Annotated in this window: 97 protein-coding genes, 1 tRNA gene and 1 pseudogene (1 of these 99 running past the window's edge); 39 read left to right on the top strand and 60 right to left on the bottom strand. The window is 54.0% G+C overall.

The features are described 5' to 3' along the window. The 6 genes from betI to C7433_RS00490 all read left to right on the top strand — a co-directional run. On the top strand, nucleotides 1-506 hold the 3' portion of the coding sequence (betI, locus tag C7433_RS00515; RefSeq protein ID WP_006120302.1) for a transcriptional regulator BetI. Its footprint begins 88 nt before the window's first position; the window shows 506 of its 594 coding nt (coding positions 89-594); its start codon lies beyond the left edge, outside the window; the stop codon is at nucleotides 504-506. 17 nt (nucleotides 507-523) lie between these two features. Then, entirely contained in the window at nucleotides 524-1,996 is a 1,473-nt protein-coding gene (gene betB / locus C7433_RS00510; RefSeq protein ID WP_006120301.1) for a betaine-aldehyde dehydrogenase, read from the top strand. 23 nt (nucleotides 1,997-2,019) lie between these two features. Then, nucleotides 2,020-3,702, top strand: a complete 1,683-nt coding sequence (gene betA / locus C7433_RS00505) for a choline dehydrogenase (protein ID WP_054633655.1) — start codon at nucleotides 2,020-2,022, stop codon at nucleotides 3,700-3,702. A 405-nt stretch (nucleotides 3,703-4,107) separates the two neighbouring features. Further along, nucleotides 4,108-4,452, top strand: coding sequence for a multidrug/spermidine efflux SMR transporter subunit MdtJ (gene mdtJ, locus C7433_RS00500; protein ID WP_006120299.1), 345 nt, complete (start codon nucleotides 4,108-4,110; stop codon nucleotides 4,450-4,452). Then, the gene (mdtI, locus tag C7433_RS00495) at nucleotides 4,439-4,768 is read left to right on the top strand and encodes a multidrug/spermidine efflux SMR transporter subunit MdtI (RefSeq protein ID WP_033741950.1); all 330 of its coding nucleotides are present in this window, start codon (nucleotides 4,439-4,441) and stop codon (nucleotides 4,766-4,768) included. The genes mdtJ and mdtI overlap by 14 nt, the downstream gene beginning before the upstream one ends. A gap of 309 nt (nucleotides 4,769-5,077) precedes the next feature. Further along, nucleotides 5,078-6,211: an acyltransferase gene (locus C7433_RS00490; RefSeq protein WP_039343131.1), complete on the top strand. Its 1,134-nt coding sequence runs from the start codon at nucleotides 5,078-5,080 to the stop codon at nucleotides 6,209-6,211. Between the two features lie 42 nt (nucleotides 6,212-6,253). Here the strand turns inward: C7433_RS00490 and C7433_RS00485 are convergent, their stop codons facing one another. Continuing rightward, nucleotides 6,254-6,448, bottom strand: coding sequence for a hypothetical protein (locus C7433_RS00485; protein ID WP_110267428.1), 195 nt, complete (start codon nucleotides 6,446-6,448; stop codon nucleotides 6,254-6,256). A gap of 547 nt (nucleotides 6,449-6,995) precedes the next feature. On the opposite strand from C7433_RS00485, the gene C7433_RS00480 reads away from it, so the two are divergent. Further along, entirely contained in the window at nucleotides 6,996-8,540 is a 1,545-nt protein-coding gene (locus C7433_RS00480; RefSeq protein WP_033741952.1) for a methyl-accepting chemotaxis protein, read from the top strand. Nucleotides 8,541-8,596: 56 nt separating this feature from the next. Here C7433_RS00480 and C7433_RS00475 read toward each other — a convergent pair whose 3' ends face one another. From C7433_RS00475 to copC, 4 genes are all read right to left on the bottom strand, one after another. Then, nucleotides 8,597-9,055: an MEKHLA domain-containing protein gene (locus C7433_RS00475; protein WP_110267427.1), complete on the bottom strand. Its 459-nt coding sequence runs from the start codon at nucleotides 9,053-9,055 to the stop codon at nucleotides 8,597-8,599. A gap of 357 nt (nucleotides 9,056-9,412) precedes the next feature. Beyond that, nucleotides 9,413-9,760: a YebY family protein gene (locus C7433_RS00470; protein WP_110267426.1), complete on the bottom strand. Its 348-nt coding sequence runs from the start codon at nucleotides 9,758-9,760 to the stop codon at nucleotides 9,413-9,415. 28 nt (nucleotides 9,761-9,788) lie between these two features. Further along, entirely contained in the window at nucleotides 9,789-10,664 is an 876-nt protein-coding gene (gene copD, locus C7433_RS00465) for a copper homeostasis membrane protein CopD (protein ID WP_033741956.1), read from the bottom strand. Between the two features lie 4 nt (nucleotides 10,665-10,668). Next, nucleotides 10,669-11,043 (bottom strand): copper homeostasis periplasmic binding protein CopC, encoded by a 375-nt coding sequence (gene copC, locus C7433_RS00460; RefSeq protein ID WP_033741957.1) that lies wholly within the window; start codon nucleotides 11,041-11,043, stop codon nucleotides 10,669-10,671. A gap of 150 nt (nucleotides 11,044-11,193) precedes the next feature. Between copC and C7433_RS00455 the strand changes: the two genes are divergently transcribed. Further along, complete coding sequence (locus tag C7433_RS00455; RefSeq protein ID WP_006120290.1) at nucleotides 11,194-11,424, top strand: DNA polymerase III subunit theta; 231 nt, start codon at nucleotides 11,194-11,196, stop codon at nucleotides 11,422-11,424. Beyond that, nucleotides 11,424-12,092, top strand: coding sequence for an exodeoxyribonuclease X (gene exoX / locus C7433_RS00450; protein ID WP_039343143.1), 669 nt, complete (start codon nucleotides 11,424-11,426; stop codon nucleotides 12,090-12,092). The genes C7433_RS00455 and exoX overlap by 1 nt, the downstream gene beginning before the upstream one ends. On the opposite strand, the gene C7433_RS00445 is transcribed toward exoX, so the two are convergent. After that, nucleotides 12,076-14,148, bottom strand: coding sequence for a prolyl oligopeptidase family serine peptidase (locus tag C7433_RS00445; protein WP_033741960.1), 2,073 nt, complete (start codon nucleotides 14,146-14,148; stop codon nucleotides 12,076-12,078). The two genes, exoX and C7433_RS00445, sit on opposite strands and share 17 nt — an antisense overlap. 117 nt (nucleotides 14,149-14,265) lie before the next feature. Continuing rightward, nucleotides 14,266-14,910 (bottom strand): tellurite resistance TerB family protein, encoded by a 645-nt coding sequence (locus tag C7433_RS00440; protein ID WP_110267425.1) that lies wholly within the window; start codon nucleotides 14,908-14,910, stop codon nucleotides 14,266-14,268. A 172-nt stretch (nucleotides 14,911-15,082) separates the two neighbouring features. On the opposite strand from C7433_RS00440, the gene purT reads away from it, so the two are divergent. Further along, entirely contained in the window at nucleotides 15,083-16,261 is a 1,179-nt protein-coding gene (purT, locus tag C7433_RS00435) for a formate-dependent phosphoribosylglycinamide formyltransferase (RefSeq protein WP_039343220.1), read from the top strand. Nucleotides 16,262-16,298: 37 nt separating this feature from the next. Here purT and C7433_RS00430 read toward each other — a convergent pair whose 3' ends face one another. Both C7433_RS00430 and zwf read right to left on the bottom strand, forming a co-directional pair. Continuing rightward, entirely contained in the window at nucleotides 16,299-16,937 is a 639-nt protein-coding gene (locus tag C7433_RS00430) for a bifunctional 4-hydroxy-2-oxoglutarate aldolase/2-dehydro-3-deoxy-phosphogluconate aldolase (RefSeq protein ID WP_033741962.1), read from the bottom strand. Nucleotides 16,938-17,126: 189 nt separating this feature from the next. Beyond that, nucleotides 17,127-18,602: a glucose-6-phosphate dehydrogenase gene (zwf, locus tag C7433_RS00425; protein ID WP_006120280.1), complete on the bottom strand. Its 1,476-nt coding sequence runs from the start codon at nucleotides 18,600-18,602 to the stop codon at nucleotides 17,127-17,129. Nucleotides 18,603-19,405: 803 nt separating this feature from the next. On the opposite strand from zwf, the gene pyk reads away from it, so the two are divergent. Both pyk and C7433_RS00415 read left to right on the top strand, forming a co-directional pair. Further along, a complete protein-coding gene (pyk, locus tag C7433_RS00420; RefSeq protein ID WP_033741964.1) occupies nucleotides 19,406-20,848 on the top strand; it encodes a pyruvate kinase in 1,443 nt (480 codons plus the stop codon). Between the two features lie 84 nt (nucleotides 20,849-20,932). Continuing rightward, nucleotides 20,933-22,165, top strand: coding sequence for an MFS transporter (locus tag C7433_RS00415; RefSeq protein WP_033741967.1), 1,233 nt, complete (start codon nucleotides 20,933-20,935; stop codon nucleotides 22,163-22,165). 28 nt (nucleotides 22,166-22,193) lie between these two features. Here C7433_RS00415 and lpxM read toward each other — a convergent pair whose 3' ends face one another. The 3 genes from lpxM to znuA all read right to left on the bottom strand — a co-directional run bounded on the left by lpxM (nucleotide 22,194) and on the right by znuA (nucleotide 25,575). Then, nucleotides 22,194-23,168 carry a lauroyl-Kdo(2)-lipid IV(A) myristoyltransferase gene (gene lpxM, locus C7433_RS00410; protein ID WP_039343145.1) on the bottom strand — a complete coding sequence of 325 codons (975 nt, stop codon included), beginning with the start codon at nucleotides 23,166-23,168 and terminating at the stop codon, nucleotides 22,194-22,196. A 113-nt stretch (nucleotides 23,169-23,281) separates the two neighbouring features. Then, a complete protein-coding gene (gene mepM, locus C7433_RS00405) occupies nucleotides 23,282-24,613 on the bottom strand; it encodes a murein DD-endopeptidase MepM (RefSeq protein WP_033741971.1) in 1,332 nt (443 codons plus the stop codon). Nucleotides 24,614-24,627: 14 nt separating this feature from the next. Further along, on the bottom strand, nucleotides 24,628-25,575 hold the full coding sequence (gene znuA, locus C7433_RS00400; RefSeq protein WP_110267424.1) for a zinc ABC transporter substrate-binding protein ZnuA: 948 nt from the start codon (nucleotides 25,573-25,575) through the stop codon (nucleotides 24,628-24,630). A 77-nt stretch (nucleotides 25,576-25,652) separates the two neighbouring features. Between znuA and znuC the strand changes: the two genes are divergently transcribed. Continuing rightward, nucleotides 25,653-26,408, top strand: a complete 756-nt coding sequence (gene znuC / locus C7433_RS00395) for a zinc ABC transporter ATP-binding protein ZnuC (RefSeq protein WP_033741975.1) — start codon at nucleotides 25,653-25,655, stop codon at nucleotides 26,406-26,408. Beyond that, entirely contained in the window at nucleotides 26,405-27,190 is a 786-nt protein-coding gene (gene znuB / locus C7433_RS00390) for a zinc ABC transporter permease subunit ZnuB (RefSeq protein WP_033741977.1), read from the top strand. The genes znuC and znuB overlap by 4 nt, the downstream gene beginning before the upstream one ends. Here the strand turns inward: znuB and ruvB are convergent, their stop codons facing one another. The 6 genes from ruvB to aspS form a co-directional block, all read right to left on the bottom strand. Further along, the gene (gene ruvB, locus C7433_RS00385; protein WP_006120271.1) at nucleotides 27,191-28,195 is read right to left on the bottom strand and encodes a Holliday junction branch migration DNA helicase RuvB; all 1,005 of its coding nucleotides are present in this window, start codon (nucleotides 28,193-28,195) and stop codon (nucleotides 27,191-27,193) included. Nucleotides 28,196-28,203: 8 nt separating this feature from the next. Beyond that, on the bottom strand, nucleotides 28,204-28,818 hold the full coding sequence (gene ruvA, locus C7433_RS00380) for a Holliday junction branch migration protein RuvA (RefSeq protein WP_006120270.1): 615 nt from the start codon (nucleotides 28,816-28,818) through the stop codon (nucleotides 28,204-28,206). A gap of 96 nt (nucleotides 28,819-28,914) precedes the next feature. Next, entirely contained in the window at nucleotides 28,915-29,442 is a 528-nt protein-coding gene (ruvC, locus tag C7433_RS00375) for a crossover junction endodeoxyribonuclease RuvC (protein WP_033741979.1), read from the bottom strand. 36 nt (nucleotides 29,443-29,478) lie between these two features. Continuing rightward, nucleotides 29,479-30,222 carry a YebC/PmpR family DNA-binding transcriptional regulator gene (locus C7433_RS00370; RefSeq protein ID WP_006120268.1) on the bottom strand — a complete coding sequence of 248 codons (744 nt, stop codon included), beginning with the start codon at nucleotides 30,220-30,222 and terminating at the stop codon, nucleotides 29,479-29,481. Between the two features lie 268 nt (nucleotides 30,223-30,490). Beyond that, complete coding sequence (nudB, locus tag C7433_RS00360) at nucleotides 30,491-30,922, bottom strand: dihydroneopterin triphosphate diphosphatase (RefSeq protein ID WP_006120266.1); 432 nt, start codon at nucleotides 30,920-30,922, stop codon at nucleotides 30,491-30,493. After that, a complete protein-coding gene (aspS, locus tag C7433_RS00355) occupies nucleotides 30,922-32,703 on the bottom strand; it encodes an aspartate--tRNA ligase (RefSeq protein ID WP_033741983.1) in 1,782 nt (593 codons plus the stop codon). Before aspS ends, nudB begins: the two co-directional genes overlap by 1 nt. Nucleotides 32,704-32,923: 220 nt before the next feature. Here aspS and C7433_RS00350 point away from each other — a divergent pair, with 220 nt between their 5' ends. From C7433_RS00350 to cmoB, 4 genes are all read left to right on the top strand, one after another. Then, nucleotides 32,924-33,745, top strand: a complete 822-nt coding sequence (locus tag C7433_RS00350; RefSeq protein WP_006120264.1) for a DUF72 domain-containing protein — start codon at nucleotides 32,924-32,926, stop codon at nucleotides 33,743-33,745. Nucleotides 33,746-33,797: 52 nt separating this feature from the next. Beyond that, the gene (locus tag C7433_RS00345; RefSeq protein WP_058701780.1) at nucleotides 33,798-34,193 is read left to right on the top strand and encodes an MAPEG family protein; all 396 of its coding nucleotides are present in this window, start codon (nucleotides 33,798-33,800) and stop codon (nucleotides 34,191-34,193) included. A gap of 80 nt (nucleotides 34,194-34,273) precedes the next feature. After that, a complete protein-coding gene (gene cmoA, locus C7433_RS00340; RefSeq protein WP_006120262.1) occupies nucleotides 34,274-35,002 on the top strand; it encodes a carboxy-S-adenosyl-L-methionine synthase CmoA in 729 nt (242 codons plus the stop codon). Further along, nucleotides 34,999-35,967, top strand: coding sequence for a tRNA 5-methoxyuridine(34)/uridine 5-oxyacetic acid(34) synthase CmoB (gene cmoB, locus C7433_RS00335; RefSeq protein WP_006120261.1), 969 nt, complete (start codon nucleotides 34,999-35,001; stop codon nucleotides 35,965-35,967). Before cmoA ends, cmoB begins: the two co-directional genes overlap by 4 nt. Before the next feature lie 3 nt (nucleotides 35,968-35,970). On the opposite strand, the gene C7433_RS00330 is transcribed toward cmoB, so the two are convergent. Then, complete coding sequence (locus C7433_RS00330) at nucleotides 35,971-36,594, bottom strand: LysE family translocator (protein ID WP_058701779.1); 624 nt, start codon at nucleotides 36,592-36,594, stop codon at nucleotides 35,971-35,973. Nucleotides 36,595-36,740: 146 nt separating this feature from the next. On the opposite strand from C7433_RS00330, the gene C7433_RS00325 reads away from it, so the two are divergent. After that, entirely contained in the window at nucleotides 36,741-37,838 is a 1,098-nt protein-coding gene (locus tag C7433_RS00325) for a glycerol dehydrogenase (protein WP_033741989.1), read from the top strand. A gap of 3 nt (nucleotides 37,839-37,841) precedes the next feature. On the opposite strand, the gene C7433_RS00320 is transcribed toward C7433_RS00325, so the two are convergent. Beyond that, nucleotides 37,842-38,687: a hypothetical protein gene (locus C7433_RS00320; protein WP_110267422.1), complete on the bottom strand. Its 846-nt coding sequence runs from the start codon at nucleotides 38,685-38,687 to the stop codon at nucleotides 37,842-37,844. A gap of 244 nt (nucleotides 38,688-38,931) precedes the next feature. Then, nucleotides 38,932-39,684 (bottom strand): copper homeostasis protein CutC, encoded by a 753-nt coding sequence (cutC, locus tag C7433_RS00310; RefSeq protein ID WP_033741990.1) that lies wholly within the window; start codon nucleotides 39,682-39,684, stop codon nucleotides 38,932-38,934. Nucleotides 39,685-39,770: 86 nt separating this feature from the next. Here cutC and C7433_RS00305 point away from each other — a divergent pair, with 86 nt between their 5' ends. Further along, entirely contained in the window at nucleotides 39,771-40,913 is a 1,143-nt protein-coding gene (locus tag C7433_RS00305; protein WP_110267420.1) for a MalY/PatB family protein, read from the top strand. Here the strand turns inward: C7433_RS00305 and C7433_RS00300 are convergent. Beyond that, nucleotides 40,910-41,470: a VOC family protein gene (locus C7433_RS00300; protein ID WP_110267419.1), complete on the bottom strand. Its 561-nt coding sequence runs from the start codon at nucleotides 41,468-41,470 to the stop codon at nucleotides 40,910-40,912. The genes C7433_RS00305 and C7433_RS00300 overlap by 4 nt on opposite strands. Before the next feature lie 630 nt (nucleotides 41,471-42,100). Here C7433_RS00300 and argS point away from each other — a divergent pair. Both argS and aqpZ read left to right on the top strand, forming a co-directional pair. Further along, a complete protein-coding gene (argS, locus tag C7433_RS00295) occupies nucleotides 42,101-43,831 on the top strand; it encodes an arginine--tRNA ligase (RefSeq protein WP_006120253.1) in 1,731 nt (576 codons plus the stop codon). Nucleotides 43,832-44,153: 322 nt separating this feature from the next. Further along, nucleotides 44,154-44,849, top strand: coding sequence for an aquaporin Z (aqpZ, locus tag C7433_RS00290; protein WP_110267418.1), 696 nt, complete (start codon nucleotides 44,154-44,156; stop codon nucleotides 44,847-44,849). A 98-nt stretch (nucleotides 44,850-44,947) separates the two neighbouring features. Here the strand turns inward: aqpZ and C7433_RS00285 are convergent, their stop codons facing one another. From C7433_RS00285 to otsB, 17 genes are all read right to left on the bottom strand, one after another. Next, nucleotides 44,948-45,340 carry a flagellar protein FlhE gene (locus C7433_RS00285; RefSeq protein ID WP_033741996.1) on the bottom strand — a complete coding sequence of 131 codons (393 nt, stop codon included), beginning with the start codon at nucleotides 45,338-45,340 and terminating at the stop codon, nucleotides 44,948-44,950. After that, entirely contained in the window at nucleotides 45,337-47,430 is a 2,094-nt protein-coding gene (gene flhA / locus C7433_RS00280; protein WP_033741997.1) for a flagellar biosynthesis protein FlhA, read from the bottom strand. Before flhA ends, C7433_RS00285 begins: the two co-directional genes overlap by 4 nt. Then, entirely contained in the window at nucleotides 47,423-48,574 is a 1,152-nt protein-coding gene (flhB, locus tag C7433_RS00275; protein WP_110267417.1) for a flagellar biosynthesis protein FlhB, read from the bottom strand. The genes flhA and flhB overlap by 8 nt, the downstream gene beginning before the upstream one ends. A 190-nt stretch (nucleotides 48,575-48,764) precedes the next feature. After that, nucleotides 48,765-49,406 carry a protein phosphatase CheZ gene (cheZ, locus tag C7433_RS00270; RefSeq protein ID WP_006120247.1) on the bottom strand — a complete coding sequence of 214 codons (642 nt, stop codon included), beginning with the start codon at nucleotides 49,404-49,406 and terminating at the stop codon, nucleotides 48,765-48,767. 9 nt (nucleotides 49,407-49,415) lie between these two features. Beyond that, nucleotides 49,416-49,805 (bottom strand): chemotaxis response regulator CheY, encoded by a 390-nt coding sequence (gene cheY / locus C7433_RS00265; protein ID WP_006120246.1) that lies wholly within the window; start codon nucleotides 49,803-49,805, stop codon nucleotides 49,416-49,418. Nucleotides 49,806-49,844: 39 nt separating this feature from the next. Continuing rightward, the gene (locus C7433_RS00260) at nucleotides 49,845-50,894 is read right to left on the bottom strand and encodes a chemotaxis response regulator protein-glutamate methylesterase (protein ID WP_006120245.1); all 1,050 of its coding nucleotides are present in this window, start codon (nucleotides 50,892-50,894) and stop codon (nucleotides 49,845-49,847) included. Continuing rightward, nucleotides 50,894-51,766 (bottom strand): protein-glutamate O-methyltransferase CheR, encoded by an 873-nt coding sequence (cheR, locus tag C7433_RS00255; RefSeq protein ID WP_006120244.1) that lies wholly within the window; start codon nucleotides 51,764-51,766, stop codon nucleotides 50,894-50,896. Before cheR ends, C7433_RS00260 begins: the two co-directional genes overlap by 1 nt. 82 nt (nucleotides 51,767-51,848) lie before the next feature. Further along, nucleotides 51,849-53,525 carry a methyl-accepting chemotaxis protein gene (locus tag C7433_RS00250; RefSeq protein ID WP_039343223.1) on the bottom strand — a complete coding sequence of 559 codons (1,677 nt, stop codon included), beginning with the start codon at nucleotides 53,523-53,525 and terminating at the stop codon, nucleotides 51,849-51,851. A 109-nt stretch (nucleotides 53,526-53,634) separates the two neighbouring features. Beyond that, nucleotides 53,635-55,197: a methyl-accepting chemotaxis protein gene (locus tag C7433_RS00245; RefSeq protein ID WP_039343187.1), complete on the bottom strand. Its 1,563-nt coding sequence runs from the start codon at nucleotides 55,195-55,197 to the stop codon at nucleotides 53,635-53,637. A gap of 254 nt (nucleotides 55,198-55,451) precedes the next feature. Further along, a complete protein-coding gene (gene cheW, locus C7433_RS00240; protein ID WP_006120241.1) occupies nucleotides 55,452-55,949 on the bottom strand; it encodes a chemotaxis protein CheW in 498 nt (165 codons plus the stop codon). Nucleotides 55,950-55,972: 23 nt separating this feature from the next. Beyond that, entirely contained in the window at nucleotides 55,973-57,964 is a 1,992-nt protein-coding gene (gene cheA / locus C7433_RS00235; protein ID WP_199227839.1) for a chemotaxis protein CheA, read from the bottom strand. Between the two features lie 11 nt (nucleotides 57,965-57,975). Then, nucleotides 57,976-59,235, bottom strand: a complete 1,260-nt coding sequence (gene motB, locus C7433_RS00230; protein ID WP_033741999.1) for a flagellar motor protein MotB — start codon at nucleotides 59,233-59,235, stop codon at nucleotides 57,976-57,978. Further along, a complete protein-coding gene (gene motA / locus C7433_RS00225) occupies nucleotides 59,232-60,119 on the bottom strand; it encodes a flagellar motor stator protein MotA (protein WP_006120238.1) in 888 nt (295 codons plus the stop codon). Before motA ends, motB begins: the two co-directional genes overlap by 4 nt. A 131-nt stretch (nucleotides 60,120-60,250) precedes the next feature. Then, a complete protein-coding gene (gene flhC, locus C7433_RS00220) occupies nucleotides 60,251-60,829 on the bottom strand; it encodes a flagellar transcriptional regulator FlhC (protein WP_033742000.1) in 579 nt (192 codons plus the stop codon). Further along, entirely contained in the window at nucleotides 60,829-61,179 is a 351-nt protein-coding gene (flhD, locus tag C7433_RS00215; RefSeq protein ID WP_006120236.1) for a flagellar transcriptional regulator FlhD, read from the bottom strand. Before flhD ends, flhC begins: the two co-directional genes overlap by 1 nt. 975 nt (nucleotides 61,180-62,154) lie before the next feature. Next, complete coding sequence (gene otsA / locus C7433_RS00210; protein ID WP_033742002.1) at nucleotides 62,155-63,591, bottom strand: alpha,alpha-trehalose-phosphate synthase; 1,437 nt, start codon at nucleotides 63,589-63,591, stop codon at nucleotides 62,155-62,157. Continuing rightward, entirely contained in the window at nucleotides 63,588-64,376 is a 789-nt protein-coding gene (gene otsB, locus C7433_RS00205) for a trehalose-phosphatase (protein WP_033742004.1), read from the bottom strand. Before otsB ends, otsA begins: the two co-directional genes overlap by 4 nt. Nucleotides 64,377-65,220: 844 nt before the next feature. On the opposite strand from otsB, the gene pmrA reads away from it, so the two are divergent. The 4 genes from pmrA (at nucleotide 65,221) to C7433_RS00180 (ending at nucleotide 68,184) form a co-directional block, all read left to right on the top strand. Then, entirely contained in the window at nucleotides 65,221-65,907 is a 687-nt protein-coding gene (gene pmrA, locus C7433_RS00195) for a two-component system response regulator PmrA (protein ID WP_033742008.1), read from the top strand. After that, the gene (gene pmrB, locus C7433_RS00190; RefSeq protein ID WP_110267415.1) at nucleotides 65,904-66,971 is read left to right on the top strand and encodes a two-component system sensor histidine kinase PmrB; all 1,068 of its coding nucleotides are present in this window, start codon (nucleotides 65,904-65,906) and stop codon (nucleotides 66,969-66,971) included. Before pmrA ends, pmrB begins: the two co-directional genes overlap by 4 nt. Nucleotides 66,972-67,359: 388 nt before the next feature. Further along, nucleotides 67,360-67,899 carry a peptide-methionine (S)-S-oxide reductase MsrA gene (gene msrA / locus C7433_RS00185; RefSeq protein ID WP_006120229.1) on the top strand — a complete coding sequence of 180 codons (540 nt, stop codon included), beginning with the start codon at nucleotides 67,360-67,362 and terminating at the stop codon, nucleotides 67,897-67,899. 197 nt (nucleotides 67,900-68,096) lie between these two features. Further along, nucleotides 68,097-68,184, top strand: a tRNA-Ser gene (locus C7433_RS00180). Between the two features lie 906 nt (nucleotides 68,185-69,090). Here C7433_RS00180 and C7433_RS00175 read toward each other — a convergent pair. Both C7433_RS00175 and C7433_RS00170 read right to left on the bottom strand, forming a co-directional pair. Further along, nucleotides 69,091-70,038 (bottom strand): sulfonate ABC transporter substrate-binding protein, encoded by a 948-nt coding sequence (locus C7433_RS00175; RefSeq protein ID WP_110267414.1) that lies wholly within the window; start codon nucleotides 70,036-70,038, stop codon nucleotides 69,091-69,093. Between the two features lie 94 nt (nucleotides 70,039-70,132). Beyond that, complete coding sequence (locus tag C7433_RS00170; RefSeq protein ID WP_110267413.1) at nucleotides 70,133-72,022, bottom strand: aliphatic sulfonate ABC transporter substrate-binding protein; 1,890 nt, start codon at nucleotides 72,020-72,022, stop codon at nucleotides 70,133-70,135. 274 nt (nucleotides 72,023-72,296) lie between these two features. Here C7433_RS00170 and ssuD point away from each other — a divergent pair, with 274 nt between their 5' ends. The 5 genes from ssuD (at nucleotide 72,297) to C7433_RS00145 (ending at nucleotide 79,224) form a co-directional block, all read left to right on the top strand. After that, nucleotides 72,297-73,469: an FMNH2-dependent alkanesulfonate monooxygenase gene (gene ssuD, locus C7433_RS00165; RefSeq protein WP_110267412.1), complete on the top strand. Its 1,173-nt coding sequence runs from the start codon at nucleotides 72,297-72,299 to the stop codon at nucleotides 73,467-73,469. A 15-nt stretch (nucleotides 73,470-73,484) separates the two neighbouring features. Then, a complete protein-coding gene (locus C7433_RS00160; RefSeq protein ID WP_110267411.1) occupies nucleotides 73,485-74,897 on the top strand; it encodes an FAD/NAD(P)-binding protein in 1,413 nt (470 codons plus the stop codon). Nucleotides 74,898-74,968: 71 nt separating this feature from the next. Beyond that, entirely contained in the window at nucleotides 74,969-76,378 is a 1,410-nt protein-coding gene (locus C7433_RS00155) for an LLM class flavin-dependent oxidoreductase (RefSeq protein WP_033742023.1), read from the top strand. Between the two features lie 196 nt (nucleotides 76,379-76,574). After that, a complete protein-coding gene (locus C7433_RS00150) occupies nucleotides 76,575-78,029 on the top strand; it encodes an MFS transporter (protein WP_054633624.1) in 1,455 nt (484 codons plus the stop codon). Beyond that, nucleotides 78,022-79,224, top strand: a complete 1,203-nt coding sequence (locus C7433_RS00145; protein WP_006120222.1) for an acyl-CoA dehydrogenase family protein — start codon at nucleotides 78,022-78,024, stop codon at nucleotides 79,222-79,224. The genes C7433_RS00150 and C7433_RS00145 overlap by 8 nt, the downstream gene beginning before the upstream one ends. Nucleotides 79,225-79,303: 79 nt before the next feature. On the opposite strand, the gene phoH is transcribed toward C7433_RS00145, so the two are convergent. The 5 genes from phoH to putP all read right to left on the bottom strand — a co-directional run bounded on the left by phoH (nucleotide 79,304) and on the right by putP (nucleotide 85,633). Next, nucleotides 79,304-80,092 (bottom strand): phosphate starvation-inducible protein PhoH, encoded by a 789-nt coding sequence (phoH, locus tag C7433_RS00140; protein ID WP_006120221.1) that lies wholly within the window; start codon nucleotides 80,090-80,092, stop codon nucleotides 79,304-79,306. Nucleotides 80,093-80,669: 577 nt separating this feature from the next. Continuing rightward, the gene (efeB, locus tag C7433_RS00135; RefSeq protein WP_110267410.1) at nucleotides 80,670-81,956 is read right to left on the bottom strand and encodes an iron uptake transporter deferrochelatase/peroxidase subunit; all 1,287 of its coding nucleotides are present in this window, start codon (nucleotides 81,954-81,956) and stop codon (nucleotides 80,670-80,672) included. 2 nt (nucleotides 81,957-81,958) lie between these two features. Further along, the gene (gene efeO, locus C7433_RS00130) at nucleotides 81,959-83,080 is read right to left on the bottom strand and encodes an iron uptake system protein EfeO (RefSeq protein ID WP_110267409.1); all 1,122 of its coding nucleotides are present in this window, start codon (nucleotides 83,078-83,080) and stop codon (nucleotides 81,959-81,961) included. Nucleotides 83,081-83,130: 50 nt separating this feature from the next. Next, nucleotides 83,131-83,958 carry an iron uptake transporter permease EfeU gene (gene efeU / locus C7433_RS00125; protein WP_033742028.1) on the bottom strand — a complete coding sequence of 276 codons (828 nt, stop codon included), beginning with the start codon at nucleotides 83,956-83,958 and terminating at the stop codon, nucleotides 83,131-83,133. A 190-nt stretch (nucleotides 83,959-84,148) separates the two neighbouring features. Next, nucleotides 84,149-85,633: a sodium/proline symporter PutP gene (gene putP, locus C7433_RS00120; protein ID WP_039342584.1), complete on the bottom strand. Its 1,485-nt coding sequence runs from the start codon at nucleotides 85,631-85,633 to the stop codon at nucleotides 84,149-84,151. Nucleotides 85,634-86,074: 441 nt separating this feature from the next. On the opposite strand from putP, the gene putA reads away from it, so the two are divergent. Further along, on the top strand, nucleotides 86,075-90,031 hold the full coding sequence (putA, locus tag C7433_RS00115) for a trifunctional transcriptional regulator/proline dehydrogenase/L-glutamate gamma-semialdehyde dehydrogenase (protein WP_110267408.1): 3,957 nt from the start codon (nucleotides 86,075-86,077) through the stop codon (nucleotides 90,029-90,031). Nucleotides 90,032-90,241: 210 nt separating this feature from the next. Here putA and C7433_RS00110 read toward each other — a convergent pair whose 3' ends face one another. The 9 genes from C7433_RS00110 to C7433_RS00065 all read right to left on the bottom strand — a co-directional run bounded on the left by C7433_RS00110 (nucleotide 90,242) and on the right by C7433_RS00065 (nucleotide 98,969). Continuing rightward, complete coding sequence (locus C7433_RS00110; RefSeq protein WP_110267407.1) at nucleotides 90,242-91,321, bottom strand: acyltransferase family protein; 1,080 nt, start codon at nucleotides 91,319-91,321, stop codon at nucleotides 90,242-90,244. Nucleotides 91,322-91,732: 411 nt separating this feature from the next. Next, the gene (locus C7433_RS00100) at nucleotides 91,733-92,815 is read right to left on the bottom strand and encodes an acyltransferase family protein (RefSeq protein ID WP_058707981.1); all 1,083 of its coding nucleotides are present in this window, start codon (nucleotides 92,813-92,815) and stop codon (nucleotides 91,733-91,735) included. A 237-nt stretch (nucleotides 92,816-93,052) separates the two neighbouring features. Continuing rightward, entirely contained in the window at nucleotides 93,053-93,805 is a 753-nt protein-coding gene (gene tcyN / locus C7433_RS00095) for an L-cystine ABC transporter ATP-binding protein TcyN (RefSeq protein ID WP_006118892.1), read from the bottom strand. Continuing rightward, on the bottom strand, nucleotides 93,802-94,470 hold the full coding sequence (tcyL, locus tag C7433_RS00090) for a cystine ABC transporter permease (RefSeq protein ID WP_033742036.1): 669 nt from the start codon (nucleotides 94,468-94,470) through the stop codon (nucleotides 93,802-93,804). The genes tcyN and tcyL overlap by 4 nt, the downstream gene beginning before the upstream one ends. Next, complete coding sequence (gene tcyJ, locus C7433_RS00085) at nucleotides 94,470-95,270, bottom strand: cystine ABC transporter substrate-binding protein (protein WP_033742037.1); 801 nt, start codon at nucleotides 95,268-95,270, stop codon at nucleotides 94,470-94,472. Before tcyJ ends, tcyL begins: the two co-directional genes overlap by 1 nt. Before the next feature lie 132 nt (nucleotides 95,271-95,402). Continuing rightward, nucleotides 95,403-96,389 carry a D-cysteine desulfhydrase gene (locus tag C7433_RS00080; RefSeq protein ID WP_058707979.1) on the bottom strand — a complete coding sequence of 329 codons (987 nt, stop codon included), beginning with the start codon at nucleotides 96,387-96,389 and terminating at the stop codon, nucleotides 95,403-95,405. A gap of 191 nt (nucleotides 96,390-96,580) precedes the next feature. After that, the gene (fliZ, locus tag C7433_RS00075; protein WP_039342604.1) at nucleotides 96,581-97,084 is read right to left on the bottom strand and encodes a flagella biosynthesis regulatory protein FliZ; all 504 of its coding nucleotides are present in this window, start codon (nucleotides 97,082-97,084) and stop codon (nucleotides 96,581-96,583) included. A 50-nt stretch (nucleotides 97,085-97,134) separates the two neighbouring features. After that, complete coding sequence (locus C7433_RS00070) at nucleotides 97,135-97,857, bottom strand: RNA polymerase sigma factor FliA (protein WP_006118887.1); 723 nt, start codon at nucleotides 97,855-97,857, stop codon at nucleotides 97,135-97,137. Between the two features lie 143 nt (nucleotides 97,858-98,000). Continuing rightward, nucleotides 98,001-98,969: an HNH endonuclease signature motif containing protein gene (locus C7433_RS00065; protein WP_033742043.1), complete on the bottom strand. Its 969-nt coding sequence runs from the start codon at nucleotides 98,967-98,969 to the stop codon at nucleotides 98,001-98,003. A gap of 342 nt (nucleotides 98,970-99,311) precedes the next feature. Between C7433_RS00065 and C7433_RS00060 the strand changes: the two are divergent. From C7433_RS00060 to C7433_RS00030, 7 genes and pseudogenes are all read left to right on the top strand, one after another. Then, a pseudogene (locus C7433_RS00060) lies at nucleotides 99,312-99,440 on the top strand (sugar phosphate nucleotidyltransferase); the annotation flags it as partial. Next, nucleotides 99,438-99,629, top strand: coding sequence for a dTDP-4-dehydrorhamnose 3,5-epimerase family protein (locus tag C7433_RS00055; protein WP_226374530.1), 192 nt, complete (start codon nucleotides 99,438-99,440; stop codon nucleotides 99,627-99,629). The pseudogene C7433_RS00060 and the gene C7433_RS00055, both read left to right, overlap by 3 nt. Continuing rightward, entirely contained in the window at nucleotides 99,629-100,495 is an 867-nt protein-coding gene (gene rfbD, locus C7433_RS00050) for a dTDP-4-dehydrorhamnose reductase (protein WP_110267405.1), read from the top strand. Before C7433_RS00055 ends, rfbD begins: the two co-directional genes overlap by 1 nt. Nucleotides 100,496-100,507: 12 nt before the next feature. Next, nucleotides 100,508-101,350, top strand: a complete 843-nt coding sequence (locus C7433_RS00045) for a WcbI family polysaccharide biosynthesis putative acetyltransferase (protein ID WP_110267404.1) — start codon at nucleotides 100,508-100,510, stop codon at nucleotides 101,348-101,350. 403 nt (nucleotides 101,351-101,753) lie between these two features. Next, entirely contained in the window at nucleotides 101,754-102,920 is a 1,167-nt protein-coding gene (locus C7433_RS00040; RefSeq protein WP_110267403.1) for an acetyl-CoA carboxylase biotin carboxylase subunit family protein, read from the top strand. A 9-nt stretch (nucleotides 102,921-102,929) separates the two neighbouring features. Next, nucleotides 102,930-104,039 carry a Gfo/Idh/MocA family protein gene (locus C7433_RS00035; RefSeq protein ID WP_033742051.1) on the top strand — a complete coding sequence of 370 codons (1,110 nt, stop codon included), beginning with the start codon at nucleotides 102,930-102,932 and terminating at the stop codon, nucleotides 104,037-104,039. Nucleotides 104,040-104,072: 33 nt separating this feature from the next. Further along, nucleotides 104,073-105,179, top strand: a complete 1,107-nt coding sequence (locus C7433_RS00030) for an FkbM family methyltransferase (RefSeq protein WP_110267402.1) — start codon at nucleotides 104,073-104,075, stop codon at nucleotides 105,177-105,179. A gap of 242 nt (nucleotides 105,180-105,421) precedes the next feature. Here C7433_RS00030 and C7433_RS00025 read toward each other — a convergent pair whose 3' ends face one another. The 5 genes from C7433_RS00025 to C7433_RS00005 all read right to left on the bottom strand — a co-directional run. Further along, a complete protein-coding gene (locus tag C7433_RS00025; RefSeq protein WP_110267401.1) occupies nucleotides 105,422-106,564 on the bottom strand; it encodes a DegT/DnrJ/EryC1/StrS aminotransferase family protein in 1,143 nt (380 codons plus the stop codon). 76 nt (nucleotides 106,565-106,640) lie between these two features. Next, complete coding sequence (locus tag C7433_RS00020) at nucleotides 106,641-110,114, bottom strand: glycosyl transferase family 2 (RefSeq protein WP_110267400.1); 3,474 nt, start codon at nucleotides 110,112-110,114, stop codon at nucleotides 106,641-106,643. A 130-nt stretch (nucleotides 110,115-110,244) separates the two neighbouring features. Further along, the gene (locus tag C7433_RS00015) at nucleotides 110,245-113,937 is read right to left on the bottom strand and encodes a glycosyltransferase (protein WP_110267399.1); all 3,693 of its coding nucleotides are present in this window, start codon (nucleotides 113,935-113,937) and stop codon (nucleotides 110,245-110,247) included. Nucleotides 113,938-114,123: 186 nt separating this feature from the next. Continuing rightward, nucleotides 114,124-115,029, bottom strand: coding sequence for a flagellin (locus C7433_RS00010; RefSeq protein ID WP_039342628.1), 906 nt, complete (start codon nucleotides 115,027-115,029; stop codon nucleotides 114,124-114,126). Nucleotides 115,030-115,208: 179 nt separating this feature from the next. After that, nucleotides 115,209-115,343, bottom strand: a 135-nt coding sequence (locus C7433_RS00005) for a flagellin (RefSeq protein WP_255421287.1), incomplete at its 5' end; no start/stop codon positions are given.

Below are 115,343 nucleotides of genomic sequence, written 5' to 3'. Positions count from 1 at the left end.
CCACCATTGCTCAGATTGCCCGACGCGCGGGCGTGTCAACCGGCATCATCAGCCACTATTTCAAGGACAAGAACGGATTGCTGGAAGCCACGATGCGCGACGTCACCCGGCAACTACGTGAGGCAGTTGCCCGTCGCCTGCAGCCGTTAGCCAACGCCCCCGCCGAAGAACGACTGCGCGCAATCGTTGAAGGAAACTTCGACGAAAGTCAGGTCGAACGCGCAGTGATGAAAGCCTGGCTGGACTTTTGGTCAAGCAGTATGCACCAGCCTCAGCTTCAACGTCTGGAACGGGTCAGTCATCGCCGTCTTTTTTCATCGCTGGCCGTGGAGTTTCGCCGCCAGTTGCCCAGGGACAGGGCCAGGCTTGCCGCTCACGGGCTGGCCGCCATGATTGATGGCCTGTGGCTACGCGCAGCATTAAGCGGTAAGCCCTTTGACCCGACGACAGCACGGACACTGACCACTCAATTTATTCGCCAGCAGTTAGCAGGCGAACACGCGTAACGGAACCAGGAGAAATTATGTCCCGATTCACCGAACAACACCTCTACATCAATGGTACTTATGTTGCCGCGACGTCTGGAGAAACCTTCCAGACGATTAATCCGGTCAACGGCGAAGTACTGGCTGATGTCCAGATTGCCGGGCGCGAGGATGTCGATCGCGCTGTAGCAGCGGCCAGAAAAGGGCAAAAAATCTGGGCAGCCATGACCGCCATGGAACGCTCACGCATTCTGCGTCGGGCCGTAGATATTCTGCGCGAGCGCAATGATGAGCTGGCTGAACTGGAAATGCTTGATACCGGTAAGCCGTTCAGTGAAACCGCCAGCGTCGACATCGTTACCGGTGCCGATGTGCTGGAGTATTACGCTGGGCTGATCCCTGCGCTGGAAGGCCAGCAAATTCCTCTGCGTGATACCGCGTTTGTGTATACCCGCCGTGAACCCTTAGGCGTGGTCGCCGGTATTGGCGCGTGGAATTACCCGATTCAGATTGCCCTGTGGAAATCTGCCCCGGCCCTCGCCGCAGGCAATGCCATGATTTTCAAACCCAGCGAGGTCACACCGCTGACGGCCCTGAAACTGGCTGAGATTTACACCGAAGCCGGTGTGCCGGACGGCGTTTTCAACGTGCTGCCCGGTACCGGCGCGGTTACCGGTCAACTGCTTACCGAGCATCCGGGTATCGATAAAGTGTCATTTACCGGCGGTGTCGTCAGCGGCAAAAAAGTCATGGCAAATGCGGCAGGATCGACCCTGAAGGACGTCACCATGGAGCTGGGCGGCAAATCCCCGCTGATCATCTTTGATGACGCCGATCTCGATCTGGCCGCCGACATCGCCATGATGGCTAACTTCTACAGTTCCGGCCAGGTATGTACCAACGGTACCCGCGTTTTTGTCCCGGCCGCATTGCAGTCTGCGTTCGAAGCCAAAATCGTAGAACGTGTTGCCCGTATCAAAGCGGGCGATCTGCGCGATCCCGAGACGAACTTTGGTCCGCTGGTCAGCTTCAGCCACCGTGACAACGTGATGCGCTTTATTGAGTCCGGTATTGCAGAAGGTGCCCGTCTGCTGTGTGGCGGTAAACGCTTAACCGGTGACGGGTTTGATCAGGGCGCGTGGGTGGCACCAACCGTATTCAGCGACTGCCGCGACGACATGAAAATTGTCCGTGAGGAAATTTTCGGGCCGGTGATGTCGATCCTGAGTTACACCTCGGAAGAGGAAGTGATACGTCGCGCTAACGATACCGAATATGGTCTGGCCGCGGGTCTGGTGACCCGGGATCTGAATCGTGCGCACCGCGTCATTCATCAGATTGAAGCGGGCATCTGCTGGATTAACACCTGGGGTGAATCTGCCGCTGAAATGCCTGTCGGCGGTTACAAGCATTCTGGCGTCGGTCGTGAAAACGGCTTGATGACGTTGCAGAATTACACCCAGGTGAAGTCGGTTCAGGTTGAGCTGACGCGCTTTCAGTCTGTCTTTTAATCCCCTTACCTGAGGAGCGACGAATGGAATTTGATTACATTATCATTGGAGCCGGATCCGCAGGGAATGTGTTGGCCACCCGACTGACTGAAGACAGTAGCGTGAATGTTCTGCTGCTGGAAGCGGGTGGGCCTGATTATCGTTTCGATTTTCGGACGCAGATGCCCGCGGCCCTGGCGTACCCTTTACAGGGAAAACGGTATAACTGGGCGTATGAAACTGAGCCTGAGCCGTATATGAACAACCGCCGCATGGAGTGTGGTCGGGGTAAAGGCCTGGGCGGTTCTTCGCTGATCAACGGCATGTGTTATATCCGGGGTAACGCGATGGATCTGGACAACTGGGCAAGCATGCCCGGCCTGGAAAACTGGAGCTATCTGGACTGTCTGCCCTACTATCGCAAGTCAGAAACGCGCGATACCGGTGCCAATGACTACCACGGCGGCGATGGTCCGGTCAGCGTGACCACGCCGAAGAAAGGCAACAACGTGCTGTTTGAAGCAATGATTCAGGCAGGCGTTCAGGCCGGCTATCCGCGCACAGATGACCTGAATGGTTATCAGCAGGAAGGCTTTGGGCCGATGGACCGCTTCGTCACGCCAGAAGGCCGACGTTCCAGCACCGCGCGCGGTTATCTTGACCAGGCGAAACGCCGACCGAACCTGAAAATCGTGACCCATGCCACCACTGACCGTATTTTGTTTGAAGGCAAGCGTGCAATTGGCGTGGAATATATGATCGGTGACAGTAATACGCTGCACACCGTTCATGCGCGACGCGAAGTGCTACTGTGTGCGGGTGCCATTGCTTCGCCACAAATTTTACAGCGCTCGGGTGTGGGATCGTCCGAACTGTTACAGCAGTTTGACATCCCGGTCGTCCATGACCTGCCGGGCGTAGGTGAGAACCTGCAGGATCACCTTGAAATGTACCTGCAGTATGAATGCAAGGAGCCCGTCTCTCTGTATCCCGCACTGAAGTGGTGGAATCAGCCGAAGATCGGCGCAGAGTGGCTGTTTAACGGCACGGGCGTGGGTGCCAGTAACCAGTTCGAAGCGGGTGGTTTTATTCGCAGCCGTGAAGAGTTTACCTGGCCGAATATTCAATACCACTTCCTGCCGGTAGCGATTAACTACAACGGCTCGAATGCGGTCGATGCGCACGGTTTTCAGTGTCACGTGGGCTCAATGCGTTCACCCAGCCGCGGACATGTGCGCCTGAAGTCCCGCGATCCGCGTCGCCATCCCGCAATTCTGTTCAACTATATGTCGCATGAACAGGACTGGCATGAGTTCCGTGATGCGATTCGTATCACACGTGAAATCATCAATCAGCCCGCGCTGGATAAATACCGTGGCCGTGAGATCAGCCCGGGCATTGAATGCCAGACGGACGAGGAGCTGGATGAATTCGTGCGTAACCATGGCGAAACGGCTTACCATCCTTGCGGAACCTGTAAGATGGGTAACGACGAGATGGCGGTGGTTGATGGCGAAGGCCGCGTACATGGACTGGAAGGTTTGCGCGTGGTCGATGCATCCATAATGCCCTTAATTATTACGGGCAACCTGAATGCGACCACCATCATGATCGGTGAAAAAATCGCCGACTGCATCCGTGGTCGTCAACCGCTGCCGCGCAGTACCGCAGACTACTATGTTGCAGGCGATGCACCAGTGCGTAAGGCACCTGAGCGGTCAGCCTGATCGCCTCCCTGACCTTAAGCCGGACAACTGTCCGGCTTATTTCTTTTTTCTGCACTTATCACCTACATTAATCAGAATAATAAGCATGATTGCTCTGATTTATGTCAATTCAACTTACAATATCGCGCTGTGCTTTTAACGCCGGTGGTGGTATAAAGTGTGGGTGTTTATTATCGGAGGCTTTACCCGTCCACTGAAGAGAAGCAATAACGTGGATGCATTGTGTAATTATGAGCAGGATGTTCATTCCCCGTTTTACCGCCCTTTCGTTCCTCGCATTACTCAGCGTTAACGCCCTCGATCAGCACTGGCGCAGCGCGCTTTAGTCCCCTTTCCGCTCGTTTATTCCTTTCTGCCGTGGCATCACGGTGGGTTAATTACGACGCTAGTTGTGGAGAAAAAACCATGCGCGCATGGGGATTATTAGCACTCGCTATTGTTGCGGAAATCATGGGTACCCTGACCATGAAATGGTCCAGCCTGAATCAAAGCCAGAGCGGCTATCTGATTATGCTGGGCATGATTGCCTGTTCGTATATCTTCCTGAGTTTTGCCATCAAACGTATCGCACTGGGGGTCGCTTATGCCCTCTGGGAAGGTATCGGCATTATGCTGATCACGCTGTTTAGCGTGCATCTGTTTGATGAAACCGTATCGCCGCTGAAAATCTGCGGTCTGGTCACCTTGATTGTCGGCATTCTGCTGATGAAAACCGGCAGCAAGAAGGAGGCCGATCATGACCCTGCCTGATCTGATTCATTTTGCCTGGCTGGCACTGGCTGTCCTGCTGGAAATTGCCGCCAATATCATGCTCAAGTACAGCAACGGTTTTAAAAAGCCCCTGCCCGGCATCGCGTCGTTGGGCTGTGTGCTGCTGGCATTCAGTGCGCTGTCGCAGGCCGTGAAAGGTATCGATCTTTCCGTGGCTTACGCGCTCTGGGGCGGGTTTGGTCTCGTCGCCACCGTTGCTGCAGGCGGCATTCTCTTTGGTCAGCGCCTGAACCGCAAAGGCTGGGCGGGCCTGGCTCTGCTGTTGCTGGGCATGGTTATGCTGAAACTGGCCTGAGAACAGGGGACGCAGACGTCCCCTTTCCGCCCTTTACCCGTACGTCTGCAATGCCGTCCTGCCCTGCTGTTTATGAAAATACGTCCCTCTTATCCGCAGTGGCAGGCACGTCTGAGAAAGGGATAGACCTTTGCCATCGACAGTCACTTCTGAGCCACTCAAAGGTGTGTGTATTATCACGCAGATCGATTATTCATCATAATGTCAGAATCCTCTTACTTTTATCATTGCAGGTGGACTTGATCCGACTGTTAGGGCTTAGTGATGCCTTTGGATCCAGTATAAATAATTGATTAACGAGGTTTTACCATGTCTGCAACGCGAGGATGGTCCACGGAACTGGAAGGGTTACGGGGGATTGCTTCTCTTTGGGTACTGCTGGGACACATAAGCTTGCTTATCCATTGCCATATCACTTTACTCTCCTCTCCGGGGATTGGTGTGGATCTGTTTATCCTGCTTTCGGGCTACCTGATGGCAAAAAACTATGTCGAACGTCAGGAAAAAGAGCCGTGGCAAAGCCCGGAAACCATCAAGAAATTCTGGCTACGGCGTTTTTTTCGCATCGCCCCGCTTTACTATCTGCTGCTGGCGGTCGCGCTCATCTCTGGCCCCTGGTTTGGCGAGATGCGCGACACGATCGCACATGTTTATTCGGGCACAGCGACCGATGCCTCACGCTATGCCGATCAGTCACTCATGAATGTCGTGACGCATTTCTCTTTCCTGTTTGGCGTCCTGCCCGCCTATGGCTTTAACACCACGCTGCCCGACTGGAGTATCGGGCTGGAAATGCAGTTTTATCTGCTGTTTCCCTTTATCATGCTGGCGGTTATGCGCTTCGGTTATGCCCCGGCATTGCTGTGCATCATGGCGCTGAGCTGTACCGGCCGTTATCTGCTGCCTGACTATTACGAAGCCTTTGAAATGCCGTCCATGATTCTGATTAAACTCAATATGTTTATTTCGGGCATGCTGCTGGCGGAGGCCGTACGGCGCAGGACCCTGCTCTATGTGGTCTTTGCCCTTGCTGGCCCGGTGGTCAGTGTGTTTATCGGGTTAGGCGCGATCAAACTTCAGGTGGTGATGGAAGCCTTGATGATTATCGGCATGGCGGCGGTGCTGTGGCAGTATCAGGAAAACAGTCTGATGGCGCGGCTCATTCAGCTTCCACGTAAGGTGTTAAACAACCGCCTGAGTACATGGCTGGGCGATGTCTCTTTTTCCGTGTATTTGCTGCATCTGTTGATTGTGATTCCGGCTATCGCGCTGTTGCTGAAACAAACGGATATTGCTTACCAGAGTGATGTCACGCGTTTCCTGATTGTCTGTGCCGTATCTCTGCCGCTGACATATGGCCTGGCCTCTTTGCTGTACCAGTATGTTGAGAAACCGGGCATCAGACTGGGCAAAAAAGTGCTGGCTCCCAAACCTGCCCTGTAATACCAATATGGCTCGCCGGGGCGAGCCATTTTTATCCTCACATCATAATGCATTGCCTACATCATGCTGCTTTTCCCTCACATGCTCATCCGGTGATTCCGGCGTATCGGCAAGGCTACTGTACGTTTTCAGTCCGACGAGATACGTCGGATCGTGCCTGCTGTGTACCAGGCTTTGTGCGGCAGAACCAAACGAGACAATCAAAAACATCCAGGCCACTGCTAATGATTTCCGCATTGTGCTATCCCATGCTGTGAATGGAGTCGCTATGGTGAAGAAATCAGGGTAAGGGAGTGTCTGATAAACTTAAAATTTTCGTCAATATTGTTACCTGCCTCACATATTTTCAGTGATCCAGGGACACGCATGACGGTCGCGGCCCTGTGCGGGCTCGGGATAATCGCCCCTCACACTTCAGCAAAAAGACAAGCGCGTGCCCCTTACCAATCGCAAAAACGTGCTGAGCTTAACGTTTTTCGGGTCCGGATTCGGCCCAGGCTGTAGGCGCATCAGGGTTAGGGAGGAATCACCACTTATATTTATCTATCACCTCAAAAACACATGTTTTCCCGATGTAATACATAAAGAAATTCTTTGTTTTTTCATCATTTACCCCCTCCTTCGCAATGAAATCCTTTTATCTGACCATTTATTGATTAAGATCATTTTCAATGGTGCAAAATAAAATATTAACGATATTTATGTAAATTTTGCATTTTCCATTAATTATTTATGCTTCTGATGCCGATAGAGAATGAAACCGCTCCTTATCAGGAATCTTATTATGAAAATCTCTACACGGCTTGCGACGGGTTTCGGCCTGCTCATTCTCCTTTTGATCCTCTGTACTGCCGTTTCTCTGACCTCCCTGCATCATGCCAAAACAGGCATGGACGATGTCGTGAACAGCAAAATGAGAAAATACCAACTTATTCTGGATATGCGTGGCGGACTGCGCGATCTGGCGATAGCCGTGCGAAACCTGGCCCTGCTCACCGACGACAAAGAAATGCAGCCAGAGTTACAGCGCCTTAATACGCAGAAAGCATTGTTCATTCAAAACCGCGAGACACTTGAAACCATGATGCAGACTCAGTCTACAGCGGAAGAACAGGCTGCCCTGAATCATATCAGGGAACTTGAAGCTCCGATGATGGCGTCCTTCGTGACGGCCGGGCAACTGGGACTAAAAAATGAGCAAACAGAAGCGACGCGCTATCTCATGACGACCCTGCGTCCACTGCAGCGCAATATGCTGGATGCGCTTAATAAAGCCACCGATATTCTGATGTATAGCAGCCGTAACGCCGTAGAAGTTAACAGCCAGTCCACCAGCCGGGCGTCGGTAACGCTGGTGCTGTTAGCCGTGCTTTCTGTCCTGTTCTCGGTAGCAACCGGCTATGTGATTACGCGCGTGCTGATGCGTCAACTGGGCGGTGAGCCCGCCCAGGCGCAGGCGCTGGCCGCTGCAATTGCGGCGGGTGACCTGACATCCAGCGTTTCGCTGCGTCGCCATGACACCACCAGCCTGCTTGCGTCCCTGGATGGTATGCAGGCGAAGCTGCGCGGGCTGGTCTCAGAAATTAAACAAACGTCGGGCAATGTTGCCCTGGCGGCAGAGGAAATCGCCCAGGGAAATACCGAACTCTCCTCGCGTACTGAACAGCAGGCTGCTGCCTTGCAGGAAACGGCGGCCAGCATGGAGCAGTTAACTGCGACGGTAAAAAGTAATACCGCCGGTGCTCAAACTACGGCCTCAACGGCGCGTGAAACGGCAGAGCTGGCCCGCAGCGGTGAGAGTGATGTCCACCGCATGTCAGAAACCATGAACGATATTTCCCTGAGCGCCGCCAAAATTCGCGATATCACCGGCGTGATAGAAGGCATTGCTTTTCAGACCAATATTCTTGCGCTGAATGCCGCCGTTGAAGCCGCGCGGGCGGGTGAACAGGGACGCGGGTTTGCGGTCGTGGCAGGCGAAGTCCGCACGCTGGCCCAGCGCAGCGCCACTGCCGCAAAAGAGATAAAATCCCTGATTGAGCAGGCGGTGGAGCAAGTGGGAAGCGGCGTCAAAGTGGCCAACGGTACGGGTGAAAGTATCCTGAAAATTGTCAGCATGGTGGGCGACCTCGCGAGTGCGATGGATGAAATTTCCCTTGCCTCCGCCGAACAGATGCAGGGCATTTCACAGGTCAGCGTCGCGGTGAGTCAGATGGACAGCGTAACGCAGAATAACGCGGCACTGGTGGAAGAATCGTCTTCGGCTTCACAATCCCTGTCCGAGCAGGCCCATGCGCTGCGCGGCATGGTAGAAGCCTTCCGCGTGTAACGCACGCCATTGCGCCACGTCATCGCAGGTAAGGTATGACGTGGCACGACGTTATTTTACTTTCTCGACTGACGGGGACGAGGCCAGAACAAGGCAGCCTGCCCCCAGTCCGCTTCGTGTTCTTCTGACTGCCAGACTTCACCCTCGTAGATGGTGAAGGTCTCACCCTGTTTATTGACGCGCGGGCCACTATAACCTGTGGCGATGCCATTGCGCCTCACGCTGTCCAGCAAACGCTGCCGCTCTGCCCTGTCGGCAGGCCCGGCGCTGAGCCGTGAGGGCAGTTGCAGCATCTCCGCCAGGCTGTAGTGAAAACAATCCAGCGCACAGCGGTTAGCATAGACAAAAACCGGATCGGCCTCGCGGTTATGCGCGAGAATACTGTACGGCGCATCCTCGTGGAGCCAGCGGTAACGATCGGCTATGTGCTCAGGACAGTATAACCCGCTGCCGGTCAGCATCCGGTAACGGTCATCAATGCGTTTCAGTAAGGCGATTTGCTGTTCAGACGACATGCTTCTCTCCGTAACGAAAATCAGAATGCGAAGCGCTAATGTGGCGGGATTACAGGGGGAGATCAAGGGCGGGAAGATGACAGCGCCAGGTGCGTTTTGGCTGTTTTGCGGCCGGGATGAATATTAAGACGCGTCGGGTATAAAAAAAGACCGAACACTATTCCAGGTATTCGGTCCAGGGAAAGGGCTCTCAAGGAGCCGTGCGCTAAAAGTTGGCATTCGTTCAGGCTTTCGCCTTGCCTGTAAAGCGTAGGCCAAGACAGGAGATTTTCCAGCCAGCGCAGCGGCGCTGTGCAAAAAACCGACAGGTTTGTGATCGGCTAAACAATTTTGCTGACAACCCTGCCGTATCGCGTGTTATTTCGCGCACAGCGCCTGAGCACGATCGACGATGGGCTGCAGACTCATCATCTGATCCGGATGGGCTTTATCCGGGGCCTGAATCACGCTGATCGGCTGCGCTTTAACCTGACCGGCCTTGAACTGCGCATCCGCTTTGTCGTTGAGGGGATACTGCATCAGCGTGCTGGGGTTAATCGCAAACAGCGCGCCGTCTTTCTCGCAGGTTAACATCACCTCTTCCCGGTTAAAGGGCCATTTGTCTTTGCCAATTTCGAAGCGGCTGACGGTGATAATTTGTGCCGCCAGCGCCTGGCCAGCCAGTGTGAATAACAGCAATGCAGGGATCGCTTTTTTCAGCAACATAACGTTCCTTTCTTGAATGTCGATCATTTCAGGTTGGCGACAGCGTAGCAAACACACTCACCAACCCCACTACGCCGCATGCCAGCACAATTTCCAGCTGAGTCATGCGAATAAACTGCTGCTGTGCGCCCAGGCCAGCGACATGAAAACGCGGAACTAATCGGTAGCGGTTCCAGAGCGCAATCATCACCATAAGGCCCACCAGCGCGACTTTACAGAGCAACAGTACAACATAACGGTTAAGCGACCAGTCACCCGGCCAGCCTGCAATCAGCAGGCTGTTTACCAGTCCGGTGACCAGCGTCAGGGCCACAGCCAGATGCCCGTAGCGGGAAAAACGCATCATCGTGCGGATTGCGGTGGTTCGGAAGGCAATGTTCCGTGCCATCTGCATCAACACCAGTAACGGCACCAGGCCACCCGTCCAAAAAGATGCGGCGATCAGATGTACAACGTGATTACCTTGTTGCGCGATGCCAGCTAACCCCTCCCGCATCGCGGCATGGCCGATGAGCGCCAGACAACCACACTGTAGCAGACTGGTCAGCCACCCGATCCACTGCCGCTGCGGGTCACGCATCAGGATAGCGGCTACGCTGCACAACGAAAAGAGGAGTTGCCATTGCCACACCGCGCCCCAGTGTGTAGACAGCACCGCCATCCATACGTCCGGCACGGCCAGGTTGTGCCAGTCGCCACTCATCAATGCCGTCTGCGCGGCCAGCATACACAGCGCAGTCAGGAGTGCCAGGATTGCACTGCCTGTCATCAGGCGTGACAGGCGCGATATCAGCGCCGCCCGTAACGAAACGGGCGCCAGCAGCGTCGTACAAAAATGGCTGCCGACCAGTACTATAACCGCCGTAAAATGCAGTGCCCGCAGCACCACCCACAGTGTCGTCACAGGATTACTTCACGGTGAACGTATAATTTCCGTTTGTTTTATGCCCGTCCACGGACAGCACATGCCAGTTTACCTGATACGCGCCCTGAGTCAGCGGCTGAGCGAAGTTAACCCGTAACTGGTTATGCCGGGCTTTATCGCGGCTGATCTTGCCCGCAATCGTTTTATGCTGAGCATCCACCACCTCAACGCCGCTGAACGCGGGCTCAACATCTTCCGTAAAATTCAGGGTTATCTGCTGCGGCGCGGGCGATATTTCGGCTTTTGCGGCGGGGACAGAGGACGTAAGATGCGCGTGCGCCAGCGCGAACGGACTAAAAGCCAGTGTCGAGGTCGCAAACGCGATCATTGCGCCATGCGAAAGTAATGTTTTCTTCATAACATCATCCTGTTAACGCCTGGTAAGGCCATAAACGTGGCGCAAGAATACGCCGCTGCAATTTAACTGTCGAGGCCAGCAATGCTATCCTTTACCTTGCGTATGGCGGAGGAAAACATTACTTTTGCGCACGCATATCAGGAGAATATCATGAGTCATAACCTTGCCTTGCTGTCGCAGGAAGAGAAAGACAAAGTCAACGTTGATCTGGCGGCGGCAGGCGTTGCATTTAAAGAACGCTATAACATGCCTGTGGTGGCTGAAATGGTGGCCAGTGAACAACCCGAAGCCCTGCGCGACTGGTTTCGTCAGCGCTTGATGCACTATCGCCAGGCCTCTCTGAATCTGTCCCGCCTGCCCTACGAGCCTAAACAGAAATAATGTTACGTGTCATTGATACAGAAACCTGCGGGCTGCAAGGCGGCGTTGTCGAAGTGGCATCCGTGGATGTGATTGACGGCCAGATCGTCAATCCTATGAGCGATTTGGTTTCACCCGACCGCCCTATCAGCCGCCAGGCGATGGCCGTTCATCGCATCACTGAAGCGATGGTGCTGGGTAAGCCGCCGATTGAAGATGCCATTACGCGCTACCACGGCAGTGCATATTATGTCGCGCACAATGCCAGCTTCGACCGCCGGATGTTGCCTGAGATGGCCGGCGACTGGATCTGCACCATGACGCTGGCACGCCAGCTGTGGCCAGGTATCAAATACGGGAATCAGGCGCTGCGGCACAGTCTGAAGCTGGAAGTGACGCCGCCCGCAGATTTACATGCTCACCGCGCACTTTACGACTGCTATGTTACGGCGGCCCTGTTGATCCGCATTATGGACCTGTCTGGCTGGAGCGCCGCTGAAATGAGCCAGCGCTCTCAGCCTGCCGCCCAGCGCGATGATGTACTGCCGTTTGGTAAGTATCGCGGCCAGGCGCTGGCCGTTATTGCCCGCAAAGATCCGGGTTATCTGAAATGGATGCTGGAGAACGTCAAAGATTTGCGCCCGCCATTGCGACAGGCGCTGCGTAAATATCTCAGTCAGCTTCCCTGAGGTCAGGCGGGGGCAGACTCCCCTGGGCCAGTGCAATGATAAAGGTCAGCTCCAGCGCGACGCCTTCGTAGGCTTTATAACGCCCTGACTTGCCCCCGTGCCCTGAGTCCATATCGGTACAGAGCAGGAGCAGTGTGTCATCCGTTTTATGTTCACGCAGTTTTGCGACCCATTTCGCCGGTTCCCAGTACTGCACCTGTGAATCGTGCAGGCCTGTGGTAACCAGCAGATGAGGACAGGGCCGGGCGTCAATATTGTCGTACGGGCTGTACTGACGAATAGCGTGGTAATACTTCGCCTCATTTGGGTTACCCCATTCGTCATACTCGCCCGTGGTCAGCGGAATTGATTCATCAAGCATGGTGGTTAACACATCGACAAACGGCACCTGCGCAACGACGCCGTGATACAGCGTCGGTGCGAGATTGATGACCGCCCCCATCAGCAGTCCGCCCGCACTGCCGCCCATGGCATAAAGCCGGTCCGGGTGCCCGAAACCCCTTGCCACCAGTTCATGGGTAACGTCAATAAAATCGGTAAAACTGTTCATCTTGTTGAGCAGACGACCGCCGTCATACCATTGTTGCCCCAGCTCACCGCCGCCACGCACATGCACAAGTGCATAGACAAAACCGCGATCCAGCAAACTCAGCCGGCTGACGCTAAAGTCCGCATCCATGCTGCTGCCATAGGCACCATAACCGTAAACCAGCATCGGGTTCTGTCCCTTCTGATAATACTTGCGGTTATAGACCAGCGAGACCGGCACTTCGGTGCCGTCAGTCACGGTAATCCAGTGATGTTCACTTTTGTACTCATCCGGATTGAAGTCTTTGACGCTGCTCTGCTTTAAAATACGGCGTTCACCCGTGTCCATATCCAGTTCGAACAGCGTGGCAGGCGTGGTCATGGAGGAGTAGCCATAGCGCAGTTTACTGGTGCGTGGCGTGGGGTTGTAAGCCAGCCAGGTTACGTACGTAGGATCGTCAAATGCGATACCGCTGGTTTCGCCCGTGTGCCAGTTCATTTGCCGCAGGCTGGTAAGGCCGCGCTGGCGTTCCTCGACAACCAGCCAGTCACGGAAGAGCTGAAAGTCTTCCATCACCACATGGTCACGCGCGGGAATCACGGTTTCCCAACGCGATTCGTCGAGGTAACGCGTGCGGTACAGGCCAAAATTTTTGCCTTCACGGTTTGAGCGTATAAAAAACGTATAGTCATAGTGATCGAGGCTGTACTCGTGATCGCGTCGCCGTGGCAGAAAGACCTGTGGGAGAGCATCCGGCAAATCGGCGTCCAGCAGCTGAATTTCACTGGTATTGGTACTGTCCAGTACGATCAGGATGAACTGTTTTGAGGTGGTTTTATGAATGCTGAGGTGAAAGGTATCATCCTTTTCTTCATAAACCAGCTGGTCATCGCTTTGTGGCGTGCCCAGTTCATGCCGCCAGAGCTGGTAAGACAGCAACGTTTGCGGATGCTTGCGCACATAGTAGAGCGTGCGTGAATCATTCGCCCAGGCAAAGCTGGAAGAGGCATCATTCAGCACCTCAGGATACCAGCTCCCGTTTTCCAGATTGCGAAAGCGAATGCCGTACTGGCGGCGGGAAAGGAAATCTTCTGCCAGCGCCATGACCTGATTGTCCGGGCTGATATGCAGCGCGCCCATAGTATAAAAATCACTGTGTGAAGCCCGCTGATTGGCATCCAGCAGCAACGTCCATTCATCAGTTTCCTGATAACTGGCAGGCTGCCGGTAATAGGCGGCATATTCATTACCACTTTCATAACGGCTTTGGTAGCGGTAGCCATTTTTTACGTAGGGAACGGAATGGTCCTGAGGCGGCAGTCGGTCAATGATCTCGTGGAGAATACGGTTTTGTAATGGCTCCTGTGACGCCATGATTTTCTGACCATAGTTGTTCTCAGCACGCAGGTAGTCCAGCACATCGCTGTTTTCGCGTTTGTCATCGCGCAACCAGTAGTAGTTATCGACCCGCGTCTCGCCATGCAGCGACATCTCGTAAGGTATTTTTTTCGCGTCAGGTGCTTTCATATCATCCATCCTGCTGAACATCATCAACATTAAGGGTGGCACTAATGTCTTCAGATGCCAAGTCAGGGATAGTGAGTATGAGCGTGTTCAGGGCCCTGTTACGGGCCCGGACATGAGTTAACTGGCCTTCTGCTGATCAATATCCTGCTGGATACCTTTTCGGACATCCTGCGGAATTTTTAGCGCGTCGCCCAGTGCCGACAGGTAGCTGCGCTCCATAAAATGGTCGACATCAATGGCGGCACAGCTGAGAAAATAGAGTTCCAGTGCTTCTTCTTCATTTTTAACATCCGCCGCCAGCCATTCGGGGTCCAGCGGCCGCTGCATGGCCTGCTGGATCAGATTCTCCGCATCCTGACCATAGCCTGCCTGATGAATGTTCTGCTCAATCGCCGCACGTTCACGGTCATCAATATGCCCGTCGCTTTTGGCGGCAAACACCAAGGCCGTGACCAGTCGTTCTGCGCGCTGATCAACCGGCGTCTGTAACTCACCAAAACCCGGTTCGTCCTGATGGGTTTCACGCACCCGCTGTTTGTATTTGTTCCACAACACCGCGCCCGCTGCTGCCCCGCCGCCGATGATTAAGGCTTTGCCGCCATATTTAGTTAACAGCTTGCGTGATGATTTACTGGCCACCAGCAATCCCGCCAGGCCACCCAGCGCACCGGGGGCCAGCATCTCACTCAGCCCGCCGCCGGATTTGCCGTCACCGCTCTTTTTTGCCAGTACTGATTGAATCTGTTGCAGCCAGTTATTCATTATTTACTCCCGTTACCATTCAGAAACATCATCATTACCAAAAAGATGTCAGGAAACGTCAGAGCAGGAAAAGTAGCGCAAACGAGATGAAATGTGCGCAAGGGGTGAGAACGCAAACGTTTTCGTTTATACTGCGCGCGAATTTTGACTGGTTGACTGCTTAGGTGAAATGATGACGACTCTCGGAACTGCGCTACGCCCTGCTGCCACGCGCGTCATGCTGTTAGGCTCAGGAGAACTGGGCAAAGAAGTCGCGCTGGAATGTCAGCGTCTGGGTGTGGAAGTGATTGCGGTTGACCGCTACGCCAATGCGCCTGCGATGCATGTAGCGCACCGTAGCCATGTGATAAATATGCTGGACGGCGACGCACTGGCCGCCGTTATTGCCCAGGAGAAACCAGACTTCGTGGTGCCTGAGATTGAAGCCATCGCAACAGAGAAACTGCTGGAGCTGGAGCAGCAAGGTCAGCGCGTCGTGCCCACTGCCCGCGCTGCCCGCCTCACCATGAACCGCGAAGGCATTCGTCGTCTGGCCGCAGAGGAGCTGGCGCTGCCCACTTCAACCTACCGCTTTGCCGACAGCAAAGAAAATTTTGTCGCTGCCGCCGCCGGGATTGGTTTTCCCTGCATCGTCAAACCCGTTATGAGTTCATCCGGCAAAGGCCAGAGTTTTATTCGCGATGCCAGCCAGCTGGATAAGGCCTGGGATTATGCGCAACAAGGCGGTCGCGCCGGGGCGGGACGCGTTATCGTTGAAGGCGTGGTGAAGTTTGATTTTGAAATCACCCTGCTGACCATCAGGGCCGTTGACGGCATTCATTTCTGCGCCCCTATCGGTCATCGCCAGGAAGACGGCGATTACCGTGAGTCATGGCAGCCGCAGCAGATGAGCGACCTGGCGCTACAGCGTGCCCAGCATATCGCGGAAACCGTGGTCAACGCACTGGGTGGCTATGGATTATTTGGTGTGGAGCTGTTTGTATGCGGCGATGAAGTGGTATTCAGTGAAGTCTCTCCGCGTCCGCACGACACCGGCATGGTGACGCTGATCTCGCAGGATCTGTCAGAATTCGCCCTGCATGTCCGCGCGTTTCTGGGGCTGCCTGTAGGGGCCATTCGCCAGTACGGCCCTTCTGCTTCAGCCGTTATTCTGCCGCAGTTAACCAGCCAGAATGTCCGGTTTGCGAATGTAGAAGCAGCACTGGGGGCGGGTTTGCAGTTGCGCCTGTTTGGCAAGCCCGAAATTGAAGGTCAGCGTCGTTTAGGTGTTGCTCTGGCCTGCGCCGAGACAACGGAAGAGGCTGTTGCGCGCGCGGTAGCCAGTGCGGCTGCCGTCAGCGTTCAGGGTTAAGTGAGTGCGGTGAGCCTGCGGGCTCACCGTCTGCCCGTTAGCGGGCCCCCGCGACGGCCTCGCTGGCCAGTTGCGTAATACGCTGCCAGTCCCCTGCTTCCAGCGCCTCGTTCGGCACCAGCCAGGAGCCGCCGATACAAAGTACGCTTTTCAGCGCCAGATAATCACGGTAATTCGCTGGTGAGATACCGCCCGTCGGACAGAAACGCACCTGAGGGAAAGGCCCACCGATGGCCTGTAGCGCTTTTACCCCGCCGTTGGCTTCGGCCGGGAAAAATTTAAACTCTCGCAGACCGTAATCCATGCCGGTCATTAATTCTGACACCGTGCTGATGCCGGGAATAAGCGGAACTGGCCCTTCAACGGCGGCCTTGAGTAAGGACTCGGTGATACCAGGGCTGATTACAAACTGTGCGCCCGCTTCCGTCACTTCCTGGAGCTGCTGTGTGTTCAGCACCGTTCCCGCACCGACAATAGCCTCTGGCACCTGTTTGATAATGGCGCGTAAGGCATCCATCGCCACGGGCGTGCGTAAGGTCACTTCCAGCACCCTGACGCCGCCGGCGACCAGCGCCTGAGCCATGGGAACCGCATGTTCCAGCTTGTTAACCACGATTACCGGCACGACCGGTCCGGTTTTCAGAATCTGTTCTGCACTCGTTTTCCAGTTTTTCATCACTTCCCCTGGTAAATAACATTGTGATCACTGCGCCGAAGCCTTTACAGCGCCAGTCCGGTTAACAGCACGACTACCATACAGGATTCTCCGTTTCACCGTCCATCAACGGATAAAATTTTTAAAACAGCAGTTCATTTTTGAGAGGTGGTGCAAAAAAAAGCCCGCATTATGCGGGCTGGGAAGGGATTATTCGAATTCATTCCAGGAACGACCGTCTCGCGTGATCATCGCGACGGACGCCACCGGTCCCCAGGTGCCGGCCTGATAAGGTTTGGAGGAATCACCATCTGCGGCCCAGGCGTTGATGATGGAGTCAACGTAAGTCCAGGCGGCTTCCACCTCGTCACGGCGCACGAACAGTGCCTGAATGCCGCGCATCGATTCCAGCAGTAAACGCTCGTACGCATCCGCCAGATGAGACTGGTTAAAGGTTTCTGAGTAGCTCAGATCCAGCTTGGTCGTCTGCAGTTTGTGTTTATGATCCAGACCCGGCACCTTGTTCAGGATCTCAATGTCCACCCCTTCATCCGGCTGCAGACGGATGGTCAGTTTGTTCTGCGGTAACTCGGAGTAAGAGTCTTTAAACAGGTTCATCTCTGGGTTTTTGAAGTACACCACGACTTCAGAACACTTGGTCGGCAAACGCTTACCGGTGCGCAGATAGAAGGGCACGCCCGCCCAGCGCCAGTTATCGATATCGACGCGAATGGCCACAAAGGTTTCCGTAGAGCTGGTTTTGTTGGCGCCCTCTTCTTCCAGGTAGCCGGGAACTTTTTTGCCCTGCACAAAGCCGGCGGTGTACTGACCCCGCACCGTTTTCTCACGCACATTCGTCTGATCGATAGGACGCAGCGAACGCAGCACTTTCACTTTCTCATCGCGTATGCTGTCGGCACTGAGATCGGAAGGCGGAGACATTGCTATCATGGTCAGCACCTGTAACAGGTGGTTCTGGATCATATCGCGCATCTGCCCGGCTTTATCGAAGTAACCCCAACGGCCTTCAATGCCCACCTCTTCAGCCACGGTAATCTGCACGTGATCGATGGTGCGGTTATCCCAGTTGTTCACGAAGATGGAGTTTGCGAAACGCAGCGCAAGCAGGTTCAGAACCGTTTCTTTCCCCAGATAGTGGTCAATACGGAACACCTGACTCTCATCGAAATACTCGCCTACGCTGTCGTTGATTTCTTTTGACGTTTCCAGCGACGTGCCGAGCGGTTTTTCCATCACCACGCGCGCCGGTTTCGCATTGAGCTTGGCCATGCCGAGGCCCTGACAAATGGCCCCGAAGGTGCTGGGCGGCATGGCGAAATAGTTAATCGTGGTGCGGTTTTTCTGATCCAGCATCTTACCCAGTCTTGGGAAATGCGAAGTATCGTTGACATCAAGGTTACAGAAATCGAGACGGTTACTGAGCTTATCCCAGAGCGCTTCGTCAATCTTTTCCTTCATGAAGGTTTCTAACGCCTCACGCACCACTTTGGTGTATTCAGCTTTATCCCACTCTGCACGGCCAACGCCGATAATCCGGGTTTCTTCATGAATCTGACCCGCTTTCTCTAACTGATACAGCGAGGGCAACAGTTTACGACGGGCGAGATCGCCTTTGGCGCCGAAAATTACCAGATCGCATGCCTGGGCTATTTGTGTTACCGCCATTTTCCTCTCCTCGTTGCAGGATAGTCCCGGTGGCGATGCATCCTGAGCACCGGGTCCATGTTGTTATTTACTTTCAGCACAATGTACTTTTTTCCCCAGGCCAGGTAAACCAGCCCGCGGCGTCACCCTACTTACTCTGCGCGTAATTCGCGTCTGTGGTAGGTTGCCCCGTGCGCTTTCGCTTATTTTTCTGTGTCAAAAATTGTCTGGCTGCAGCCAGTGCGACGCTGATTATGGCAAAAAAAGGGCCAGCCGACTTATCAGACCTTGCCCCGCGGCTGATTCTACAGGGTCACCCCGGCAGCATTGCCTTTCATCTCAGCATTTATCCATTCTAACAGATATTTACTCCCTATCCGGTCGGGATAATGCGCCGGTGCAACACTTGCCGCTTTACGCTTTTCGCTGTTTACACCGGCTTCGTGGGCCAAACAACAGACGATGCCTTCCCCACCGGCAAACGAACGACCGCAACAGCCTGGTCTGTTACGCGCGGCCCGGCTGTAACTACGATACAGATTAACGGGCTGTTCATCCTGCCGCGTTGTGACACGCAGAATGGCTGCGTCACTTGCGTCTGGTCAATTAAGCTGGCGCTAGCGTCGAAGGGGGGATGACTTCCTCGGTGAGTCTCAGTATTGTATCTGACAAAAGCGCCTTTACTGGACGTCTTCCGGGCGCAGTGCCACAGTTCTGACACACTCGAATGTATAATAATACCTCTGTGTGGTAATCAGTATCTGACGGGCTAATACCTTAAAAAGTAACGATTCAGCTCAGTTCCAAAATTCAAAGGAATCTCTATGTCCCGACGTTTAAGAAGAACCAAGATCGTAACCACTCTCGGCCCAGCCACTGACCGCGACAACAATCTCGAAAAAATCATTGCTGCTGGTGCCAACGTTGTGCGTCTTAACTTTTCACACGGTACGCCCGAAGATCACCAGATGCGTGCCGATAAAGTGCGTCAGATTGCGGCAAAACTCGGTCGACATGTGGCCATTCTGGGCGATTTGCAAGGCCCTAAAATTCGTGTATCCACCTTTAAAGAAGGTAAAGTCTTCCTGAACGTGGGCGACCGGTTCCTGCTTGATGCGGCGCTGGGCAAAGGCGAAGGCGATAAAGAACGCGTCGGCATTGACTATAAAGGTCTGCCCGAGGATGTGGTACCCGGCGATATCCTGCTGCTGGATGATGGTCGCGTCCAGCTGAAGGTGCTGGAGGTTCAGGGCGTCAAAGTGTTTACCGAAGTGACAGTAGGTGGCCCGCTTTCTAACAATAAAGGCATCAACAAACTGGGCGGAGGCCTGTCGGCTGAAGCCCTGACGGAGAAAGACAAAGCCGATATTATCACGGCCGCCAAAATCAACGTGGACTATCTGGCGGTATCCTTTCCGCGTTGTGGTGAGGATATGCACTATGCCCGCCGTCTGGCGCGCGATGCGGGCTGTGACGCGTTGATGGTCGCGAAAGTAGAACGTGCCGAAGCGGTCGCCTCGCAGGAAGCCATGGATGACATCATTCTGGCCTCTGACGTGGTGATGGTTGCCCGTGGCGACCTGGGCGTGGAAATTGGCGATCCGGAACTGGTCGGGATTCAGAAAGCCCTTATCCGTCGTGCGCGCCAGTTGAACCGTACCATCATCACCGCGACACAGATGATGGAATCAATGATCACCAATCCTATGCCGACGCGCGCTGAAGTCATGGACGTCGCCAACGCCGTGCTGGACGGCACCGATGCGGTAATGCTGTCAGCCGAAACCGCTGCCGGTCAGTATCCGGCGGAGACCGTTGCCGCCATGGCAAAAGTCTGTCTGGGTGCCGAGAAAATCCCAAGCGTAAATGTCTCTAAACACCGTCTGGATGTGCAGTTCGATAATATCGAAGAAGCGATCGCCATGTCAGCCATGTACACGGCGAACCACCTGCAGGGCGTGACCGCCATTATTACCATGACGGAATCCGGTCGTACGCCATTGATGACCTCACGTATCACATCAGGTTTGCCGATCTTTGCCATGTCGCGCCACGAACGTACGCTGAATATCACCGCGCTGTATCGCGGCGTGACGCCCGTGTTTTTCGACAGCGATAACGAAGGCGTGGCCACCGCCCATGACGCCGTTAATCTGCTGCGTGACAAAGGCTTCCTCGTCTCCGGTGATTTAGTGGTCGTCACGCAAGGGGATGTGATGGGGGCAACCGGCACGACTAACACCGGCCGGGTGCTGCGCGTCGATTAATACCGCTTTTCATACACATCTGTATTACCATTTAAACGCGGCTGCCTTGCAGTCGCGTTTTTTGTTTTTTCATAAGGAGGCCAGATGGCCCGTTATCAACCCATCCGCCAGTTGACCGGACGCGTGATGCTGTTTCCGCTGGCGATGGTGCTTTATGAGTTCGCCACCTATATTGCTCACGATATGATCCAACCCGGCATGTTGCTGGTCACCGCCGAATTCGACGTAGGCGATCAGTGGGTTTCTACCTCTCTCACGGCCTATTTGCTGGGTGGCGTGGTTTTACAATGGCTGCTTGGCCCGTTGTCCGATAAATATGGCCGCAGGCCCGTGCTGCTGTCCGGCATTCTGTTTTTTGCCGCCGCCTGTATTCTGACCACCTGGGTCAGTGACATTGAGCAGTTCGTCAGTCTGCGTTTCCTGCAGGGAATTAGCCTGTGTTTTATTGGTGCGGTCGGCTATGCAGCCATTCAGGAAGCGTTCGAGGAAGCACTGGCCGTGCGCATTATGGCACTGATGGCGAATGTCGCCCTGCTGGCACCGCTCGCCGGGCCTCTGGCCGGCGCCGCCTGGCTCACGGTCGGAAGCTGGCGCAGTATGTTCTGGCTGTTTGCCGCCTGCAGCGCCGTGGCGTTTATCGTACTCTGGCGGGTCATGCCTGAAACCGCCGGCGATCGTCACCAGTCCATTGCGCTGCCGGTGCTGGCGCGCAATTATGGCCGACTGATAAAAGATCGTCAGGTGATGTTTGGGTCCTTTGCCATCGGACTGGTTTTCATTCCCATTCTGACCTGGGTAGCCCTGTCCCCGGTCATCCTGATGCGTGATGAAGGACTTTCACGAATGGAGTACGCCCTGCTCCAGCTGCCGGTATTTATGGCAATGATTGCCGGTAACCTGACCCTGAGCAAACTGGTTGGCCGGATGCCGATTGAGCAACCCGTGAAATTTGCCGCCTGGCCCATATTACTCGGGTTAAGCCTTGCTTTATTTGCCACGCTGATAAACACACACAGCTATTTGTTGATTACCGCAGGATTAAGCCTGTACGCGTTCGGCGGCGGGATGGTGAATGCCGGACTTTACCGGCTGACGCTCTATGCCAGCGATGAAGGTAAAGGCAGCGTCGCGGCCATGCTGGGCATGATCAGCATTTTGACACTGGCTACCGGCATTGAGCTGGCGAAGCACTTCTATTTTAGCGGTGGGGTGATCTGGTTTAGCCTGATCAACTTTATCAGTGGTGTCCTGTGGTTTGGCCTGGTGCTGATGTTTCTGCGGGAACGCAGGCGTCACGCCAAAGTAACGCCCGTCTAAATCAGAAAGGCCGCCATGCGGCCTTTCTTTATTTACGAGGATAAAGCTCGTCTCGCGAGTAGGGTTCGACATCACCCGCTTTTCGGGTTTTAAGCAGTTTCAGTATCCAGGTATATTGTTCCGGATGCGGACGCACAAACACTTCTACCTCTTCATTCATCCGGCGCGCCAGTTGACGGTCATCCGCTTCGAGTAAGTCATCCATCGGCGGACGAACGTAAATTTCCAGCTTATGCCTTGCTCCGTTATACACCGGAAACAGCGGCACGACGCGGGCGCGACAGACTTTCATCAACCGGCCAACGGCGGGTAAGGTAGCTTTGTAAGTGGCAAAGAAGTCGACAAACTCACTGTGTTCCGGCCCATGATCCTGGTCAGGCAGATAATAGCCCCAGTAGCCCTGACGGACCGAACTGATAAACGGCTTAATGCCATCGTTGCGCGCATGCATACGACCACCAAAACGACGGCGGACACGGTTCCAGACATAGTCCACCAGCGGATCGCTCTGGTTATGGAACATCGCGGCCATCATCTGTCCCTCTGAGGCCAGCAGCATGGCCGGAATGTCCACAGCCCAGCCATGCGGCACCAGAAAAATCACGTTCTGCTTGTCGGCCTGCAGTTGATCAATGATTTCCCGACCGTGCCACTCAACCCGCTGTCGGATCTGTGCCGGATCGCGCATACCCAGCTCGGCCATCATGGCCATGGCTTGCGGTGCGGTGGCAAACATCTGATCGACGATCGCGTCACGCTGAGATTCGCTTAATTCAGGCAGGCAGTAATAGAGATTGATGAGCGCACGGCGACGCGCGCCCTTCGCCAGCTTACCAGCAAACTTGCCGAGCCCTCCCAGAAGCGGATCGCGCACGCGAGGCGGCATCAATGCAATACCCGCCAGCGCGCCAATGGCCAGCCAGCTGCCCCAGTATTTTGGCTTTAAAAAAGAACGTTCAAAAACGGGAATAAATTCAATGTTATTTTTTTTACGGGTTTCCATGCACTCGCCTCAATCAATGACGGGCTAATGATAGTGGCGACGAGTAAATTTGCAATCATCCTGCGCCAGAGATAAAAAAGTCGACGGCCATGCCGTCGACGTTATCAAAGTATTTACTTCATCCCCAACTGCGGTAACCAGCCTTTGACCTGAGCAAGATACTGCGAACGATCTTTGCCCGTCAGACCTTCCATGCGCGGCAGTTTGGCCGTCAGGGGATTAACAGCCTGATTATTAATCCAGATCTCAAAATGCAGATGCGGTCCGGTTGAACGGCCGGTATTGCCGGAGAGCGCAATACGATCGCCACGCTTTACCTTTTGCCCCGGTTTCACCAGCACTTTTTTGAGGTGCATGTAACGCGTCATATACTGACGGCCGTGACGGATGGCCACATAGTTACCGGCGGCACCGCCGTTTTTGGCCACCACGACTTCGCCATCGCCCACAGCCAGCACAGGCGTACCAACCGGCAGCGCGAAATCGACACCTTTGTGCGGTGCAATTCGGCCCGTCACCGGATTAAGACGGCGCGGATTAAAGTTCGACGAGACACGGTACTGTTTCACGGTGGGGAAACGCATAAAGCCCCGCGCCAGGCCCGCACCGCTGCGATCGTAATATTTGCCGTCTTCGGCCCGGAACGCGTAATAATCTTTGCCGCCGCTGCGCAAACGCACACCCAGTAGCTGGCTTTGCGCGCTCTTGCCTTCCAGCATTTCGCGCGACATCAGCACGCTGAATTTATCGCCCGCGCGTAACTTACGAAAATCCATCTGCCACTGCATGGCTTTGATCACGCTGCTGGCCTCTGCACTGCTTAAACCGGCACGCATAGCGCTGGCGGCAAAGCTGCCGCGAACTTCGCCCTGAATCACACTGTTGCGCCATTCACCCTTTTGCATCTGCGACTGCATGCTAAAGCCACCTTTATCGGTGCGCGTATAGGTGCGGGTTTCACGACGCGAGATTTCCCAGGTAAAGGTATCCAGTGCGCCGGCATCATTGAGCGTCCAGCTGAGCTGCTGACCGACCTGCAAATTACGCAGATCTTTATCGCTGGCCACCAGCGCATTAATGTCGCTCATGTCGATGCCATACTGGTTCAGTGCGCTGCTGAGCGTGTCACCAGAGGAGACGGTGTAATCGTGCGTGCCTGCCGTATCGGCGACATCCTGATCGACGTCGTCTGAAGGCAGTTCTTCATCGGGTTCGGGCGTGGTTTGATCGATAGGTTCACTGGCTTCAGGAAGCAGTGTGCGAAACTCGTTTTTGTCTAACTCAATGGCTTTGACGATGGGCGTAACATCATCATTCGGATGGTAAACATAAGGCCGCCAGACTGCGACGGCCAGAGTAACAACGGTTAACGATCCCAGCATAACGCGGTGGGGGCGCGGCAAATTATTAAATGCGAGGGCGACAGAGCGGGCTATCTGCTGCACGTTAAACTATTCCTCTATGCTCCTTTCAGGCAGGTCTCATACTGGCTCGACAGCTGTGAGAGGAATTTCACATAGCTGTCTTTTCCTAAGCTGATGTCTGTGCCCAGTGGATCGAGCGTGCCTTTACGCACCTGCGTTCCACGGGCAACAGCATCGATGACCGCCGGCCTGAATTGTGGCTCAGCAAAGACGCAAACGGCCTTTTTCTCAACCAACTGTGTTCGAATTTGATGTAAGCGCTGTGCACCCGGTTGAATTTCTGGGTTAACGGTAAAATGCCCGGTGGGGGAGAGACCGTAGTGTTTTTCAAAGTACGTGTAAGCGTCGTGAAAAACGAAATACCCTTTATCTTTAACGGGGGCAAGCTGTGAGATAATGCGCTTATCTGTGTCCGCTAATTCTGCCTCAAAATGCTGCAGGTTGGCGTCAAGTTTGGCTTTATCCTGCGGCATAAGTTCCAATAATTTTTCATGGATTGCAACCGCGGTTTTTTGCGCGATTTCGGGTGACATCCACAAGTGCATATTAAACTCACCGTGATGATGATGATGCTCTGCATCATGATCGTGCTCTGCTGCCTCATGGTTATCGTGATCATCGTCTTCACCGCCCCGCAGCAGCATCGTTTTTACGCCGGGAATTTGTACTATCTCAAGATTCTTTTTTTCTGGCAGGGCGGCGGCTGATTTGGTCATAAACGCTTCCATTTCTGGTCCCACCCAGACCACTAAGTCCGCGTTTTGTAAGCGTTTTACATCAGACGGGCGCAGGGCATAATCATGTTCGGATGCGCCATCAGGTAGCAAGACCTCCACCGGTGTTACCCCGTCCGCAATCGCAGAGGCAATGAAGCCAACAGGCTTAATGGAGGCCACCACATTGGCATGAGCGGGCAAAGCAACGGCGGTAGCAAAAGCAAGCGCAGCCAGGGTAAAACCCACCCCTTTTTTATTATGTAACATAATGCGTCATTCCTTCGTCATCAACAGATTAGATGTGATATTATAACATTCGAAATTCTGCGCAACCTGTAAATCTTATGCCATCACTTGTCACACTTGAAAATGTCTCCATCCAGTTTGCTCAACGCACCGTCCTGTCTGGCGTGAGCCTGGCGCTTCATCCTGGTAAAATTTTGACGCTGCTGGGTCCCAATGGCGCGGGTAAATCGACGCTGGTGCGCGTGGTACTCGGCCTGCTCGCGCCCTCATCCGGTCAGGTGCATCGCAGTGCGAACCTGCGTATTGGTTATGTGCCTCAGAAACTGCACATCGATCCGACGTTACCGGTTACCGTCGAGCGTTTTATGCGTTTGTCACGTGGCGCACGTCATCAGGACATTCTGCCTGCGCTCAAACGCGTTCAGGCCGGTCACCTGCTGACCTCTCCCCTGCAGAAACTGTCCGGTGGCGAAATGCAGCGCGTCCTGCTTGCGCGTGCGCTGCTTAATCAGCCACAGTTGCTGGTGCTGGATGAGCCGACACAGGGCGTGGACGTCAATGGTCAGGTCGCGCTCTATGATTTGATTAACCAGCTTCGTCATGAGCTGAACTGTGCGGTATTGATGGTCTCTCATGATTTGCATCTGGTCATGGCCAAGACAGACGAAGTGCTGTGCCTCAATCATCATATCTGCTGTTCCGGCACGCCCGAGGCTGTCTCTCAGCATCCGGAATTTATTGCCATGTTTGGGCCACGCGGCGCGCAGGAACTGGCTATCTATCGTCATCACCATAATCATCGTCACGACTTAAAGGGACGTATCGTACTTCGCAAGGGACCGGGTCCACTATGATTGAATTATTGCTACCGGGCTGGCTGGGCGGCGTCATGCTGGCGCTGGCCGCCGGTCCTCTGGGTTCGTTTGTCGTCTGGCGCAAGATGTCTTACTTTGGCGACACACTGGCGCATGCCTCACTGCTGGGCGTTGCGTTTGGTTTAATGCTGGATGTAAATCCTTATTATGCCGTGATTCTGGTCACGGTTTGTCTGGCGCTGGGGCTGGTCTGGCTGGAACGCCGACCGCATCTGGCCATTGATACCTTGCTGGGCATCATGGCGCACAGTGCGCTGTCACTGGGACTGGTGGTCGTCAGCCTGATGTCGAATGTGCGGGTCGATTTGATGGCCTACCTGTTCGGCGATTTGCTGGCGGTCACCCCTGCCGATCTCGGGGCAATGGCTGCGGGCGTAGGTTGTGTTTTAGCGGTCATGGCCTGGCAGTGGCGCGCGTTGCTGTCGATGACCATCAGCCCTGAACTGGCGCAGGTCGATGGGGTGAATATTCAACGCACCCGGTTAATCCTGATGCTGGTGACCGCGCTGACTATTGGCGTGGCGATGAAATTTGTCGGGGCGCTGATCATCACCTCGCTGCTGATTATCCCGGCTGCGACGGCGCGACGCTTTGCACGTTCACCAGAAATGATGGCCGCGATTGCGGTGCTGATCGGGGTAATGGCAGTAACCGGCGGGTTAACCTTCTCGGCGTTCTATGACACGCCTGCGGGGCCGTCTGTGGTGCTGTGCGCAGCCATACTGTTTATCGTCAGTATGGTGCGCAAACCGGCGCTGTGATTACGCCTCTTTGGTGATACCGAAATGACGGTAAGCATGCTGCGTGGCCATCCGGCCGCGCGGTGTACGTTGGATAAAGCCCTGCTGAATCAGGAAGGGCTCGATGACATCTTCGATCGTTTCCCGCTCTTCACCAATCGCCGCCGCAAGGTTATCCAGACCCACCGGCCCGCCGGTGAATTTATCAATAATCGCCAGCAGCAGTTTACGATCCATATAGTCGAAACCTTCGCTGTCAACGTTAAGCATGTCCAGCGCGGTCACTGAGACTTCGCCGCTTAAGTTACCGTTTGCCCGCACTTCTGCAAAATCACGCACCCGGCGTAACAGTCGGTTAGCAATACGCGGCGTGCCGCGAGAGCGACGGGCGATTTCAAGGGCTCCCTCCTCGCTCAGCGCCAGGCCCAGACAGGCGGCACTGCGCCCGACGATATGCTGCAGATCTTTCACCTGATAGAATTCCAGCCGCTGCACGATACCAAAACGATCGCGCAGGGGCGACGTCAGTGAGCCCGCGCGCGTAGTGGCACCAATCAGCGTAAACGGCGGCAGATCAAGCTTAATCGAGCGCGCTGCCGGACCTTCGCCGATCATGATATCCAGCTGATAGTCTTCCATCGCCGGATACAGTACTTCTTCAACGACCGGTGACAGGCGGTGAATCTCATCAATAAACAGCACATCATGCGGCTCAAGGTTGGTGAGCATCGCCGCCAAATCGCCCGCTTTCTCCAGCACCGGACCGGAGGTGGTGCGCAGATTGACGCCCATCTCATTAGCCACAATGTTCGCCAGGGTGGTTTTTCCCAGCCCGGGTGGGCCAAAAATCAGCAAATGGTCCAGCGCATCGCCACGCAGTTGGGCCGCTTTGATAAAAATTTCCATTTGCTCCCGCACCTGCGGCTGGCCGACATACTCGGTCAGCATCTTAGGCCGGATGGCGCGGTCGAGGCTCTCTTCTTCGCTAACGCTGGCGGCGGAGATCAGGCGATCGGCTTCAATCATGAATTACCTCAAATAGCGGCGCGGAGCGCTTCGCGAATTAATGTTTCACAATCCGCGTCAGGGCGACCCACTTTGCTGATCATGCGGCTCGCTTCCTGCGGTTTATAACCCAGGGACACCAGCGCTGCAACCGCTTCCGCTTCGGCGTCGTTGGTTTCGGGTTCCGGGCCCGGCGTGGTCAGCGTAAAGGCCGAGTCACCGCCAAACAGATCGCCATGCATCCCTTTAAAGCGATCCTTCATCTCGACAACCAGACGCTCGGCGGTTTTCTTGCCCACACCCGGCAGTTTGACCAGCGCGGCAATCTCTTCTTTTTCCACCGCCGTGACAAACTGCTGAGCGGACATGCCCGACAGAATAGCGAGCGCCAGTTTCGGCCCAACGCCGTTGACTTTTATCAGTTCACGAAACAGGGCACGTTCCTGTTTGCTGTTAAAGCCGAACAGCAGTTGCGCGTCTTCACGAACCACAAATTGCGTAAAGATTATCGCTTCGTGATTAAGCTCAGGCAGTTCATAAAAACAGGTCATTGGCATATGGACTTCATAACCAACGCCATGCGCCTCCAGCAGGACCAGCGGTGGCTGCTTTTCCAGAATGGTTCCCCGTAAACGACCTATCACCTGATGCCTTCCTTATTCAACGTATGTGGCGGAATTTATACCATAAAAAAGGCTGGATGAATATCCAGCCTGACGGGCATATTGCGGGGATTGCCGTTAGCGCTGCCGCAGCCGGCCGCGGGTCAGCACCAGCGTGTTCTCACTCATGCGCGCGGCATTCTGTGCAACATGGCAGTGCGTAATCGCAATAGCCAGCGCATCGGCGGCATCAGCCTGCGGACTGGCTGCAAGCTTCAGTAAGGATTTGACCATATGCTGAACCTGACTTTTTTCTGCCCCGCCGGTTCCGACAACCGTCTGCTTCACCTGACGTGCGGCATATTCGAACACCGGCAGGTCATGGTTTACCGCCGCGACGATGGCGGCACCGCGCGCCTGGCCAAGCTTCAGCGCCGAATCGGCGTTCTTCGCCATAAACACCTGCTCGATGGCGAAAAAATCAGGCGAAAACTGCGTGATAATTTCGCAAACGCCAGCATAGATCAGTTTCAGGCGCGCCGGCAATTCTGTCGTATTGGTGCGGATACAGCCGCTGCCCAGATAGGTGAGCTGGCGGCCGGTCTGACGAATCACCCCGTAACCGGTGACGCGTGAACCGGGGTCAATCCCCAGGATAATAGACATGACGCGTCTCCAGCCAGCGATGAAAGCGGTACAGCATTACAGCGTTTCCGCCACCTCATCGGAGATCTCACCGTTGTGATAAACCTCCTGCACGTCGTCGCAGTCTTCCAGCATATCGATCAGACGCAGCAGTTTCGGTGCGGTTTCCGCATCCATTTCCGCTTTGGTTGACGGAATCATCGCAACTTCCGCCGTATCCGCTTTCAGACCGGCGGCTTCCAGCGCATCGCGCACGGTGCCCATCTCTTCCCAGGCGGTGAAGACATCGATAGCGCCATCATCATACGCCACCACGTCCTCTGCACCGGCTTCCAGCGCGGCTTCCATCACCGCATCTTCATCCTGGCCTGGCGCGTAAGAAATCACGCCTTTTTTGCTGAACAGGTAAGACACGGAGCCATCGGTTCCCAGGTTGCCGCCGGTTTTGGTGAACGCATGACGCACTTCACCCACCGTACGGTTTCGGTTATCACTCAGACACTCGATCATGATGGCCGATCCCCCCGGACCGTAACCTTCATAGATGATGGTTTCCATGTTGGAATCATCTTCGCCGCCCACGCCGCGTGCAATCGCACGGTTCATGGTATCGCGTGTCATGTTATTAGACAGCGCTTTGTCCATGGCAGCACGTAAACGTGGGTTAGAACCGGGATCGCCCCCACCCAGTTTCGCGGCGGTCACCAGCTCGCGAATGATTTTGGTAAAGATTTTACCGCGCTTGGCATCCTGAGCAGCCTTGCGGTGCTTGGTATTCGCCCATTTACTATGTCCAGCCATCTTGCATATTCTCCGATCTTAACAATCGCACGGGCTATCTGACTTACGATCCGCCTCCCGACAGTGCCTGCCATCCTCACGTCGTTATAAACGTTCCGGTTGCACTGCACTGACGGTCGCGGCTTCGCGATACCGATGATGCCCGACTCTTCAATTTTAACGGCGCCGGTTTATCACCTGCACCCGGTTTAGGGAACGAAGGATGAGCTTCGTCGAATTCGTGAAATTTAACGTTACTGCCGTCTGAAAAACGCGTTACGGCAGGCATTCAGATAAATTCCTCAATCGCCTGGCGGTTACTCCAGGACTTGGTCAGGGCAGCAGCAGCGGCGGGCTCAAGCCAGCGCGCGGCAAGATGCTCGGTGAGCAGCAGGTCGCGCTCTGCGGGTAACGCCAGCCTGAACCAGTGTTCCCGGTTATGCGTGATGCCCGGTGCGTAACGGTGGCGATAGTGCGGGAAAATTTCAAACTCGATCTGTTTGTGACAGTCTTCCAGCACTAGCTTTTCGTCCGCAATGTTGATGGACAGCTCCTCTGACACCTCACGCTCGGCCGCCTGGCGCGGGGTTTCCCCGACTTCCAGGCTGCCTGTGACCGACTGCCAGAAGCTGGCATCATCACGTCGCTGCAGCATTAACACCCGGCCAGTATCTTGCGCAAAAATCACCACCAGCACCGATACCGGATGTTTATTGCCCATTACTTGTTCTCTGACTTTTCTTTCTTCGGCGCCACCAGAATGCCCAGATCCAGCAACGCGGCAGGATTGGCTTCGCTCGGTGCTTCGGTCATCATGCACGCGGCGGCGGTGGTTTTCGGGAATGCGATAACATCGCGAATGTTATCGGTGCCGGTCAGCAGCATCGTCAGACGATCCAGACCAAATGCCAGGCCCGCGTGCGGTGGTGTACCGTATTTCAGCGCGTCAAGCAGGAAGCCAAACTTCAGGCGCTGCTCCTCTTCGGTGATCCCGAGGATACTGAACACCGTCTGCTGCATTTTGCTGTTGTGAATACGCACGGAACCGCCGCCCACTTCGTAGCCGTTAATCACCATGTCGTAGGCATTTGCCACCGCCTGAACCGGATCGCTGGCCAGCGCCTCTGCGGTCATGTCTTTCGGTGAGGTGAACGGATGGTGCATCGCAGCCAGACCGCCCTCTTCATCTTCCTCAAACATCGGGAAGTCGATTACCCACAGCGGTGCCCAGGCGTTTTCGTCGGTGATCCGCAAATCGCGGCCGACTTTCAGGCGCAGCGCACCCAGCGCATCCGCCACGACTTTCGCGCGATCGGCACCGAAGAAGATCAGGTCGCCATCCTGTGCGCCCGTGCGGTTCAGTATCGCTTCCACGATGTCGGCACTGAGGAACTTGGCCACCGGACTCTGCACGCCCTCGAAGCCGTTGGCACGTTCGTTAATCTTCATCCACGCCAGCCCTTTGGCCCCGTAGATTTCAACAAACTTGCCGTATTCGTCGATTTGCTTACGCGTCAGCGCCGCACCGCCGGGCACGCGCAGCGCAGCTACGCGGCCTTTCGGGTCATTTGCGGGACCCGCAAAGACCTGGAATTCGACGCTTTTCAGCAGATCGCCTACGTCCACCAGCTCCATCGGGTTGCGCAGGTCAGGCTTGTCCGAACCAAAGCGATGCATGGCTTCGGCAAAGGTCATCTGTGGAAACGCCCCCAGATCCACCCCTTTGATGTCCATCCACAGTTCACGAATCAGACGCTCCATCTTCTCACGCACCTGTTCGGCGGTCATGAAGGAGGTTTCAACGTCGATCTGGGTAAACTCTGGCTGACGATCAGCACGCAGGTCTTCATCACGGAAGCACTTAACGATCTGATAATAGCGGTCGAAGCCGGACATCATCAGCAGCTGCTTGAACAACTGCGGTGACTGCGGCAGCGCATAGAACTTCCCTTTGTGCACACGGCTGGGCACCAGATAGTCGCGCGCGCCTTCTGGCGTTGCTTTAGTCAGCATCGGCGTTTCAATATCCAGAAAGCCTTCGTTATCCATAAAGCGACGCACAAAGCTGGTGATTTTCGCACGGGTTTTCAAACGCTGCGCCATCTCCGGACGACGCAGGTCCAGATAGCGATACGTCAGACGCGCTTCTTCGCTGTTGGTCTGGTTAGAATCCAGCGGCAGAGGGTCAGCACGGTTGATGATGGTCAGCGCGTGGGCGAACACTTCCACGTCGCCGGTCGCCATGTCGCTGTTTCGGTTCTTTTCGTCACGGGCACGGACGGTACCGGTGATCTGGATACAGAATTCGTTACGCAGTTCAGATGCCAGCTGGAACGCTTCTTGATGATCGGCATCGAAAAACACCTGGGCGATGCCTTCACGGTCGCGCATATCGATAAAGATGAGGCTTCCCAGATCGCGACGGCGATTGACCCAGCCGCAAAGCGTAACTTGCTGACCCACATGAGACAGATTGAGCTGTCCACAATACTCTGTACGCATAACACTATCCTTTTAACTTCGCCGCTGCAGCAGACAGCACCAGGCCGCGTAACCTTATCAGGTGCTGTCGCAAAAAAGGCCGCTATTATAATGGAAAAAGGCTGACAGGATAAGTGGAGCCACGCTAAAGCACGGCATTTCCTGTTCCCTTTTCACCGGGTTGCGTCAATATACTGCCTTACAGGATAATTACCATCACACTCAACGACAGGAGTCAGGCGTGACACTTCGTATCGGTTTGCCGCAATGGCACCACGCACACTGGAAACGCTGGGGAATTGAAACCCTGGCGGACTACGCGCGTTATTTCCAGACCGTTGAGGGCAATACCACGCTGTATGCACTGCCGGATCCCGAAACCGTGTTGCGCTGGCGGGATATGACGCACGATCAGTTTCGCTTCTGTTTTAAATTCCCCAGCACAATCAGCCATCAGGCAGCACTGCAAAACACCGATGACTTACTGACCGACTTTTTTCGCCTGATGCATCCGCTTGCCGATCGCATCGGTCAGTACTGGCTCCAGTTGCCTGCCAGCTTTTCTCCCGCCCAACTCAGCGATCTGTGGCGTTTTCTGGATAGTCTGCCTGCCTCTTTTTCCTATGGCGTGGAAGTGCGGCATGCCGCTTTTTTCGCGAAAGGTGAGGCTGAGCGCGCGCTGAATCGTGGCCTGCTCCAGCGCGGCGTCAATCGTGTGGTGCTGGACAGCCGTCCGGTTCACGCCTCAACGTCACAAAGCGCGGCGGCGCTGCACGCCCGCCAGCAAAAGCCGCGCGTCCCGCCGCATGCGCTGTTAACAGGACCGCGCCCGATGATCCGCTTTGTCGGCAGCGATAGTCTTGAAGAAAGCCTGCCGCTGTTTCGCATCTGGCTGACGAAACTGGCTGAATGGCATACGCAAAGTGAACCGCTGGTCTTCATTCACACGCCCGACATGGGCCAGGTCTTTCCGCTGGTGCAGGCCTTGTGGCCTGAACTGCAAAAAATTGATGCCAGCATCGGTCCCGGGCCGGACTGGCCGCAACAGGATTCGCTATTCTGATAGCGACCGGCAGCATCACACCTCTGGCAAAAGTAAAAATAAGGAATCAATAATGATAAGCGCGTTATATGTGGTGATCGGGGCCTTACTGATCATGAAATTTACCCTGAATGTTGTGCGCTTACGGCGACAGCATCATGTGGCTTATGGCGATGGCGGTCATCACGATTTACACATGGCCATCCGGATTCACGGCAATGCCATTGAAACGATCCCGCTGGGGTTATTATTGCTGATTGTGCTGGAGATGAACGGCGCGAATATCTGGATGGTGCACCTGACCGGCATCCTGTTTTTCATTGGCCGGGTGTTGCATGCACAGGGCCTGCGCAGCGATGTCATGAGCAAACGCAAATATGGCATGATGCTGACGTTATTCTCGCTGTCCGGTATGGTAATTTTTAACCTGATTTACCTGCCCTGGCCACTCTTGCTCAGCTTGCGTTAATGTTAACGGCGTAAAGGGTGCAGGCCGCGGCAGTTTCTGCCAGAATAGCGCACTTTCCGCCGTCTCTTCGGATTTTCGTTATGTCTGATCGCGATCAACTCTTTTCTGCGCCCATTGAAAAACTGGGCGACTGGACGTTTGACGAGCGCGTGGCTGAAGTGTTTCCCGACATGATTCAGCGCTCAGTGCCGGGCTATTCCAACATCATTTCGATGATTGGCATGCTGGCAGAACGTTTCGTCCAGCCCAACAGCCAGGTATTTGACCTGGGCTGTTCACTAGGCGCTGCCACGCTCTCGGTGCGCCGCAATATTCACGTGCCCGGCTGTCAGATTATTGCTGTGGATAATTCGCCGGCCATGGTGGAGCGCTGCCGCCGTCATATCGATGCGTTTCGGGCGGATACGCCGGTTACGGTCGTCGAAGCGGATATCTGCGATATCGCCATTGAGAACGCGTCACTGGTGGTGCTCAATTTCACCCTGCAGTTTCTTGAACCGCCAGCCCGCCTGACGTTGCTGACCAAAATCTGGCAGGGGCTGAATCCCGGCGGCGCGTTGGTGCTCTCTGAGAAGTTCAGCTTTGAAGATCGTGACGTCGGTGAACTGTTGTTCAACATGCATCATGACTTTAAGCGCGCCAACGGCTACAGCGAACTGGAAATCAGCCAGAAACGCAGCATGCTGGAAAATGTGATGCTCACCGATAGCGTAGAAACGCACAAGGCGCGCCTGAAACAGGCCGGTTTTTCTCATGCTGAGCTGTGGTTTCAGTGTTTTAATTTTGGTTCGTTGGTGGCATTAAAATGATCGACTTTGGCCGTTTTTATCAGCAAATCGCCGTGGGTCCCCTGGCAAAATGGCTGGAGGTGCTGCCTGCGCAAATCAGCGAGTGGCAGCGTGAAAATCTGCACGGGCACTTCCGTGACTGGTACAAGTCGCTGGAATATTTACCCCAGCTGGAACCTCAGCGGCTGGACCTGCTGCACAGCGTCAGCGCCGATCGGGACGATATCAGCGATCGGCACCGTCAGGGCATTGAGAAACTGCTGCGTAATCTGATGCCCTGGCGCAAAGGCCCCTATTCGCTTTACGGCACCGAAATTAATACGGAATGGCGCTCAGACTGGAAATGGGATCGCGTGCTGCCACACATCTCCTCGTTAGCCGGACGCACTGTACTGGATGTGGGCTGTGGCAGTGGCTACCATATGTGGCGCATGATCGGGGCAGGCGCGCACCTTGTGGTCGGTATCGATCCCATGCAGCTGTTTCTGTGCCAGTTCGAAGCCGTCCGCAAGCTGTTAAATGACGACCGCCGCGCCCACCTGCTGCCGCTCGGCATCGAACAGCTGCCGGTGCTTCAGGCGTTCGATACCGTGTTTTCCATGGGCGTGCTTTATCACCGCCGTTCGCCGCTGGATCATCTGATGCAGCTGAAAAATCAGTTAGTGAGCGGCGGCGAACTGGTCCTGGAAACGCTGGTGATTGAAGGCGATGTGAATCAGGTGCTGGTGCCGGGCGAACGCTATGCTCAGATGCGCAACGTCTACTTTATCCCCTCCGCCGAGGCGCTGAAAAGCTGGCTGGAGAAATGCGGCTTTGTCGATGTGCGCATTGTGGACTTTGCCGTTACGACCACAGATGAACAGCGCCGGACCGACTGGATGACCAGCGAATCGCTGGCGGAATTCCTTGATCCTGCGGACAGCAGCAAAACCGTTGAAGGTTATCCCGCACCGCTGCGTGCGGTGCTGGTCGCCACAAAGCCGTAATGCTCAGCGGCGAGACAGCGCCAGTTTCGCCGCGAAGCCAATAAAGACGCAGCCCGTCAAACGATCCATGATTATTAACACGCGTGGCTTCCTGAGCTGTGCCGCAAAATAGTGACTGCTGCCAATCAGCACGCTGCTCCAGATCAATCCAGTCACCATATGTGTCAGGGCCATCAGGGTGCACCAGACCGGGACCGAACCGCCCTGAGGGATAAACTGCGGTAAAAATGTTACGTAGAAAACGCCCACTTTAGGATTCAACAGATTCCCCAGTAACCCACGCAGAAAGCAGGCCAGATGCGTTTGCTGCGACGGCGTTTCGGCGGGCAGCGCTGCATTCTGGCGACGCGGATGCCACAGTAACCTGACGCCCAGCCAGAGCAGATAGGCTGCGCCAGCCCACTTCAGCAGGTTATACGCCGTTTCCGATGCCAGCAGCAGCGCCCCCAGCCCCAGCCCGACCGCAATGCCCCACGACAGACAGCCCGTCGCCACGCCCAGCGCGGTCGCACTGGCTCGTCGCCAGCCCTGTGCCGCCGCCGATCGCAAAATTAATGCCGTATCGAACCCCGGCGTCAGGGTCAAAATGATGATCGCAAACAGAAAAGCGAGGAATGAAGTCGTCACAGGCGTACTCCTGATTAGAAGTGCTTAACAATAACAAGCGTTTTTCACGCTGTACAGACAGCCAGGCGCGATTAACTGCTACGCTTTTTAGTGGCGTTATTAGCGGGCCGGTAACGGTCTCAATTGAAAAACCAGGAGCTACGATCATGAGTAAATTTATTTTCTCTTCGCCTCGCAAATATGTACAGGGTGCGGGCGTGCTCGATGAACTGGGAGAGTATGTCACGGAATTGGGCAATCACGCTTTCGTGGTGGCTGACGATGTCGTCTGGGGGCTGATTGGTGAGCGGGCGCAGTCTACGCTGGAAAAAGCAGGCATTACCCTCAGCCGTCAGCAGTTCAATGGCGAAGCCTCCAGTAATGAAATTACCCGGTTAAGTCAGCATGCGCAGCAGCAGGGCTGTAACGTGGTGATTGGTTTAGGTGGCGGCAAAACGCTGGATACGGTAAAAGCCGTGGCCGATGAACTCAAACAGCCGGTAGTGATTGTGCCCACCATTGCCTCAACCGATGCGCCCTGTAGCGCGCTGTCTGTTATCTATTCCGACAGTGGCGTTTTTGAAAGCTACCGTTTCTACAGTAAAAATCCCGATCTGGTGTTAATTGATACCGCCGTGTGCGCCGCCGCGCCCGCCCGCCTGTTCGCGTCCGGCATCGCCGATGGTCTGGCGACCTGGGTGGAAGCCCAGGCGGTGGCCCGTAGCCATGCGAAATCGATGGTCAATGGCGATCCGACTATTGCCGGTCTTGCCATTGCCCGGGCCTGTGAAGAGACGCTGCTGACGTGGGGCTACAGTGCCTATATCGCCGTCTCGGAAAAACGCGTGACGCCAGCGGTAGAAGCGGTCGTGGAAGCCAATACATTGCTGTCCGGTTTAGGCTTTGAGAACGCCGGTCTGGCAGGTGCGCACGCGATTCATAACGGATTCACCGCAATTGACGGCGATATCCACCATCTTACTCACGGTGAAAAAGTGGCCTACGGTACGTTAACTCAGATGGTGCTTGAGCAGCGTCCCGATGAAGAAATTGCCCGCTACATCCGCTTCTACCGTTCGATCAATATGCCGACCACGTTAAAAGAGATGCATCTGGACGGGGTGAGCTGGGAAGATCTGGTAAAAATCGGCGCGCTGGCGAACAGCGAAGGCGATACGTTGAAAAACCTCAATCCTAACCTGGCACCGGAACAGATCGCCCATGCGCTGCTGGGCCTGGATGCGTTCAGTAAAACGGTAAAATAGGAGCTATTCCGTCGCCTCAGTGGGTTTGTCCCAGTACTGATACTTATAAACCGCACTGAGGTGACGCTGCACCGTGCCTTTCTCAAAAACTTCGGTTTCATTCAGGTAACTCAGGGTGCAGTTGCCCTTGTCATCCCAGAACTGGCATTCATCCACGGTGCGCAGAGTGCTGACGTCGGTTGATGCCGTGCCGTTCAGGCGCAGCTCCCGCCCTTTATCGTCATAGGTATAGGTGTCTTTTCGCCGGGCAGAGGTGGTGCGGGTGACGAGGCCCTGCGGACTCCACGCGTAACGGTATTCCCCGTTGCTGACGGGATCGGTTCCGCGCGCAATGCTTTTCAGCAAACGATAGTGTTTATCGTAGCGGTACGTGGTGTCCGTGAATCCCGATTTGCCCATGCTGATGAATTTGTCTGAAGCGCTGATAATATTGCCGTTTTTTCCCTTGTGCCAGTTGATGGTGCCTTGTCGGTTATCCACCACCACTTCCTTTCCCTGTTTCAGTACTTTTACCAGATACGCATATTCGGCCACCCAACCTTCCTGCACACGCACCAGATGTTGTTCCATGCTCAGAATGACGTTACGCTCATTTTTGTCATAACTGATATCCGCCACCAGCAGGTCGCCACAGGGATCAAACTGCCCCAGCACCCGCTTTTGCGAATTGACGTCTTTGCCAAACTCCCCTGCGACAACCTGACGTACCGCCCCTTTCGCACTGCCGCCCAGCAGAATCCAGTTATTACTGACAGAGACCGCTTTACTGTTTGATTTGCACGCGGCAAAGGTTAAGGGCGCATGGCATCCCATCACGGTGAGAACAGCGGAAAGCAGAATGCATCGCATGGCAGGGCCTCTGACATCAATGTCGATTAGGGTTAAGCTGATGACCCGCAAACGGGGGAACAGAACAGGGAAAGCAAAGCCGCGTTGACGGCAAACGGCGACACAGAATGCACGCAATGCGTTGTTTCATCATCCACTATAGCGGAATACCGGACAAAAAATACCCCAGCAAATGTGCTGGGGTTTGGTACTTGCAAACATCACGTCATCAATCGGCGTGCTGCGCGGCAAAACTGGTTATGAGTCAGGCCACCCGGGCGGTATTCATTTGCATGACACTTTTCATTGCCTCTACAACATCACCATCGACGCAGTAACGGCTGAACTCATCAATTTCGGCTTCGGAACACATGGAAACACCCGCTTTGCGGTAACGCATCGGTGATGCCACCAGGTGGCTTGCCGAGCTGTGTACCTCACGAATATCTGCATCAAGAAACTTTTGCAGGTTACTTAAACGAACGCCAGCACCTGCCATAATGATAGGACCGCTGCTGTATTCATTAAGTTCCCTCAATAATGCAATTCCGTTTTCCGCACTCTGCTGCTGCCCGGAAGTGAGGATACGTTTCACGCCAAAATCGGTTAAAACATCGAGCGAACGTTTTGGCCGGTGGCAGAGATCGAAGGCGCGATGGAAGGTCACCGCCATGCCGTCGCACAGCGCCATGATCTGCCGCATCTGCCCCACATGAATATGGGCATCTTCATCCAGCATCCCTAACACTACGCCCGGAAAGCCCAGTTCGCGAATCCGCGCGACATCCGATTTCATTGCCTCGAACTCCCGGCTGGAATAGCAAAAATCTCCGCCGCGCGGGCGGACAATAGGATGCACCGGAACAGAAATGTCACGACGGGCGACTTCCAGCATGCCAGCAGAAGGTGTCAGGCCGCCTTCACGCGGTGCCGCACAGAGTTCAATTCGATCGGCCCCCGCCTGTTGAGCGGTTAAGGCACAATCCACCCCATAGCAACAAATTTCCAGTGTGGTCATTCTCTTCTCCTTTACATGACGTCCTGTTCACGCCAAATTCGTCAGGTATGCTTATCCCTTAGAACAGTTTACGTGGAAAACTAACTATGACATTCAATTTTGACCAACGGATAGACCGCCGTCACAGTGATAGCCTTAAATGGCACAAATATGCGGGCCAGGATATTCTGCCGTTGTGGGTAGCGGATACGGATTTCCGATCGCCTGCCCCCATCATTGAGGCCATTAAAGCCCGCGTTGATCATGGTGTTTTCGGCTATGGCGATAAGCCTCAGGGATTTATCGATGCGCTGATTGCCCGCTGTAAATCACGCTATCGCTGGGAAGTTAAACCGGAATGGGTGGTCGTGTTGCCCGGCGTAGTCTGCGGGTTAAATCTGGCCGTGCGGGCGTTTACCGCGCCGCACCAGGGTACCGTCGCGCCGCATCCCATTTATCCCCCTTTCCGTTCAGCCGCGAAGCTGGCTGAACGTGATCAGTTGAATCTGCCTCTGACGTTGCAGGAAGGCCGCTGGGTCATGGATCTCACTGCAGCAGACGGCCACATGCAGGACAAAACGTTGCTGATGCTTTGCAATCCGCAAAATCCTGGCGGCACGGTTTACCGCCGGGAAGAACTTGAAGCGCAGCTGGCCTTTGCGCAGCACCATGATTTAATCGTCTGCTCTGATGAAATTCATTGCGATTTACTGTTAACGCCGGGGCTGCAACACATCCCCTTTGCCTCCCTGAGTGATGATGCGGCCCAACGGAGCATTACGCTGCTTTCGCCATCCAAAACCTTCAATATTGCCGGGCTGGGCGCTTCCGTCGCTGTGATCCCGGATCCTGAACTACGGGCGCGATTCAACGCCGTGCGCCAGGGCATTGTGCCCTCAGTCGATATTCTGGCCCTGGTTGCGGCGGAAGTCGCCTGGCGGGCCTGTGATGACTGGCTTGATGCCCAGCTTGATTATCTGCGCGGCAACCGGGACTGGCTGGTTTCCGAAGTCAATGCGCTGCCTGGCCTCAAAATGACCTCTCCGGAAGGCAGTTATCTGGGCTGGATCGATGCGCGTGAACTCCAGGTTGCCAGCCCGGCGCTGTACTTTGAAAAACACGGGCTTGGCTTCTCGCCAGGGCGCGACTTTGGTGATGACGGCTTTGTACGGATCAATTTCGGTTGTCCCCGCGCCTTGCTGGAAGAAGCCGTCAGACGGCTCAGACGCGCGGTTGAAGCCCGGGGCTAGCGCTGTTCACTGGCCACAATCTCGTCCAGTCGCCATGGGTGAAACTTAATCGTGGTTTCCCCATCGGTCACTGCCAGCGTAGGATTCGGCAGACGCTCGTTTTCCCCTTTCGGTGAGCTGGTTTTGAATGAAATACCCGGCTGTGTGAGTGCCTGATCGGACAGCAGCGCCATGGCACGCATGCCCAGTGTTTCAGGCTCGCCTCGTAATACCACCTCAATATGTTCCCAGCGCTCGTGGCGGTAACGTTTTTCACCCGGCCAGGGCAGCTCAACGACGTCTATCGCCCAGCCGGCAATCATTAACGGTTGGTGCAGCTTAAATAAACATACCGGTCGTCCGTTAATCATCGCCGCCGAGAACTGCTCCCCGAGTTGCAAAAACCCTTTTTGCCAGCGTTCGGCCGTCGCATTCTGATGACACCGCACGGCCACATGATCGACGTCGAGGTCTGTAGAGTTTAACCCCAGACGCTGTGAAAAATTTTGTAACCGTTCTTCGAAAGCCGCTAAATCGGCCTGTAAATCGTCCAGTTCGGGTGGAAATATCATGCTCACCGTAAGCTGTCTCCTCACTTTTTTATGACCAGGGAATGCTGTAACTCATTGTTACTGAACTATCGTAATGAACAAAAGGGTAAGATTCATCTTATTTGGCTGGCGTTTTACGAGAAAAGCAAAAAATTAACGCTTTTAATTCAGATTAATCTTCTGGTTAGATCCACCTTTTCGTTGACAAAAGTAACTTAAGTTACTGTTTTGTATGGTTATCATTAACACAATAAGATAAGTCTTACTTAACAGTGGCATGATTGCAGCCTGCATAGCTTTCTATTAAATTTGCATTAACACTATTATAAGGAAAGTTTTTATGACGATGCTCATCGTAGTTGCCATCTTAATTGCACTGATGGGGTTTGCCCTTGCGCGCCACTGGAAGGTACGTGCAGACAAAAGTGTTAAAAACGCGCGCCGCGCGCGTCGTCGCTAATCTCTGCGGGAAACATCTTCGGCTCTGTTTCCCTGCCTTTATCCCGCTACTGACTCACGCTGACAATTCACGTATACTTTTTCCCTCATTTTTTCCTTTTGCCGGGCCAGGACCTGTGGTCATTGCACCCGGCAGAATCATGACGACAGCCCGCTGCCCAAATAGCGTGCTTTTCTCTGCATATGTAAGGTAACCCGGTGAATATTCAGGCGCTTCTTTCCGCAAAAGTCAGTCAGGCAATGGTGCTGGCTGGTGCTCCCTCCGATTGTGAACCTCAGGTTCGTCAGTCGGCTAAAGTTCAGTTTGGTGATTATCAGGCTAACGGCATCATGGCCGTGGCGAAAAAACTGGGCCAGGCGCCACGACAATTAGCTGAAACCGTGATTCAACATCTGGACCTCACTGGCATTGCCAGCAAAGTGGAGATCGCGGGGCCGGGCTTTATCAATATTTTCCTGGATCGTCAGTGGCTGGCCGACCATGCCCGGCAGGCGCTGAATCATCCGCGCCTTGGCGTGAACCCGGTCGAACCACAGACAATCGTCGTGGACTACTCTGCCCCCAACGTGGCGAAAGAGATGCACGTCGGCCATGTGCGTTCCACTATCATTGGCGACGCCGCGGTGCGCACCCTCGAGTTCCTGGGCCACAACGTGATCCGCGCGAACCATGTGGGCGACTGGGGCACGCAGTTCGGCATGCTGATTGCGTTTCTTGAAAAACAGCAAAATGAAAACCACGCGGAGATGGCGCTGGCGGATTTAGAAGGTTTTTACCGTGAAGCCAAGCGCACTTACGATGAAGATCCTGAGTTTGCAGAGCGTGCGCGCGGCTATGTCGTGAAGTTGCAAGGCGGTGACGACTACTGCCGTCAGATGTGGAAAAAGCTGGTTGATATCACCATGACGCAAAACCAGCATATCTACAACCGTCTGAACGTCACCCTGACGCGTGATGATGTGATGGGTGAGAGCCTTTATAACGACATGCTGCCGGAAATTGTGGCCGATCTGAAAGCCAAAGGCCTGGCCGTCGAGAGTGAAGGCGCCACCGTGGTATTCCTGGAAGAATTCCAGAACAAAGAAGGTGAGCCGATGGGCGTGATCATCCAGAAAAAGGATGGCGGCTATCTTTACACCACCACCGATATTGCCTGTGCCAGGTATCGCTATGAAACCCTGCATGCGGACCGCGTAATTTACTACATCGACTCACGTCAGCATCAGCATTTACAGCAGGCGTGGACCATTGTCCGTAAAGCCGGCTATGTGCCTGCGTCCGTTCCACTTGAACATCATGCGTTCGGTATGATGTTGGGTAAAGATGGCCGTCCGTTTAAAACCCGCAGCGGCGGCACCATCAAGCTGTCAGATTTGCTGGATGAAGCCTATGAACGCGCGTACACGCTGGTACGCGAGAAAAACCCGGACATGACGGAAGAGGAAGTCAGCACACTCGCGGAAGTCGTCGGCATCAGCGCCGTGAAATATGCCGATCTGTCAAAAAGCCGCACCACTGATTACATTTTTGACTGGGATAATATGCTGGCGTTTGAGGGCAATACGGCGCCTTACATGCAATATGCTTATACGCGCGTGCTGTCCGTGTTCCGTAAAGCCGGTATCGACGCCGATGCGATTCAGGCAGAAATCGTGCTGACGGATGACCGTGAAGCCCTGCTGGCAACACGTTTGCTGCAGTTTGAAGAGGTCATTACCCAGGTGGCACGCGATGGCACACCGCATGTGATGTGTGCCTATTTGTACGATCTGGCGGGCCTGTTCTCCGGTTTCTACGAGCACTGTCCGATTCTGGCCGCAGAGGACGACGTGACGCGCCTGAGCCGTTTACAGATTGCGGCACTGACCGCAAAAACCCTGAAACTGGGCCTGGATACGCTGGGGATCAAAACGGTCGATCGCATGTAATCTGTTAAGGCGCTGAGAGCTGACTGTTCTCAGCGCCTGCCTCAACCTCGCCCTTCCCGCTCTGCCCGTCACCCGCACAATTTTCCTTCGTGTAGCGTCATCTTTGCCATTGCCCTCCCTGACTCCACGATACAAAGGCGTTAATTCGTATTTCAGCACCAGAGATGATCGCAGCACGCGCCGTGCAAACCCGCTCAGGCAACCCTGATGTCGCGAATATCAAGGTCCTGTCGGGACAAGATTCTTTTCTTATTCCCGCGCTCTACTATAAGCCCGCGTTTTATCAGGTTTAACGTGTTAACGAGAAAGGAAGAATAAGTTGATGTTAAGAAAAGCGTTTGCCGAGCTGTTCGGCACCTTCTGGCTGGTATTCGGAGGCTGCGGCAGCGCCCTGCTCGCCGCGAATTTTCCCCAAACCGGGATTGGGTTTGTGGGCGTGTCTCTGGCATTTGGCCTCGCCGTACTGACAATGGCCTTTGCGGTAGGCCACATTTCGGGCGGTCACTTTAATCCCGCCGTCACCCTGGGCTTATGGGCCGGTGGCCGCATCGACAGCAAGACCATCTTGCCCTACATCGTGGCACAGATGGCTGGCGGTATTGCGGCGGCGGGCTTGCTGTATCTGATCGTCAGTGGTCAGGCTGACTTTACGATGGCAGATAAGGGTTTCGCTGCCAACGGCTTTGCGGCGCACTCGCCAGGCGGCTATTCCCTCTGTGCGGCCGTCATCACTGAACTCGTACTCAGCGCGTTCTTCCTGATGGTTATTCAGGGTGCGACGGATAAACGCGCGCCGGCGGGTTTCGCTCCCATTGCGATTGGTCTGGCATTAACGCTCATTCACTTAATCAGTATCCCGGTAACCAATACCTCGGTGAATCCGGCACGCAGTACCGCGATGGCTGTTTTTCAGGGAGGCTGGGCGTTACAGCAGCTGTGGGTTTTCTGGCTGGTACCGATAGCGGGTGGCGTTGCGGGGGGATGGCTTTACCGCTTTCTGCTGCAAAAAGACGCGTAGCCTGAACCGCGTTATGACATCGGGAGTGATCGGGCAGACCGACAGCATCAGTCTCTTGATGATGCTTGTCAGTCTGCCATGAACAGGGCGAAAAAGGCTTAGTGGTAGTTGACCGTCACCGCTGTGCTGACGACCTTCAGCCCCGGCGGCAAACTTCCGCCACCGGCGAAGCCAAACACCATATGTAACGTTTCACCGGCGGCGACCTCAGCCAGACCGCGTGTGCTGCCGCTGGCACCGTCCAGTTCGGTACAACGCTGTTCTGCACAGAGCCGGACCTGTAAACCGGAAGGCACCGGTTGGGTAAACTGATAACGCCAGTTCACCACGGTGATCGCCCCACTGACCTGACCTGGCGGGGTCAGCGGCTGCGACGACTGCCAGCTTCCCCGGTTCGCCATCAGTGGACCCGCCGCGCTGGCGCTCCAGGCACCGTCAGCGGCCTGAGCAAACAGCGGAAGCAGCAGCGAAAACAGCATTAGCGATCTCATTGTTTGCCACCGATGGTTGCGGTCATGCGAATCTGACGGTTATCGCTTAATTCCATATTGGACAGCACCACCAGCTGCGGCATGTTACGGCGCAGGAAGCGTGCCAGTAAAGCGCGTAACGGATGATTGACCAGCAGGACAGGCGGCGCGCCCATCATTTCCTGCCGTTGCAGGGCCTCCTGCGTCTGGGCTAACAGCCGATCGGCCAGGCCTGGCTCAAGTCCGCCACCGCCCTGCAAGGCCTGCAGCAGCAGGCGCTCCAGTGTCGCATCCAGGCCAATCACCTGCACTTCACCCGTGCCCGGGAACCACTGCTGCGTAATCGCTCTGCCCAGCGCCACGCGCACCACGCTGGTGAGTTCCTGCGGATCGCTTTGAACCGGCGCATGCTCTGCCAGGGTTTCAATAATGGTGCGCATATCACGAATCGAAACGCGCTCAACCAGCAGGTTCTGCAGGACTTTGTGCAGCGTTGTCAGCGTAATCACGCCAGGCACTAAATCTTCGGTCAGTTTCGGCATCTCTGAGGAGACGCGGTCCAGCAGTTGCTGCGCTTCCTGTCGGCCAAACAACTCACTGGCGTACTGGCCAATCAGATGATTAAGGTGCGTCGCCACAACGGTACTGGCTTCTACTACGGTAAAGCCCTGAATCTGAGCCTGCTCTTTGAGCGCACCGTCAATCCACACCGCCGCCAGGCCAAAGGCAGGATCGACGGTTGCTTCACCCGGCAAGGTACCCGCGGCTGTGCCGGGGTTAATCGCCATCCAGCGTCCGGGATAGGCATCACCGCTGCCGATCTCCACGCCTTTCATTAAAATGCGGTAGCGCGCGGGTGGCAATTCCATGTTGTCACGGATATGCACCACCGGCGGCAGAAAGCCGACATCCTGCGCCACTTTTTTACGGATACTGCGGATACGACCAAGCAACTCACCGTTCTGGTTGTGATCGACCATCGGAATCAGGCGGTAACCCACTTCCATGCCCAGCGTGTCTTCAAGCTGCACATCAGTCCAGGAGGCTTCGGCAGAGGCAGGCGTTTCCATGGATTTTGCGATGCTGCTCGGCGATTCGACATTCTTCTTCGGCTGCATCTCGCGGCCACGTAACCACCACGCCAGCCCCAGTAAGGCCGCCGTAAACAGCAGGAACACAAAGTTAGGCATGCCAGGCACAAGCCCCAGCAAACCGATTACGCCGGCACTCAGCATGAGGACGCGCGGATCTTTGAACAGTTGCCCGACCATCTGCTCGCCGACGTCCTGGTCGGTTGCCACGCGCGTCACGATAACACCCGCCGCGGTAGAGATGACCAGCGCAGGGATCTGTGCGACCAGACCGTCACCGATGGTTAACAGCGTATAGGTTTCTGCCGCGTGGCCCGCATCCATACCATGCTGAACGATCCCCACCAGTAAACCACCGATCACGTTAATGACCATGATCAAAATACCGGCGATGGCATCCCCGCGTACAAACTTACTGGCACCGTCCATCGAACCGTAAAAGTCCGCTTCCTGAGTCACTTCGGCGCGACGACGCTTCGCTTCATCTTCGCCAATCAGACCCGCATTCAGGTCGGCGTCGATAGCCATCTGCTTACCCGGCATCCCGTCAAGCACAAAGCGCGCACCCACTTCGGCGATACGGCCCGCACCTTTGGTGATAACCATAAAGTTGATGATCACCAGGATGATAAACACCACGATCCCGATGGCGAAGTTTCCGCCAACCAGGAAGTGGCCAAAGGCTTCCACCACCCGTCCCGCCGCCGCGGCACCGGTATGCCCTTCCAGCAAAATAATACGCGTAGAGGCTACGTTCAGCGACAGGCGCAGCAGGGTCGAAAACAGCAGAATGGTGGGAAAGGCCGCAAACTCCAGCGTGCGCTGGGTAAACATGGCGACCAGCAGCACCATAATCGACAAGGCAATGTTAAAGGTAAACAGCAGATCAAGGATAAACGGCGGTAAGGGCAGAACCATCATCGACAAAATCATGATGATCAGCACCGGACCCGCAAGGACCTGCCATTGCATGTCTTTGAAGTTGCCTGGAAGGCGTAGTTTAGCGGCCAGATTAGCCATCGTTTTTGCTCTCTCCTGCAAAGTCCATCTCTGCCGGGACCGGCAGGTCTTTAGGTTTTACGGGCACCAGGCCACCTTCGCGCTTCCAGCGGCGAAGCTGCCAGACCCAGGCCAACACTTCCGCGACGGCCGCATAAAGGGCGCCAGGAATGTGTTGCCCGATTTCGGTATGACGGTATAACGCACGCGCCAGCGGCGGTGCTTCCAGAACCGGAATGCGGTGTTCTGCGCCCAGTTCACGAATGCGTAAGGCGATCTCGCCAGCGCCTTTGGCAATAACCTTGGGCGCACTCATTTTCTTCTCGTTATATTGCAGCGCAACCGAATAGTGTGTTGGGTTGGTAACGATCACGTCGGCCTTGGGCACATCGGCCATCATGCGACGACGGGCTGCCGCGCGCATCTGCTGACGAATGCGCCCTTTCACGTGCGGGTCACCTTCCTGCTGCTTGTGCTCATCGCGAATTTCCTGACGTGACATCCGCAATTTTTTAAAGTGGCTGTAAAGCTGCCAGAAAACGTCGTATCCCACCATGGGGATCAGGCCGAGCATGACCAGCGCACAACAGATAGCGATCATGTCCATGCCATGGATCAGGGCTGTGGTCGGCGACTCGGCAATCAGCCGAAGCATATCGGGCCAGTGCGTCCAGATGTACCAGCCTGCCACGCAGCCCACCAGAATGGTTTTCAGAATGCCTTTAAACAGCTCCGTCCAGGCCTGCGCGGCGAACATGCGTTTGAAGCCTGGCAACGGGTTCAGCTTGCTAAAATCCACTTTAATAGATTTGCCGCTGATGACCACACCGCCCAGCAGCATCGGTGAAGCAATGGCCACCAGAACCAGCCCGCCCAGAAGCGGCAGAAGCGCGGCAATGGCCTGCATGATCAGATTACCGACGTGGGCGATGATAATTTTGTCATCGGTCACCATGCCGTGGTCGAAACTGAGTCCGGTTGACACCATTGCCGCCAGTCGATGGGCCATTGCCGTTCCGCCACCCCATAAAATCATGATGCCTGCCAACAGCATCAATAGTGAGGTTAACTCGCGCGAACGCGGAATCTGGCCCTCTTCACGCGCTTTTTCAAGTCGGTGGGCCGTGGGCGATTCTGTTTTGTCCTCATCACTGTTTTCTGACACCACAAACCTCGGTTGGCAGGAATTCTGAGCATAGAATGCCAAATTTGAGTTTGGTTAAAGCGTGGATAAAACGTGAAAAACACATGCTCTTTCACGGATAGCAAAAGAGAAAAGCGGAGTGGCCCGCGGTGAGCAGGCCACTTTTCAGAAGGGACCATCGCAACGTCGCGATGGCGAGACAGCCAGGTGATTAGAAACCGAGGCTGTCCAGCAGGTCATCCACCTGATCCTGGTTCGCAACAATGCCAGGGGCGGCAGCGTTAACCTGAGGACCGTTAAGCAGCGTAGTGCCAACCTGACGTTTTTCGGCGCTCACTTCTGGCATGTTTTCCAGCAGCACCATCAACAGCTGGCGCTCGATCTCCTGAATCACATCCATCATGCGTTTGATCACCTGACCGGTGAGGTCCTGGAAATCCTGCGCCATCATGATGTCGAGCAACTGCTTGTTAGTAAAAGAGGTGTGCTCAGGCACTTCCCCTAAATACTGACGCGTATCCGTCACCAGCTCGCGCGCATCGGCAAGTTCAATAGGATTCTCAAACCATGCATCCCAGCGTCCTTTAAGCGCAATCGCTCCCGCTTCCATTTTGTCCTGGTGCGGTTGCGCTGCTTCGACGCTGTTCAGCGCCCGGTCGGCCGCCTGAGCGGTCTTTTGCACTACATAGTCCAGACGATCACGGGCGTCAGGAATGGCTTCAGCAGCTTCTGCAATGGCCTGATCCAGCCCCAGCTCACGCAAACTATCACGCAGCATGCGTGTCAGTGAACCGATGCGGGAAATGATATCTTGTGCCGCGGCTTGCTCAGCTGATTTCGGAAGGTCGCTCATCACATCTCCTTACATACCCAGTTTTTCAAAAATTTTGCCCAGCTTCTCTTCAAGCGTGGCGGCCGTAAACGGCTTAACGACATAGCCGCTTGCACCCGCCTGAGCGGCAGCAATGATGTTTTCTTTTTTCGCTTCAGCCGTCACCATCAACACAGGCAGACTGGCCATGGCCGCATCTGCGCGAATGGTCTGCAGCAGTTGCAGGCCATCCATGTTAGGCATGTTCCAGTCGGAGATAACGAAATCGAAACCACCTGCCTTGAGTTTGGTTAACGCATCGACGCCGTCTTCCGCTTCTTCTACGTTATTGAAGCCCAGCTCTTTCAGCAGGTTACGGACAATACGACGCATCGTATTGAAGTCGTCCACCACTAAAAAGCGCATATTTTTGTCAGCCATATCTACTCCTGTGTTATCTCGCCCGGCAGGACGGGCCTGTTAAATACGCAATGCCTGTCCGGCGCTAATTTTCGCCAGCATGTGCTGGCTGATGTTGCTTAAATCCACTACTTCGCTCACACCGCCGCTGGCTATCGCCTCGCGTGGCATGCCAAAAACGACACAACTTGCTTCATTTTGCGCGATGGTCCAGGCGCCGGCACGATGCATTTCCAGCATGCCTGCTGCCCCATCGTTACCCATACCGGTCAGGATCACGCCAACGGCATTTCGCCCGGCGTTGATCGCCACCGATTTAAACAACACATCGACTGACGGTTTATGACGGTTAACTGGCGGACCGTCGTTCAGCTTCACGACATAGTTCGCACCACTGCGACCCAGCTCCATGTGCATCGCGCCGGGCGCGATATAAGCATGGCCAGGAAGAATACGCTCACCATCTTCGGCCTCTTTCACCGTAATCTGGCAGAGCTTGTTTAGCCGCTCGGCAAACGAACGGGTAAATCCCGGTGGCATATGTTGCGTAATCAGCAGCGCAGGGCTGGTAGCCGGTAGCGGCTGCAATACGTGGCGGATGGCTTCTGTACCGCCCGTCGATGAACCAATCGCAATCAGCTTTTCACTACTCAGCAGCGGACCGGCTTTCAGCGTGACCGGGGCAGGCATGGTGGTGCGCACATGCAGACGTGCCCGGGCAGCCGCGCGAATTTTATCGCCAATCATCTGGCTGTAAGCCAGCATACCTTCACGAATGCCTAGCTGTGGTTTGGTCACGAAATCCACCGCACCGAGCTCGAGCGCGCGCAGCGTGATTTCTGAACCCTGCCCCGTCAGTGATGACACCATCACGACCGGCATCGGGCGAAGACGCATCAGTTTTTCAAGAAAATCCAGTCCATCCATGCGCGGCATTTCAACATCCAGCGTCAACACCTGCGGATTAAACTGTTTAATTAAATCGCGGGCCACTAATGGATCCGGGGCCGTCGCCACCATTTCCATATCAGGATGACTGTTGATGATTTCTGTCATCAGTTGCCGCATCAGCGCAGAGTCATCTACGCACATCACGGTAATTTTGCTCATCATCTTTCCTTCGTCAGTCCATAAACGGTTTGCCCACGCAGCCAGAACTCTTTACTAATCTGGCTAAAGTTTTCTGAGTGTCCGGCGAACAGGATGCCGCCAGGCTTAAGCAGTGGAACAAAACGACGTAGAATTTTTTCTTGTGTTTCTTTATCGAAATAGATCATTACGTTACGGCAGAAAATGGCATCGAACGGACCCGGCAGGTTCCAGTCGTTGGCCAGCAAATTCAGCTGACTGAAATTCACCATATTCGCCAGCTCGGGGCGCACACGCACCATGCCAGCATGCGGGCCCGTACCCCGTAAAAAGAAACGTTGTAGCTGTGCAGGCGACAGCGTCCGTAATTCTTCCTGGCGGTAAACGCCCGCCACGGCTTTTTCCAGAACCTGGGTATCGATATCACTGGCATGGACCTGGAATTTACCGGGTCCGGTTCCCAGCGTTTCGGCCAGGGTAATCGCGATAGAGTAAGGTTCTTCGCCCGTTGAGGCGGCCGTGCTCCAGACGCTGAAATTGCCCTGACGTTTACGTGCATGTTCCGCCAGGATAGGAAAATGGTGCGCCTCGCGGAAAAAAGCGGTCAGGTTAGTGGTCAGAGCGTTGATAAACGCCTGCCACTCAGCACTGTTAGGATCGTTCTCCAGCAGGGCCAGGTAGCGACCAAAATCATCAATATTCAGCGTGCGCAGACGACGTACCAGACGGTTGTAAACCATCTCGCGCTTATGATCGGCCAGCACGATACCCGCGCGCTGATAGATGAGCTGGCTGATACGGCGAAAATGGGTATCGGAGAGGGGCAGCCGCTGCACCATCTGTGAGAGCAGCGTTGTCGCCTCTGGTTGATCTAATAACGTCGATTTCTTCATCTTTGCACCTGGCCTGAACTACACCTGTTAAACGTCTGCTGCTATGCCCAACCGCACATCAGCGGTTGGGCCATCCAGGCAATTAGAAGGTTTCCCAGTTCTCATCACTGCGTGATGAGGGTTGGCGAATGCCCTCTGACGGACTTTCTAAACGTAAACTTTTTGCCGCCGTTGTCTTGTTAACGGCCTGCGTGACAATTTCTTTACCAATATTGAAGACAGAAACCGCTTGTTTTAAGTTGCTGGCCTGATCTTCCAGTGCCGCAGCGGCGGCGGCCGACTCTTCAACCAGCGAGGCGTTCTGCTGTGTCACGCGATCCATCTCGGTCACGGCCAGGCCAACCTGGTCGATGCCACGGCTCTGTTCGTCTGAAGCAGAGGCAATCTCTCCCATGATGTCGGTGACGCGTGTGACGGCGCTGACGATTTCGTTCATGGTATCGCCTGCGCTTTCAACCAGGACTGAACCGGTATTCACACGACTGACGGAGTCCTCAATCAGCCCTTTAATCTCTTTCGCCGCCTGTGCACTGCGCTGTGCAAGATTGCGCACCTCACCGGCAACCACCGCAAAGCCACGGCCCTGCTCACCTGCGCGTGCCGCTTCCACGGCCGCATTCAGTGCCAGGATATTGGTCTGGAAAGCAATGCCATCAATCACGCTGGTGATATCGGCAATTTTTCTGGAACTGCCCGCAATTTCTTTCATCGTGGTCACGACACCGTCCACCACTTTGCCGCCCTGCTGTGCGGTTTCAGAGGCATTCAGCGCCAGCGTCGACGCCTGACGGGCGTTTTCAGCATTTTGCTTCACGGTCGCAGTAAGCTGTTCCATGCTGGCAGCGGTTTGCTCCAGCGAAGCCGCCTGCTGCTCTGTTCGCGACGACAGATCGTTATTCCCTACGGCAATTTCGCTGGCGCCGGTATAGATCGCATCGGCCCCATCACGGACGGTGCTGACCGTACGGACCAGTTCACGTTGCATCTCCTGCAGAGACGTCAGCAAATCGCCAATTTCATTACGTACGGTAATGGCGATAGGCTGCGTCAGGTCACCCCGTGCGATATGCTGGATATGATCGATGCTCTGTTTTAACGGCCGAATCAGCAGGCTGCGCATAAGATTCCACACCAGCACGATCACCAGCAGCGTAACGACCAGCGTCCCCGCAACCAGCATAATCATGCGCTGATAAGCGGCATTATTGGCATCAATGCCTTTCTGGCTCAGTACCAGGTTGTAGTTAAGCCAGTCGTCATAATCTTTTTGGAATTTGTCCTGATAACTTTGTGTCGGCTGATCAACAAACCCTTTAAAGTTGCCGTTGCCCAGAAACACAATCAGTTCTGCCAGACCATCGTGGAATTGTTTGTAATTGGCCTGTAGCGTCAGCACGTTAGCCGCACTTTTTCCTTTCTCTGACAGGTTGGCATTGAATAATTCATAGCCCTTTTCAGCCTGTTTCAGCTCACTGTCAGCCAGCGCCACCAGCTCTTTTACGGTGGCTCCCGAACCTGCCATCTGCCCATCCTGCAAATAACGAATGCCCGCACGGTTTAAGGTATTACGTGCCTGGACAAGCGCAACCCATGACGTTCCCATGGCGCGTTGCAAGGTGCTAAGACGCTGGTTATAAGCAAAGTTTTCTTTATCTTCCGTAACCGTTTTGAAAAATACCCCACCCGAGAAAACCTGCAGCAAGGCAAAAAGCCCCAGTACACACAGGAGGCCGGTGACAACGCGTACTCGACTAAACATAGAAACCTCATTCATTAGCAATTCGATTCTGTTTATCGGCCCGCGCAGGCGGAACTTTACTGACAGCGTGAATTGATCATCACGCTGGCAGTAAAAACTGTCAGAACGCTTAAGTACGGGAGATTTTGAAGACGGAAACGGCCTGGGACAGTGAGCTCGCCTGTTGCTCCAGCGCGGCGGCGGCGGCGGCAGATTCTTCCACCAGCGAGGCGTTCTGTTGCGTCACGCGATCCATTTCTGTCACCGCCTGCCCCACCTGATCGATACCGCGGCTTTGTTCATCCGATGCCGAGGCAATTTCACCCATGATGTCGGTCACGCGGGTGACGGCACCCACAATATTATTCATGGTGCTGCCCGCGCTCTCGACCTGCTGCGAACCACTGTCAACGCGGGCAACAGAATCTTCAATCAGCCCTTTAATCTCTTTGGCAGCCTGCGCACTGCGCTGCGCCAGGCTACGTACTTCGCCGGCGACAACCGCGAAGCCACGGCCCTGCTCGCCTGCACGCGCCGCTTCGACGGCGGCGTTCAACGCCAGGATATTCGTCTGGAAAGCAATACCATCGATCACACTGATAATGTCAGCGATTTTCTTAGAACTGTCCGCAATTTCTTTCATTGTGCTGACGACGCCATCCACAACTTTGCCACCCTGCAAGGCGGTTTCAGATGCGGTATGGGCGAGTTGTGAAGCCTGACGCGCATTATCCGCATTTTGTTTCACCGTGGCGGTCAGTTGCTCCATGCTGGCGGCGGTCTGCTCAAGCGAGGCCGCCTGCTCTTCCGTGCGTGCGGACAAATCGTTATTGCCCGCGGCGATTTCGCTGGCACCCGTAAAGATCGCATCGCAACCGCTGCGGACTTCACCCACCGTTGTCACCAGAGATTGTTGCATCTCACGGATCCCGGCGGCCAGTTGGCTCATCTCATTACGGCCTTCTACCTTCACTGGCTGCGTCAGATCACCGGAGGCAATCGTGCGGATATCCACCAGCAGACGTTGCAGAGGATAAATCAGCACCTGGCGCAGGCCAAACCAGCAACCGATGATCACCACGACCACCAGAGCGCCGACCATGCCCAGCAACCACATCATCTGAGTAAAGGCTTGCTGGTTTTGTTCTGCACCGTGGGAAGACAGCTCGCTCTGCTTAAGACGCCAGGCCGTATAGGTGGCCTGCATGGCCTGCTGCTTCTGTTCAATGTTCTGTTTGAACATGCCTTCCAGATCTTTGGCTTTCAGGCTGGCGATCATCCCGCGCAGACCGGTCAGATAGGCGGCAAAATGGTTTTGTAACTGATCGCGCATTTCGGTATCCGCGCCTGGCGTTTCCGGAATGGCATTAAACTCGGCAAGATACTGCTCACCTTTATTGGCTTCGCTAATGGCTTTGTCCGTCAGGCTGTCCAGCTGACCGCCGTTCATTTGCGATGCCAGACTGGTTTGTAACCGCAACATGGCGCGGTTGAGCGTAGTACGTGACTGGTTCAGAGCCATATAGGCATCCGTCATGGCCGCCACGTTGCGTGTTGAAATCTGCGACAAGGCAAACGCCGCTTTATCATTATTGAGCGCTGACCAAAACAGGCTGCCTGACAGCAGTTGCAGGGCACCGAAAAGCATCAGTACCGTAATCAGACTGGTCACCACTTTTATCCGTTTTAACATCTTTTTCCCCGACTAAATAAGTAACGTGCAGGGGCTGTATCGGCGGCAACGCAGGATGTTTTAGCCATTTCGCTTTTAAAAAGGGGTTCAAATGACTTTTGTAATTATTGAAACCAGAGCAATATGCTAATCCTGGAGCAGGATCACAGACAGCGTGTTTTTGAAAGGTCGACGGGTGAATCAAAGGCGGTGATGACGGGTTCGGCGTGCAGAATAACAACACGGGCCAGCGTTGGCTGGCCCGTGTGTAACGATTACGCGGTACGCAGGTTGTCGACCAGCGCCATCTCTTCGCTGCTCAGCAGCTTTTCGATGTCGACCAGAATCAACATGCGCTCGCCCAGTGCACCCAGACCTGTCAGGTACTCTGTTGACATAGTCACAGCGAACTCAGGTGAAGGACGGATCTGTTCCTGCGTCAGCGACAGGACATCAGACACACCGTCAACCACGATACCGACGACGCGGTTTTCGAGATTCAGCACGATCACCACGGTATTTTCGTTGTACTCAACGTCTGGCTGTGAAAACTTCACGCGCAAATCGATGATTGGCACGATAACGCCGCGCAGGTTTGTCACGCCGCGAATAAAATCGGGCGTGTTGGCAATGCGGGTTACCTGATCGTAACCACGAATTTCCTGAACCTTCAGAATATCGATGCCGTACTCTTCATCACCCAGCGTGAAGACCAGGAACTCCTGTCCAACGGTTTCGCCAGCAATTTTTGTCACGGTTGCCATTCCACTCATGTTATTTACCCTTTCGTTATCAATCAGGCGGCAGCGCCGGCCACACGTTTTTCACGGTTAAGTGATTGCAACGCCGAAACGTCCACAATCAGCGCCACGCTGCCATCGCCGAGGATGGTGGCGGCTGAAATACCTGGAACTTTGCGATAGTTGCTTTCCAGGTTTTTGACCACAACCTGGTGCTGACCGATTAACTGGTCCACCAGCAAAGCGTAACGCTTGCCCGCGCTCTGCAGAATCACCACAATGCCCTGCGTCGCTTCGGTTTTCGCCTCTTTCACGTCAAAGACGTTCCACAGTTCAACCAGTGGCAGGTATTCGCCGCGCACTTCCAGAACACATTCGCCGCCCGCCAGGGGTTTCAGCTCTTCAGCACGCGGCTGTAACGATTCCATCACCGCATTCAGCGGCAGAATAAAGACTTCGTTCGCTACGCGCACTGACATGCCGTCCAGAATCGCCAGCGTCAGCGGCAGCAGAATACGGATGGTGGTGCCTTTGCCTTGTTTTGAGGCAATTTCAACATGGCCACCCATTTCCTGAATGTTACGTTTCACCACATCCATGCCCACACCGCGGCCAGATACGTCGGTGACCTGCTCTGCCGTTGAGAAACCTGGCGCGAAAATCAACATGCCGACTTCTTCATCGCTCATGTTTTCATGCACCGGCAGGCCCGATGACAGAGCTTTTGCCAGGATACGTTCGCGGTTAAGGCCCGCACCGTCATCTGACACTTCGATACAGATGTTGCCGCCCTGGTGTTCTGCTGACAGTGTCAGATTACCTGTGGCAACCTTACCTGCCGCAATACGTTTCTCCGGGGTTTCGATGCCGTGGTCAAGACTGTTACGCACCAGGTGCGTTAACGGATCGATGATACGTTCGATCAGGCTCTTATCGAGTTCCGTCGAGCTACCCAGTAACGTCAGTTCAACTTCTTTGCCCAGCTTGCTGGCCAAATCACGCACCAGACGTGGGAAGCGACTGAAGACGTACTCCATAGGCATCATACGAATCGACATCACAGATTCTTGCAGGTCACGCGCATTACGCTCAAGCTGCCCCATGCTGTTCAACAGTTCGCCGTGCGCGACCGGGTCCAGTTCACCTGAACGTTGTGCCAGCATTGACTGGGTAATCACCAGTTCACCCACCAGGTTAATCAGCTGATCAACCTTCTCAACCGCAACACGGATGCTGCTTGATTCGCTGGTCTTCGCGGGCGCGGCAGCGCGTTTGCTTTCGCGTTTCACCGCGGCAACCGGCAATTCGGTCACGGTCGCAGTCTGAACATCGGCAACCGCAGGCGCATCCACGCTTTCGGCTACCGCCGCGGCAGCGTCAGCACCCGGGAAGCGAATCTGCGCTTCATCAATAACGAAACACAGCACAGCAATAATGTCGTCTTTGCCTACGCCGGTAATGTGGCACTCAAGCGTATTGCTGCCTTTCTTCACGTTGCTGAGCGTGCCAAGATTACCCAGCTCTTCCAGCATCAGGTCGATATCTTTTTCTTTCAGGTCGACCAACTGCAGGTGAACACCTTCAGCATCAGTGGAGGCGGATTCTGCCTGACTGACAGGCGTTTCAAGCGCAACCACGACCGGTGCTTCAACCGGCTGACCTTTCGCCTCTAACGCCAGCTGGCGTAATGCTTCACAGATATACTTGAAGCTTTCCGCGTTAGGCTCTTGCGCGGTTTTATAAGCATCTAGCTGTTCCTGCATAATATCTTTAGTTTCCAAAAACAGATTGATGATGTCGGTGCTGAGCTGCATCTCGCCGCGACGAGCACCATCCAGAATGTTTTCCAGGATGTGGGTTGTTTCCTGTAAAACCGTAAAACCAAAGGTTCCGGCTCCGCCTTTAATCGAGTGGGCGGCGCGGAAGATGGCGTTAAGCTGTTCAGAGTCTGGCTCCTGGGGATCGAGTCCCAACAGGTGTTGCTCCATATCCGCTAACAGCTCATCGGCTTCATCAAAAAACGTCTGGTAAAAATCGCTGATGTCCATGCTCACGGGAATCACCTCGGCTGTGAGGGGGCTGCTGTATTCACCGCACCTGCCGAAGACGCTGGCGGTGCGGAGGTTGTTTTCGTTGCATCCGCCGGTAGGGCTGACGGTGCAGGCGTTATTGTTGTTACCGCACGAACCGAAGAGGTTGACGTCGCGGAGGTCGCTGTTTTCGCCGCGACCGCCGGTGAGGCTGACGATGCGGAGGCTGCTGTTTTCACCGCGCTCGTCGATGACGCTGACGAGGCGGCGGTCGCGGCTTTCTCTGCGCTCGTCGATGCGGCTGACGGTGCGGAGTTCGCTGTTTTCACTGCATCCGCCGACGTGGCAGTTGCAGGTTTGGAAGATGTTTTATCAGCCGCATTACTGCCGGGTGCTGACGGCGCGGTCACTTTTTCTAAGGCAGAGGGATCGCTAATCTGAACCGCGTCACTTTCTGCGTTCTCTTTCTCAATTGCGGCTTCGGTATCATGGTTCAACACCAGCAAACTGATACGACGGTTAACGGCATCATCGCCGCCGCGATTTTTCAGTTTCATGGTATCCGCCATGCCGACGATACGCAGAATCTTTCCACCATCCAGCCCACCAATCACCAGTTCACGACGTGACGCATTGGCACGGTCCGCTGACAATTCCCAGTTGCTGTACCCTTTATCACCGGTCGCATACTGAATGTCATCCGTATGGCCCGCGATACTGATACGGTTAGGGATGTCATTCAAAATCGGGGCAATCGCGCGCAAAATATCACGCATATAAGGTTCAACTTCTGCACTGCCGGTCTTGAACATCGGGCGGTTCTGGCTGTCGATGATCTGAATACGCAGCCCTTCATCAACCATATTAATAATCAGGTGCGGACGCAGCGCTTTCAGGCGCGGATCAGCTTCGATTAACTGGTCGAGCTTTTCACGCAGGCGGTTGAGGCGAATTTCATCCAGCTTGCGTTTCTGCGCATCCATATCCACAACCTTTTTGACTTCACCTTCTTTCTTCGTAGCATCGTCTCCTCCGCCTGGGATCGGGCTGCTACTGTCGCTACTTCTCTGTCCACCCGTCAGCGCCACTTTTAAGGGCGTCTGAAAATACTCTGCTATCTGGATAAGCTGTTGTGGGCTGGCGATCGACAGCAGCCACATCACCATAAAAAATGCCATCATCGCCGTCATAAAGTCGGCATAGGCGATTTTCCATGAGCCATGTCCTCCTTCATGTTTTTTATGTTTGCGCTTTCTAATCAGCACAATTGGGCGATTGCCATGTTTCATGAGGTCTGATCCGAAGTCTGTTTAGCCGGGTTCTTCGCGTTGCGAACGTGTTCTTCCAGTTCGCTGAACGATGGACGCTCAGCTGAATAAAGCGTTTTACGACCAAACTCGACGGCGATCTGCGGTGCATAACCGTTCAGGCTGGAAAGCAATGTCACTTTCACGCACTGCATCATCTTGGTCGTTTCAGCACACTTCTGACGTAATACCGACGCCAGAGGCGAAATAAAACCGTATGCCAGTAAAATCCCGAGGAACGTTCCCACCATGGCATGTGCCACCAGTGCCCCCAGCTCGGCGGCTGGACGGTCAGCTGACGCCAGGGCATGAACCACGCCCATTACCGCCGCAACGATACCGAAAGCGGGCAGGCCATCGCCGACGGCAGCGATACTTTGTGCCGGCACTTCACACTCGTGTTCATAGGTTTCAATCTCTTCATCCATCAATGCTTCGATTTCGAAAGCATTCATGTTGCCGCTCACCATCAGGCGTAAATAATCGGTGATGAAGTCGACTAACTGTTTATCGGCTAAGATGCGGGGATAATTAGCAAAAATTTCACTCTGGGCGGGATCTTCAATATCACGCTCAAGCGATAACATGCCTTGCTGGCGAGATTTCGCCATCAGCCGGTAAAGCAGTGCCATGAGATCCATGTACACCGCTTTGTTGTATTTCGAGCCGCGGAACAGCAGCGGCAGAGCTTTGAGGGTCTTCTTGATCGATTTACCGTTGTTGCCCACCAGAAACGCGCCGACGCCCGCCCCGGCGATCATCAGCAGTTCTGCAGGCTGGTAAAGCGCGCCAAGATGGCCGCCCACTAAAGCGTATCCGCCCAACACGGAACCTAATACAACGATATAACCTAAAATTATCAGCACAGAAAAATCCTTACGTCCGTAACGTGTTGGTCGACGTTAAGCCAGAGAAACCGGAGATGTTCACCCTGTGGAGGCAAAAAAAAAGCAGCGGGATTAACCGCTGCTGGATGACTTCCACATTGCGAACAAATTTAAACGGCGTGTTTAACCTGTTCATCCAGCAGTTGTGGAAAGATATCGGCAGTATCTGCAGAAAGTTTACGTCTTTTTACGGCACGTGATGGTGGCTGGCACAGGCTGCAGACAAAGCTGCCAACAGGCTGATGTGCATGATTAATAAAGCTGCCGCTGCAGCATTTACAATCTGATAATTCCAGCATACCGCTTTCAACGAATCGCACCAGGGTCCAGGCGCGTGTTAGCGCCAACAGCGGGCCCTCGTCCGATTGCGGGCACTGCTCGAGATAAAGGCGGTAGGCTTTAATCACCGCATCAATCCCTTTGCTCAAACCGGTTTTCAGTAAAAACGTCCAGGCATTACAGAACATTGAGGCATGAATGTTCTGTTCCCAGGTCATGAACCAGTCAGTCGAGAATGGCAACATACCTTTAGGGGGTGGACTGCCACGCAACTCTTTATAGAGTTTGATCAAGCGACCGCGGCTCAGCTGCGTCTCGCTCTCCAGCATTTGTAAGCGCGCACCCAGTGTGATCAGCTCCATAGCGAGCTGAATATCACGCGCTTCCTGAACAATACTTTTCTCACCCATTATACCGCCCTCTTTTTAGTAGGCGCGGCGTCTTTCGACGCACTGCGTAATAAACGGCTGGATAAAAGAATCCCGGTATGGATTTGTTGTAAATCATCCACACGTGATTCCTGCGTCAGGCGATTAATAACGGTGCTATCGGTGAAACGAAACTGACACACAAGTTGGTTGGTCTCAGCTAATTTCACCATTTCAGGTAAGGTTAATTCAGACAATGCGTCAGCCATCTTTTCATCGATCCCGAGGCGAAACATCGCAGAAGCTTTTTCCTGGTTAATTAATCGCTGCGCGAGCAGTAAATATGACAAGTTGATATCGTAAATATGTTTTAGTAATTCAGATGTACCCATTTTTCCATCCTGAGAGACGCGACGTAACTTACCGCAGATGACATCTCTGCGTATCGAGCTGCTGGTTGGTAAATCTAAAGATGGCAAAATAATTAAACATAAAAAGCAATGGTTCTGAGTTCTGCTTCTTTTTGCGACCTGTCTGTCCGGTCAGAAGTCAATCTTTTCAGTCCACCTTATTCTTAAGTCGATAACCTTCTTCCCTGAGGCTTGCTTGCTTTTTTAAGACTAATCCGAAAACAAGGCAAATCTATATCGGATGATCCTTACATACAACGACAGTTCGGTGAAATTTTAGATAAAGTGTGACGCAGATCACACTTTTGCCTCTATTTTCTTCAGTAACGCTTTATTATCCCTTCCTCACTGTCTGTTTTTTGCACAATTTGACGTTTTTTTTACAGGGATTTGTCCTGAGCTGGACTTAATTGGCTACAAAAATCAGGGATGATTCTGTAAGGCAGGCAGAATTCCTGTTTATCTCAATGAATGGAATTTGCACCCTATTTAGAACCAGCCAAAACCATAAAACCAGTGGAATATGCTACCCATGGCGCGCATTATTTGTATTTAAATTAGTCAGTTAGGTGATAAGACAAAAAAAGGGAAAACAGGGGCAGAAGGCCGACAATTCTGATTACGCGCTTTCTGACAATCCGTCGTAAAGGCTGAAAGCAACCCGTTTAGAGAGCGTACACCGATGTAACAAGGAGTTACATTAAGGATATGAATGAATTGCAGGCAGGAGAGTTTTATGCATTTTAACTATCGGCAGGAATGAAGAGAACTTTAGCTTAACCAGGTAAAGAAAGTGAATGGTGGTGTTAATTGCACATTTTTACGCCACTTTGCCGTCAGACGGACGCCTGGCGACGCAAAAGCGCTTTTGAGTTAGGGGACAATCATTAGCAACAGCGTGTATGCAAAAGCGGCGGGATGTAACGCACAGCAAGCCTTCCCTGGCTTGCTCTGCTGTCAGGCGAGTTTCGGAAAGGTGGCAACCTTATTTGCCATGCCGTGATCGGCACTCCGCGGGGCAATCTTCTCAAGATCACGCAGGAAGTTTTCGCGCCATGCGGTGATGTCGTTTTTACGCAGTACCGCCATCATATCGTTATAGCGTGAGATACGCTCGGTACGGGGCATGGTAATCGCTTTATCCAGCGCCGCGGCCACTTCATCGCGGTCATAAGGGTTCACGATGAGCGCGGACGTCAGCTCGTTAGCCGCACCGGCAAAACGGGACAGTACCAGCACACCCGGATCGTCCGGGTCCTGCGCCGCCACGTACTCCTTCGCCACCAGGTTCATCCCGTCACGCAACGGCGTCACTAAGCCGACATCCGTTAAACGGAAAATTTTCATCAATAAACGACGGTCAAAGTGCTGGTTAAGATAATAGAGTGGCGTCCAGCCCAGGGTGCCGTATTTCCCGTTGATGCGCCCTGCCTCGGTTTCTAACTGATGACGAATATCCTGATAGGCCTGCACATCGCCACGAGACGTTGGCGCAATCTGCGAGTAACGAATCTTGCCGTGATGCTGCGGGTAGTTTTCCAGCAGCGCTTCATACGCCAGGAAGCGTTCCGGCAAGCCTTTCGAGTAATCCAGACGTTCGCAGGCAATGATATTGCGCACATCGCCCAGCTCCTTCTTCATCGCCGCCATTTTGGGTGGCAATGGCCCTTCAGCCATCTCCTTAATGCTGTCAGGTTCAATCCCTATCGGGTACACCTCCGTCATAAAGGTATTGCCATAGGCGCGATGTTTTTTGTCACCTTTATTCTGCAACTGCGTCAGCTGGCTCACACTGTCGAGGAAGGCGACGCGATCAGATTCCGTCTGGAATCCTAACAGATCGTATTCGCACAACATTTCCAGCAGTTCTCTGTGCGGCGGCAGCGCATTGAAAATTTCGGGCGTCGGGAAAGGAATATGCAGGAAGAAACCGATGCGGTTGTTGATGCCTGCCCGGCGCAGCGCGGCGGCAAACGGCAGGAAGTGGTAGTCATGAATCCACAGAATGTCGTCAGGCTTGATCAGCGGTTTCAGCCGCTGCGCGACGGCATCATTAACTTCGCAGTATCCTTCCCAGGCTTCACGCTGGAACTGCACCAGGTCTAAGCGGTAATGGAAAGCAGGCCAGATAACGGTATTAGAAAACTGACAATAATAGAGATCGTACTCGTTCTGGCTCAGCGGGAAGGAGGCATATTCAATACCATCATGCTCCGTTACCGATACCGGGTTTTCTTCCTCACCCGAAAATTCACTTATCTCACCGTTCCAGCCAAACCACAGTCCACCCGTGCTTTTCAGCGCATCCAGGATGCCAACGGCAAGGCCGCCCGCGCTGGTTTTGTTCCCATTTGGCATGGCGATACGGTTAGATACAACAACTAAACGACTCATAACCTAAACTCCTTACCAACGTTATCTTGCTCTAATTGTAATCGTGTTCTTTCCAGCCAGGCATAGACATCCGTAACGTCATGTAAACGATAACGTGCCTGGCTTTCGCCTTCTCCCACTTTCACGGAAATCCCGTGCATGGCATTGACGGCGGCAAAGCCTTTCTCATCGGTCAGATCGTCACCGATGAACACCGGAATACGTCCCGCGAACGGGGCTTCCTGCATAAATGCCTGTACAGCCGCGCCTTTATCAATGCCGGTCGGTTTAATTTCAACCACACACTTTCCGGGCTGCAACGTCAGACCCGAGAAACGTTCGACGGCGGCCTGCGCAAGGTGCAATATGTCCTGCTCATGTGCCATCGCCCGACGATAATGGAGGGCAAACGCCATCCCTTTCGCTTCAAGCTGCGTATCTGGCCAGTGGGCCATTTCGGCTTCCAGCATCTGTTTTAGCTGACGTTCAGTCTCTTCGGGCAGTGACACGCGGTGCACCTTGCCCTCCGCGTCACGACGTTCAGCGCCATGCACGCCGGCAGCCGGCGCGTGCAACGGTGCCGCAAGCGCATCCAGTTGCTCAACAGGACGACCTGATACCAGCGCCAGCGCGCCGTGGCATAAAGAAGAGAGGCGTTGCAGCTCTGCTACAACCTGTTCTGGAATGAAAGCGGCATCCGGCTGGGGCTGTATCGCTGCCAGCGTGCCATCAACATCAAAAAAGAAGGCATACAGACCGCCGCTCAATGACGGAAACGAGGCATTACTTTCTGCCGTCTGGGTCACGTGTCTTCTCCTGTAAACGGGTTCATCATCAGGACATCGCAGCAGAGAGCGTTCAGCAAGAGGTCGGCGCAAGGCCGAATGAAGTAAGGAGACTGCGCGGTAAAACCCTGCAATTCGGTAACTCTTTCTCCAAAAACATACGCGTTAAGTGCTGAAAAACTCACTGACTGTCGTTGTCGCCCCATAAAGTGTAGACGCAATCCTGCATTCTGCCAGAAATATGCATTTCCTGTGCCAGCCGTCACGCTTAATTCTGCTGCTGGCAATAATGGCGATTACCGGCCTGCTCACGCCGACTTATTTTGCGCCTGCAAAAAAGAAATAAAAATGTAATAAATGGTCCTGTTTAAGGTTTTCCTAATCTTTCTTATCCATACTGTTCACTTATTACCGTCTGACTTTCATTGTTGCGCGTTAATGCGAATGTATTAGCCAATAATAATGGAGACATTCACTAATGATTCAACCCGGATAAAATAACATTTTTTATTATTCCGACTTTATATTAATAGTCAGTCCGTCATGTTGCCCTTTCGCATTTGATAAAACGTCTTATTACGGGTTAAGGCATTATGCCGGGCGCGACGAAAAGGGGCAGATTCGCAGCCCCTTTATCTCATCTTTAATTAACGTTTCCGCTGAGCTAAGTTGAGTGACAACATTCGTCATGTCAGCAACAATCCCGGCATGTTTGCCCAAAGCAGGCACAGCCGACGAAACCGGGACGGCCTGCCTTATCCGCTTGCCAGACAAGGTTGTCAAGGCGAGTTCGCGGACGAGCGACCCGTTATTGCTGTGTCCGGTCATCGGTACTGATACAAAAGAGGTATCCTGTTAAGCGCTTATGAAAATATTAATTGTTGAAGACGATGCTCTGCTGCTGCAAGGCCTTGTTCTGGCGCTGGAAGGCACGGGCTATGTCTGCGATGCGGTTTCAACGGTCCGTTCCGCGGAAGCTCATCTTGCCAGCGGGCTTTACAGTTTGATCGTGCTGGATGTCGGCCTGCCGGATGAGGATGGACTGCACTTTCTGCAGCGTCTTCGTCGTCAGAAGCAGATGCAGCCCGTATTGATTCTTACCGCACGGGACACGATTGATGAGCGCATCGCCGGGCTGGATGCAGGTGCCGATGACTATCTGATCAAGCCTTTCGCGCTGGATGAACTGCTGGCAAGGATTCGTGCCCTTATCAGACGTCATGTTAACCAGGGGGATACGCGCGTGGAGGTGGGCAACCTGTCGCTGGATATGACCCATCGCCAGATTCATCTGGATAACGCCTTGCTTGATCTCACCCCTAAAGAGTTTTCGATTCTGTCTCGCCTGATGCTCAAAGCGGGCCATCCGGTGCACCGCGAATTGCTGTATCAGGATATATACAATTTTGATAACGAGCCTTCGACCAATACGCTGGAAGTGCATATCCACAACCTGCGTGACAAGATCGGCAAAAGCATGATTAGAACGGTTCGCGGCTTCGGCTATGCCCTGTCCCCCTCCCAAACCGATAACGAGATGCCCGAGACATGAATACTGACCGCACCGGGACGACCATGCGTTTTCGGCTGCTTCTCACGATTGGCCTCATTATGCTGTTTTTCCAGCTCATCAGCGTGGCCTGGCTCTGGCATGAAAGTCAGGAACAGGTGCAATTTTTAGTTGAGGCGCATCTGCAGAACCGCAACATGGACCAGCATGTCCATAAAGAAGTCCGCGAAGCCGTGATGAGTCTTGCCCTGCCCAGTCTGGTGATGATTACGCTGACGCTGCTCCTGTGCTATCAGGCGGTACGCTGGATTACCCGCCCGCTCTATCAGTTGCAGCGTGAACTGGAGAACCGGAGCGAGGTAAACCTGGAACCTATCACCTTTTCCGGATCGGTGCAGGAGATTGACGCTGTTACGCACTCTGTGAATCGCCTTGTCGCACGTCTGACAGACAGTCTGGAACGTGAACGCCTGTTTACGGCCGATGTGGCCCATGAGCTGCGAACGCCGCTGGCAGGTTTACGCTTACATCTTGAGTTGCTACAACGAAATCAGGCCGTCGATACGCAACCTTTATTACATCGTCTGGATCAGATGACAGGAAATGTCGCCCAGTTGCTGCAGCTGACCCGTGCCGGCCAGCAGTTTACCTCGGGCAGCTACCAGCAGGTTGCCCTCATTGATGAAGTGATTGTGCCTATGGAAGCGGAGTTGAGTGCGATGCTTGCCGTGCGTCATCAAACGTTAACCCTTGATGTTGAGCACAGATTCAGGGTGAAAGGCGATGCGATCCTGTTAAGAATGCTTCTGCGCAATCTGGTGGAAAACGCCCACCGTTACAGCCCACCTGAAAGTAATATCACCGTGCGGCTTGAAAACACACCAGGCCCGGCGCTGATCGTGGAAGACGAAGGTGACGGCATTGATGAAAGCAGGCGCGGCGAGTTAAGCAAAGCCTTTGTCCGCATGGACACGCGCTATGGTGGCATTGGGCTGGGCCTGAGTATCGTCAGTCGGATTGTGCAGTTACATCATGGCCAGTTTCTGCTGGAAAATCGCCCTGACCGTTCAGGTTGCCTGGCCAGGGTCCTTTTCGCGGTGGACTGATTCAGTTCACAAACCAGCAGGCCAGAAAGCTGATGACAGCGCTGACGGCAAGAATAACGGCAACGTACTCGCTGAATGGGCGTGATACGAAAGAGGTGGCGGTAACAGTCGTGGTTTTCATAGCGTCTCCTGTAGAATCCACCTCAGTATCGCTGCCCTGTGTTAAGGAAACATTAAGCGCCACATTCCCTGGCGCTGCTTAAACGTTCCCGACAGGGTGCCCACCGCTTGCCCTGTTCCCTGCTACGCTAAACGCATCGTGTGACAAAAAGGCCCCACAGCAGACGGCGTTTAACGCGGCTCTCTTTACGCTGACGTCTTCAGAGATGTTGAAAATGCCTGACGTCATCCCCACCTCTTTCCTTCAGACCAGACAGGAGTAACATTTATGGCAATCGAATATGCAGTAATCGCAGGCGGCTGTTTCTGGTGTACAGAAGCGGTTTTTAAAGACGTGATTGGCGTTGAGTCAGTCGAAAGCGGTTACACCGGCGGCGAGCGCCCTAATCCGACCTATGAGCAGGTCTGCAGTGGCGCCACCGGTCATGCAGAAGCCATTCGCATTGGCTTTGATCCTGAGAAGGTCAGCTATGGCGATTTGCTGGACATCAGCTTTGCCACGCATGATCCAACACAGCTTAATCGCCAGGGCAACGACATCGGCACTCAGTATCGCTCCGCCATTTTCCCCGAAACACCCGAGCAGGAAGCTGAAGCCCGTGCCGCGATTGCACGCGCTCAGCAGGATCATGATAAACCGATTGTCACAACCATTGAGCCATTAAAGGCCTGGTATCCGGCAGAAGGTTATCATCAGGACTACTGGGAAGGTGCCGGCCAGCGAAACGGCTATTGCATGGCGGTGATTCCCCCTAAACTGCAAAAGCTGCGCAAGAGTTTTGCCAGTCGGGTTAAAACCGCCCAGTAACCGTCTGCCGCTGAGCGGACTTTACACTGCGTAAAAACGGGCGTTTTGTGATTAAAAAACCCGATTTTGCGCAGCCTTAACGCGATTCGTTCAGAGCTTAAGCGAATAGAAAAAAAGAAAAAAATAGTGCTTGACCGTTTCAGGTCGACTCCCTATAGTAGCGCCCCGTTGACCCAGCGCGGTCAGCAACAATTTGCGGTGAGGTGTCCGAGTGGCTGAAGGAGCACGCCTGGAAAGTGTGTATACGGCAACGTATCGGGGGTTCGAATCCCCCTCTCACCGCCACATTCAAAGAAGAGTCCAGACTAATCTCTGGACTTTTTTTTTGCATGTTCTCCTGAGAGGGGGATGAGAACCCCCGACCGGGGGGCGACAAAACGGCAATGCCGTTTTGCATGGCCGCCAGGCCACCCGAAGGGCGAGCGCAGCGAGTGAATCCCCCTCTCACCGCCACATTCAAAGAAGAGTCCAGACTAATCTCTGGACTTTTTTTTTGCATGTTCTCCTGAGAGGGGGATGAGAACCCCCGACCGGGGGGCGACAAAACGGCAATGCCGTTTTGCATGGCCGCCAGGCCACCCGAAGGGCGAGCGCAGCGAGTGAATCCCCCTCTCACCGCCAGATTTGAAGAAGAGTCCAGACTCACCTCTGGACTTTTTTTTGCCTGTTCTCCTGAGAGGGGGATGAGAACCCCCGACCGGGGGGCGACAAAACGGCAACGCCGTTTTGCATGGCCGCCAGGCCACCCGAAGGGCGAGCGCAGCGAGTGAATCCCCCTCTCACCGCCAGATTTGAAGAAGCGTCCAGACTCACCTCTGGACTTTTTTTTGCCTGTTCTCCTGAGAGGGGGATGAGAACCCCCGACCGGGGGGCGACAAAACGGCAACGCCGTTTTGCATGGCCGCCAGACCACCCGAAGGGCGAGCGCAGCGAGTGAATCCCCCTCTCACCGCCAGATTTGAAGAAGCGTCCAGACTCACCTCTGGACTTTTTTTTTGCATGTTCATCCTGAGAGGGGGATGAGAACCCCCGACCGGGGGGCGACAAAACGGCAACGCCGTTTTGCATGGCCGCCAGGCCACCCGAAGGGCGAGCGCAGCGAGTGAATCCCTCTTTATCGTCCTCTGTCGCACCCAATAAAAAAGGCCTGCCGGTTCACCCGCAGGCCCTTAAAGCACTCGCGCTCACGCGTTACTGCTTATCCCGTGCCCACGTCGCGCTGCTGACATTCACCTTCACCGGCAACAGACCGATCTGGGTAAATTTATCGGCCAGCGCCTGCTGTTCGTTAAACACGTTGGGCGTCATACGTTCCGCCCCAAACGGCATGCGGGCCAGCGCGCGCTGCCAGATGGGTACAGGCAACCCCGTGGAGCCGGAAAGGATTTTTGCGGCGTCAGCCTGATGACTGTTTGCCCAGACGCTCAGCTGACTCAGCGCGTTCAGCACCTGTTTCGCCGTCTCGGGATGACCATCAGCAAATTTGCGGCTGGCCAGGAAAAAGGTGTAATGCGGCACTAAGCCTTCGGCATTTTTCAGCAGGCGCGCATGGGCCGTGGTTTCGACTTCGGCCAGATACGGATCCCAGATAACCCAGGCGTCGACAGCACCGCGCTGGAAGGCGGCCCGGGCATCGGCAGGCGGAAGATAAACCGGCGTAATATCTTTATAGGTCAGCCCCGCCTGCTCCAGCGCAGTCACCAGCAAATAATTAACATCCGATCCTTTGTTCAGCGCCACGCGCTTGCCTTTCAGATCCTTGACACTTTTGATCGAGGAGTCGGCCGGCACCACAATGGCCTCGGTCTGCGGGTTGGCCGGCGAGTGGCCAAGGTAGACCAGATCGGCCTGTGCCGCCTGCGCGAAAACAGGAGGCGCATCGCCGGTGGCCGCCAAATCGATACTGCCTACGTTAAGCCCTTCCAGCATCTGCGGGCCTGCCGGGAACTCCACCCAGCGCACATCAATGCCCTGCTTTTTAAATTCGCTGTCGAGCGTGCCACGGTATTTCAGCAGCGCAAAAATATTCGCTTTCTGAAAACCGATATTCACGACCTGGGGTTTGTCTTCCGCCTGTGCTGTCACGAAGGTGCCAAGTTGAGCGAGCGCAATCAGTGCGCTTATCACTATTTTTCTCATTTTTTTGTCCTGAACGAAGGTGTTGTCAGCGCAACATAACAAATCCGTGCCTGAGGGCTTAATGCGTATAAGTTCTGTTCTTAGTCATAAAACGTCATTGCGGCCAGACTCTGTCCCGGACGTTGATGGCGCGGGGGAACAGACCGAGCGCATAGAAACGATCGGCGATTCTCTGCTGCTCGCGAATAATCGCTAAGTTCATCGCCTGAGTTCGATGACTACGCCGCGCCAGCGCCTGACGTAATGCGCTGTCGGACATGCCCAACTCCTTTGCCAGTAACCCGGCAGCCTCGGCCGGATGGGCATCGATATACTGGCCAGTCTGCTCCAGCGCGGTCATCAACAGGCGCAGTAAATCGGGTGAATGCGTAGCAAACTGGCGATCCGCCAGATAGAACTGATGGTTGCTGACCCGGCCCACGCCATCGGCAATGACGCGCAGTTGATCGCCACGTTCGGCCTCACTCAGTAAAGGGTCCCACATCATCCAGGCATCGACCGCATTCAGGTCGCTGGCGGTTAACGGGTATTTCGGTGGGGCATACACGATACGCACGTCGTCCAGCGTCAGGCCTGCTTCATCGAGGATCTGCAGCAGCAAAAAATGGACGTTAGAACCTTTATTCACCGCAATGCGCTTGCCTTTGAGATCGGCAATCGTCGTGATGGCGCTGTGTCTGGCGACCATCAGGGCAACACTTTGCGGCGCAGGCGGTTCCCAGGCCACATAGACCATCGTGCCCTGATCGGCCTGGGCAAACAGGGGCGGAACTTCGCCTGTCGTACCAAAGTCAATTTCCTGATCGCGCAGGGCGTGCAGCAACTGTGGCCCCGCAGGAAATTCACTCCACAACACGCGGACATTCTGACCCACCAGCTGCTGCTCAAGATGCTGACGGGCTTTGAGAATGCCAAGATTGCCGAACTTCTGGTAACCAATACGCAACTCGCGCTCCTGCACCACAGAGTCTGTCAAAGCACGCGATGGCGCGATGACGCTGCTGCGGCGCGGCTTAATGATGCCGCAGTGGCCCAGATGGGTGCGCAGGCTGTGACGGCTGATCCCCAACAGCGCTGCCGCCTGGAGCTGATTTCCCTGACTCAGCGCATAGGCATTCCGCACTAAGGATTCAATAATTCTGGGATACAGGGGCGTTTCACTGTGCTGCAGTTGCTGCCGGATAAACTGATCAATCACGTCCTGTTCAGGCACCGGTGCAGCCTCAGTCACGCGGCCCAGACGCAGATGCCCGGGGCCAATAAGTGTTTCCTGGCTGAGCAGAACAGCATTATGTAATGTGTTTTCCAGCTCCCGAATATTGCCCGGCCAGGCGTACCGGCTTAACGTCGCGATCGCCTCCTCACTCAGACGCAGCTGAGGTCGGCCCAGTCGGCGCGCATAGTGTTGCAGAAAATACGCGGCCAGCACCGGTATATCCTCACGGCGCTCGCGCAGAGGCGGCAGCGCCACGCTGGCCACATTCAGCCGGTAATAGAGATCCTCGCGGAAGCGCCGTTCGGCAATCGCACCGGTCAGGTCGCGGTTCGTGGCGGCAAGCACCCGAACATTTACCTTTATCGCCTGAGATGAACCTACCCGGGTAATCTCTCTCTCCTGCAATACGCGCAACAGTTTTACCTGGAGCGGCAAACTGAGTTCACCGATCTCATCCAGCAGCAGCGTGCCGCCCTGCGCCGCCTCGAACCAGCCACGATGACGTTCCGTGGCACCGGTAAACGCGCCCTTCTCATGCCCAAACAGTTCTGACTCGGCAAGACTTTCCGTCAGTGCGCCGCAGTTCACGGCGACAAAGGGCGCGCGGCGGCGCGGGCTGTGGTGATGCAGATAGCGCGCCATCACCTCTTTACCGGTGCCGGTTTCGCCAATGATTAACACCGTGGCATCCGTGGGTGCCAGGCGATCCAGGATACTTTTGAAGGCCAGAGAAGCCGGGTCAATTAAATCGGGACCAGCGTGTTCCATAGCGAATACCTGCAAAGTGACTGAGCGCTCACGATAACGCTAAGCGTGAAGGGAAACGAGCCACGGGCTGAGCCCCTGTGCTGCAAATGCAGCACTGAAGTTCAACGCCTGCTGCATGTGCAACAGCGCGTACCTGAAAGCTGAAATCATAACGCTATAAATTCAAAGGAAAAAATGACCAGACACAGTTGGCACGTATTCTGCTAATGGCTTTATAACTGAAAGATTGCTTTTCATTTGCCAATTTCAAATATCGTTATAAAGGAATCTGCTAATGCCTGAAGCCTCTGAGAAAAACATTAATCTGTTCTGGTTTTTACCCACCCACGGTGACGGACGTTATCTGGGGACCACCCAGGGCGGAAGAGCGGTCGATCTGCCCTATCTGCAACAGGTCGCCCTGGCGGCAGACAATCTAGGTTTCTACGGCGTACTGATCCCCACGGGTAAAAGTTGTGAAGATTCCTGGCTGGTGGCGGCGGCTCTGGCCCCCATCACTAAACAGCTGCGTTATCTGGTGGCGGTCAGGCCGGGGTTGCAGCCGCCGAGCCTGGCGGCGCGCATGGCGGCAACGCTGGACCGTCTGTCAGACGGGCGCTTACTGATCAATGTGGTGACGGGTGGCGATCCGGTGGAAAATAAAGGCGACGGTATTTTCCTGAGTCATGCCGAACGCTATCAGGTCACGCGGGAGTTCCTGGAGGTCTATTCCCGTTTGCTGAAAGGCGAGAAAGTGGACTTCCACGGTGAACATATTCGTGTGGAGGGCGCTGAAATTCTGTTTCCGCCTGTGCAGGCCGACGGTCCACCGCTCTACTTTGGTGGTTCGTCGGACGATGCGGTCGACGTGGCCGCCAGTCAGGTCGATACTTATCTCACCTGGGGCGAACCCGTTGAGCAGGTTGCCGCCAAACTGAACGTTGTGCGCCAGCGGGCGCAGGAACGTGGCCGGGCGTTGTCCTACGGCATTCGACTGCACGTTATTGTGCGTGAAACCGAAGAGGAAGCCTGGGCAGCAGCCGATAAACTGATAGCTCATCTGGATGATGAAACCATCGCATCCGCTCAGAAGATCTTTGCCCGTATGGATTCGACGGGCCAGGCGCGCATGAGTGCACTGCACGGCGGTTCACGCGAAGGCTTACGCATCGGCCCCAATTTATGGGCAGGCGTCGGACTGGTGCGCGGCGGCGCGGGCACTGCACTGGTCGGCAACCCTCAGCAGGTGGCTGCGCGGATTCGGGAATACCAGGCGCTGGGGATTGATAACTTTATTCTGTCGGGCTATCCGCATCTGGAAGAAGCGCACCGGGTAGCCGAGTTACTGATGCCACTGCTGCCGCTGTCGACGCACGCCGGGAAAGCACAGCGCAGCGTGAATACAGGTCCCTTTGGTGAAACTATCGGTGGCGATCGTCGTCCCGAAAAAAGCGCCAGTGCCAGCTAACAAATGAGGCGGTTTATGTCAGAGCAGCATATTGTCATCGTGGGCGGTGGATTTAGCGGGACAGCGCTGGCCGTGCATCTGGGTCGTCTGGGCCAGGCCGGACTGCGTGTCACGCTCATCGAACCCCGGTCGCAGCTGGCGCAGGGCGTTGCCTACTCGACGGCCGATCCGGCTCACCGCCTTAATGTACCCGCGTCACGCATGCAGCTGGCGGGAGAGGAAGAAGGCAGCTTTGATCGCTGGTATCGCGCCTCTGATGCATATGTCAGCGATCCCGCCGCGCGCTGGCACGATGGTCATGTCTATCCTCAGCGCAGGCAGTTTGCCCGTTGGGTCAATGCACAGTTCGAGGCGGCACAACGTGAGTCGCCTGTCGTTCTGGCGCATCTGAAGGATCGCGCTGTGGCTTTCCGGGACGGCACGGTCAGCACCGCCGCCGGCAAACACCTTGCCGCCGACATTGTGGTCCTGGCCGTCAGTCATCCCGCGCCGTCGTTGCCTGGCGCGTTAACCGCACTGGCTGACCATCCCGCCATCATCGCCGATCCCTGGCAGGAGAACGCCCTCGCCTCTGTCGGTCCGGAGGAGCGCATCGCCATTGTGGGCAGCGGTTTAACGATGGCGGATATGGTGGCCACGCTGGATCGCCAGGGACACCGCGGCCCTGTCACCGTGTTTTCACGCCGTGGACAACTTCCCCGGCCCAATATCAGTCAGCATGACCTCAGTTGGTCGCTTGAAGGGCACCTTGCCAGGCCAGCGGGTGTGCGCTGCTGGTTACGGCGCATCCGCCAGGACATGCGTCTGGCGGCGGCGCGCGGGCTTCCGTGGCAGGTCGTCTTTGATGAGGTTCGTCGGCAGGGCCAGACCCTCTGGCAGAGCCTGCCACTGAATGAGCAACGGCGCTTTCTGCGCCATCTGCGGCCGTGGTGGGATGTGCACCGCTACCGCATTGCGCCACAGGCAGGCCAGGTGCTGAACGCGCGGCAGGAAAACGGATCGTTGCAGGTGATGGCGGCGCGGCTGACGGCGGCAGAGTCCAGCTATTCTGCGGTACGGCTGCATCTGCAAACTCGCTCGGGCGAAGTCGTGACGCGGGAGGTGGATAAGGTGATCGTGACCACCGGCCCGGCGCACGGGAAACTGGTACAACATGATGCCCTGCTACGCCAGTTGTGTGATGACGGCGTCATCCGGCCCGATCCTTTAGCGCTTGGCATTGATGTCAATGCCCTGTCGCAGACGCGAACGGCACAGGGCCACAGCAATTCCCATCTGTATGTGGTCGGTCCCGCGGCCCGCGGTCGGTTTGGTGAACTGATGGGCCTGCCGCAGGTGGCAATGCATGCGGAAGCGGTTGCCCGTCAACTGCTGAATCTCACAACCGCTACGCTAAACGAGCGATGTCCCCTTTCACTGACTGACTAATCACTTACCTGTTTATTATCCCCCTAAAAAGTGGGCGGCACCGGCGTGCCGCATCCGCTCAGGAGCCTGCTATGCCTAAACAACGTGAAATCCGCTTAAATGCCTTTGATATGAATTGCGTGGGTCATCAGTCACCCGGCCTGTGGGCGCATCCGCGCGATCGCTCCTGGCAGTACAAAGACCTGGAATACTGGACAGACTTAGCCGTGCTGCTGGAGCGCGGTAAATTTGACGGCCTGTTTATCGCCGATGTACTGGGCATTTATGATGTTTTTAACGGCAACAATGATGCCGCCCTTCGCAGTGCCTCTCAGGTGCCGGTTAACGATCCGCTGGCGCTGATCACCCCAATGGCGATGGTCACTCAGCATCTCGGTTTCGGCCTGACCGCCTCGCTTTCGTTTGAGCATCCTTATCCGTTTGCGCGCAGGATGTCGACGCTGGACCATCTTACCAAAGGGCGGATTGGCTGGAACATCGTCACCTCCTATCTGGAAAGCGGCGCACGCAATCTGGGCCAGGCCACGCAAACCCGTCATGATGCCCGTTACGATTATGCAGATGAGTATTTGCAGGTGGTTTATAAACTGCTGGAAGGCAGCTGGGAAGACGACGCCGTTATCCGCGACCGGGAGCGCCATATCTTCAGCGATCCGAACAAAGTCCATCCGATCAACCATCAGGGCACCTTTTTCCAGGTGCCGGGCATTCATCTGTGTGAGCCGTCACCACAGCGCACGCCGGTGTTATATCAGGCGGGTGCCTCCAGCCGCGGTAAGGCTTTTGCCGCGCAACATGCCGAGTGCGTGTTTGTTGCCGCGCCGTCTAAGGTGCTGCTCAGGAAAACCGTGGCCGATATTCGTCGGCGCGCAGAGGAGGCCGGACGCGATCCGCGCAGCATTCTCATTTTCAATATGCAAACCGTGATCGTGGGCGAGACCGATAAGCTGGCCCAGGCCAAATGGCAGGATTACAAACGTTATGTCAGCCACGAAGGTGCCCTTGCCCTGATTTCCGGCTGGACCGGCATTGACTTTAGTCAGTATCAACCCGATCAGGTGTTTAAACATCTTCATACCGATGCGATTCAGTCTGTTGTAGAGAGCTTCTCGACCGCCGATCCGCAGCGTGAATGGACGGTGCAAAACATGGCCGACTGGGTAGGCATTGGCGGCTTTGGGCCGTTGCTGGTGGGCAGCACCGAAACCGTGGCAGATGAACTACAGAGCTGGGTGGAGGAAACAGACGTTGACGGTTTTAATCTGGCTTATGCCGTTACCCATGAAACCTTTGCTGACGTCGTGAACCTGCTGGTGCCGGAACTGCAAAAACGCGGCGTATATAAGCAGGATTACCAGCCCGGCACGTTACGGGAGAAGCTTTTTGGGCTGGGCGATCGCCTTACTCATCCTCATCCTGGTGCCAGCTACCGACGCACGCCCTCGTCAGCGGGCCTGATCGTCCCTGCTGAAGCCTCATAACATAACGAGACGGCTTCGTTAGCCTGATTCACCCAACCCATACCGGAAGCGTGCCCACGTTTCCGGTCTTTTTCATGCCTGAGAATAAAAAATAACTTATTGAAATTAAAGCATTCCTTATCACTTTTTCTTGTTTGTTTACTGCGTATGCACTGCTTATAAAGGCAGCACCTGTACAGACAATAACGAGGAAAACATGAGCACTCTCAATATCGATGATGATGTGGCGATCCCCTCGCCGCCTTCCACACCGGTTCGCTCCGTCAACGATGTGGCCCGACTGATCAATACGCAAAGTGACAAAAACAGCTATGCGCGCTGGATCGTGTTTCTGGCGCTGGGCGGCGTTTTTCTGGATGCCTATGACCTCACGACGCTGTCCTACGGCATCGATGATGTCGTTAAGACGTTTAGCTTAACGCCAACCTTAACCGGGCTGGTCACCTCCTCCATTATGATCGGCACCATTGTGGGCAACCTGGCTGGCGGCTGGCTGACCGATAAATACGGTCGCTATTCGGTGTTTATGGCAGACATGCTTTTTTTCGTCGTTTCTGCCCTCGCTGCCGGTCTGGCTCCGAATGTCTGGGTACTGATCGGGGCGCGCTTTTTGATGGGCATTGGTGTGGGAATGGATTTGCCTGTGGCCATGGCCTATCTGGCCGAATTCTCGAAGTTTTCGGGTAAAGGCAACAAAGCTGCGCGACTGGCGGCCTGGTGCCCGATGTGGTATGCCGCCTCGTCGGTCTGCTTTTTCATCATCTTCGCCCTCTACTTCCTGTTGCCAGCCCAGCACATTGACTGGCTGTGGCGGGCATCGCTGTTGTTTGGTGCCGTGCCTGCCCTGCTGATTATTGCCGTGCGCAGCAAGTTTATGAACGAATCGCCTTTATGGGCGGCTAATCAGGGAGATTTACGCGGTGCGGTCCGTATTCTGCGTGAGTCCTATGGCATCCAGGCACATGAAGATAAGTCCCCTGCCATCGAGCCTGTCGCACCGGCGGTCAGTTTCCGCGTGCTGTTCCAGAAGCCATATCGCGAACGCACTATCGTGGCAGCGGTGATGAACGCCTGTATCGCTTTTGAATATACGGCTATCGCATTTTTCCTCCCCTCGATTCTGGCGCAGTTTCTGGGCGCGGGCGTGTTCGAAACCATTGCCGCCTCACTGGGACTTAATGCGCTGTTCGCCTTTACCGGCGGCCTGCTGGGCATGCGACTGGCCTGGAAATTTCCCTCTCGTCATGTGGCCATCGCGGGGTTTGCGCTACAGTTTATCGCCCTGATTTCACTGGCCTTGATCGGGCATCCTGAAGCCACTTACGGTGTGGTCTTTGCCATTCTGCTGCTGGGAGTGTGGCTGTTTGCCGAAGGGTTCGGACCCGGTGCGCAGTTAATGATCTATCCCGCCCTCGCCTATCCCACATCTATTCGCGCCACTGGCGTCGGATTTAGCCGTTCGATCTCTGGTGCAGGAAGCGCACTGGCGCTGTTCATTCTGCCGATATTGCAGGCGGCTTATGGCACCAACCTGTTCTGGATCGTGTCACTGGCCGCTCTCATCCCCATCATTTTCCTGCTTGTGGTGCGCTTTGAACCGACGCGCCACGATATTGATGACCCGTCAGCCCAAGGAGAACACCATGTCTGAACCTGATTACACCCGTCTGGCAGAACGCTTTCGTCCTGTTTTTGCCCGCATCGCCGACGGGGCCGCTGCACGCGAACGCGACCGGACACTGTTGCATGAGCCGATAAACTGGCTTAAGGCGGCGGGCTTTGGCACGCTGCGTATCCCAACGGCTAATGGCGGCCTGGGAGCCTCGCTGCCGCAGCTTTTTCGTTTGCTCACCGAGCTGGCAGAAGCGGATTCCAATCTGCCTCAGGCTCTGCGCGCCCATATGGCCTTTGTCGAGGATCGCCTCAATCAACCTGACAGCGAAGACCGTCAACGCTGGTTTCGCCGCTTTGTTGATGGCGACATCGTCGGCAGTGGCTGGAGTGAAACGGGCAGCGTCAGGCTGGGAGACGTGAATACCACCGTTTCCCCTACCGGGCACGGTTGGCAACTGACGGGCGAAAAGTTTTACAGCACCGGCACACTCTATGCCGACTGGATTGATGTGTACGCTAAGCGCACCGATAACCAGCGCGACGTGATTGCGGTGGTGAGCACTCATCAGGACAGCGTTGAGCGGGACGATGACTGGGATGGATTTGGGCAACGCCTGACCGGTAGCGGCACTACGCGCTTTCGCGAGGCGCACGTGGAGCCTGCGCATGTGTATGACTTTAGTGAACGCTTTCGCTATCAGACGGCTTTTTATCAGCATGTCTTACTCGCGACCCTGGCCGGCATTGGTCGCGCTATTGTGCGGGATGTGTCCCGGAGCGTTGCACAACGAAAACGCATTTACAGCCACGGTAATGCCCGCCAGGTCAAACAGGATGTGCAGGTGTTGCAGGTTGTCGGCCAGATAAGTAGTTGGGTCTGGGCGACAGATGCCGCCGTGCAGCAGGCCACGCCGTCGCTCCAGCTTGCGTTTGATGCGCACCAACAAGGGCAAGCAGAAAGCCTGATTCACGCAGCCAACGTGCAGGCCGAAGTGGAGGCCGCCAAAGCGCAGGTCGTCGCCGTTGAATGGATTACCCGCGCGGCCAGCGAGTTATTTAATGCGCTGGGCGCGTCAGATACGCGGGTGATAAACGCGCTGGACAGGCACTGGCGCAATGCCCGAACCATCGCGTCCCACAATCCGGTGATCTACAAGAGCCGAAATGTCGGCGACTGGGAAGTGAACCGGCGCGATCCGACCTTTATCTGGCAGATCGGCAGCGGTGAATGATCGCGGCCAGGCGGCGAATCTGAGACACAAAAAAACCCGGCCGGAGCCGGGTTTGGTCGCTACATGACTCAATCGAACGCTAGCTGTACGCGTGCAGAGTGCGCTGACACAGCGCGGAACGCACACAATCCTCTTTGCCGAAACGGACAATGCCAACCATCTCGTCCTCTTCGAAACGCGCCAGCGCGTCTGCGAGACCGGAAGGCACCCCAGCGGGCAAATCGCACTGGGTAATATCGCCGTTAACAATCACCGTGACATTTTCGCCAAGGCGGGTCAGGAACATTTTCATCTGCGCAGCCGTCACGTTCTGCGCTTCGTCCAGAATCACTACCGCATTTTCAAAGGTGCGGCCGCGCATATAGGCAAAAGGCGCAATTTCCACTTTGCCGATTTCCGGACGCAGACAATATTGCATAAAGGATGCGCCAAGACGTTTAACCAGAATGTCGTAAACCGGGCGGAAATAGGGGGCGAATTTCTCTGAGATATCACCGGGAAGGAATCCCAGATCCTCATCCGCCTGTAGCACCGGGCGCGTAACGATAATCCTGTCGATATCCTTATGAATCAGGGCCTCTGCTGCTTTCGCAGCACTAATCCAGGTTTTGCCGCAGCCCGCTTCGCCCGTGGCGAAGATAAGCTGTTTTGTTTCTATGGCGTTAAGATAATGCGCCTGAGCTTCATTTCGGGCTTCAATCGGCGCCCGGTCACGCACATCGCGTGCCATGCCAATTGCATCAAGCCCACCCATTTGCACCAGCGAAGTGACCGATTCTTCTTCACGCTGACGATGACTGCGTGAGTCATTACGAAGCACTCGTCTTGCTTCTCGACGCGCTTTGATCACTGCTTTCTGTCTTCCCATAGTGGCACCTTACAGTTGGTTTCATTTCCCGCTTCAGGCAATACGCCCGTTGCGATTACGTGAACGCTTTAGAGGTTTCAGTTGGCTTCCTTTAGAGCCGTGACAGGCCATGACGATTGATATCCGGCAGCAAAACAGCCTGACCGTATACCGGTAAAAAGGAGTGAAGTTGAAGAGAGAAAACACATTGAGATGTAAAAGCGGTTGAGGAAGAACGTCCCTCACGGGTGAGTGCGATATTGTTTACTGCTAAACGGCTGTAAAAACATCTATCCATGCGCGAACTCCAGTGTGAGACATCAACACGCCCGATTACGCTTTCATAGTAAAGTGAACCATCTTATTGGTATTTTGCAACAGTATTTTCACTTTCATGAAAAATAAATATTCAACCGACCGTTAACGAAGACCTTACTTAAATTAAATTACGTATTTATTACAGAGGGTTAGTATATTTTACGTCACGTTAAAAGGCGTGTTAAACGGGGCGATAAAAAAGCCGTACGGGGAAAAAACGGCAATATGAAAACACGGCACGCTGCGCTGTCAGACACAGAATGCCGCGCCTAAAATTTAATCAACTTTCCAGTAAGGACTGGCCTAAATAATGGTTTTCATTCACCACGCCGGGTAAGACAAAAAAGTAACCGCCGCCAAACGGACGTATATACTCTTCCAGCGCTTCGCCATTTAAGCGGTTCTGGACGGTAAGGAAACCCAATTCCAAATCATGCTGATAGCAGACGAAGAGTAATCCCATCTCCAGTTGACCTGAAGCGGAAACACCGGACGAATAACTGTATCCCCGGCGCAACATCAGGCTGCTTTCCGTGGCGGGCGTACGGGGGTTTGCCAGACGAATATGCGCATCCAGCGCAATTATCTGGCCATCCGGATCGTTACGGTAATCGGGAACGTCATGTTCATTTTTCATACCCAGCGGCGCGCCGCTCAGCTTTTCGCGACCGAAAATGGTCTGCTGTTCGCCCAACGGTGTGCGATCCCACATTTCCACGTGGAAACGAATCAACCTTACCGCCTGATAGCTGCCATTCCGCGCCCAGGCTGGCTCGTGCTGATCCTCGGTGACCCAGAGCAGCTTATCCATCAAGGCGTGATTGTGCGTGTCCGGATTTGCCGTGCCGTCTTTAAAGCCCAGCAGATTAATGGGCGTTTCTTTGCCCGCGCTGCGCGCGGCATGATCGGAGATAAACCCTTCCCGCCGCCAGCGTACGCCCAGCAGATCCGGCGTATGTTTGATGATATCGCGCAGCGCGTGGATCACCGTGTCCTGGGTATTGGCGCAAATCTGCAACAGCAGATCGCCATGGCACTGACTGGCATCCAGCGAATCATTAGGGAACCGGGTCATCGGCTGCAGTTTCGCGGGTTTGAGCGCAGCCAGACCGAAACGCCCGTCAAACAGCGCGTTACCGACTGACACCGTGATGGTCAGATTATCGGGGGCAATCTCGGCCCCCAGGATACCGGAATCCATCGGTGGCAGCTGTGGGTTGACCACGGCGGGGGCCTTGCCGCCCGCCGTTAAAAACGCAATGCGCTGTGTCAGCAGTTGAAACAACCGCTGCAGCTCACGCCTGTCGCTGGTCAGCACATCAAACGCCACCAGCATCATGGCGGCCTGCTGTGGGGTAATAATGCCCGCCTGATGCACGCCATAGAAAGGCTGTCGTTGCTGACGCGCGTTCGGCGTAACCGTGCCCGGTGCAAAACTGTCGGGCTGCTCAGCAGCCCCGGCATGAAACGGACAGCCCGCGCCTACTGCAGCCGCGCCGCCCAGCATGCCCAGCCCTTTTAATAAACGCCGCCGCGCAGGCTGCTGTAATTCCTGATCCTTGTCCATGATTAGTTCAGGCCCAGTGTGCCACGCAGTAGGGAAAGATCTTCCGCCAGAGCGGTGATCGGCCCTTTCAGCGCCGTGCGGTCAGCCTGGGTCAGTTTTTCATAGGATTCATAACCTTTCTGCGTGCGGTATTTATCCAGAATCGCATCCACTTTACCGAAGTTAGCGTCTATTTTTGCTAAAAGCTGTGGGTTCGCCTGCTGCAGTACCGGACGTAAAAGTGTGACAATTTTTTGTGCGCCATCCACATTCGCGCGGAAATCCCACAGATCCGTGCGGCTGTAGCGATCCTCTTCGCCAGAGATTTTGGTCGCCGCCACCTCTTCAATCAGCCCGGCGGCTCCGCCCACCACTTTCGCCGGAGGAAATGCCAGTTCACTCACGCGTTGTTGCAGGTCATGCACATCGTGATTTAACTGGTCGGCATAGCCTGCCATGTCTTTCGTCGTGTTATCTGCAAACAGGGCTTTTTCGAGACGATGGAAGCCGGTAAATTTCGGATCGTCGGCTTTTTTCTCGTAATCATCTTCGCGGGCATCAATACGACCATCAAGGTCAGAAAACAGCTCCGCGATCGGCTCAATGCGCTCGTAGTGCTGACGGGTGGGCGCAAATAACGCTTTGGCTTTAGCCACATCACCGGCTTTCACCGCATCCGTAAACGCCTGCGTGCCGGATACCAGCTGACTCACTTCCTCAGTGACATAAGCTTTATAGGCATTAATGGGGCCCGCCAGTTGCATCAGTTCGGGTTTGCCTTGTTGCGCACTTTTGCTCCCGGTGCCCTGCACGATCAGTTTGCCTTTCGGGTTCGTCAGCAGGCCACAGGTCATGTCATATTCCCCGGCTTCCAGGTTGGCCGTCAGTTTCTGGCTAAAGCCCGGCGCAATATTTTCGCGCTCTTCGACCACCATCACGCCTTTGAGAATTTCCCATTCCAGCGCTTTTTGGCTGTTATTTTTAATCAGAAACTGAGTTTTACCGGCCTGTACCGTAACTGACATGGGCTCACACTGTTTGTCCGTCACAGTGACGCTGACCTGCGGAATGGCTGCAGCCAGTGAAGAGCCAGAAAACGCCAGCAGAGAAGCCAGTACCGCATTACGGTTAAAACGCATCATCATATTTTTTCCCTGTTCAGTCAGAGGCGCGGCTGACGCGCCGGGTAAACGCGTTAGCGCGCAGCTGCTGAGGTATCAGCGCGTGCAGGCATAACAAACAATAATAAAGCGGGGATCAGATAGAGCAGCCAGACAGCGACTTCACTGACGCTGGGCGCTTCCTGATAGCCAAGCATGCCTTCCAGCACTGTGCCAAACAGCGAATGCGTGGATAAGATCGGGCTCATATCAAAGGCCACCTGCTGAAAATGGTTCCACAGCCCTGCCTCATGAAAAGCGCGAATAGCCCCTGCCGCCAGGCCTGCTGCCACCAGCAGAATGAAAATACTGGTCCAGCGGAAAAAGTGCGCCATGTTCAGACGCAGGCCGCCCCAGTAGATCAGCATGCCCAGCACCACCGCCGTGGCCAGCCCCAACACCGCACCCAACGGCGGCGCATAACCGACATCCTGCGTGAACGCGGCTAGCAGAAAGAACACTGATTCCAGCCCTTCGCGTGCGACGGCCAGAAACACCATCATCACCAGCGCCAGGCCGCCGCCGGCCGATTTATGCAATGCCTCGTCGACGGCGTGTTCAAGTTCCCGTTTGATATTGCGCGCGACCCGGCGCATCCAGAACACCATCGAGGTCAGGATAACGACCGCGATTACCGCCACGATACCTTCAAACAGCTCTTGCTGTTTCTGCGGAAACTCACCCGTGGTCTGGTTGATAAAGATACCCAGCCCAAGGCAGAGTGCGGCGGCAATAAAGACGCCTGCCCACATCGCAGGAAACCACTGAGTGCGCTGAGTGCGCTTCAGATAACTGGCGATCAGGCTGACGATCAACGCGGCTTCAAGCCCTTCGCGCAGCATAATGAGAAACGGAACGAACATCGCCAACCTCTTGAATGTTAACCGGCGTCAACGACGCGTAAAGTTACGTAAAAACGAACGATACCGATTATCATTACCACTCAAAAAAATACAAGTTCCACAACGAAATAATTTCGTAACTGTCTGTGCCAGATAACGGGCAAAAAAAAGCCTGCCCTCGCGGGGGCAGGCGGTGGAAAAAAGAAGGCGATTACTTCGTCTGGAACTCGGCCTCAGCGGCATCGAAACGTGCCATCGCCTGGGTTGACGGTGCGCGACTCGCCAGGCTAAAGACGACGATGGCGAGACTGGCCAGGATAAAGCCCGGAATGATTTCGTACAGACCGAGCCAGCCATACTGCTTCCAGACCACCACGGTCACCGCACCGACAACCATGCCCGCTAATGCGCCATTGCGGTTCATACGTTTCCAGCACACGCCGAACAGCACAACCGGCCCGAACGCCGCACCAAAGCCCGCCCATGCATAGCTGACCAGGCCTAATACCCGGTTTTCAGGGTTGGCGGCCAGCGCGATGGCAATCAGCGCGACCAGCAGCACCATCAGGCGACCGACCCAGACCAGTTCTTTCTGGCTGGCATTTTTGCGCAAAAAGCCTTTATACAGGTCTTCGGTCAGGGCGCTGGAGCACACCAGCAGTTGGCAACTGAGTGTCGACATGACGGCCGCTAAAATGGCTGACAGCAGAATCCCGGCAACCCAGGGGTTAAACAGAATACGTGCCAGCTCAATAAAGACACGCTCGCCGTTTTGAGTTACACCAGCGGCCTCGCCCGGGTTGTTCTGGAAATAGGCGATACCAAAGAAGCCAACCGCGACGGCGCCGGCCAGACACAAAATCATCCAGGCCATACCAATACGGCGCGCGGTACGAATTGACCGGTGTGAATCCGCCGCCATAAAGCGGGCCAGAATATGGGGCTGGCCAAAATAACCTAATCCCCAGCCCAGTAGCGACAGGACCGCAACCACATTCAGTCCTTTGAACATATCCAGGTTTTCCGTGCTTTTAGCCTGAATGACTGCCAGCGAATCGCTTAAACCGCCGACGGCCATGATGACGATAAGCGGCGTCAGAATCAGGGCGAAGATCATCAGGCTGGCCTGAACGGTATCTGTCCAGCTGACCGCCAGGAATCCGCCCACCAGCGTATAGAGAATGGTCGCCGCCGCACCGGCCCATAAGGCCGTGGCGTAGTCCATTCCAAAGGTGCTTTCAAACAGGCGCGCACCGGCAACCACACCGGAAGCACAGTAAATGGTGAAAAACATCAGGATGACGACCGCAGAAATCACACGCAGAATTTTGCTGCGATCTTCAAAGCGGCTGGTGAAAAAGTCGGGCAAGGTTAAGGCGTTATCATGATGTTCTGTCTGGACGCGTAAACGACCCGCGACAATTTTCCAGTTAAGCCAGGCACCAATAATCAGACCAATGGCGATCCAGCTTTCTGAAATGCCGGAGAGAAAAATGGCACCGGGTAAGCCCATCAGCAGCCAGCCGCTCATGTCAGAGGCACCCGCTGACAGCGCGGTAACCACACTGCCCAGGCTGCGACCGCCCAGAATGTAGTCATCAAAGTTTTTGGTTGAGCGCCAGGCAATAAAACCGATGAGCACCATCCCGAGGATATAAATTAAAAAGGTCACCAGCATGGGTGTACTTACTGTCATGTGTTTCTCCGTTATTATCCGATCTCTTAAGAGAAATCTTTTCCTGCGCCACCGGAACGGGGTAGCGTCAGCGTATTACCGCATCGATAAAAGACCCGTTTCCCTTAAGGCGCGGTATCCTGCCGTAAAGGCACGTTCTACACAATGCATTTAACACATCCGTTACATCAGTTTCACCTCTCTCCCTGTTTTAAATGTTCACAGGTTGCGCCCGCTCACACTTAAGTTGCACCTTTACCACCACAACCCTGTTTAAATTGAAGGGGGTTGCAACATTGGCGAGTTTCTTGCAGCAAGATTTGTGCCGCTTTTAAATGTTAATGGCAAAAGCGGCGGTAAAGTGTGGAAGCAAGGTCACATTTAACACGGTTGCACAAAGTTGCAACATGAGTGATAGTGCAGCCCTTGCTCTGGTAAAAAACGTTTTAAGGAACAGAAATCATGGGAACAACGACCATGGGGGTGAAGCTGGATGAAGCCACCCGCAGTCGCATTAAACTGGCGGCACAGAAAATGGATCGCACGCCGCACTGGCTGATTAAACAAGCGATCTTTAACTATCTCGTGCAGTTAGAAGCCGGTGAAACAGTGGAAGAGATTCCCCTGCAGCTCAACGAATCGGTTTCTGATGAGGTCGCTGCGGACGAGATGGTTCAGCCGTTCCTTGACTTCGCAGAGCACATCCTGCCGCAGTCGGTAGCCCGTTCGGCCGTGACGGCCGCCTGGCGTAGACCGGAAACCGATGCCGTTCCCATGTTGCTGGAGCAAGCCCGCCTTCCCGCTCCGCTGGCTGAAAAAACCCGGCAGCTCGCCTTTACCCTGGCAGAGAAGCTCAGGCACCAAAAAGGGGCAACCGGACGCGCCGGTATGGTGCAAAGTCTGCTTCAGGAGTTTTCATTATCTTCACAGGAAGGCGTGGCGCTGATGTGCCTGGCGGAAGCGTTGCTGCGTATTCCGGATAAACCGACGCGCGATGCGCTTATCCGTGACAAGATCAGTAACGGCAACTGGCAGTCGCATCTGGGCCGCAGTCCATCCATGTTTGTTAACGCCGCCACCTGGGGCCTGTTATTTACCGGCCGCCTGGTCTCAACGCATAACGAAGCGAATCTGTCGCGCTCGCTCAACCGGATCATTGGCAAGAGTGGTGAACCGCTGATCCGTAAAGGCGTGGATATGGCGATGCGCCTGATGGGTGAACAGTTCGTGACGGGTGAAACCATCGCCGAAGCACTGGCTAACGCCCGTAAGCTTGAAGAGAAAGGTTTCCGTTACTCTTACGATATGCTGGGCGAAGCCGCCCTGACCGCCAGCGATGCGAAAGCCTATCTGGTTTCGTATCAGCAGGCGATTCATGCGATTGGCAAAGCCTCCAATGGCCGCGGCATTTATGAAGGCCCGGGCATTTCAATTAAGCTCTCTGCCCTGCACCCGCGCTACAGCCGTGCCCAGTACGACCGGGTGATGGATGAGCTGTATCCGCTGCTTAAGTCGCTGACGCTACTGGCCCGCTCTTACGACATCGGCATTAATATTGATGCAGAAGAAGCCGACCGCCTGGAAATCTCTCTTGATATGCTCGAAAGGCTGTGTTTTGAGCCTGAACTGGAGGGCTGGAACGGTATCGGCTTTGTCATTCAGGCCTATATGAAGCGCTGTCCGTTTGTTATTGATGAGCTGATCGACCTGGCGCAACGTAGCCGCCGCCGTTTGATGATTCGTCTGGTGAAAGGCGCTTACTGGGACAGCGAAATTAAACGCGCCCAGATGGAAGGCCTGGAGGGCTATCCGGTGTACACGCGCAAAGTGTATACCGACATTTCGTACCTGGCCTGCGCGCGCAAGCTGCTGGCGGTGCCGAACCTGATCTATCCGCAGTTTGCCACGCACAATGCGCACACCCTGGCCGCCATTTATCAGCTGGCAGGCAATAACTACTATCCGGGTCAGTACGAGTTCCAGTGCCTGCACGGCATGGGTGAACCGCTGTATGAACAGGTGGTCGGCAAGGTCGCAGACGGTAAACTTAATCGTCCCTGCCGTATTTATGCCCCGGTCGGTACGCATGAAACGCTGCTCGCCTATCTGGTGCGACGCTTACTGGAGAACGGCGCGAATACCTCCTTCGTTAACCGCATCGCCGATACGTCACTGCCCATCGACGAACTGGTCGCCGATCCGGTTGCCGAAGTGGAAAAACTGGGTCTCAGCGAAGGAACACTGGGCCTGCCGCACCCGAAAATTCCGTTACCACGTGACCTGTATGGTGAGGACCGCGTGAACTCCGCCGGTCTTGATATGGCGAATGAACATCGTCTTGCGTCACTGTCCAGCGCGCTGCTGAGCGGTGCTACCGAAACGTATGTGGCGCAACCGCTTATCGACGGCCCTTTAACGGGAGGGGAAAGCGAGCCAGTGCTCAATCCGGCCGTCCCTGCGGATGTGGTGGGCACCGTGCGCCAGGCATCCGAACAGGAGGTTTCCCTGGCCATTGAGGCCGCCGTTAATGCCGGCCCTATCTGGTTTGCCACGCCGCCGCAGGAGCGTGCCGCCATTCTGGAGCGCGCCGCACAGCTGATGGAAAGCCAGCTACAGCAACTGCTGGGTCTTCTGGTGCGTGAAGCCGGAAAAACCTATAACAACGCCATTGCCGAGGTGCGTGAAGCGGTCGATTTCCTTTATTACTATGCCGGCATTGTGCGCCATGATTTCGATAACGAAACCCACCGTCCGCTTGGCCCGGTAGTCTGCATCAGCCCGTGGAACTTTCCGCTGGCCATTTTTACCGGCCAAATCGCCGCGGCTCTGGCGGCAGGTAACAGCGTGCTGGCGAAACCCGCCGAGCAAACGCCGTTAATTGCCGCACAGGCCGTCAATATTTTACTGAGCGCTGGCGTGCCCGCCGGTGTACTGCAACTGCTGCCGGGTCAGGGCGAAACCGTGGGGGCACAGCTCACCGGCGACGAACGGGTGCGCGGCGTCATGTTTACCGGCTCTACCGCCGTTGCCACGCTGCTGCAACGCAATCTGGCGGGCAGACTCGATCCGCAGGGCCGTCCGACACCGCTGATTGCGGAAACGGGCGGAATGAATGCCATGATTGTGGACTCCTCCGCGCTGACCGAACAGGTGGTTGTCGACATCGTGGCATCGGCCTTTGACAGCGCGGGACAACGCTGCTCCGCCCTGCGTCTGCTCTGCGTGCAGGAAGACGTCGCAGACCACACGTTAAAAATGCTGCGTGGCGCGATGGCGGAATGCCGCATGGGCAACCCGGAACGCCTGTCCACCGACATCGGTCCGGTGATTGATCAGGAAGCCAAAGCCAACATCGAACGCCATATTCAGGCCATGCGTAATAAAGGCTTTAAGGTCTACCAGACGGCACAGGATAACCCACATGACAGCAAAGAATGGGCCACAGGCACCTTTACAGGCACCTTTGTGAAACCAACGCTGATTGAGCTGGATAAGGTCAGCGATCTGACCCAGGAAGTGTTTGGTCCTGTCCTGCACGTGGTGCGTTTTACCCGCAGCAACCTGCCGCAGATCGTTGAGCAGATTAACGCCACAGGCTATGGCCTGACCCTGGGTGTTCATACGCGCATCGACGAAACCATCACGCAGGTCACCGCCAGTGCCAAAGTGGGTAACCTGTATGTTAACCGCAACATGGTCGGCGCGGTCGTCGGTGTGCAACCCTTTGGGGGCGAAGGCCTCTCAGGTACCGGTCCAAAAGCGGGCGGCCCACTGTATCTTTATCGTCTGCTGGCTAACCGCCCGGATGAGGCGCTGAGCACCACCCTCGCCCGTCAGGATGCGGAACGTCCCGCAGACAACAGTCAGCGTCAACGCATGTTAGCGCCGCATCAGGCACTGACCGACTGGGCAAAAGATAAGCCACAGCTGTCTGCGCTGTGTCAGCATTATGAACAGCTGGCGCAGGCCGGTACGGTTCGTCTGCTGCCGGGCCCAACAGGAGAGCGCAACACCTTCCTGTTACTCCCGCGCGAACAGGTGCTCTGTCTGGCAGATAACAACGACGATGCGCTGATTCAGCTGGCTGCGGTAACCAGCGTCGGCAGTCAGGCCCTGTGGCCGGATGATGACCTGCATCGTACGCTGCTTAATACCTTACCGGCAGCAGTGAAGAGCCGTATTACCCTGGCGAAGGATCCGCTGACCGCGCAGTTTGATGCCGTGATTTATCATGGTGATGCCGACCAGCTCCGCAGCCTGTGCGAGCAGATTGCGGCGCGTGAAGGTGCGATTGTCTCGGTACAGGGATTTGCCCGCGGTGAAACCAACCTGTTACTGGAACGCCTGCTGATTGAACGCTCTTTGAGCGTCAACACCGCCGCCGCGGGCGGTAACGCCAGCCTGATGACGATCGGTTAACTGTCGGCGCGTTTCATTCTGGTTGTGATCAAGGTTCATGCCTGGCATGAACCTTTTTTTATGACGGATGAAAAACCCGCGGCCGTTGAGCGCCTCAGCAGTGGAGAAGTGCGAAGGGATTCGCGCTATCAGGTGGTCTCTGCGCGCACATCCCCCGCATACGCAATCCGGACGCGCCGCAGAGACAGGTGGCTGACATGCGTACAACGGTCAGGCTGCCGGAATGGAAGGCCGTTTCATCAGATGTGGCAAGCGAAACAGCGCGCGTCCCGGTCCCCGATTCAGCAATGACCAGACCGCCATGGAGCACAAGGCGCAGATTGTAACCATCACCGGAGGATAGAGACAGGCCCAAAGCCATGAAAAGCCTGCCAGCTCAAAAAGCTGGTGACGTTGCGCATATAAAATCGCCGTCATCCCGAAATATTCAATGAAAATACGGTGAATAACGTAAAGGGGTAAGGTATGGCGGCCTGTCCAGTTCAGCCAGGCCATACAGCCCAGCTGGCTTAACCATCGGCAGGCGGCCACGCTGGCCAGAATGGCAATCAGACAGAGAAAAAGACGGCTGTTCAAATCAAGCAGGCCCTGTAGTACAGCCAGCAGTCCCAGTAACAGCCACGGCAACCTGTTCTCCCGTCGCCCTTCGCTCAGTCGTAGCATGGGTGCCCACCAAAATGCGCCCAATACAAAAAAGATAAAATACTGCGCCAGACTTTGCGGTCCCCAGAACGGGATACTCTTTTCGACCGCCAGATAGTTCAGCACAGCGGCTACGATAAGCAGCGGGATTTTGTAATGTTGAAACCATTTGGCGCACAGGAAATAGAGTGCCAGACCATATAAATACCAGGCGGTACTCATGGCGAGAAAGGTCAGTCTGAGAAATTCTGAAAACGAACCTGCATAGGCCGCATTAAGATTTTGCGAAATACGCTGTCCGGTAATTTCAGTCGCGATGCCGGAAATGGATCCCCACTGAATAACGCCCCATAACAGATAAAGGTAAAACAGATTCATAATGCGGCTGGTGGCGACAGACTGCCAGGGCCGGTGAAGAATGGCATGACTGGCCAGCAGACCCGATACAAAGAAAAAGGCGGGCATGCGCAGCGGTGACAGTAGCAGGTTAAACCGGACCCACAGTTCAGCCGGGAGCAGGCCCGCGGTCAGATGTGTTACCGTATCATCAAAGCCGGGTAATACCGTGTGATACAGAATAACCAGCAGGATACACAGGCCTTTGAGTGTATTAATCCAGGCAATTTCTTCTTTTTCTTTGCTCATCATCGGCACATTTCCGCTGCGGTGAAACGGCAATTCACATCGCCTTCTCTTGTGCGAAAAGTATTCCGTATGTTCTTTCTGCTGAATGTAGCGAAAGTCTTAAATACCCGCGTTGCGGTGCGTTTCGAACCGTACTTTACACTTAAAAGGATTTATTGACACTGCGCCCGGCAAGCGCGTTTTCCTTTCCTGTCTGGTTATCCTTATGACATAAACCGAGGCCCTGCTCTGCTTTCAACAGGCGTACCTTTGGGACTGACGTAGGCGCTTTTATTCCGTTTTCCCGATAAAAAATGGCTTCACAGTCAGGCGTGCGCTGACCTGGCTCCGGGCTCGCGGGCATGACGGGCATGACGGGCAACGGAGAAGTGATCTGGCGGATGAAAAAAGGGGCCAGCACGCTGGCCCGGATCTTCAGGATAAGGTTTGCGTTTCAGGCTGACGCTGACTGACCAGGCGTGGATGGAGAAACAACATACGTCCCGGCCCGCGATTAAGTAACGACCAGACCAGCAGCGACAGCAGTGTGCATACCGCCACACCGGTCACCGGCATCAGCAGCGCCCAGGCCCAGCTAAAGCCGGCATTGCCGAACCAGCCGAAATGCAGCGCCAGTGTGATAGCGCTCAGTCCGAGCAGCTCGATAAAAATGCGGTGTAACACATAGATTTGTAATGTATTTCGACCGATAGCGTTCAGCCAGGTCATTCTGAAATGCGCATTGAGAAAACGACACAGCACGATGCCAAACACGATCGTCAGCAGGCTGTAAAACGGGTTTTTATAGATGCCACCTGCATGATGGGCGATGCCGACAAGTGCAATCGCGCCAAGCCACAGCCAGTGACGTCCCTTAAGGGCGCTCAGTTCAATTAGCCTCGCGCTGAAAAATACGCCCAGCAGGAAATACAGAGAGTTCTGCGCCACGCTGGCCGGGCCCCATCCGGGGATCAGGTTAAACTGCGCAGCGTAGTTCGCCGCTATCGCCGCCGCCAGCAGAACCCTTTTCTGTTGATGGAAAAGCTTAGTCACCAGGAAAAACCCTGCCAGCGCGTACAGGTACCACAGGCTGGTCATCGACAGCATCAGCAGCTTAATAAACTCAAGAGGCGAATCCGCATAGGCGGCATTTTTGCTACTGGACAGCCGTTCGCCTAAATGGGTGGAAATGTAGTGGATACTCAGCCACTGAATCACGCCCCACAGCAGGTAGAGGTAAACAATATTGCTGAATTTTTTCGTAAACACTTCCTGCCAGCTTTTCTTCACGACCGCGTTAGCGGCCAGCAACCCAGACACAAAGAAGAAAGCGGGCATACGCAACGGCGAGAGCCAGGTGTTAAACGCCACCCATCCTTGTGCCGGTAGCAGACCCGCGGTCAGATGATGAAGCGAGGGTGCGAACGTGGTGATGATGGCGTGATGCAGTACGACAAGTAAAATGCACCCTCCTTTGAGGGTATTGATCCAGAGGATTTCCTTCCTGGGGTGAGTCATTATAACGTCCCGACAGCGCGATGAATTTGTGAAGAATTATTAATATTTTCACTGTCACCTCAATCGGGGAGGTCTTAAAATTTACACTCTGTTACGTCATTGAAACATCACTCCGTATAACCGAAGCGATAACAACAGGTTAAGGAAAGACCAGCCGTAAATTTTCAGAAGAAACTGAGCGCGCAGGCAGGAAAAAAATAAATAAAACGCCGCCCGTCTCGGGCGGCATTTTGGGGATTATTGATTAAGAAATTTATCCAGAAACTGTCGGGTACGCGCCTGCTGAGGAGCGCTGAACAACGCTTTGGCCGGGCCCTGTTCTACCACGCGGCCCTGATCCATGAAAATCGCCCGGTCAGCGACATCACGGGCAAAGCTCATCTCATGGGTCACAATCACCATCGTGCGCTTTTCCTGCGCCAGCGCCCGGATCGTATTCAGCACTTCGCCCACCAGCTCGGGATCCAGCGCCGAGGTCGGTTCATCAAACAAAATGACTTCAGGCCGCATGGCAAGCGCGCGGGCAATGGCAACACGTTGCTGCTGTCCGCCGGAAAGACGACGTGGATAGCTGTCTTCTTTACCCTGCAATCCCACTTTTTCGAGCAGGCCACGCGCCCGCGCGACCGCGTCCGCTTTGGTTTCGCCTTTGACGATGACCGGCCCCTCAATAATGTTTTCCAGCACCGAGCGATGCGGAAACAAATTGAAGTTCTGAAACACAAACCCCACCTGCTGACGGAGTTGGCGCACCTGTTCTTTCTGCTTATTGATCCCCAGACTGGCGTCAATCGTAATATCGCCGACTTTGATGCGCCCGGCCTCAGGCACTTCAAGCAGGTTGATGCTGCGCAACAGCGTCGTTTTACCGGATCCGCTCGGGCCGATAATCGCCACAATTTCACCCGGCGCAACATCCAGATCGATGCCGTGCAGTACCGTTTGGCCGTTAAACTGTTTCACCAGTTGGCGCACTTCAATGGCACTCATTTCGCCTCCTGATCCTGACGGTTAACGTGTGCTTCGAGCCGGTTCTGTAAGGCAGACAGCACGGTAGCCATGATCCAGTAGATAACCGAGGCCGCCAGATACATCGTAAATACCTCCAGCGTACGTGAGGTAATCAACTGGGCCTGACGAAATAACTCCGGTACCTGAATGGTCGCCGCCAGTGAGGTATCTTTGACCAGGCTGATGAAGCTGTTACCCAATGGCGGTAAAGCGGTACGGGCAGCCTGAGGCAAAATAACCCTGCGCAGCGTTTGCCACGGCGTCATGCCAATGCTGGCCGCCGCTTCCCACTGGCCACGCTCAATCGCCGCAATGGCACCACGAAGCGATTCCGATGCATAGGCTGCTGTATTCAGCGACAGGCCAATCATCGCGGAAGGAATTGGATCCAGCTCAATGCCAAACTGGGGCAGACCGTAGTAGATCATAAACAACTGAGCGATAAGCGGCGTGCCACGAAAAATCGACACGTAGATACGTGCCAGCCAGCTGATGGGCCAGAAGCGCGACAAGCGCATCAGCGCCAGCACAAAGCCCAGTATCAGCCCAAAAAACATCCCGCCAATACTGAGCTGAAGCGTAAACAGCGCGCCTTTAAGAAGGAATGGTGCTGAATCCAGCACCAGTTGTAAACTTTCCTGCATTATTGCGTAACGTCCGCGCCAAACCATTTCTCAGACAGCTTTTTAAGCGTGCCGTCTTTCTGCATCTCTGCAATCGCCTGGTTAATGGCTTTCAGTAAATCTTCGTTACCTTTACGCAGTGCAACGCCCGCTTCAAGACGCGAGAACGCAGGGCCAGCGACGGCCATCGTGTCACCGGTTTTCTTCACCAGATCCAGTGCCGCCAGACGGTCCACCAGAATCGCATCAACGCGACCTGAACGCAGATCCTGGTATTTGGTAGGATCGTCATCATAGGTACGAACATCGACACCTTTCACGTTTGCACGTAACCACTGCTCGTAGTTGGTGCCCAGACCGACGCCCACTTTTTTACCTGCCAGATCTTCGGGGCGGGTGATGCTGCCGGCATTTTTCTTCAGCGTCAGCGCCTGCACGCCCGAAATGGTGTACGGTGTGGAGAAGTCATATTTCTTTTTACGCTCATCGGAAATGGTGACCTGATTAATCACCACATCGATACGTTTGGAATCCAGCGCGGCCAGCATGCCATCCCATTTTGTCGGTTTCAGAACGGCTTTCACACCCATGTGTTTCGCCAGGTCCTGGGCGAACTCCACCTCAAATCCGGTCAGCTTGCCTTTTTCATCCTGGAAACTGAAAGGCGGATAGGTGCCTTCCAGGCCCACACGCAGTTCGCCTTTACTTTTCACTTGCTGCAGCAAATCTTCTGCGGCAAAGGTTTTAACACTAACGCCAGCAACCAGCGCAACCGCCATCATTCCCGTCACCAGCTGGCGACGAATCTGTGAGAAAGCCATGTGTACCCCATTTATTATTCGTGAGTGTGCTGTTGAGCGGCTAAACCCCGTTTGCCGCTCTGTCATTATGGGCGTTATTTACCTGAGACAGCAAAATAACGGCCGGATTATAAACCTTTTTTTCGCGACGTCTCAGACCGAAGGGTGATAAGCAAATAACGCGGGCGCACCGCCGGTATGCACAAACAGGAGCGGTCCTTCGCGGCGGAAACGATTCTGACTGATCCCATCAATTAACCCCGCCATCGCTTTGCCAGTATAAACCGGGTCGAGCAGGAGGCCTTCCAGCCGGGCCAGCAGCTTGATCGCCTCTGTGCCCTCTTCATTTGGCTCGCCATAGCGTGGCCCAAAGTAGTCATCCCACAGCGTCACCGGGGCCTTTGCCTCTACCGACAACTGCGATGCCAGCGCCTGACGAATAGCGTCCACTTTCGGCAGCTGTTCATCACGCTGACGCGATACGGTCACGCCCACCAGCTCGGTTTGCGGCATGAGGTGTTCCAGCCCAATGGCCAGCCCCGCATGCGTTCCGGCACTGCCAGACGCGACAACTACCGCAGCAAAATCCACCACGCCTTCACTTTGATGCACGATCTCCTGGGCGCACTCTACGTAACCCAGCGCGCCTAGCGCGTTTGATCCACCAACAGGCAGGGTATAGGGTCGAAAGCCCTGCGCCTCAAGGCGTTCCGCCTGTTCCGCCAGTTGTGCGGCAGGATCGGTCAGTGCATCAACCATCACTACTTCAACGTCCATCAGTTCCAGCAGCAGCCGGTTACCGTTAGTGAGGTAATTCTCGCTCTGGGTCGCGATGGGGTTTTCAAGTAATGCCACGCATTTCAGCCCAAGTTTGGCCGCGACCGCAGCGGTCTGACGCACGTGGTTGGACTGGATCGCACCGGCGGTGAGCAGCACATCGGCCCCCTCACGCAGCGCATCGGCCGCCAGGAACTCCAGCTTGCGCAGTTTGTTGCCGCCCAGCGCCAGCGGCGTTACATCGTCGCGTTTGATAAAAATGTCACGACCTAAGAAGTCCGACAGACGGGGTAAAAATTCCAGAGGCGTGGGCGCACCCAGAAGTTCAATACGGGGAAACTGATGAATAAGATGTAAAGACAATGCGGCCTCCAGTCAGGCACAGAGCAGTTATCATTACAGTGTTACAGAAGATGAAGAAAGGATCATCCTGAATTGAGGTCAGGAACGTGGAAGACGGGAATGCACAACATCCCCACGTTTCTTCCGATGGTGAGAAGAAACGTGGGGCGGGAAATCGACTGACCGTGCATCCTGTGCCCGGCATTTTTCCCTTAACGTTGCTGCCAGCCTAAGAACTGGTCATATTTGCGCAGCGCAATTCGATAATTATTGTTGCCTGCATCGGGTAAATCTTCTTCCAGGCATTGATGCCAGCTATTGCCTTTCAGTTTTTCTGCCGGAAAATTTCGCGCCTTCAGCATATCGTCAAGCCGACGTAACCGAACCACATACTCACGAATCGTGCTTGGGCTCATTTCCGTCTGCTCGAACAGATATTGTTTAAACGCCATAATGTCAAAATAGTTAGGATGTGTATTACAAAAAATATCGCTGCAAAAACGACAAAGTGCCGTTAATTCTGGCTGCAGTTTTAGCCAGAGTGGCTCATCAATCATTTGGTCCATCCGTGCGATGGCCTCTTTATTGATGATCTGGCCACGAAAAACCAGCGCCATTCGGTCTAGTACTTTGCCACAGTGTGAACAATTGGTTTGGCTGTGTTTATAGTCTTTAAGATAGCGACTTAAAGGTCTGGCTTTGGTTTTGGCTCCCACTGTTGAGTCCCCGATTTCTTATATTTATAGATCTCCAGGAACTGAGCCTTCTAGCGCGCTCCCGTAAGTCGGGCACGCAAGCGTTTAATCGCCTGACTGTGCAGTTGGCTGACCCGGGATTCCCCGACATCAAGTACCGCGCCAATCTCTTTAAGATTCAGTTCTTCCTGGTAGTACAGTGTCAGCACCATTTTCTCGCGCTCAGGCAACGCCTCGATCGCTTCTATGACGCGTTCACGCAGACTCCCTTCCATTAACTGATGAAGTGGATTGGCCTCTTCGTGCCCTTCCGTCACCAGCTCCGCACTGTCACCGTGTTCTTCCCGATACTCGTCGTATGAAAAGAGCTGACTGTTGTTGGTATCCAACAGAATCTGCCGGTACTCTTCTATCGAAACATTCAACTGTTGCGCGACTTCCTGCTCGGAAGCGGCCCGACCCAGCATCTGCTCAACCTGATGCATGGCTCCGGCTACCTCACGTGCATTACGTCTGACGCTGCGTGGCGCCCAGTCCCGGCTGCGAAGCTCATCAAGCATTGCGCCACGAATGCGCTGGACTGCATACGTGGTAAAGGCGGTACCCTGAAGCGCGTCGTAGCGCTCCACCGCATTCAACAGACCAATGCCCCCGGCTTGCAGCAGATCGTCAAGTTCCACACTGGCAGGCAGGCGAACCTGCAAGCGCAGTGCTTCATGACGCACCAGTGGGACGTAGCGCTGCCAGAGCGAATGTTTGTCCATCACGCCTTCGGCGGTATAGAGATCGTTCACGTTGACTACCCTGCGTTAATGAAGTTATCGGCATGATTATGCAATTCTGTAGGACTTTCGATTGGCAGAATAGGCGGGATAAACCGAGGTTATTTCAAATTTGTGATGTTTCAGAGCGGAAGATTCCGCTCTGTCTCAACAGGCTAACCTAATGACAGTAAACGTTGACGAGTGGCGGAGGGCACGCGGTCCCATAAAGCACAAATCTGCCCTTCCATTTCCTGATAAAAAGGGCTAATGCTTTCGCGGGTTTTTTCATCCCCATTAAAACGGACTTTGCCGGAATCACCATCAATACTAATCATTCGGTTAACAAAAAGTCGCTGTAAATCGCTGCGCAGGAACAATCCGTTATCCACACTGTTATCCGCCAGAAAACCTTCATCATTCTCTCGCGTATCAATATGGCAGGCTTCCACCCATGGCCACTGATGCTGATCGATCAGGCTGGTGCCGGTAATGACACAGGCACCATAACGGGCTTTCACGGCGGCCATAAATTCGGCCTGGCTGGCTCGCTGCAGCACTTTAGCCTTTACCCGCCGCCCGACTTCAGTACCAGGCATCACTGCGGCGGGTGTTTTATGTCCGGGTGTACTCAGTACCACAATAAACTGGATACGCTGTGATTGCGGAAAGCACGGATTGGAGTGCATGTTAAACAACTGCCACCAGGCATCGTCGCCGTCTTCTCGCATCAGCACCAGTTTGTATCCCCGGCTGTTGATCAGGTTCTGCGCCTGTGCTGAATGGGGATCGATCATGGCATATACGTAGCTTTGGCCAATCACTTTCCACAAATTCTCCGCTTTGTCCTGCTCTCCCCGGCGGAAATAGTGAAAAGGAGCCTGCTGCTTCAGGTAATACTCAAAACGGCGCAGGTAATTTTTACGTTCATTGTCGTTCGCAATAAATAACAGGTCTTCCAGCGGACTGTTGCTCTCTTCCTGTGCGAAGACAGCACGAATCTTTAGCGTCCGAAAGCTGGTCGAAGGACTCAGCAGCGCTCGCGCTGTTAATTCTTTCTCATCAGGGTATTGCTGTGCATAGCGCCGGGCGATCTCCTCGAAGGAAAGCCGTTCACCCGGTAGCAGGTCATAGTTGAAGCGCATAACCACCCCAGAACACGCGAAGTTGTAGCCAAATTAAACTTATCCTGAAGAGTGTTATCGGCACCATCTGTATGAACTGTAACGTTTATCCAACTTTTATCGCGCCGAAAACTCTAATCCACAATCACTTCCTTCTGGTTGACGCGATTTGCATTACTGCGCGATAAAATGTGCCCGCTTCGCTTATGCTGATTTATTTCATTAGCCGCTATGGATGCGGGGACGGACTTATCCTTGACTTTACCCGCTTTTTTGTCGGTTATTCGTGCCATTACTTTCACTCGAACACTCGTATTCTTTCACCATCACGCTGCACGCGCAGACGAGTTATGAAGGAAGCGAATGATGAAAGGCATAGTACTGGCAGGCGGAACCGGTTCCCGACTGCATCCGGTGACCTGTGGCGTCTCTGAGCAACTGCTGCCGGTCTATGACAAGCCCATGCTCTCTCTTCCCCTTTCACTCTTGATGCACTTGCATCCATTCGTCTCGCGCCCGGACATTGCTGATTTTGAATATACCTGTCCTCACTATGACAATCCTAAGGATGAAGCCTGCCTGATGTGGAATGCCCCTGATGTTGCGATTCAATGGTCTGTCGAACAGCCGATATTATCGGTGAAAAATCAACAAGGACTCTCATTGCAGGAGTTGGTGTAATGCGCGTTTTACTTACAGGTGCTTATGGTCAGTTGGGGCGCTGTTTACTGGATCGTTTTCCCGCCGACTGGATTACGCTGGCGTGTGGTTCGGCGGAACTGGATATTACCGATCGCGTTGCCGTTGTGCGCGTGGTTAAAAAATTTAAGCCCGATGTCATTATGAATGCAGCGGCTTATACCGCCGTTGATAAAGCAGAAACCGACCGGACACGTGCCTTAAAGATCAATGCGATTGGCCCTGAAAATCTGGCTCAGGCCGCCAAAATGATCGGGGCGCGTTTCATTCATATTTCCACAGATTATGTTTTCGACGGGGTGAAAAGAACGCCCTATACCGAACAGGATCCGCCCTGCCCGATTAATTTTTACGGCCTGAGTAAGTGGGAAGGTGAAAAGCGCGTCTTTGAGGTCCTGCCCGAGGCGATCGTGATCCGTACTTCATGGATGTTCAGCGAATACGGTAATAACTTCGTCAGTACCATGCTTCGTCTGGCGCAGACACGTTCCGAGTTACATGTGGTGAACGATCAGTATGGTTGTCCGACCTACGCGGGTGATTTAGCCCAGGCCATGATCACGCTCGCCGACATGCCCGAAAAGCATGGTCTTTACCATTATTGTGGCGACGTTGCCGTCAGCTGGTGCGAATTCGCTCAGACAATCTTTGTCGCGACGCAACAGGACGTGGTCGTGCATGGCATTATCAGCTCGCACTATCCGTCTGCGGCGATTCGGCCGACGCGCAGTGTGATGAACAGCGACGCTCTCAGCACCATCGGCATCCCCCCCTCAGACTGGCAGGATAAACTTCGCCTCTGTCTGAATCACCTGGCGACCCCCTTTCCCTACGCGAATACTTTATAAGGAGATAATGTAATGAAAGTAGCAACGATTGGTAACTGTCAGCTCGAAGTCGTTGGTCAGTTATTAAGTAATTATTCTGAGCTTCATCGTGGCGCAATAACACACGTTGTTAATACACCTCTGTATAAACTTGATGCTCAGCGAGACATTATCAATCTGATGCACGAACTTGAAAGCTGCGATCATATTTATATGCAGTATCATTCTGAACGCTGGGGTTTGCTGTCAACCGCGAAACTGACCGAGTATTTCGATATCCGCATATTACCCACAATGGAATCAAGCGTATCAGCACCGCAGCTAGGGTATTATTCTGCTGCCGTGCCCGATTTAATGGTGTATGTTGATTACCGTTTTTTGCATCTCTATTTGACCGCACATGCCTGTGCGGATGCCGTTGCTGCGTACCACAATGTCAGTTACGACGCGGCCAGGCAGCATAACATGATCATGGACGACGCTAATCGCTACCAGCGGTTGTTCAAAGAAGGTAAGGTGGCGTTTGATTATTCAGACTTTTATAGGGACGCCCTGTTAAAAGATAAACATTGCTACAGCACGGTAAGCCACCCCAATAACAAACATTTAAGCATTTTCTTTAGTGCAATCTTTTTTGATTTATTTAAAGAGAATAAGAACTTCGATCTTGGCGGCAACGATTTGCTTAAAAACTATATTGCTCCAGAGGTAGGCAGTGGCGAACAGCATTATTTCATGATGCGCGAAACAGGGCTTTCTCTGGCCTGTAAAATTAACTATCACTTCTTTTCTTCACAACCGCGTGAACAACTCTCAGAAGCCTTACTGCGTTCCACTTATTATCGTAGCCTGAAATCCGGCTATCAAAACCTCTGAGCCTTTGCTGTAAGCCTGAAGATGCATCTTATCGATCAGGCTTGTCAGCACACAAAACAGTACCATTCAGTCACGGCGGCAATGCAATCAATACTGCGATGTTGCTTTACTGTATTAATACAGCGTTATATCGCTTTGTGGCGTCTGCCTGTCTCTGCCATTCCGGTCATTATGACTCTGCATAAAACATTCACGTTGCCGCCAGAAAGAAGCGCGGTTCCTGACGAGCCTGCCTGTCCCCGTTTGCGTTAAATACACACTAAAAAGGGCTTTATTTACGGCATCAGTTCGGCCTGCCGGGATTACAATCTGCTATAAAAGCGCGCCTGGCACCCCATCCATACCAGGAAAAAACTTTGCCAGCTAAACAATGTGTTAGCTGCACCACCTCAGGCAAATCATAATGAGCAGTAATAAAAAAGCACTTATGCTGGATGCCGGTTTTGCTGCCATGCCTCTTTTGATGGCACTTAAGCATTCCGGTTATGAAACAGCCGTATGCAGCGGCAAACCGCAGGATCCGGGTCATCAACTCGCGGCCCACTCTTTTTGCCTGAATTATGCCAACGTACAGGATGTACTGACCCTGGCGAAATCACTCAATATTACATCACTTCTGCCTGGTGTTACCGATGTGTCTTACCTTACGGGTGCCAGTGTCGCTGAGGCAATGGGCTTACGCGGTTTTGATCGCCCTGATGTAGCAGAAATTATTTTTAAAAAAGACGTCTTCCGCCAGTGGGCACAGAATAAGGGTTATCCAGTCCCTGTGGCCGTGAGCTGTCCTGAAGAGGCGGCGCAACTTCCGTTACCGTTGATGATAAAACCTGTCGATTCCTACAGCGGATTAGGGATTTCACTGGTGACTGAGCGCGAACACATCTCCGCCGCCTGGCGAGACGCCTGTGCGGCATCATCCTGTGGCCAGGCACTTATAGAGCGCTGGATAGCCGGTGATTTACACAGCCACTCCGCTTTTATCGTGAATGGAAAAGTGGCGGTCGAGTATTTTGTTGATGAATTTTGTACCGTTTATCCCTGGCAGGTAAACAGTAGTAGCCTCAGCCTCAATCTTCCTGCGTCGATAAAAGACCAGGTCAGCGACTGTATACAGGCACTCGTTGATGAGCTCGGGCTTTGTGATGGTTTACTGCACACTCAGTTTATCTCGGATGGTAAAAGCTTTTCTCTGATAGAAATGACACGCCGATGCCCGGGTGACCTGTATAATCAACTCATTGAATATTCTACAGACACGCCTTATTCACTCTGGTTCACCCATGCCTTTACCGGCACACCTTTTACGCCAGCCAATCGGCGTCCCGAACATGTCAGATTAATCGCTCGCCATACTGTGTCTGTTGATCAGGAACAAACCTTTACCTCCGTCAGCTTCGCAGCATTACCGGCCAATATCCTTTCTTTTCTGCCACTTAAGAAAACAGGCGAGAGAATCCAGCGCGCGCCTCACGATCGCGCCGCGCTTATTTTTGCTGAATTCCACCAACGTGATGAACTGGCCCGCTTCACACCACAGTTAAAAAATTTTTTTACGCTTGGTAAGTACTAGGAAACCGATATGAAAAAACGACTACAACTTGGTTTTATTGGCGGTGGCGCGAATTCGGCTATTGGTCTTACCCATAAAATTGCCTCACAGCTCGACGGGGATTTTACGCTTGTGGCGGGCTGTTTTAGCCGCAATCCTGAGCAGAATCGTCACACGGGTGAGAGCTGGAATATTCATCCTGAACGTATTTACGAGAGTATTCAGGCGTTTATTTTGCAGGAGCGCCATCATCTTGATGCAGTTGCGGTGTTAACACCCACCCCTGACCATCATGAAATTATCACCGCCTGTTTCGAAAACGGTCTGGCTGTAATTTGCGAAAAGGCGATGGTTGAAAGCCATCAAAGCGCTTTGCACATCATGAACAGCGAGCACCAACATCAGGCAAAATTGTTTGTCACTTACAATTACAGTGGCTATCCCATGGTGCGCGAACTGCAAAAGCGCGTACAGCGCGGCGATTTCGGGGCCATTCAGCAGGTCATGGTTGAAATGCCTCAGGAAGGTTTTGCACGCCATAATCAGCATGGCGATGTGCCAAAACCGCAGAGATGGCGGCAGCAGGATGCCGTCATTCCAACCGTTTCGCTCGATCTTGGCGTTCATGTTCACCAGCTTATTGAATTTATCACCGGGGATCACGCCGTCGATATTTATGCGATCAATGATACGTACGCCAAAATTCCCGGCGTTATCGACACCGTACATATCTTATCGCGTTATCAAAGCGGTATGACGTGTAATTACTGGTATGGCAAAGCCGCTCTGGGATACCGAAATGGCCTGCGGATTCGCGTCATGGGAAGTCAGGGCAGCGCAGAATGGCTCCAGATGGATCCTGAATTCCTGTATGTCAGCGGTTTGCAAGGCAGTCGTTCTGTTATTGATCGCACAGCCAATGACAACATTGTTGCTGCTGATGCACGTTACTGCCGTTTTAAAGCGGGTCACCCTGCTGGCTTTATTGAAGCATTTGCCAATTATTATGCTGACATTGCCTCTGCATTGAGAGGGGAACCTAACGATTACGTGATGGGTTCAGACGTTGCGGCTCGCGGGCTTCACTTTCTTGAAAGTGCCGCGAAAAGTGCAACAAGTCAGCAAAAATGTACCCTTTAAACAATAAAAAGATAAAATATAACGGAGTTCCTCATGAGTTTTCTTAGTGAAATAGTCGAGAAAAATAACCATTTTCTCGTTACGCTGGAGAAAATGTACCAAAACGGTAATCCGGTAGTCCTCATTGGCGCAGGCTGTCTGGCTACCAAGACCAGTGAATATATGGCGCGTAATCACTTGCATATCGATTATGTAGCGGTCAATGAAATGTATTTTTCTCCTGGTCAAACGTTAAACGAACTGACTGTTGTGCCTCTGGAAAGTTTGCTCAACACCAATAAAAAATATAATTTTATTATTGCACTACAGTATGTGGATCCGGCGTTTTTGAATTCATTATCAGACGTTCAATCTGAAGTGCTGGTCTATGACCCCTCTTTTACGGGCGTAAACACCGAAGATATTATTTCCTATGATTTTTGTCAGACCCATGCTGACGCCCTGCATTCCTTATATGAAAGTCTTGGTGATGATAAATCTCGCGAGACGTTTATCGCATTCATGAATCAGCGTATTAGCGCACGCCCTGACTATATTAAAACAGTGTATGATGAGAACCATTACTTCCCAACCGACATTGTCGCGTTGAGTAAGTCCGAGGTTTTTGTTGACTGTGGCGCTTATAATGGTGACAGCGTGAATGCTTTCGAAGCCGCACTGGCCACCCGCGGACTCCCTTCGCCGAAAAAAATCTTTGCCTTCGAACCTGACAACGTCAATTATCCGTTGCTGTGTGCCGCTACAGCGGATAAAGCGTATTGTGAATGCCACCAGGCAGGCGTATGGAGTGAAGAGACAACGCTGTATTTCGACTCAGGAAAAGCGTTGGATTCAAAAATTACTGAAAAGGTCACGACTAACAGTATCGCATTAACCACACTCGATAGCGTTATTGCGGACAGTAAGGTGACATTTATCAAAATGGATATTGAAGGCGCTGAGCTTTCTGCGCTGGAGGGGGCGAAAAACAGTATTCAACGCTGTTACCCACTGTTGGCAATCAGCGCTTATCATAAACCGGATGATCTTATAAAGATTCCTGCTTATATCAAAAGCATTATGCCCGGGTATCGATTTTATCTCCGCGCCCATCATCCTGTTCATGCTTTTGAACTGGTGTTGTACGCGATTCCTGCCTGATTTTTTTTTGCATCAGCCCGGCTCTCGCGTATCAGCCGGGCAGAATTGTTCTCATTACCTGTATCCGTCGTCTGTGCCCTTCCCGTTTCTTTTTCGATATACCGCTGTCAGCAACGATTTTTGAGATGAGAAACGGTTAAGAAAGCAAGATCGTGCAGATGGAAAGCATGTGAGATGTGCAGCGTCAGGCAAAAGCATGTTCCCTTTTGCCTGACGGGCTTATAAAGATCCGGATTGAAGGCTTACGCAGCATTCACATTGCTGGCACGCATAATAATGTTAATAATCTCATCCTGATCCGCTTCCGCCAGGTTCGGATGCACCGGTAAACACAACACCTGCTGAGAAATTTGACTGGCCACCGGCAAATTTGAAGGAGCCGATGATTCATAGCCTTTATACATCGGGAAATCGGAGATGAGCGGATAAAAATACCGTCTGACATAAATATTTTGGCTTTTGAAGTGATGATACAGTTCATCACGCGTCCTCGGGAATAATCCCGCGTGAACAAAGACCGGGCAATATGCATAGTTCCAGTCGGTTTCATCAACGAGCGGTAGTAGCGTAAGTCCGTGTATATGCCCTAATGCCTGCTGATATTTTTCGTAGATGACTTTACGCTTAGCCAGCGCTGAATCCACATGCTTCAGTTGGAGTAATCCAAATGCCGCCTGAACTTCATTCATTTTGCCATTGATACCCGGCGCAACCACCGTGGTTTCATCGGCAAAGCCAAAATTCTTTAAATAATCAATACGTCGTTTGATTTTTTCATTCGGGCAGATAATGGCGCCGCCTTCAAACGTGTTAAATACCTTTGTCGCATGGAAGCTTAAAACAGAAAGATCGCCGTGATTCAGGATACTGACGTTTTTTTGTTTAACACCAAAACAGTGCGCGGCATCGTAGATGACTTTCAGACCGTAGTTGTCGGCAATACGTTGAATGCGGTCGACATCGCAGGGAATGCCATAGCAGTGAACGGGTAAAATTGCACTGGTGGTAGGCGTAATGGCGGATTCGATTTTTTCAGGATCGATATTGCAGGTAACAGGATCAATATCGACGAATATGGGTTTTATGCCGTTCCATAATAAGGAATGGGATGTCGCGACGAAAGAATAGGGAGTGGTAATCACCTCCCCCGTTATTCTGAGCGCCTGTAGCGCCGTCACCAGCGCCAGGGTACCGTTCGCGAACAAACTGAGGTGCTCGACACCGAGATAATCGGCAAGGGCCCGTTCCAGCTCCTGGTGATACGGACCACCATTTGTGAGCTGTTTACTGTCCCAGATACGTTCTAGATAAGGCAGGAACTCTTCCAGGGGCGGCAGAAGAGGACTTGTCACCAGCACATTTGATGAGGGTTTGTTTATCTTCATCGGATAACTTCCTGACCTTAAATAATTGTTGAATGCGTACAGGGCTTTTATCTGGCGCGTTGTCTCTGCACGTCCTTTATGCCTGAGTGGCTTCAGATAACGCCTGTATCCGGCCGAAAAGTGTCATAAGCGCGTCCTGGTTTACCTCGTTATACGCTTTTTCTTTCAACTGCTGACTGAGCGTGTCACTCAGCGACGTATCAGCACAAAGCGTTGCGATAGCCTCTTTCCAGGCGTTCGGGTTATGTTTTACTCTCCAGCCGGGAACGGACTCACCGAATGTAGGATGATCGCTATACATCGCCGGTATCCCCATTACCGCTAACTGCATGAGTACGTTGTTATCTTTGTAACGGTTTTCATCATTGTTGCAGCGCGGAAGCACGGCGATATCGGCGTCACAATGCAGCAACTGCGCGACCAGGCGGGCCTCAGTCTGAAAACGGTACGTTTCCCTGATATAAGGCAGCCATTCCGGCGGACAATGTCCAATGACAATCCAGTCAAGCTTTTCCGCACTTGCCGTTATCGCTGGAGTCAGTAATTCACAATCTTTCTTCCTGAGATCGTATGTGAAACACACGACACGGCATTTGTCTTTTTTCTGCTTAACCCTATCCTGACAGGGTTGCACTAAAACATTGGGAAGAATAACGACAGGTTTATGGCGCTTTTTGAGCCAATTGGCCAGTGCATCGCTGTACGTTAGCCAGTTATCGATAACATTATCTTCAATTAATTTTTTATATTTCCGCGCATTCGGATCGTCCTGAATAAGATAATGAACACGGCAGGTTATGGCGTTTTTGAGTTGCCTGATTGTCTGGCAGGCGAGATCCGACAGTTCGCCGCTGATAACGAGCTCGTCAGGATGATGCCGCAATAATTCTGGCGCGGAGGGTATCTGTTCAAGAAGCACGCTTTTGACGCCACCGGCATTCGTCAGCCTGTCCAGCGCGGTGGTAAATCGCTGCACGCCAGTATCATTCTGATCCTGCGCGATAAAAATGACGGTGCGTGTTTCGCCAGGTTTGAGCGGGCTCCAGCCCGTGACTAACGTGCTGTCTGCGGTAAAAAGGGTTCTGTTCAGGCTTAAATTTTTATTATAAGCCGGATCATCTGCCAGAACAGGGAGCCAGGCGTGATAGAAACGGTCAAGTTCCTGTGAAGGCGACAACGCATATTGTGGCGGAAAGTCCGTCACGGCTTCCTGTTTCGCTACAACGCTGTAAGGTGTGCATATTGCCCGACCGCCCAGCTGAACCAGTCGCAGATTCAGGTCCAGTCTGGCCAGCAGAGGTTGTGTATAAGCCGTATCAAATCCACCGACCTCCAGCCATCTGTCTTTTCTGATTAACAGACAGTCTGTGGCCAACGTCGAATAACTACAGTCGCTTTGATAGCGTGACAGGTAGCCTGCATTGCCCCATCTTTCGGCATAACCAACGGGGAAGGCCAGGCCCCTGACCCCAAGAATTTCTCCGGCACATAAGATCTGACTGTCCAGGTTGATAATATGAGGCGCGACGCAGACAACATCATGCCGAAGGGCATGACATGCCAGCGCCTCCAGCCAGCCGCGGCTGACAAATAAAACACGGGGATCCAACAACAGCAGAAACTCGCCTTCTGCCTGCCCTACTGCCTCATTAATCGCCGCTTCCTGGGTTTGGCTGCCATGACTTTTCAGGATGTTGATGTTAACCGACGCTGTTGACAAATTTGTCGTCAGCCAGGCCGTGATGGCCTCAGAGGTCGCCGGCGTCACAATAACAATCAACTGGCATACCGGTTGATGGGTTTGTTCAAATAACGTAGTGATGCAACACTGCAGTTGATGGATATCTGTGCCAGCGACAAGTATGATGCTGAGCGAAATAACCGGCTCCGTGCTGTATTTTAACCGCCACGGCTTACCCGGCTGGTGCTCCACTACACCCTGGCTGAAGCCCTGCTGCTGAAGATAAGATTGCAACACAGCATGTTCCTGCTGCAGATCCTGTGCCACACAGCTGTTCAGAGGCGTCACGGTAAAGACCTCTGAAACATGACCAAACACGTTGCTATCGCGCGTAGCTAACAGTCGCGTAATCGCATCCAGCTCATAGCACGCGGATAAATCAGCATTAAACCCGCCGATAGCCATCAAGGCGTTTCGCGCGAAGATCCCGCGCTTAAGGTAGAGTGAAGGCTGACTCAGAAAAAGGTCCGGGCAAAATGCAGGCTTAAAATGAGGATGAATTTTCCCTTCCTTGTCAGAGAGGCCTTCATCCGCGTAAACAAAGGCGCATCCCGTTCTGCTGTGCAAGGCCTCAGCAAGGAGTCGTAAACTTTCCGCTGTAAACTGACACCCGGCAGGAACGACGTATATCCAGTCGTAAACGTTCTGCTCCAGATGACAATTCATTTCATTCAGCCACACATCAGACCGAATCTGAAAGACACGATCGTCAGAAACGTGGCACGTTTCCTGCGGCGTCGCCAGTAAAACGGCGCATCCTGTTACCTGATCTAACTGAGGCAATAAGGCATTCAGCGTCGAGGTCCTGTCCGCTTCGCTGCCTGGCTGGACGGCAATCAGCATTCTGAGGAGTGGCAGTGATGAAGGACTCTGCACCTCTTCAGCAGGAGCCGGAAGTTGCCGCTTATACAGCCAGTCATTCAAAGCGTGTCGCTTATCCTGCGCGGCACGTTGTTCGGCCTTTTCTTGTGTCAACGTAACGAAGTTTTCAAACTGTTGCTGACTTCGCGCGCGTCGGACCAGAAAATAGTCTCGCATCTTCCATAAATTCTGGCGCTCGGTATCAATAGCTTCCTGGGTGTTTTCCCAGCAAAATCCAGCGCCACCGTTGTCACGCACGGTTTCCTGCGTAATGGCATACTTTTCATAACCCGGTGCGGTTAACGCAACTACAGGACTTCCGCATAAAATCGCCATTGCGCAGGTGCCCGAGGACTCATACGAATAAAATACGCGCGTACGCTTGAGCACAACGGCAAGTTCTTTCAGCGTCAATGGGTTTGCCATGGACAAGATTTTGGTATCCGAGGGTAGCTGGCTGAAATCAACGACCGACTCAGGCACACGATTCAGGTAGAGGATATTCAGGTCTTTCTGCGGGTTGTCGTCACAAAATAATTGCAGATCAAAGGATTCGATTCCCAATATTTGTGGGTCAACGGCTTTTTCAGCAAACTCATTGCGGTACCAGAAAAATAAATCATCCGGTCCTTCATGGATCCGGTTATTCATGATCACGCCTTCCCGGTTCAGCATATAGCGAACACATACGGGCGCGGAAAGAGGATTACCCGATACGATTTCAGGGTAAATGGCAATCCAGGGTTGCCCGCTGTTTTGAATAACTTTCCAGTCTTCACTGTTTATCACCGGCGTATTCCATTCTGGATTCACGCGGCAATTAACCATCCAGGCTTTACCGCCCTGTTCATTAATCATGTGACAGAGCTGATGGATAACCTGAACGCCGGATGAAGATTCGATGTAATCCGGTGCCAGAAGTAAGTAAGGAAAGGTGAACCCACGCATAACAGCCTCTTTTTCTACAGGCGCGACAATGAAAAGCTGGCGTTGCCTGAACGTTGTGTGTCTCTATGGAGACGTTATGTCCGGTCATGTAACGACGGCGTCATCATCAGGACGACGCGCCGCCACTGTCTCAGGCAGAAAGCCAACCTCTCTGCCATTCGTTTAATCCCTGCTCCCTCAGGTACCAGTCCTGATGGACCGCCGCGCGAAGTTGATCGCCCAGACGACGAGTGGCATCCATATCCGCAAGGTGCGCGCGTATAGCGCCCATCCAGTCTTTAAAGCGGTTTTCAACGAGCGTGACGGGCAGGCCACAACGATAGGGTTCGATACTGGTGGCAATGATCGGCACGCCACAGGTGCCGATCTCCAGTAACCGCAAATTACTTTTGCATTCATTGAACTGGTTGACTTCGAGCGGCACCAGCGCCAGATCCAGGTTCAGGCTGGCCAGCTTTTCGGGGTACATATCAAACGGCACGCCAGTGTGGAACTCACAGTGCACGCCCCGCGGTTTCATTCCCATGAAAACCCATTCAACCTTGTCTTCCAGCTCCTTGATAAGCGGCAGCAAAATTTGCAGGTCACCGGCATGCGTACTGCCGCCCGCCCAGCCGATACGCACTTTACGCCCCACGCCGCGCTGGCTGGTCAAATGGCCCCACTGACCTTCTGCGAGACGGTTCTGTGCAATGCGGATGTCATGATGGAAACGGCTGTAGGCATCCGCTAACGGTGCGGTTGACACTACCACCCAGTCCGCGCACTCCATTACTTTGCGAAGATTTTTGACAATCTGTTTAGGGAACTGGTTACGGTTGCCATTTTTTACCGGTACGTTGAGCAGGTAGTCGTCGTACTCAACCACAATTTTGGCATCGCAAACGTCGCGATATTGCGCCATGACCGACGGGAAACGGCCGCCACTCAGCGACTCCAGCACAATAATATCAGGCTGTAGAAGTGCGACTTCCATGACGCCGGGAATTTGCTGAGTCAGTCCGCCCTCAAGCAGCAACTGACTTTCCATGGCCTTGAACGGTTGCAGGATGCGGTGATTGCCACATCCCTGCCAGTCGACATGGTGTGCGAGCACGACAGGCAGTGGCCTGCCCGGCAGCGGCTGCTGAAAACGCGCCGTCCCTGCACCCAGCGTAAACGGTTTACCTGCCCGCTGCATCAGCGGATGGTTACTGGGATCCTTTAACAGCGTGGCGCGCCACTGCTGACGAAGCCGACTATAGTCATGCTGAAACGGCCTTTCCTGTACGTTGAACTTTTCTGGCATCAACCGCGTTGCACCGCCCATATGGCGAACACGCGACCACGGCGTCCAGACGTTTAAGTAACCTTGTTGCTGCGCACGTAACCCCAAATCGACATCCGCGAAGTAAAGCGGGAAATCGTTCTCAGCAAAGCCACCCAGACTAAAGAACACGTCTTTACGGACCATCATGCAGGACGCACTCACTGCAGCAAGATTGTGCTCCGTTTGCAGATAGCTCTGGAAACCTCTGGCATGTTCCTGCATCCCTTCCCACGGACTGTCAACGCCGTTCTGTACACCCAGCAGATAACCACCGTGCTGAACCCGGCCATCGTGGTATTCAAGGCGCGCCCCGACTAATGCGACCTCTGGCCGCAGTGCATGCTCCAGCAGCGCATCCAGCCAGTCAGGTTGCGTAATCTGGCAGTCGTTATCCAGGAACAACAGGACGTCGCCCTTCGCCTGCTCTGCCGCGCGATTATGCATGGCGGCGAAATTAAACGGCGCGTCGTAACGCAGTACCTTAATCTGTTCGATATTGAGTTTGTCGAGATCGTTGAGAAAGGTACAGGCCTGCGCATCCACGGACTGATTGTCGACGATCAGTAATTCATAATAGGGATAACGCGTTTTCTCCATCAACGTATCGATGCAGGCACGGAGTAAGGTGGCATGGTCACGCGTGGGGACGATAATGGAAATGAGAGGCTGCGTGTCCCACTGATAGCGCACCCGTGCAAAACCGGGATTCACGCCGGCATCAAGTGACGCTTTTATCCCTAAACGCTGTAAATGCGCCTCGACAACGCGCCGATAGCCGGCTTCACAGGACTGCGCTTCATTCCAGCGCCCGTTCTCTTTTTGGCCTCTGACTACGACATCTGCCACATGTCCGAGCGCGCCCGGTCCCTGATTTTCAATGCAACGCCACAGCCATTCATACATGATCAGAGGATTGACGGCATCCTCGCCCTTTCCCGCCGCCTGCACTTTCCGGCGGTCAAACAGCAACGTGCGGCCTACGTAAGGCGTACTTCTTAACAGATCGATATTGGGATCGGGACGAAGAATCGCTCCCGGCTCATTCATATCATCATTAAAGGTTTCATCGACATACCACACAGCCGTTTCCGGGCGTCGCAAACGCTGCTCTGCCAGCAACAGCAACGCGTCAGGCAAAAGCTCATCCCCTGCCATCACCAGCAGCAGCGCGGCTGGCCCGGTTTCGTGATAAACGACCTCGTTAAGTTCAGCGACCCAGCCTGAGGCACAGGCGCTTATCGTCCCCTCATTTAACGCAATATCGACATCGCTCAGTAACATGACCGTCGCGGGCAGAAATGTTTGCTGCCTGACGGCGGCAAGGGAACGTTCACAGGCTGCGGCATCGCCGTTTTCATCAATGATCACGATCCCGATGTCGCCACTTTCGGGCACAGACTGAATAAATGACTGTAACGCTGCGCGTCGGGCTTCGGTAATTGACCTGTCTTTCAGCCACTGCTCAATAGAGTAATTTTTATCGGCCCAGGACAGGACGGACTGTCTGTGAAAGCGTAATGCATGTTGCGCCGGGTCATCCATGGACCAGCGTTTGGGCGCAGGGAGCTGGCTGAGGATAGTCTGGATCGCAGCAGGCATCGTCCATTTATCGCCAAAGCGGCCCTGGTTCGCCCGGGTCCATGCCACGGCCTCACTGAAACCCTGTTTGAGTGCGGCGATCCACTCCTCCGTCTCCGGGCAAAACTGCAGATTCACCACGGTAAAATGCGATTGTTCAAACTCCTGAAGGTTATGCGCGTTCAGATAACCTTCCACGCCGGTTGTAGACGCTAAAAATACCGGAATACCCAGTATTAATGCCTTGGCCACAATTTCATCGCCACCCATGACCATATCGTAGTTATCCAGCCACTCAGGCTCAATCCGACTCACAGGCTGGCTACAGTCGAACCATTCCAGCGTAATGGACTGACTTTTCAGTTGCTGTTGCAGCTCATACATTTCGGCGGAAATATCCGGGGCGTAATAAAGTATGCGCTTGAGCGCGGTGCGGGCATTACGAGATGGATAGCAACTGAATGCGGAGGGAACGGTAAACGGCAAAACAGCGATCTGACTGGATAGCAGTCCGTTTTGCAGCAAACGTTCTGACACCACAGGCGACAAACTCAATGACAGGGAGGCGAGCTGATTTTCCAGCTCAGCGCCCCACGGCATATAAATGTCATGGTAATCATAAAAGTGGCGGAAAATAACCGGGGCCGTGCCTGTTAACGTTTCCAGCACGGGTAACAATTTTTGTGCAATAAAACCCTTATAGACCCAGACGAGGCTATAAGCATCAGCGAGCGTGCCTTGCTTATCACTGATAATGCGGAAAGCCGGGTTGGATTTGTACTTTTCCAGTTCAAACGACAGCGTTTTACCATAGGTACTGGTGACAATATCCACCTGCCATCCCCAGGGTAAAAAAACATCAATGATATCGAGCGCCTCATTCACGTGAAGAGAAAACTGCTCAACTCGGTCAATGCTTATTAAAAGCCTGTTCATCTGACATCCTCTGGTTGTGCATAGCACTATCCTGCACGTAAGTACCTTACCTGTTTCAGACTATTGTAAATTTTTGGGTATTAATTTAGGGCGGGAAAAGCTATAGCAAAGCGGGCTAATTAGACCGATTAAGAAAAAACGCCCTCATTTCTGAGAGCGTTTTTAATCTGACGGGCTGTGCGGCGATTAACGCAGCAGAGACAGCATGGTCTGTGGCACCTGGTTGGCCTGTGCCAGTACAGAAGAACCGGCCTGCTGCAGGATCTGCGCGCGGGACATGTTCGACACTTCCGTCGCGTAGTCCGCATCCTGAATACGGCTGCGGGCAGCGGTCAGGTTGGTCACGGTGTTGTTCAGGTTGCTGATGGTGGATTCAAAACGGTTCTGAGACGCACCCAGCAGGCTGCGCTGGTTGTCGACCGCTTTGATGGCCGCATCGATGTCCGCCAGAGGTGAACCATCGGTGGTGCCACCGCTTGTTACGGTCCCGCTCATCACGTCAAAACCTTCAGCCGCGGTAGTACGCGCGTTGCCATTGATAGTCTGACCGGTTGTCTGAGCAGTCGCACCAGAGGTATTGAACAGGTTGAAACCGTTGCTTGCACTGATGGTGATACCGATGGTTTCGCCGTCTTTTGCGCCAACCTGGAAGTTATACGTCTGAGAACCTGAACCGGTATTCAACACTTTAATACCGTTAAAGTCAGTCTGCTGAGTAACGCGGTTGATCTCTTCCATGCGCTGGTTAACTTCCGCCTGGATTGAGTCAATGTCAGACGCTGAGTTAGAGCTGTTCTGCGCCTGAACGGTCAGGTCACGTACACGCTGCAGGTTGTTGTTCACTTCAGTCAGGGCGCCTTCAGCCGTCTGCGACAGAGAGATACCGTCGTTGGCGTTACGGGCTGCAACGGTCAGGCCGTTGATGTTAGAGCTGAAGCGGTTAGCGATAGCTTCGCCGGCTGCGTCGTCTTTTGCGCTGTTGATACGCAGGCCAGAAGACAGGCGCTCAATCGCCGTACCCAGTGATGACTGAGATTTGGTCAGGTTGTTCTGAGTAACCAGCGACAGGGTATTGGTATTAATGACTGCCATAATAATTATCCTTCATGATGATAGGGTTCAGATTTGGGCTGCGGCTTTATCGCCTTCATTATTGTTATCGTCGAACGGGGGACAAACTTTATACATTACTTAAATTTTTTTAACTGATTTGGCAAAAAAAAACGCCCTCATTTCTGAGGGCGCTTTTAATCAGACGGGCTGTGCGGCGATTAACGCAGCAGAGACAGCATGGTCTGTGGCACCTGGTTGGCCTGTGCCAGTACAGAAGAACCGGCCTGCTGCAGGATCTGCGCGCGGGACATGTTTGACACTTCTGTCGCGTAGTCCGCATCCTGAATACGGCT

The sequence above is a fragment of the Pantoea sp. PNA 03-3 genome, assembly GCF_003201175.1.
GTDB classification, from domain to species: domain Bacteria; phylum Pseudomonadota; class Gammaproteobacteria; order Enterobacterales; family Enterobacteriaceae; genus Pantoea; species Pantoea stewartii.
The sequence above is the reverse complement of the archived record's forward strand: the minus strand, read 5'-3'. Positions and strand labels throughout refer to the sequence as shown.

Excerpts from the sequence above, each read along its gene's own strand:
- mdtJ (WP_006120299.1), top strand. The coding sequence starts at position 4,108 with ATGCGCGCATGGGGATTATTAGCACTCGCTATTGTTGCGGAAATCATG.
- flhC (WP_033742000.1), bottom strand. The coding sequence starts at position 60,829 with ATGGGTGAGAAAAGTATTGTTCAGGAAGCGCGTGATATTCAGCTCGCT.
- ruvC (WP_033741979.1), bottom strand. The coding sequence starts at position 29,442 with ATGTCTATTATCCTGGGGATTGACCCCGGTTCACGCGTCACCGGTTAC.
- C7433_RS00260 (WP_006120245.1), bottom strand. The coding sequence starts at position 50,894 with ATGAGCAAAATTACCGTGATGTGCGTAGATGACTCTGCGCTGATGCGG.
- pmrB (WP_110267415.1), top strand. The coding sequence starts at position 65,904 with ATGAATACTGACCGCACCGGGACGACCATGCGTTTTCGGCTGCTTCTC.
- betA (WP_054633655.1), top strand. The coding sequence starts at position 2,020 with ATGGAATTTGATTACATTATCATTGGAGCCGGATCCGCAGGGAATGTG.
- C7433_RS00325 (WP_033741989.1), top strand. The coding sequence starts at position 36,741 with ATGAGTAAATTTATTTTCTCTTCGCCTCGCAAATATGTACAGGGTGCG.
- C7433_RS00040 (WP_110267403.1), top strand. The coding sequence starts at position 101,754 with ATGAGCAGTAATAAAAAAGCACTTATGCTGGATGCCGGTTTTGCTGCC.
- cheY (WP_006120246.1), bottom strand. The coding sequence starts at position 49,805 with ATGGCTGACAAAAATATGCGCTTTTTAGTGGTGGACGACTTCAATACG.
- C7433_RS00480 (WP_033741952.1), top strand. The coding sequence starts at position 6,996 with ATGAAAATCTCTACACGGCTTGCGACGGGTTTCGGCCTGCTCATTCTC.
- C7433_RS00445 (WP_033741960.1), bottom strand. The coding sequence starts at position 14,148 with ATGAAAGCACCTGACGCGAAAAAAATACCTTACGAGATGTCGCTGCAT.
- C7433_RS00030 (WP_110267402.1), top strand. The coding sequence starts at position 104,073 with ATGAGTTTTCTTAGTGAAATAGTCGAGAAAAATAACCATTTTCTCGTT.
- cheA (WP_199227839.1), bottom strand. The coding sequence starts at position 57,964 with ATGGACATCAGCGATTTTTACCAGACGTTTTTTGATGAAGCCGATGAG.
- C7433_RS00035 (WP_033742051.1), top strand. The coding sequence starts at position 102,930 with ATGAAAAAACGACTACAACTTGGTTTTATTGGCGGTGGCGCGAATTCG.
- C7433_RS00345 (WP_058701780.1), top strand. The coding sequence starts at position 33,798 with ATGATAAGCGCGTTATATGTGGTGATCGGGGCCTTACTGATCATGAAA.
- purT (WP_039343220.1), top strand. The coding sequence starts at position 15,083 with ATGACGACTCTCGGAACTGCGCTACGCCCTGCTGCCACGCGCGTCATG.
- pyk (WP_033741964.1), top strand. The coding sequence starts at position 19,406 with ATGTCCCGACGTTTAAGAAGAACCAAGATCGTAACCACTCTCGGCCCA.
- msrA (WP_006120229.1), top strand. The coding sequence starts at position 67,360 with ATGGCAATCGAATATGCAGTAATCGCAGGCGGCTGTTTCTGGTGTACA.
- cutC (WP_033741990.1), bottom strand. The coding sequence starts at position 39,684 with ATGACCACACTGGAAATTTGTTGCTATGGGGTGGATTGTGCCTTAACC.
- betB (WP_006120301.1), top strand. The coding sequence starts at position 524 with ATGTCCCGATTCACCGAACAACACCTCTACATCAATGGTACTTATGTT.
- cheR (WP_006120244.1), bottom strand. The coding sequence starts at position 51,766 with ATGAAGAAATCGACGTTATTAGATCAACCAGAGGCGACAACGCTGCTC.
- C7433_RS00245 (WP_039343187.1), bottom strand. The coding sequence starts at position 55,197 with ATGTTAAAACGGATAAAAGTGGTGACCAGTCTGATTACGGTACTGATG.
- exoX (WP_039343143.1), top strand. The coding sequence starts at position 11,424 with ATGTTACGTGTCATTGATACAGAAACCTGCGGGCTGCAAGGCGGCGTT.
- C7433_RS00170 (WP_110267413.1), bottom strand. The coding sequence starts at position 72,022 with ATGGAACACGCTGGTCCCGATTTAATTGACCCGGCTTCTCTGGCCTTC.
- mdtI (WP_033741950.1), top strand. The coding sequence starts at position 4,439 with ATGACCCTGCCTGATCTGATTCATTTTGCCTGGCTGGCACTGGCTGTC.
- C7433_RS00010 (WP_039342628.1), bottom strand. The coding sequence starts at position 115,029 with ATGGCAGTCATTAATACCAATACCCTGTCGCTGGTTACTCAGAACAAC.
- ssuD (WP_110267412.1), top strand. The coding sequence starts at position 72,297 with ATGCCTGAAGCCTCTGAGAAAAACATTAATCTGTTCTGGTTTTTACCC.
- C7433_RS00020 (WP_110267400.1), bottom strand. The coding sequence starts at position 110,114 with ATGCGTGGGTTCACCTTTCCTTACTTACTTCTGGCACCGGATTACATC.
- flhD (WP_006120236.1), bottom strand. The coding sequence starts at position 61,179 with ATGGGTACATCTGAATTACTAAAACATATTTACGATATCAACTTGTCA.
- efeO (WP_110267409.1), bottom strand. The coding sequence starts at position 83,080 with ATGATGATGCGTTTTAACCGTAATGCGGTACTGGCTTCTCTGCTGGCG.
- C7433_RS00055 (WP_226374530.1), top strand. The coding sequence starts at position 99,438 with ATGCACTTGCATCCATTCGTCTCGCGCCCGGACATTGCTGATTTTGAA.
- putA (WP_110267408.1), top strand. The coding sequence starts at position 86,075 with ATGGGAACAACGACCATGGGGGTGAAGCTGGATGAAGCCACCCGCAGT.
- aqpZ (WP_110267418.1), top strand. The coding sequence starts at position 44,154 with ATGTTAAGAAAAGCGTTTGCCGAGCTGTTCGGCACCTTCTGGCTGGTA.
- lpxM (WP_039343145.1), bottom strand. The coding sequence starts at position 23,168 with ATGGAAACCCGTAAAAAAAATAACATTGAATTTATTCCCGTTTTTGAA.
- cheW (WP_006120241.1), bottom strand. The coding sequence starts at position 55,949 with ATGAGTGGAATGGCAACCGTGACAAAAATTGCTGGCGAAACCGTTGGA.
- znuB (WP_033741977.1), top strand. The coding sequence starts at position 26,405 with ATGATTGAATTATTGCTACCGGGCTGGCTGGGCGGCGTCATGCTGGCG.
- efeU (WP_033742028.1), bottom strand. The coding sequence starts at position 83,958 with ATGTTCGTTCCGTTTCTCATTATGCTGCGCGAAGGGCTTGAAGCCGCG.
- cheZ (WP_006120247.1), bottom strand. The coding sequence starts at position 49,406 with ATGAGCGACCTTCCGAAATCAGCTGAGCAAGCCGCGGCACAAGATATC.
- C7433_RS00320 (WP_110267422.1), bottom strand. The coding sequence starts at position 38,687 with ATGCGATGCATTCTGCTTTCCGCTGTTCTCACCGTGATGGGATGCCAT.
- cmoA (WP_006120262.1), top strand. The coding sequence starts at position 34,274 with ATGTCTGATCGCGATCAACTCTTTTCTGCGCCCATTGAAAAACTGGGC.
- putP (WP_039342584.1), bottom strand. The coding sequence starts at position 85,633 with ATGACAGTAAGTACACCCATGCTGGTGACCTTTTTAATTTATATCCTC.
- C7433_RS00150 (WP_054633624.1), top strand. The coding sequence starts at position 76,575 with ATGAGCACTCTCAATATCGATGATGATGTGGCGATCCCCTCGCCGCCT.
- ruvB (WP_006120271.1), bottom strand. The coding sequence starts at position 28,195 with ATGATTGAAGCCGATCGCCTGATCTCCGCCGCCAGCGTTAGCGAAGAA.
- pmrA (WP_033742008.1), top strand. The coding sequence starts at position 65,221 with ATGAAAATATTAATTGTTGAAGACGATGCTCTGCTGCTGCAAGGCCTT.
- C7433_RS00305 (WP_110267420.1), top strand. The coding sequence starts at position 39,771 with ATGACATTCAATTTTGACCAACGGATAGACCGCCGTCACAGTGATAGC.
- C7433_RS00025 (WP_110267401.1), bottom strand. The coding sequence starts at position 106,564 with ATGAAGATAAACAAACCCTCATCAAATGTGCTGGTGACAAGTCCTCTT.
- C7433_RS00370 (WP_006120268.1), bottom strand. The coding sequence starts at position 30,222 with ATGGCTGGACATAGTAAATGGGCGAATACCAAGCACCGCAAGGCTGCT.
- C7433_RS00470 (WP_110267426.1), bottom strand. The coding sequence starts at position 9,760 with ATGTTGCTGAAAAAAGCGATCCCTGCATTGCTGTTATTCACACTGGCT.
- C7433_RS00490 (WP_039343131.1), top strand. The coding sequence starts at position 5,078 with ATGTCTGCAACGCGAGGATGGTCCACGGAACTGGAAGGGTTACGGGGG.
- C7433_RS00100 (WP_058707981.1), bottom strand. The coding sequence starts at position 92,815 with ATGACTCACCCCAGGAAGGAAATCCTCTGGATCAATACCCTCAAAGGA.
- zwf (WP_006120280.1), bottom strand. The coding sequence starts at position 18,602 with ATGGCGGTAACACAAATAGCCCAGGCATGCGATCTGGTAATTTTCGGC.
- C7433_RS00065 (WP_033742043.1), bottom strand. The coding sequence starts at position 98,969 with ATGCGCTTCAACTATGACCTGCTACCGGGTGAACGGCTTTCCTTCGAG.
- znuC (WP_033741975.1), top strand. The coding sequence starts at position 25,653 with ATGCCATCACTTGTCACACTTGAAAATGTCTCCATCCAGTTTGCTCAA.
- C7433_RS00485 (WP_110267428.1), bottom strand. The coding sequence starts at position 6,448 with ATGCGGAAATCATTAGCAGTGGCCTGGATGTTTTTGATTGTCTCGTTT.
- efeB (WP_110267410.1), bottom strand. The coding sequence starts at position 81,956 with ATGGACAAGGATCAGGAATTACAGCAGCCTGCGCGGCGGCGTTTATTA.
- C7433_RS00475 (WP_110267427.1), bottom strand. The coding sequence starts at position 9,055 with ATGTCGTCTGAACAGCAAATCGCCTTACTGAAACGCATTGATGACCGT.
- C7433_RS00175 (WP_110267414.1), bottom strand. The coding sequence starts at position 70,038 with ATGAGAAAAATAGTGATAAGCGCACTGATTGCGCTCGCTCAACTTGGC.
- C7433_RS00440 (WP_110267425.1), bottom strand. The coding sequence starts at position 14,910 with ATGAATAACTGGCTGCAACAGATTCAATCAGTACTGGCAAAAAAGAGC.
- C7433_RS00415 (WP_033741967.1), top strand. The coding sequence starts at position 20,933 with ATGGCCCGTTATCAACCCATCCGCCAGTTGACCGGACGCGTGATGCTG.
- otsA (WP_033742002.1), bottom strand. The coding sequence starts at position 63,591 with ATGAGTCGTTTAGTTGTTGTATCTAACCGTATCGCCATGCCAAATGGG.
- motB (WP_033741999.1), bottom strand. The coding sequence starts at position 59,235 with ATGAAACATGGCAATCGCCCAATTGTGCTGATTAGAAAGCGCAAACAT.
- flhA (WP_033741997.1), bottom strand. The coding sequence starts at position 47,430 with ATGGCTAATCTGGCCGCTAAACTACGCCTTCCAGGCAACTTCAAAGAC.
- C7433_RS00155 (WP_033742023.1), top strand. The coding sequence starts at position 74,969 with ATGCCTAAACAACGTGAAATCCGCTTAAATGCCTTTGATATGAATTGC.
- tcyL (WP_033742036.1), bottom strand. The coding sequence starts at position 94,470 with ATGCAGGAAAGTTTACAACTGGTGCTGGATTCAGCACCATTCCTTCTT.
- C7433_RS00430 (WP_033741962.1), bottom strand. The coding sequence starts at position 16,937 with ATGAAAAACTGGAAAACGAGTGCAGAACAGATTCTGAAAACCGGACCG.
- aspS (WP_033741983.1), bottom strand. The coding sequence starts at position 32,703 with ATGCGTACAGAGTATTGTGGACAGCTCAATCTGTCTCATGTGGGTCAG.
- rfbD (WP_110267405.1), top strand. The coding sequence starts at position 99,629 with ATGCGCGTTTTACTTACAGGTGCTTATGGTCAGTTGGGGCGCTGTTTA.
- C7433_RS00015 (WP_110267399.1), bottom strand. The coding sequence starts at position 113,937 with ATGAACAGGCTTTTAATAAGCATTGACCGAGTTGAGCAGTTTTCTCTT.
- tcyN (WP_006118892.1), bottom strand. The coding sequence starts at position 93,805 with ATGAGTGCCATTGAAGTGCGCCAACTGGTGAAACAGTTTAACGGCCAA.
- copC (WP_033741957.1), bottom strand. The coding sequence starts at position 11,043 with ATGAAGAAAACATTACTTTCGCATGGCGCAATGATCGCGTTTGCGACC.
- znuA (WP_110267424.1), bottom strand. The coding sequence starts at position 25,575 with ATGTTACATAATAAAAAAGGGGTGGGTTTTACCCTGGCTGCGCTTGCT.
- C7433_RS00145 (WP_006120222.1), top strand. The coding sequence starts at position 78,022 with ATGTCTGAACCTGATTACACCCGTCTGGCAGAACGCTTTCGTCCTGTT.
- C7433_RS00455 (WP_006120290.1), top strand. The coding sequence starts at position 11,194 with ATGAGTCATAACCTTGCCTTGCTGTCGCAGGAAGAGAAAGACAAAGTC.
- tcyJ (WP_033742037.1), bottom strand. The coding sequence starts at position 95,270 with ATGGCTTTCTCACAGATTCGTCGCCAGCTGGTGACGGGAATGATGGCG.
- C7433_RS00160 (WP_110267411.1), top strand. The coding sequence starts at position 73,485 with ATGTCAGAGCAGCATATTGTCATCGTGGGCGGTGGATTTAGCGGGACA.
- C7433_RS00045 (WP_110267404.1), top strand. The coding sequence starts at position 100,508 with ATGAAAGTAGCAACGATTGGTAACTGTCAGCTCGAAGTCGTTGGTCAG.
- C7433_RS00285 (WP_033741996.1), bottom strand. The coding sequence starts at position 45,340 with ATGAGATCGCTAATGCTGTTTTCGCTGCTGCTTCCGCTGTTTGCTCAG.
- C7433_RS00250 (WP_039343223.1), bottom strand. The coding sequence starts at position 53,525 with ATGTTTAGTCGAGTACGCGTTGTCACCGGCCTCCTGTGTGTACTGGGG.
- phoH (WP_006120221.1), bottom strand. The coding sequence starts at position 80,092 with ATGGGAAGACAGAAAGCAGTGATCAAAGCGCGTCGAGAAGCAAGACGA.
- nudB (WP_006120266.1), bottom strand. The coding sequence starts at position 30,922 with ATGGGCAATAAACATCCGGTATCGGTGCTGGTGGTGATTTTTGCGCAA.
- cmoB (WP_006120261.1), top strand. The coding sequence starts at position 34,999 with ATGATCGACTTTGGCCGTTTTTATCAGCAAATCGCCGTGGGTCCCCTG.
- C7433_RS00110 (WP_110267407.1), bottom strand. The coding sequence starts at position 91,321 with ATGATGAGCAAAGAAAAAGAAGAAATTGCCTGGATTAATACACTCAAA.